Source organism: Streptomyces sirii, from assembly GCF_045690365.1.
GTDB classification, from domain to species: domain Bacteria; phylum Actinomycetota; class Actinomycetes; order Streptomycetales; family Streptomycetaceae; genus Streptomyces; species Streptomyces sirii.
In genome coordinates this window covers 855880-971222 of the sequence record NZ_CP147982.1, presented here as the reverse complement: position 1 = coordinate 971222, position 115343 = coordinate 855880, and the positions used below count along the sequence as shown (strand labels likewise).

The following is a 115343-nucleotide window of genomic DNA, read 5'->3' as shown; positions in this document are numbered from 1 at the left end:
GGGGAAGGTCTCCGGAAGGGCGAGGGAGAAGGCCAGGAACAGCAGGGCGGTGAGGGCCAAGAGGCCGTAGGCGCCGAGGAGGTGCCCGAACCGGCGGCCCAGCGGGAGGCGGGGGGAGGCGGCCATCGTCACGTCGTCCCGGTCAGCGGGGGCATGGCCGAGGAGGCGCGGGCGAGTCCGGTGACCGTGAGGGCGGTGCCGCTCAGCTCCGCCGTCACCGCTCCGCGGACGAATACCAGGGCCCGGTGGCACACGTGGGCGACCTCCTCGAAATCGGTGGAGATGAGCAGGACGGCGAGGCCCTCGGCCAGCGCGTCCTGGAGCAGGCGGTAGATCTCCGCCTTGGCACCGATGTCCACCCCGGAGGTCGGCTCCTCCAGGATCAGCAGCCTTCGGCTCAGCCTCAGCCACCGGCCGACCATGACCTTCTGCTGATTGCCCCCGGACAGCGTGGAGATCGGCGACTCGGTGTCCCGGGGACGCACCGAGAACCGGTCGACCAGGGCGGTGGCCTTGGCCCGCTCGCGCCGGGGGCTGATCCAGCGCAGCGCCGGCAGGCCGTCGGCCCGAGGGTTCGCCAGGAAGTTCTCCCGTACCGTCAGTTCGGCGGCGCAGCCCTCCTCCTGACGGTTGCTGGTGACCAGGCCCACGCCGGAGCCGACCGCGGCCGCCACCGAACGCGGTGCGTACGGCCGCCCGTCGAGCACGGCCCGTCCGTCGAGGATCCGCCGGGCCCCGGCGAGGGCGCGGCCCAGTTCCATGTGCCCGGCACCGGTGAGGCCGACCATGCCGAGGATCTCGCCGGCGCGCAGTTCCAGGCTGACCGGTGCGGTGTGCGCGGTCCGTACCCGGTCGAGGCTCAGTACGGCCGGGCCGGTGACCGGGGCGATGCGGTAGCCGTCCGGCTCGCGGCCCACGATGTCGCGCACCAGCCGGGCGGGTTGGTGACCGGCGAGCGGGCCGTGGCTGATGAGGCGGCCGTCGCGGAGCACGGCGAAGGCGTCGGCGACCTTGTAGACCTCGTCCAGCCGGTGGGTGACGTAGACGAGGGCGTGGCCCTGGTCGCGCAGGGTGTGCAGTACGTCGAAGAGCCGGGCACAGTCCGCGGCCGGGAGGCTGGCGGTCGGCTCGTCGAGGACGATGAGTTCGGCCTGTGTGGCCAGTGCGCGGGCGATGGCCACCAGGGAGCGTTCGGCCCTGGGGAGGCCGGCGACGGGCGCGCGGGGGTCGAGGTGCGCGGCGACGATGCCCAGGGCCTCGGTGCACCGTCTGCGGGTCAGCCGCCACGACAGCAGCCCGGCACGGCGTGCGTAGCCGGTGCCCAGGGCGATGTTCTCGGCGACCGTCATCCACTCGACCAGCCCCAGGTCCTGGTGGATGAACGACATGGTGCGGGCGGCCGCTTCGCTGCCCAGTGGGTGCCCGGCGACCGTCACCTCCCCCTCGTCCGCGTGGTGGACGCCCGCGAGCACCTTGATGAGGGTGGACTTTCCCGCGCCGTTGGGACCGAGCAGGGCCAGAACGCTGCCGGAGTGCACGTCGAGGTCGACCGCGTCCAGTGCGAGTGTGCCGCCGAACCGCTTGCTCAGACCGCGTACGCGGACCACGGGTGTGGCGCCGCGACGCGGGGGAGGGTCACTGTCGAAGGCGGCGGGCGGGTGCATTTCCGCATGCTAAGGCCCCTTTCGGGTTCTTTGCCGGACGGGCCGTCAGATAGCGGGAATGTCGTCGAGGAAGCTCTCGACGATGCCGTGCACCCCGCCGGGCACCTCCAGCGCGAACTCGGCCCAGATGACCTTGCCGTCGGCGGTGTAGCGGGTGCCCCAGGCCTGGGCGAGCTGGGCGACGAGGAACAGTCCGCGGCCGCCCTCGTCGGTGGTGGCCGCGTGGCGCAGATGCGGGGCGGTGCTGCTGGTGTCGGAGACCTCGCAGATCAGCGTGCGGTCGTAGAGCAGACGCACCTGGATGGGGTCGGTCCCGTAGCGGATGGCGTTGGTGACCAGCTCGCTGAGCAGGAGTTCGGTGGGGAAGGCGATTTCCTCCAGCCCCCATTCGGTCAGTTGCCGGGCGACCGCGGCGCGGATGCCGGAGACCAGCGCCGGATCGGAGGTCAGCCCCCAGGTGGCGATCCGGTGGGGGTCCAGAGCGTGGGTGCGGGCGACGAGCAGTGCCACGTCGTCGGCGGGGTGGTCGGGCATCACGGCCCGCAGCACCGCCTCACAGGTCTCCTCGGGCGGGCGGTTGGGGTGCGCCAGGGCACCGCACAGCTGGTCGAGGACGGTGTCCACATCGCGCCGGCGGCCCCCGACCAGCCCGTCCGTGTAGAGGACGAGCTGGCTGCCTTCGGGGAGGTGGAATTCGGCGGTTTCGAAGGGCAGGCCGCCCAGGCCCAGAGGGGGGCCGGCGGGGAGGTCGGCGAGGGTGACGGTGCCGTCGGGTGCGACCACTCCGGGTGGCGGGTGGCCGGCCCGGGCCATCACGCACTGCTGCGAGGTGGGGTCGTAGATGGCGTACAGGCAGGTCGCGCCGATCATGCCGCTGCTGTCGGAGGACGGCTCCTCGCTGCTCTCGTCCCGGTCGAGGCGCCCCACGAGATTGTCGAGGTGGGTGAGGACTTCGTCGGGGGCGAGGTCCAGTTCGGCGAAGTTGCGCGCGGCGGTGCGCAGCCGGCCCATCGTCGCGGCGGCGTGCATCCCGTGGCCGACGACGTCCCCGACGACCAGAGCCACCCGGGTGCTGGAGAGCGGTATGACGTCGAACCAGTCGCCGCCGACGCCCGACTCGGCGGGCAGATAGCGGTGGGCGACCTCCACGGCGCTCTGCTCGGGGAAGCTGCGCGGCAGCAGACTGCGCTGCAGAGCCAGGACCATGGTGTGCTCGCGGGTGTACCGGCGGGCGTTGTCGATGCAGATGGCCGCCCGGGTGGCGAGTTCCTGGGCCAGCGAACGGTCGTCGTCCCCGAAGGGGGCGGGGTCCCGTGAGCGGTAGAAGCTCGCCACGCCCAGCGCGATACCGCGGGCGACGAGGGGGACCGCGATGAGCGAGTGGACGTTGTGGTCGAGGAGCCGCTGGGCGTGCCAGGGATCCTGGGCGATCCAGCCCGCGGCGGTCCTCAGGTCGGGTTCGAGCAGGGGCTGCCCGCCGGCCATACAGCGCAGCTGGGGCGTGGTCGGGCGAAGGCGGACCCGCCGCCCGGCGGGGTAGAAGGGGCAGTCCTCACGGTAGCCGTGGACCACTGCGCGGAAGAGCTCGCTGTGCGGTTCGGTGGGCTCCTCGCCGCGCAGCACCGCCTCGGGAACGTCGATGGTGACGAAGTCGGCCAGGCGCGGGACGGCCATCTCGGCGAGCTCCCGGGCGGTGTGGCCCACGTCCAGGGTGGTGCCGATCCGGGCGCTGGCCTCGGACAGCAGCTCCAGGCGGCGCCTGGCGGCCACGGCGTACTTCCCCACCCCCGGCTCGCCGACCAGCACCAGCCCGCTGGTGGCCCGGCCGACCATAGCCCTGGAGGTGCCGGGCACGGAGGGTGCGGCGGGATTGCGGACCGTCTCCGCCGCGCTCTCGCCCACGGCCGCGGGCGCGCGCCCGGCCGCCCGGCCGGAGGCGGCGAGGACCGGCTGCGCCATCGGGGTGGCGGCGGCCTGCGCCATCGGGGAGGGGGCGACGGCTGCCTCCGCGGGGACGGCGAGGTGCTGCTGGGAGGGGAGGATCGCCTCGATGACGACGCCCTCCACCCCGGAGGGGCTCGTCATCGGGCGGCTCAGCAAGGTGACCCGCCGACCGCCGGGCAGCGCCACCTCCACGGCGGCGCGCTGGGCCGAGGCCACCAGATCGGCGGCCTTCTCCTTGAGGATCATCTGATCCCGCCAGTCCAGGCCGCTCGCGGCCAACTCACCCAGCTCGGGCAGTTCCCCGTCGTCCGTCGTCTCAAGGGCCGGCGAGCGGCGTCTGGCGTTGAGGTATGCCTGCAGCAGAGCGCGCTCCCGTGTCGAACTCTGCTCCAGCAGCTGCCGTTCGATCGCGCCGGCGGCGCTGCGGATCACCGTGTTCAGCGCCACGTCGGCATCGGCTAGCGGAAAGCCGAAGCAGAGGATGCCCTCGATGCGCCCACTGAGCAGATCGCGGACCGGAATCGCCGTACACGCACTGGACTGGGAGCGTTCGGCGAAGTGCTCGGCACCGTAGACGTTGATCAGCTGACGCTCCGCGAGCGCCAGACCGATTCCGTTGGTCCCGCCGAACTGCTCGGCGAAGACGAAGCCCGGGACGCTCTGGATCGCGGCCAGCCGCCTGACCAGAGAGGCCTGGCCGAAACGGCGTTGCAGCACCGCCCCGCGCGCATCGGCCAGCGACACGTTCATGTTCCGGCCCGCGAACCTGGCCTCCAGCCGGTCGAGTACCGGCTCCGCGGCGCGGACCAGCCGGTTGTTCAGGTCGAGATCCTGGAGGTAGGGGAGCTCACATCCTTCCGGTGAGAGCCCGAGCGACACGGAACGCTGCCACGAACTGAGGATCGCGGCGCGCACGCTCCCCTCGGGCGATCCGCCGCGAAGAAACTGCTCACGTGCGTGGGCGGGGCCGATGCCGTCTCCCATGAGCCCCATCCGGATCACTTCCCACATCCGTACGTGCCTTACGACCACCCGTATGCCGGAGTAACTGTACCGTTTGATCCAATTGTAGAACTTTGCACATATATCGGCACTGATCATCGGCGGTGATGCGAAGCACCGGACGCGCGGACGGGAAGCCTCGGCCACCCCGTACAGCGCAAGGGACGGCGCCTCCGCAGCGGTGATCACGCCGGTGGCCTGGCCTTCTCCCCGAAGTCGGCGCGGCCGTCACAGCACCGCGACCGGCGTGACGGGCGAGCCCGTGCCCCCGGGGATGTTCAGGGGCGCCACCAGAAGTAGGAACGCGTAACGGCCCGTCCCGGCGCTCGCCGCGGAGAGCGCTTCGAGGTCGAGGTTGTCCAGGAGCGGCACCCCCATCGCGGCGATGGCGAGCGCATGGACCGGGGAGTGCACGCCGTCGACCGGCGAAGGCCGTACGTCGCCGTCGCCGTCGCCGCCGAGCAGGGCGATACCGCGCTCGGCCAGCAGGGGCATGGCGTCCACATGGAGGCCGGCGCTCGCCGCGGAGGGGTCCCAGGCACCCAGCTCCCGGCGCCGGCGCGGGCTGCCGGACCGGAGCAGCACCGCGTCGCCCTCGCCGATCGTGACGTCGAGTGACTGCTCCGCGGCGACGATGTCCGCGGCGTGCACCGCCCGCCCGGGTTCCAGCCATGGGCCGCCCAGGACGGCGGGCAGATCGAGGAGCACGCCTCTGGTCACGAGGGGGCCCAGCGTCGACACGGCACCGAATCTGGCACCCCCGGCGTCTACGGCCTCGCGCGCCGCCCGGCCGTCGTAGAGGTGCCCGCGGTAGGCGATGTGCGACAGCGCGTCCAGATGACTGACGGCCTTGCCGTGGTAGTCGACGCCGATGAAGTCCTTGTGGGCGGAGGGCTCGGGGGTCTCCACGTCGCCGAGGTCGGACATGTAGTGCAGGGCGGGGAAGGGGTTGTCCGGGCCGGGCGCGGTGTCCCACGGGCGCGCCAGGGGAACGACCGTCCCGGACCGGACCAGCGCGGTGGCCCGCCGTACGTGCTCCGCGGTCACCCGGTTCCAGGCGCCGCGGTCGGCGGGGGTCCAACGGCCCCATGTGCGGACCGAATCGAACAGTGCGTCGAACTCCGCGCGGGAGACGGCGGGCCCGTTGCCGGTGCGGTCCGGCGGGGGTGCCGGTGCGTCACCGGGGTTGCCGGTCATCTGCTCGTCAGTGCTCCCTCGACCTCTTTCCCAGGGAATGGGTTCCTCCAGGGAAGGCCTTCCGGATACGGCCAGTATCGCCCTGCTGGGCGGCGTCCGCCGAAGCGATACGCTGGTTTTGTGGCATTACGGTGACTTTGTATGTATATGCCCTGATCTTGTGGAGGCTGCCATGGGCCAGAACTATGAGTACACGACTCCGTCGCAGGCCGAGGGCGAGCGGCTGGAAGAGGACATGGACCCGTCCGAGGAGCGGCACCCCGCGACCATGCGCACCCAGCCGTCCCAGGCCGAGGGCGAGCGCCGGGCGGAGGACGACGAGGACTGACGACGAGCGCGGCGGCCCGGGAGGCCGCCGCGCTCCCATGACCCGGTCGGACCGCTTCGCGTAGCCGACCGGGTCGCCGCACGTCGGCCCTCGGCTCCCATCGCGAAGGGAGCTGACCGGATCTCACCCCGTCCTGCCCGGCCGGACGCCCGCCCGCGGCACCGGCGTCACCCGCAACCTCAACCTCGACGATCGGCTCGCCAACCGGTGCGGCAGGATGGCTGATCGTGCCGAGGGCGTCCTACGACGTCCCGGCGCATCCACAGTCGTAGAGACGAGCAGGTACAAGGTGACGAGACATTACATCCCGTGCACAGCACAGCGGTTTCTCCGGGCAGTGGGAGCCGGCCGGTGACCCGGGCGCTCACGCTGCACGACTTGATCGTCGCCGGGGCCGCGCTGGCCGCCGGCGTCGTGGCCGGCCTGCTGCTGCGGGCGGTCCTGCGATGGCTGGGCAAGCACGCGCGCCGGACGCGGTGGAGCGGGGACGACGTCATGGTGGACGCCCTGCGGTCCGTGGTGCCTTGGGCGGCGATATGCGCCGGCCTGGCGGCGGGCACCGCGGCGCTGCCGCTGACGGCGACGGTCGGACGCAACGTCAACCGGGCCCTGACCGTGCTGTTCATCCTGGTCGTCACGCTCACCGCGGCGCGGGTGATCACCGGACTGGTGAGGTCCCTGGCCCAGTCCCGGTCCGGCGTGGCGGGATCGGCCACCATATTCGCCAACATCACCCGCATCCTGGTGCTGGCGATGGGCTTCCTCGTCGTGCTGCAGACCCTGGGCATCTCCGTGGCCCCGCTGATCACCGCGCTGGGTGTGGGCGGACTCGCGGTGGCGCTGGCGCTGCAGGACACCCTCGCCAACCTCTTCGCGGGCGTGCACGTCCTCGCCTCCAAGACGGTGCAGCCGGGTGACTACATCCGGCTCAGCAGCGGCGAGGAGGGCTATGTGGTCGACATCAACTGGCGCAACACCGTGGTGCGCCAGCTCTCCAACAACCTGGTGATCATCCCCAACGCCCAGTTGGCCGGCACCAACATGACCAACTTCACCCGCCCGGAACAGCAGTTGTCGATCCTGGTGCAGGTGGGAGTCGGCTACGACAGCGACCTCGAACACGTCGAGCGGGTCACCACCGAGGTCGTGCAGAGCGTGATGACCGACATCACCGGTGCCGTTCCCGACCATGAACCGGCCGTCCGTTTCCACACGTTCGGCGACTCCAGGATCGGCTTCACGGTCATCCTGGGAGTCGGCGAGTTCAGCGACCAGTACCGGATCAAGCACGAGTTCATCAAGCGCCTGCACCAGCGCTACCGGGCCGAGGGCATCAGGATCCCCGCCCCGACCCGGACCGTGGCACTGCAGCAGCCCGACGGCATCGCGATCCCGCACCAGCGTGAGCAGTCGGACCTGGTGCCGTAGGCGAGTGGGCGCCGGGCCCGCACGCATCGGTGCGGGCCCGGCCACAGCGCGGACGGGGGAGAAGCAGACGGCGACCCGGGGCCGCGTCTTTGTTATCTCCCGTCGCCCGGTGCCAGCAGATCGACCATTCCCGCGGCGCTCTCGGCGCCCCGCCCGTCGTCGACCAGGCGCTTCATCAGGTCGAAGTACGGGGTCAGCAGCTGGGGGCTGACCCCCTGCTCGTGCGCCGTGCCCACGAAGGTCCCGATCCCGGCGGCCTGCATGGCCATGGTGGAGACGACGCCGGAGCCGTAGTCCCCGCTCTGCAGTTGCTCGGCGGTCTGCTCGATCGACGCGGACATCGCCGTCAGCCAGCCCGAGAGCAGCGGTGCGAACTCCTTCAACGGGATCTCCCGCTCCCCGCGCACCAGCGCGAAGGCATGCGTGACACCCGCGAACATGCCGTACATCGCGCTGAGCAGCGCCACGTCCTGGAGCGCGGCGTGTCCGGCGTCGCTACCGACGAAACGCGCGGCGAACGGGACCGCCAGCGCCGCCCGATGGGTCTCGAACAGTTCGGCCGACCCGCTGTAGAGCACATAGCCGCCCGCCTCCGGAATCCCGGCCATCGGCGGTACCGCCATGATCCCGCCGCTGAGGAACCGGGCCCCGCGGCCCGCGGCCCACGCACCGCGCTGCCGGGCCTCGGCGGGCGTCCCGGTGGTGACGTCCACCAGGTCCCTGCCGGTCAGATCGACGCCCTCCAGCACCGCACCCACCGAGGCGTCGTCCAGCAGGCAGGTCACGACCAGAGAGTTCGTGGCCACCGCCGCGGCGGCGCTCTCGGCGGGCCTGGCGCCCGCGGCCACCAGAGCCCGGGCCCGGCCGGGCGTGCGGTTCCAGACGGTCACGGAGTATCCGGCGGCGAGCCAGCCACGGGCCAGGGCCGTACCCATGTCACCGAGGCCGAGAAGGGTCAGGGAAGGAGCGCGGGAGACATCGTCAGAGGTGTTGTCAGTCATGACGATTAGGCTGGTCAACAGCTCGGCGGGCAACAAGTACGCACTTTGAGGTGGGTGCTTCCCCCGAGGTATGTGACCAGGTCGAGGAGGGGTGGCTGTCAGCGATGGCGACGGTGGGCAGGCCGGGCGCGCCCGATGCGTATCACTGCGGGATCGACGCGGCCATGGACGTGATCGGCGGGAAGTGGAAGGTCCTGATCCTCTGGGCGCTGGAAGCCGGTCCCCGCCGCTTCGGTGAGCTCCGCCGGATGCTCCCCGGTGTGACGGAGAAGGTCCTCACCTCCCAGCTGCGGGAGTTGGAGGCACACGGCATCATCTCCCGCGAGGTGTACGAGGAGGTCCCCCCGCGTGTCGAGTACGCGCTGACCGGGCGCGGCGCCGCCCTCGGGACCGCATTGGAGCCCCTCGGCCGATGGGGGCGGGAGCATGTCCTGGGGCAGCAGGGCGGTGGGGAGTTCCGGTGAGCAAGATCTATGCGGGCGCGCGGCTGCGGCGGCTGCGCGAGGAGCGCGCACTCAGCCAGGCGGAGCTCGCCCGCCGGCTGGAGATCTCGCCCAGCTACCTCAATCAGATGGAGCACGACTCCCGGCCGCTGACCGTCCCGGTCCTGCTGCGGCTGACCGAGGCGTTCGGCCTCGACGCCGGCTTCTTCTCGGCGCGGGACACCAGCCGGCTCGTCGTCGACCTGCGCGAAACCCTCGCGCACGAGGTGGCCGCGGCCCGGGTTTCCGCGTCCGACCTCGCCCAACTGGCCACTCGCATGCCGTCCGTGGCGGGGGTCCTGCTGGAGCTCGGCCGGCGCAACGCGGCGCTGACCCAGCAGCTGGCCGTGGCGGCCGAGGACCGGGACGGCGCCGAACTGGCCCTGCCGCGCTCGCCGCACGAGGAGATCCGGGAGTTCTTCTACCGGCGGCAGAACTACCTGCACGACGCCGACCTGGCCGCGGAGGGCCTCGCCCGCGCCATCGGCATCCGCCCCGGCGAGGTCCTCCGCGCCCTGTCGGCACGGCTCACCGACCACCACGGGGTGCGCATCACGGCGGACTCCGACCAACTTCACCACTACGATCCCGCCGCCCGCGTGCTGCATCTGTCCAGCCGACTGCGCCCCGGCCAGCAGGCGTTCCGGATGGCCACCCAGCTCGCCCTGCTCGAATGCGGTGCCGAGCTGTCCGCCCTCGCGGCGGAGGACTTCGCGGAGGGATCCGACACCTGGTCGCTCGCCCGGATCGGCGTGGCGAACTACTTCGCCGCCGCGCTGATCCTGCCCTACCCCTCCTTCCACGCCGCCGCGGAGGAGGTCCGCTATGACATCGAGCGCCTCACGGACCTGTTCGGCCTCGGCTATGAGACCGTCTGCCACCGCCTCAGCACGCTCCAGCGCCCCCGGCTGCGCGGTGTGCCGTTCTCCTTCGTACGCGTCGACCGCGCCGGCAACATGTCCAAGCGCCAGTCCGCCACCGGCTTCCACTTCTCACGCGCCGGCGGCACCTGCCCGCTGTGGAACGTCTACGAGGCGTTCGCCGCGCCCGGCCGCATCCATGTCCAGATCGCGGCCATGCCGGACGGGCAGCGCTATCTGTGGACCGCCCGCGCCGTCACCCGCCACCGCGGCGGCTGGGGCGAGCCCGGCAAGACCTTCGCCATCGGCCTCGGCTGCGAGATCCGGCACGCCTCCCGGCTCGTCTACTCCGACGGCCTCGACCTCGACAACAGGGCCGCCGCCACCCCCATCGGCATGGGATGCCGCATCTGCGAGCGCCTCGACTGCCCCCAGCGCGCCGTACCTCCCCTGGGCCAGCCGCTCGCCATCAACGAGCACAGCAGCACGTTCGTGCCGTATCCCGTGGCCGATCCCTCGCCCTGACCCGCCCCGGTCAGATCCAGTACGGCGCGTCGAGGACCGGGCCCGGACGAGAGGTCGTCAGGCCGGTTCCGTCGGTGCGTCCGGTGAGCCAGCCGAGGAGGTCGGCCCGGGTGCCCCGGATCGTCGGTCCGCCGGTGCCCAGTTCGTGGGCCAGGTCGGTGTCCGTCGCCTCGATGCGCATCGGGGGGACATCTTCGCGCCGGCGCTGTGCCGCGATGAGGTCGTCGATGATCCATCGGGCGGCCTGCGGCGGCACCTGGGCGAAGGTGTATCCGGTCGCCAAGTCGACATGGTGCACTTCGAGTTCGCGCAGTCGGGCGAGCACCAAGGCGTCCGGCGTGCGCAGTTCGCCGGTGCGCATGCGGACCTGGTAGCTCCATGCCGCTTCGGGCAGGGTGCGTAGGGCGTCGTCGAAGCGCTCGGCGCTCGTCAGGACATCGGCCAGCAGCTCGTCGACCGGGCGCCGGGCGCCGGCCTCGATCTCGGCGGCCCGGGTGTCCATATCGGCGTACTGCGGGGTCTCCACGCCGGTACGGGCCCAGGCGAGCAGTCGGCAGAGGCTGTCGGCGGCGCGTGCCACATGGGTGATGACATGGCCGCGGGTCCACGGCGGCACCAGTGTCGGGCCGCCGACCTCCGCGTCGGTGAGTGCCTTGACGGTCCGCACGAACCGGTCCGTGGACGCGGCCATCGGGCCTGACGCCTCGGTCTGTTGCATCTCGGCCCCCAGGTGCCTGTCGGATGCGTGTCCCGCCTCGGACGGGCCCACAGCGGAATGCGAAATCCGCATGGCGGCAATGGCGGGGACTCTAGGGCGCTCTCTTCCGGGGCGTCAACCGACTTTCGGGGAGCGTCGATTCCTCAATGTGGCGCATTCGTCCGCGGGTTGGCGGGTGCAGTGATCTGGGTCACTGGGCGTTGCTGAAGCCGACCGGCCGGGCTAGCTTAATCCCGCAAAGCGGATGTGGCATTTCGCATTGTGGAATTCATGGGAGTGGGTGGCGTGCTGGCGGGCGCCGCCTCGGCTCGACAACGGGGGAAGTGTGCAGGACGCGAGAGAGCACCCGATTCCGGCTTCGACCGGGGTGCGGGCCGAAGTCCTGGACTGTGTGCAGTCCAATCTGGCCGTGCTCGCCGATCACTTCCACGGCGCGGGCACCCATCTGCGGCTCGGGTCGAAACTCAGCTCCCGGTGGTGGCCCGGCGCGGACGGACTGCCCACCGTCGACCCGCCGGTCGAGGAGGAACTCGCCGAGGCGCAGCGCGCGTTGGGCCTGGCCGTCGGCGAACGGACCACCGCCAACGGCGCTCAACTGGACGAGCCGGCCCTCGCGCCGGGCGAGATCCGCTACGCCCTCGCCGACGCCCATGAGATGCCCTGGCTGCCGTACTTCGGGCAGCAGCACATGGAGCACAGCTTCCTGCTGATCGCGCCCGGCAGCGTCGACGGCCCCTGGACGGTCGTCGACGCCTATGACAACGACACCCAGTGGGGAGCGGCCAAGCCCGGAAGCTGGAGCGTGACCCGAGCCGAGCTGGCCGCGCTGCGGCGGATCGACCTCTACGAGATCACCGCCCGGCCCGAACCGCCCGCCCGCCCCGAACCGCGCATCGACCACGCCCCCATGGCCGACTACCTCGCCGCGCTCGACCAGGCCGCGAACCGCGAACGGGCACTGCACCGGCTGACCGGGGACACCTGGCTGCTGGCCCGGTCACGACGGCTGCACGCCCTGTTCGCCGCCGACGGCAGCCCCCTCGACGAGCCGACGGCACGGCATCTGGCCGACTGGGACAAGCTGGTCACCCAGGCGTATGTGACCTACCGCCGCGTCGTCCGCGGCCGCCCCGAACCCGTTGGTACCGTCGCCCGCCTCGCCGAACTCCTCGAAGCCGACCGGCGGATCTTCCCGGCCCCGGCCGCCGCCCCGGCACCGGACCCGGGCGGCCTGCGCGACCGCATCGCCCGCGTCGTCGGCGCGGTCCTCGACGCCGACCAGGCGCTGCTGCGCACCGGCGACGTCGACCTGGCCGCGCTGCCCGGCTTCACCTCGTTCCGGATGGTCGACCTCATCGACCGCCTCGAAGCGCAGCTCGACATCGAACTCGACGCCGACGACCTCGTTCCCGAGAACCTGCGGAGCATGGACGGGCTGTGCCGCATCGTCCGCAGTGCCACCGGCGCCCGCTGATCCCCAAGAGAGGACACCGCCGTGGAGAGCGGACCGATCGACCTTCCGTACCAGCAGCGCAGCGTCGACCGATGCGGGCGGGTGGCGCCGTGAGCACCATCGACGGCCCCGCCGCCCCCTACGGCGCCCTCACCGGTGACCGACCGGAGCTGAGCGCACGGATCGCCCGGGTGACCGCCGTAGCCGAACGGCATCTGGCCGCCGCCGACCGGGACGCCGCCTTCCCCGTCCAGGCACTGGACGAGCTGCGCGACACCGGACTGCTCGGCCTGGTCGTCCCCACCCGCTACGGCGGCCTCGGCGGCACCCTGCGCGAGGTCGTCGACGCCGGAGTGGCCCTGGGACGCTGCGATATGTCGGTGGCGCTGATCTTCACCATGCACTGCCAACAGGTGGCCGCGGCCGTCGAGTTCGCCGCGCCGCCGCTGCGCGACGAGCTGCTGCCGAAGCTGGGCGCCGGGCGCAGCTATCTGGCCTCGGTCAGCACCGAGAGCGGTAAGGGCGGCCATCTCTACAGCGCGCAGTCCGCCCTGCACGAGAGCGGCGGCGAGCTGCTGATCGACCGCTTCGCGCCCGTGGTGACCGGCGGCGCCCACGCCGACGGCTTCCTGATCACCATGAAGAACGCCGACGCCACCGCCGAGAACGACGTCGCCCTGGTCTACGCGGGGCGCGACCAGCTCGTCGTGGAACCGGCCGGCGACTGGCAGCCGATGGGCATGCGCGCCACCCACAGCCCGCCGCTGAAGCTGACCGGCACCGTCCCCGGCCACCAGGTCGTCGGCGCCGGCGTCCCCTTCCGCGACATCGCCAACCACATCCTGGGCCCCTACGCCCACCTCGGCTGGTCGGCCGCATGGCTGGGCACCGCCGCCGGAGCGCTCTCCCGGGTCCTGGGCCTGATCCGCAGCCCGGCGGGCCGCAAACGCTTCGACGTCGGCTCCGAGCTGCTGCTCACCCGATTGTCCACCGCGCGCCAGCGGCTCGACGCCGTCCACGCCCAGCTGCGCCACACCCTGGCGATGGTGGAGACCACCGAGGACATCACCGCGCCCGCCTGCCAACTGCTGCTCAACGGCCTGAAGATCTCCGCCTCGGAGCAGTGCCGGGCCGCCGTCGACGACCTGATCGACGCGGTGGGCCTGCAGCACGGCTACCTCAAGGACTCCCCGACACGGCTGGAGCAGAACCTGCGCGATCTGCGCTCGGCCGCCCTCAACTACAAGAACGACCGACTGCACCTGGCCGACGGACGGCTGGCGCTGCTGGACCGCGAGGTGTCCTTCGCCTGACCGGCGCGCCCCGCACTCCGGCACCGCAGCGTCCGACGAGTGCGCCCGCGTCCGACGAGTCCGACCCCACCCCATCCTCACGACCCCTACGGAGAGCCGTCCATGTGGATTCTCGGTGTCAACGCGCCCCCCACCGGGTGGCACGACACGGCCGCCTGCCTCGTCAACGGTGAGGGCGAGGTCATCGCCTTCTCCGAGGAGGAGCGCTGCAACCGGGTGCGTCACTCCTTGTACCGCAAGCCCCTCAACGCCGCCCGCTTCTGCCTTCAACAGGCCGGCATCACGGCCGCCGACATCGATGTGGTCGCCGTGGGCTGGGACACCCGGCAGCTCTACCCCGGACGCTTCACCGACGACGCCGAGTTCCTCGCCTTCGCGGTGGGGCTCGACTTCGGCGAGCGGCCGCCGTCCGTGGTGCGGGTGCCGCACCACGCCGCACACGCCGCCTCCTCCTTCTACGCCTCCCCGTTCACCAAGGCGGGAGTCCTGGTCGTCGACGGACACGGCGAGAACGAGTCGTCGACCGTCTGGACCTTCGAGGACGGCGCCGAACCCCGCCTGGAGCGCACCTGGCCACGTACCTCCTCGCTCGGCTACGCCTATGACGCGGCGTCCACCTGGCTCGGCTTCTCGTTCCTCAACGCCGGCAAGACCATGGGACTGGCCGCCTACGGCCGGGCCCGCGGCACCGCAGTCGAGTCCCTGGTCGACCTCGCCGCCGACGACTTCCGCCTCGCGATCGGCCCGCTGGAGGAGAGCACCGGCCGCGCCACCGCCGACGAGATCAAGGAGCAGTACGACACCACCGTCGCGGCCTGGCGGGAGCGCTACACGAAGATCGCCGGAGCGTCCGGCCCCACCCTGCCCGAGGGGCGCCTCGCCGAGGATCCCAAGGCCGTCCTGGTCGCCTACACCGCCCAGCGCATCGTGGAGGAGACCGTCACCGCGCTGGCCGCCACGACGCGCAAGCTCTCCGGCGTCGACGCGCTCTGCCTGGCCGGCGGCGTGGCGCTCAACTGCAGCACCAACGGCACCCTGCCCGGACCGCTGTACGTACCGCCGGTGCCGCACGACGCCGGGGTGGCCCTCGGCGCCGCTTGGTTCGTCAACCCGCCCAGGCACCGCACCGGACGCCCCCTCAGCCCGTACCTCGGCACCGACATCGACGGACCTGCCGGCCCGCGGTCCGCCGGCGCGGCCGACACGGCCGGCCTGGTGCGCTCGGACCTGGACATCGACCAGGTCACCGCGCTGCTGCTGGAGGGGCAGGTCGGCGCCGTGGCCCAGGGCCGGGCCGAAGTGGGGCCGCGGGCGCTGTGCCGCCGGTCCATCATCGCCGTGCCCGACACCGCCGAGGTCAACACCCGGGTGAACGTCATCAAGGACCGCGAGCAGTGGCGCCCGTTCGCAGGGGTGACCCGTCCCGGTTACGGTGCCCGCCTGTGGGAGCCGCAGGAGCACCTCAGCCGCTACATGCTGGGCGCGGCCAAGGCCACCGAACTGGGGCGGCGGGTCGCTCCCGGAGTGGTGCACGTCGACGGCACCACCAGGCCCCAGGTGCTGCACTCTGACGAGGCTCCCGCGGTGGGCGCCGTCCTCGACGCGCTGGAGCGCGCCGGCGTGCCGCCGGTGCTGCTCAACACCTCCTTCAACGGCAAGGGCGAGCCCATCGTCAACACCCGCGGCGATGCCCTGGCCGCCTTCCGGGGCATGGACCTGGACTTCCTCGTCCTGGGCGACGAGCTGTTCCGCAAGAAGGACGACGCCGGGGGGACGCGATGACGCCCACGAGCCAGACGGCCGGCGGCGGCCGACCCCCCGGCCCGGCGGACGGCCCGCCCCGGCGCGGCGAACGCTTCCGGGCCTTCGGACCGCGGCACATCGACGAGATCGCCGACCGCTACGGACTGGCCCCCGACGTACGCGAAACCGTGCGGCGGATCTCCCTGGTGCTGCCCTTCCGGGTCAACGGCTACGTCCTGGAGCACTTGATCGACTGGGACCGCGGCACGGCGGATCCGCTGTTCCAACTGACCTTCCCGCAGCGCGGCATGCTGACGGCCGAGGACGAACGGCAGCTCGCCAAGCTCTCCGCGGACCCGGCCGACAAACCGCTGCTGCGGGAGGCCGTCACCGCCATCAGGGACCGGCTCAACCCCCACCCGTCGGGCCAGCAGCAGCTCAATGTGCCCGTACAGGAGGGCGTGTCGCTGCCCGGTCTGCAGCACAAGTACCGGGAAACCGTCCTGTACTTCCCCTCGCAGGGGCAGACCTGCCACGCCTACTGCACCTACTGCTTCCGCTGGGCGCAGTTCATCGGCGACGCGGATCTGCGCTTCGCCGCCCCCGACCCCTCGGGCCTGATCCGCTACCTCGCCGCACACCCCGATGTGCACGACGTCCTGGTCACCGGCGGCGACCCGATGGTGATGACGACGGAGCGCCTGCGGACACATCTGGAGCCGCTGCTGGACGTGGAGACGGTCCGGACGATCCGGATCGGCACCAAATCGGTCGCCTACTGGCCGCAGCGCTTCGTCAGCGACCAGGACGCCGACGAGGTGCTGCGGCTGTTCGAGAAGGTGGTGGCCTCCGGGCGGCAGCTCGCGGTGATGGCGCACTTCAGCCATCCGCGGGAGCTGGCGACGGACCCGGCCCAGCGGGCCCTGCGCCGGATCCGCGCCACCGGAGCCGTCGTCTACGGCCAGGCCCCGCTGATCGCGCACGTCAACGACGACGCCGAGGTGTGGAACGGGCTGTGGCGCGCCGAACTGGCCGCGGGAGTCGTGCCGTACTACATGTTCGTGGAGCGCGACACCGGCCCCCAGGAGTACTTCAAGGTGCCGCTGGCCCGGGCCGCCCGGATCTTCCAGGACGCCTACCGCACGCTGCCGGGCCTGGCCCGTACGGTCCGCGGCCCGGTGATGTCCGCGACGCCGGGCAAGGTCGCCGTGGATGGGGTCGAGGAGACGCGGCAGGGCCGGTGGTTCCAGCTGCGGATGCTGCAGGCCCGTGATCCGGCCCTGGTGGGACGCCCGTTCCGGGCGCGCTACTCGCCGGACGCGGCCTGGCTGCACGAGCTGGAGCTCGACCCCCAGGCCCCGGCGGAGATCCGGGCCGCCTGCCACGGCCACCTACGGGCGGACGCCGCATGAGCACAAGCCGCATGAGCACCCGCCGCACCCTGTACGACTGGTTCGCGCGGTCGGCCGCCGCCCGCCCCGGCGCCACCGCCCTGGAGGTGGACGGCGAAGTGCTCGGCTATGCCGAGTTGGCCGCGGCGGCCGAGCGGATCGCGGCCGGTCTGCTGCGGCACCTGAACGGCCAAGTGCCCTCCAGGGTCGGGCTGCTGGCCTCCCGCAGCGTCGTCGCGTACGCCGGTTATCTGGCGGTGCAGCACCTGGGTGCCACGATCGTGCCCCTGGGCACCGCCTTCCCGGCGCACCGCAATGCCGCCGTCGCCGAGGCCGCGGCACTCGACGCCGTGATCACCGACGGCAGCGGCGACCCGACCGGGATCGCGGCGCCGGTGTGGCGACCCGAGCGGCGGAGCGCGGACGCGACGGCCGAGCGGAGCGGGCCACCGGCACAGGACGGCGCCGAACCGCCCCCGGTGGCGGCGGACCCGGACGGTATCGCGTACATCCTGTTTACCTCCGGGTCCACCGGCAGGCCCAAGGGGGTGCCGGTGCGGCACCGCAATGTGACCGCCTATCTGGAGCACGTCGTACCGCGTGCCGAGGCCGGGCCCGGCGCACGGCTCTCGCAGACCTTCGACCTGACCTTCGACCCCTCGGTCTTCGACATGTTCGTCGCCTGGGGGTCGGGGGCGGCGCTGGTGGTGCCGACCCGTGACGAGGTGCTCGCGCCGGTCCGCTTCATCCGTCAGCGCGGTATCACCCACTGGAACTCGGTGCCGTCCGTCATCACCCTCGCCGGCCGGCTGCGCGCACTGAAGCCGGACAGCATGCCGACCCTGCGGCACAGCATGTTCTGCGGCGAACCGCTGACCTATCAGCAGGCGCGGGCCTGGCGCCGCGCCGCGCCCGGCAGCAGCCTGGACAACGGCTACGGGCCGACCGAACTGACGGTCACCTGCGCCACCTACCGGCTGCCGGAGTCCGAGGACGACTGGCCGCGGACGGCCAACGGGACGGTGCCGATCGGCTCCCCCCACCCCGGCGCGGACATCCTGCTCCACGAGGGCGAGTTGTGTGTGCGCGGCCCCCAGCGCTTCCACGGCTACCTCGACGCGAAGGACGACGAGGGCCGTTTTCTGACACCGGACGCCGCGCCCCGCGCCCCCGGGACCGCCCTCACCGAGGCGCACTGGTACCGCACCGGAGACCGTGTCACTCGGGACGCCACCGGTGAGCTGGTGCATCTGGGCCGGCTCGACCAGCAGGTGCAACTGCACGGCTACCGCGTGGAGTTGGGCGAGGTGGAGGCGGTGCTGCGGCAGCAGCCGGGGGTGGCCGACGCGGTGGTGCTGGCCCGGTCGACGGCACACGGCCCCCAACTGGTCGCCGCCTACAGCGGCACCGGCCATGAGGTGCCGGCCGCGGACCGGGTGGGCGCCGCGCTGCGCGAGCGGCTGCCCGGGTACATGGTGCCCGAGACCCTGACGGCGCTTGAGGCGCTGCCGCTCAACCCGAACGGCAAGATCGACCGGGCGGCGGTGGACGCGCTTCTGGCGCAGGAAAGAGCCGTGTGAAACGGAGTCGGGGAGGGAGCGGGGCAGCCCCCGTGCCCTTACCGAGCACGGGGGCGCCGTCGGGTCAGCGCTGCTGTGCCTTGCGGCGGCGCAGGACCAGGTAGCCGCCGGCGGCGACGAGTCCGGCGGCCGTCGTGGCCAGCAGGCCGACGGGGGCGCCGTTACCGGTCTCGGCGAGGTCGCCGGTGCTCTTCGCGGACGGTGACGGCGAGGCCGCGGAGGTCGGGGCGGTGTCCGCGGGGGCGGACGAGGCGGGGGCGGCGGTCGCCTCGTCGGTGGGGGACGGGGTGGCGGGCGTCGAGGGCTTGCCGCCGCCCGGCTGGGTGTCGTCCTCGCAGTCGGTCCAGAAGACCTTGTGCTTGGCCTTGCCGTGCTCGCCGTCGAAGTTCCAGAAGAGCTTGTAGTGGCCGTCGGGCAGGGACAGGTCCTGCGTACGGCCGTGCCCCTCGCCGTCGAGCGTCAGGGCACCGGACTTCACGGTCTCGCCCTTGACGTCGGCGGTCGGGGCCCAGGCCTCGATATGCCAGTCGACTTGCTGTCCGGCGTCGAAGCCGAAGGCGTCGAGGTAGAAGGTGCATACGTGGGGCTCGTTCTTACGAAGCTCCGCCCCGGTCCGGGCATCGTGGATCTTCACGGTGCCGTTGTCGCCGGGGGTGGCGTAAGCGGAAGAGGCGAGCAGCAGGGGCGCGGCCACGGCGGCCGTGAGCGAACCTGCGAAAACAAGCGGGCGCATGGGCATTCCAACGGTGAAAGAGGAAGGTTGCCGTGGGGGGCGGCTCAGCTTCCTGCGACCTCGGGAGTTCGTCAAGGCAACCCAAAACACTTATGTCGCGGACCACGTCGCTTGCCCCATTGGTCCCACATAACGACATGGAAACAGGGCTCCATGACGGCCGTCCGTGCGCGGAGGACGGCAAAGGAAAAGGCAAGGAGGGATATCCGCTCCTTGCCACTCTCAACTTATAGCGCACCGGGGGGCTTGTGGCAAGGCCCCGGTCATGACGCAGAATCACCGACCTGAGCCAGAATCCGCGGATCCGGCTGCAGGGAAATTGTTGTCACTGAGTGAGGGGTTGCGTTGATCGACGTGATCATTGCCGGCGGTGGACCGACCGGCTTGATGCTGGCCTGCGAGTTGCGGCTGGCCGGAGTGCAGGTGGTCGTGCTGGAGAAGTTGGCCGAGCCGACCGAGCAGTCCCGGGGGCAGGGCCTGCACGCACGCAGCGTCGAGATGATGGACCAGCGAGGCCTGCTGGACCGGTTCCTCGCGGTCAATGAGAAGTTCCAGGTCGGCGGTCTCTTCGGCGGCATCATCAAGCCGTGGCCGGCCCGGTTGGACACGGCGCACCCGTACGGTGTCGCCACCCCGCAGCCGGTCACGGAGCGGCTGCTCAACGAGCGTGCCCTCGAACTCGGCACCGAGATCCGGCGTGGCTGCGAAGTGGTCGGGGTGAGTCAGGACGAGGACGGGGTGACCGTCGAGCTGGCGAGTGGGGGCACCCCCGGCAAGGGGGGCGTAGCCGTCGGGGGAGGCACGCGGCTGCGTTCGCGCTACCTCGTCGGGTGCGACGGCGGCCGCAGTGCGGTGCGCAAGCTGCTCGGCGTCGGTTTTCTCGGCGAGCCTGCCAAGGTCGAGACGCTGGTGGGTCAAATGGAGGTGACCGAGGATCCGGCGACGATTGCCGCCGTCGTCGCGGAAGTCAACAAGACCCAACTGCGGTTCGGCGTCACCACCCCCGACGAGGACGGGGTGTGCCGCATTGTCGTGCCCGCCGACGGGGTGTCCGAGGACCGTGCGACCGAGCCGACCCTGGAGGAGTTCAAGCAGCAGCTCCGGGCGTTCGGGGGAACCGACTTCGGCGTGCACTCGCCGCGCTGGCTGTCCCGGTTCGGCGACGCCACCCGGCAGGCCGAGCGCTACCGGGTCGGCCGGGTGCTGCTGGCCGGCGACGCGGCACACATCCACCCGCCGACCGGCGGGCAGGGGCTCAACCTCGGTGTGCAGGACGCGTTCAACCTCGGCTGGAAGCTGGCCGCCGCGGTCAACGGCTGGGCTCCGGAGGGGCTGCTGGACAGCTACCACGCCGAACGGCACCCGGTGGGCGCCGCCGTGCTGGAAAACACCCGCGCGCAGATCACGCTGATGGGGACCGATCCGGGTGCGACCGCGCTGCGCGAGCTGTTCTCGAAGCTGATGGACTTCGAGGAGGTGAACCGGTACGTGACCGAGATGATCACCGCGGTCGGGGTCCGCTACGACTTCGGCGAGGGCCATGAACTGCTCGGCGCGCGGATGCGGGACGTGCAGCTGAAGCGGGGGCGCCTGTACGAGCTGATGCACGGCGGCCGCGGGCTACTGCTCGACCAGACCGGCCGGCTCTCGGTGGAGGGTTGGGCGGATCGGGTCGACCACGTCGTCGACGTCACCGAGGAACTGGACGTGCCCGCGGTGCTGCTGCGGCCGGACGGCCATGTGGCATGGGCCGGTGACGACCGGCGGGAGCTGGTCGGTCAGCTGTCACGGTGGTTCGGCGCGGCCGCCGACTGAGCGTGCGGTGGTGGGCCTCAAGGCCTCCAGGGCTCAATGTCACAAGGGCGGGGGCCTCGATCGAGAGGTCCTGGCCGCCGCCCGCGCCCGCATCGAAATTCCCTCTACCTCAATTACGCACACCGGGCACGCTCAGTGGCCCATCCGTGTGTATGTCGTCACTGACGGTATGGATATCAAAGTAGTCGGAAAAGGGTGATTCCACACCTACTGATAGGAGAGCGCAATGCGAGTGCGTGCCACTCTGGCCGCAGCCGCCCTGGCTGCCGTTACGGTCCTGACCGCAGCGGGGACTGCCGCCGCCGACGCAGGTAGCGATGAAGTCGTCGGCACCATCACCCAGACCGCCGACTCGCACCCCGAGGCACGCGACGCGAACCCCGGCGGGAACGACGCGGGCTCGGAGGGGCGCGACTGGAGCGGCGGACGCGACACGAGCGCCGGGGGCGACATGAGCAACGGCGGCGGCCGCGACATGGCCAACGGCAGCGGCCGCGACCTGAGCGGCGGCAGCGGCCGGGACATGAGCAGCGGCAACGGGCGCGACTGGAGCAACGCCAACGGAGGCGCCACGCCCGGCTTCGGCCCCGGCGGCGGCATGAGCTGAGCATCCGCTCCGCAACGCCACGAAGGCGGCGGCCGGTTGAGGCATCGGTCGCCGCGCACGACTGCGGCAACGTGCCGCCGGTTACCATCGGCGGATGGCTCGCAGCGAAAAGAAGGCACGGCGTCTCGTCGTCGACGGGCAGACCTTCCTGTGGTCCCTGGGCCACCGCCACCGCGAGCTGGGCAACGGCCGGTACGAAGACTGCTGCGAAATCCTCGTCATCCGCCTGTTCGAGGCCAGGGGGCGGCTCCACGTCCTCTTCCGCGAGGGCCCGGGCAAGCGCGTCCCGGACGGGCTGCTGCACGGCGGGGCGGTCGGCACGGCAGGCGGGGGATTCTTGAACCTCCATGAGCCGGGCACCGTCAGGGCCCTGCTCGACGAGGCGCTGGGCAAGGGGTGGCGTCCCGACGATCCGCCGACCGAAGAGCTGGACGGCTGGGCCCTCTTCGACGCCGTGGCCACGCGTCGCGGTGCCGCCCCGTCCGGGTGACCCACGGCTGACGAACCCGCCCCGAGCGGCCCGTTCCGCGGCGGTGGCCGGGGGACGGTGCTCGACGCCCGCCGTCTACGATGCAGGGCATGAGACAGCACTCGCGGCGCACGGCCCGGCCCCCTGCGGCGCGGGCCCGTGTGCTGCTGGTGCTCGCCGTGCTCGCGGGTGTGTTGGCAATGCACGGCCTGGCACCTGCCGTCCCTCCGGCGTCGGCGCACGCCGCGCCGGCGGCCCATCATGCCGCCCCGGCCGCGCTCCCGGCGCACACGGAGGCGGCGGGCTGCGGCGACTGTCCCCACGCACATCACGGCGGCGCCGGCGGGCACGCCCAGCACGCGGACGGGACATGCGCGGCCGGCGGCACGAGCGCGGCCCCCGTACTGCCCGCCCCGGCCCCGGCCGGCACGGCCACCTGTGTCAGCGCGGCCGCGCCGGTAGCGGCGCCCGCGGCGTCCCTGGGCGGACGTGCCCCGCCCTCACTGAGCGAACTGCAACTCCTGCGCATATAGGGCGGCCCAGGCGACCCGGCCCCTCGGCCGGTGCCTCGCCCGTCGAGCCCGTATCACGCATATACGCACAGGAGTTGCTTCACCATGACCGCACGCCGTTCCCTGGTCCGCCGCGCCGCAGCCGTGGCGGCCGCGGCCACCGCCGCCGTCGTACTCGCCGCCTGCGGCGGAACCGGCGACAGCTCGGCCGGCCACGAAGGCCATGACAAGGCCACGCCCTCCGCGTCGGCGTCCGCCAAGAAGGGCGGGCACAACGCCGCCGACGTCTCCTTCGCGACGGGGATGATCCCGCACCACCGCCAGGCGGTGCAGATGGCGGAACTCGTCGCGAGCCGTACCCGGTCCGCCGAGGTCGAGAAGCTCGCCGGCGAGATCAAGAAGGCCCAGGACCCGGAGATCAAGAAGCTGTCCGGATGGCTGACCTCCTGGGGCGAGCAGGTGCCCGAGGAGCACGGAGGCATGGAGCACGCCGGGCACTCCATGGGCTCCATGGCCGGGATGATGGCGCCCGAGGAGATGGACGCACTGGAGAAGGCCTCCGGCAAGGCGTTCGACACCGCGTTCCTCAAGATGATGGTCAAGCACCATGAAGGCGCGGTCGAGATGGCCAAGACCGAGCAGGCCGAAGGCGGTTACCAGCCCGCCAAGGACATGGCCGGCGACATCATCTCCTCCCAGAGTGCCGAGATCGCCCGGATGAACAAGCTGCTCGGCAAGGGCTGACCGGACGGGCCACCGCGCGGGGGCGGTCACCGGCCGCCCCCGCCGCATGCCACCGTGCGAAGAGCCCCATGCTGCTCGATCTGCTCGTCCTCGGACGCCTGGGCTGACCTACCGTCACCAAGCGTGTCTACGCGTGCCGCGAGGCCGCCGCGGTCGCGCAGGACTACCGCTGGGTAGTCTCGCGCTGCATCACACCGGCCGTGGGCGAGGCGCCCCGCCGGTGAGCAGCACGCGACCAGGACGGTGGTATTCCATGGCAGATCATGACCTGAGCGGCTTCGAACGTGGCACCTTCACCCACGACGGCAGCACCCGCCGGATCCTGCGGCGCGGTACGGGGCCCGCGGTGATCGTCATCGCGGAGATCCCGGGCATCACGCCCAAGGTTTTGGAATTCGCGGCACGCGTGGCCGCGATCGGCTGCACCGCGGTGCTCCCGGTGCTCTTCGGTACGCCCGGCCGCTCGGCCCACCCCAAGGACGACGGCCGGTTGAGGTCCGGGCTCTACACGGCCTCGTCCGTGTGGCAGGTGTGTGTGAGCCGGGAGTTCACCGTGCTGGCCACCGGGAGGACCTCCCCCGTGGTGACCTGGCTGCGGGCGCTGGCCGCAGAGGAGCACCGGCGCTGCGGCGGCCCCGGAGTCGGCGCCCTCGGTATGTGCCTGACCGGCGGCTTCGCCCTGGCCATGGCCGCCGATGAGCGCCTGCTCGCCCCCGTGCTGTCCCAGCCGTCCCTTCCACTGGCCGTCACCAAGAGCCGGGCCGGCGGTATCGACATCTCCGCCGAGGACCTCGCCGCCGTACGGGGCCGCTGCGAACGCGACGGTCTGCGGGTCATGGGTCTGCGCTTCCGCGGGGACCGGCTGGTGCCGGGGGACCGATTCGCCTTTCTGCGCCGCGAACTCGGTGACGCCTTCACCGCCGTCGAACTCGACGACGCAACCGCCAACCCCCGGGCCGCGATGCCGCCGCACGCCGTACTCACCGAGCACCTCGTCGACGAACCCGGCCAGCCGACCCGCGCGGCGCTGGACCAGGTGCTCGACCTCTTCCGTACCCGTCTGCTCGAAGAGCCCGGCGACGGTTCCACGGAAACCCGGCCACCGCACCTCACGGATCGCTGACCGCCGGCTCGTTCGCCCACGGCCCGTTCACCGTTGGAATATCCCCTGGCGACGGCGGGTTGGAAGCGGGGAACTCACCGATTCCCGAGGGCGGCGGCCGGCGTCACACCGCAGCGGCGGCCGCGCCCGAGGGCCCGAGACCGGAGCAGACATGACCACCGACGCGCCCCAGGGCACGGACCGCTCGTTCCTCTTCGTCCTCGGCAGCTCCCGCCCCGACGGCAACACCGAGGCCCTCGCCCGAGCCGCCGCCGAGCAACTGCCCGCCGATGTCCCGCAGCGTTGGGTGGACCTGACCCGGCTGCCGCTGCCCGACTTCCAGGACGGCCGGCACGAGACCGGCGGCTGGCCGGCCGGGGAGAACGAGGAGATACTGCGCCAGGCCACGCTGGAGGCCACCGACATCGTCCTCGCCTCGCCCCTGTACTGGTACACCCTCTCCGCGCACACCAAGCGCTACCTCGACTACTGGTCGGGCTGGCTGTCGGTCCCGGGCCTGGACTTCAAGGAGCGGATGGCGGGACGGACGCTGTGGGGGGTGACCGTCATGGCGGACCGCGACGAGGTCGTCGCCGACGGCCTGAAGACCACCCTCAACCACACGGCGGCGTATCTGCGGATGCGATTCGGCGGGGTGCTGTTCGGAAACGGCTCCCGGCCCGGTCAGGTGCGCGACGACGAACGAGCGATGATCCGGGCCAAGACGTTCTTCCAGGGTGCGACCCCGGTCGCCCGGTTCCCCTACGAGGACGGGACCGCGGAGCGATAGCCGACGAGACGGCCGCCCGCAGCCGCGCCGAGGAGACCGACATCGCGGCCGGCCTGAACTGCCGGATCAGGCCTGGCTGTTGAGGAAGCCGATCAGGCTGGCGCCCCACCAGCCGAGCTGGCTCACGGTGGCGACCGCTCCGGCCCGGACGAGCAGCCGGCGAGGCGCCTCGGCATCCCGGTACCGCTCAAGGCGCTGTCCCAGCCAATGGGCGTAGAGGCCGTTGAGGGTGATGGCCAGGACCAGTCCGAGCTTGAGCTGCGTCAGCGGCGAAGCCAGGTCCGGGCGGAGGAACAGGCCGGTGACGACGAGCCCGGTCAGCCCCGTCCAGATGGGGAACTGCAGGGTGTTGGCGGTGTGCAGGACATCGGCGAGGCGCCGCCGTCCGAGCACCCACAGGAGGGCGAACCAGTCGACGGCGAGCACGGACCCGAGCCCGACGACGAGCGCGACGAGATGCACGAAGCGGGCCGCGGTCCGCAGCGGCGGATCGGCGTGGAGGTGGCCGGCCACCCAGCACAGCGCCGCGAGGACGGCCGAGCAGAGGACGCCCAGCAGGATCAGCGCCCAGCCCGGCGTGGGCGGGTGGGGCGCGGTGCCCCCGCGCTCGGCGGGTGCGGGCCGCCCCGGGACCCCGGCGGGCAGGGGGACCGCGGTGGCCAGGGTTCTGTCGGAGGTCGCGGGCACCGGTCAGCTCTCGTTCTTCGGTTCCACGCCGCGGAAGGTGGCGGTGGCCTGCTCGCTCTCCGGCACGGTGTGCTGATGCGCCATGCCGGCCGGTGCGGTCTCCTTCGCCTGAGCCTTGGCGGGAGTCTCGTCGCCCTTGTCGCGGTCGGAGCCGCAGACGGTCGGGGCGAGCGCCGGCGGTGCGGCCAGGCAGCGTGCGCGCACCAGGGATCTAGGCATGGCTGAAAACTTTCGCTCAGAGGTAAGGTTAGGCGAACCTAAAGTGCTGACGTGCGCGAGTCAAGCGTGCCCATGATGTGAGCACTAGGGGCAAATCTGGCGCTTAGGGGCGTTCCCTCCCAGTCGCAGAACAGTCCCCGCGCCCTACGGGTCCGCCGGCCGGCGTCGCCGTCACTCCAGCCCGGCCGCGTGATCGGGCACATAGGTCTGCAGATCCCGGGGCGGTCGCCGGTAGCCGCTGGCCGGGGGACGCGGCGGGAGTTCGAGTGCCGGCGGGGTGATGTCGCGGTACGGCACCGTGGACAGCAGGTGGGCGATCATGTTCAGACGGGACCGGCGTTTGTCGTCGCTCTCGACGACGTACCACGGCGCCTCCGCGATGTCCGTGTGGACGAACATCTCGTCCTTGGCCCGTGAGTACTCCTCCCAGCGGGTCAAGGACTCCAGATCCATGGGGGAGAGTTTCCAGCGCCGCGTCGGGTCCTCCAGGCGGCGCCGGAACCGGTGCTCCTGCACCTCGTCGCTCACCGAGAACCAGTACTTGCGCAGCAGGATGCCGTCCTCCACCAGCATCCGCTCGAAGACCGGGCACTGCCGCAGGAACCGCTGGTGTTCGGCAGGGGTGCAAAAGCCCATCACCCGCTCGACACCGGCCCGGTTGTACCAGCTCCGGTCGAACAGCACGATCTCGCCCGCCGCCGGCAGGTGCTCCGTATAGCGCTGGAAGTACCACTGGGTACGCTCGCGCTCGGTCGGCCTGGGCAGCGCCACGATCCGTGCCACCCGGGGGTTGAGGTACTGGGTGACGCGCTTGATCGTGCTCCCTTTGCCCGCCGCGTCGCGCCCCTCGAAGACCACCACGAGCCGGGCGCCGTCGGCCCGCACCCACTCCTGCATCGCCACCAGTTCCGTCTGCAGCCGGTACAGCTCCTGCTCGTACACCGACCGCGACAGCTTGGTGTGTCCTTCACCGCTGTGCTTCTCTCCCATTTCTCACCTCTGCGATGCGAGACGGTACGAAGGATCGCCGCTCTTCCCGCTCTGCCGGCCGGACGGAGTCAGGGAACAGGAACCGGGGTCGCGGCGACCGGGGCCGAGCCGGACGGTTTCTCCTCGGCCGGCTTCGGCCGGTCCCGCCCTCACAAATCGGCCCCGGGCCGCGCCTACCTGGACGCGACCCGGGGCCACCGGAGTTATCTTCATACTTGCACTGGAGGTCGGACCTCGCGCGCTGTGGTCGTCCAGACGGGGTACGAGGGCTCGGCTCGCCGGGATCCGCGGCCTGCCGATGCCGCCGTCGGCACCCTCGCCCCGTCACCCCACTGGCCCCGCCCCCAAGCCTCCTACCTGCGCTTTCCCGGCCCGCCCGATGACCGGCGCGGATCGTACGGCCGCGCCACGACTGGCAGCGGCAATCCCGCACGAGGATGCTTGACACGTCGTACTGCGGACAGAGTGGGAGCGGGTACGTGAGGGCACCGAGCGCGGATCGCACCACCGCCAGACGCTGGTGCCTGCGCCACCTCCAGCTGCTGCCCGTCATCCTGCTCGTCGGAGGCGCGTTCCTCGACTACCACACCTCGCCGCACTTCAGCGGAGAGGCCTTCTACACCGCCGCGCCGATGACCGCCGCGGCACTGCTGTCGCTGCGCGCGACGGTACTGGCGGCCATCGGTGCCTGTGTCGCCGACTTCGCGCTGCTCAGCCACTTCGGTTTCATCGAAGGTTCCGGTGGCCGGAGCGAGCTGGCGGCGGTCGTGACCGTCTCCGCCTTCGCCATCGTCGTCAACCGCCTCATGTACTACAGCAACGTGCGGCTGCAGTCGGCACGCAGAGTCGCCCTCGCCGTACAGCGCGCCGTGCTTCCGCAGCTGCCGGCGTCGGTCGGGCCGCTGCGGATCGCGGTGCGCTACCAGGCGGCCGTGAAGGACGCTCAGATCGGCGGCGACCTCTACGGCGCACAGGACACCCCGTACGGCGTGCGCTGCCTGGTCGGCGACGTACGGGGCAAGGGCATGGACGCCGTCAAGGTGGTGACCGTGGCCATGGGGGTGTTCCGGGAGGCCGCCGAGGAGGAGGCCACGCTCGCCGGGATCGCCGCCAGGCTGGAGCGGGCACTGGTGCGGGAGAGGGACCGGCGGGCGGGCCCCGAGCGGACCGAGGGGTTCGTCACCGGCGTGCTCGTCGAGATCCCGCACGGCGGGGATGAACTGCGACTGGTCAACCGCGGCCATCCCGCACCCCTGCTGCTGCACGCCGGCCATGTGCACAGCGCGGAACCCTCCGAGCCGACCCTCCCCTGGGGGCTGGCGGAGCTGGGCGCCGACCAGGACCGCGCCGACACGGTGCCCTTCCCCCCGGGGTCCAGCCTCCTCCTGTACACCGACGGCCTGACCGAGGCGCGCAACCGCGCCGGGGACTTCTACGACCCGGATGCCGGCCTGACCGGCGTTGAGTTTCCCGGCCCGGACGCGCTGCTCGACACCCTGCTCACCGAGGTGAGCGACCACACCGGCGGCCGCATCACCGACGATATGGCGCTGCTCGCGGTCACGCGGGACAAGGGCCGCGCCCAGGGCCCTGCGTAGGTCCAGGGAACAGCGTAGGCCCAGGGAACACCGTGCTCAGCCCAAGAAGTCCCGCAGCACCCGGTTGAGTTCGGCCGGCCGCTCCGTCGGCACGGAGTGGTGTGAGGCGTCCGGCACGGTCGCGACGGCCACCTGCGGCAGCAGCCGACGAGCCCCGACGGCCACCCGCCGGACATCATGCGCCCGGCTGCGACCGGCCACCAGCACCAGGGTGGTGACCGTACAGGCCCTCAGCTCCGCTGCCCCGGGGCGGCGCATCACCACGACCTTCGAACGCCGGGCGCTCGCGGTGCTGTCCAAGAACGCCTCCCACCTGGGGTCCTCGGAGGCGCCGCCGGTCTCCCAGTGACGAAAGGCACGCTCCCGCTCGGCGGTGCGCCTCAGCAGCAGCGGCGCCGCGCGCAGCAGGTAGCGCGGGCTCGGCGGGGCGAAACAACCGGTGGGTTCGAGCAGGGCCAGCCGGTCGACCCGGTGGGGCGCGTGGAGCGCGTAGTTCAAGGCGATCCAGGCCCCGTAGGAGTGCCCGCACAGCTGCGCCTCGCTCAGCCCCAGAGCCTCGTAGACCCCGTCCAGCCAGGCCATCAGGTCCCCGGCACCGCGCAACGGCGCCCCGTCGTGGACGCTGCGGCCGACGTCGCCCATCAGGTCGACGGCGTACACCCGATGAGTGCGGGCGAGCTCCTCGACATTGGCGAACCACACCATCGACGTGGTTCCGCCGCCGGGTAGGAGCACGAGCGGGGTGCCGTTCTCGGGGCCGCAGACCTGGACGCGCGTGGTGCCGTAGGCGGACGGCACGTCAACGCTGCGCACCGCCACCGGCCAGCGCCGCAGCGCAGCGTCGTACGCCGCGAAGAACTCCGCCTCATCGCCCACGACTACTCCCACCCCAGGCAGAATGACCCGACCTTACTCGACGACCGAAACCGCACTCGGCTCGACCACCGCACTGGTCGACCGACCGGAGCGGCTGGGACTCGACCGCCGGAAGCGATTGCGGTACTCCGTCGGTGTCGTATGGAGCTTGCGGCGGAACGCGCGGATGAGGGTGGCGGCCGTGTTGAATCCGCAGGCGGATGCGACACGTTCGAGGGTGTCATCCGTGGATTCCAATTGATTCCGGGCCACTTCGACGCGGGCCGATTCGAGGTAGGCGGCCGGGGTCATGCCGAGTTCCGTCTTGAAGATACGGGTGAGCTGCCGTTCGCTTACGTGGGCGTGTGCGGCGAGATCGGCGACGGTGAGCTGTTCGGCGAGGTTCCGCGTGATGTAGTGCCGGAGATCGTCCATGCGCCGCGTCGTCGAGACCGGCTCGATCGGGACGCTGAACTGGCTCTGTCCGCTCGGTCGTTTCAGGTACATCACCAGCTGCCGGGCGACGCGCAGCGCGACGGCCTCGCCGAAGTCCTCGGCGACCAGGGCGAGGGACAGGTCGAGGCAGGCGGTGATGCCCGCGCCGGTCCACACCTCGTGGTCGTGGATGAAGATCGGGTCGGCGTCGACCTCGATCGACGGATGCTCGGCGGCGAGCTGCTGCGCGGTCGACCAGTGGGTGGTGGCGCGTCTGCCGTCCAGCAGTCCCGCGGCCGCGAGGAGATGCGCCCCCACACAGACGGACGCGATGCGCCGTGACCTGCCGGCGAGCGTCTTCACCCAGTGGACCACGGTGGGGTCGGCGACGGCGTGCACCCGGCGTTGGTCGTCGACCTCGACCGAGCCGGGAACCAGGAGGGTGTCGATGCTCCTCCCGGACGCTTCCTGGAACGTGGTGTCGGGGAGGACGCGCACCCCGGCGGCGGTGGTCACGGGATCCATGGTTTCGGCGGCCAGCACGACGCGGTAACCCGTTGCGTCGTCCACCTCCCGCCGCAGCAGGGAGAACACCTCCGGCGGCCCGGTGACGTCCAGCAGGTCGACGCCGTCGAAGAGGAGGACGACGATGCACCGTTCCATGCCGCTCAAGGGTTCCCCATCCGCTCGGCCACAGCGAGGTGGCGGCGCACCGAGTGTCGGTATCTGCAAGTTGCATGACATTGCCGCCATGTGGGGCGGATCGTAGCGTGGAATGCGCCATCGCGTGGTGGCCCGATTCTTTCGACACGTAACCCAAGAAGGTGCGGCAATGTCTACGACGACTCTGCGGGAACTCAATGGCTTCGATCAGACGCCGGCGTCCCTGTCCGACGCGACCCTGCTTCTGATCGACTATCAGAACACCTACACCCGTGGCGTGATGGAGCTGGCGGGCTGGCAGTCCGCCCTCGACTCGGCCGCCGCGCTGCTGGCCCGAGCCAGGCGCGCGGGTGCCGAGGTCATTCACGTCATCAACGACGGCGGCGAGGGCACGCCGTACGACGTCCAGGCGGAAATCGGCCGGATCCACCCCCGTGTGGCGCCCATCGAGGGTGAGTCCGTCGTCGTCAAGACCGTGCCCGACGCGTTCGTCGGCACCGATCTCGGTGACCACCTCGACGCCGCCGGGAAGAAGGACGTCATCATCGCCGGGTTCATGACACACATGTGCGTGACCTTCACGGCGGCGGGCGCGTTCCTGCGCGGCAACCGGCCCACCGTCGTCGCCGACGCCTGCGCGACGCGACCCTTGAAGACGGCGGTTGCCGACCTGTCCGCCGAACAGCTCCACCACAGCGCCCTCGCGACGATCGACGACCTCTACGGCGTCGTCGTCCCGTCCGGCTCGACCTTGAACTGACCATAGGGTCAGGCGACTTCTGGGGAATTCGCCACAGAGGACGCCGCAGTCCGCCCCGCCAGACCGTAGCCAGGTCCATATCGCCGGTGTGCGGGGGCGGACCGGCGGCTGAGCGAGCGGGATTTTTATGCCGGGTGCATTTCATCCGGCATAAAAACATACGAATGGGCCGGGCAAGTTATTCGCTGCTCGGTTACTTCTTCCCGAAGCTGTTGTTGCAACCGATGGACGAACCCAGGGCGGTGGACTGCAGGCCGCCGACGATTCCGACCTCGCCGAGGACATCCACACCCAGATCGTGTGACCTGCACGAACTGCCCTGCATGATCTGAAACGAGGAGCCGCCGCCCGGGCCGCCGTCGGCATGGGCGGTACCGGCGCCAAGGGCGACGACGCTACCGAGGGCGGCGATCCCCACGGCAGCCTTGCGAAGCTTGCACATTTCATCTCCGGTGGATTGAGCGTATGCGATCTACGATTGATCGACTTCGTGAGGTGACGAAAGGCTAATACGAAATAGTCGGCAATCTCCCGACGGCGCGCCGAATCCCGTGAGCGCCGCGAACCGGTGCCGGCCGACCCCTTCAGCGGATGCCCCGCACCTCAGGTGACCGCGGGGTGCTCCGACCGGATGTCCGGTGCGTGCGAGCCCGGTGCTGTCCGCGGGCGCCCGGGCTCGGGGGCTTTCCCTGCCGCCCTGTCACCTGACTGTCGGACGGGCTTGACGCGCGCATCGCCACCGATGTCCGTCGCCGATTCACCTGAAGCGCTCCCGCGGCTTGAAGTCCGCCCCCGCCGTCCATCGTGTGGTGCGGATCTCGTCACGTGGTAGGGGAGACCGAGGTCGGTGAATCCGGACTGGGTAGCATCGGAGTATGTCGAAACACCTGTTATTCGTAGCCCTTTTGGGGCACGGGCACGTCAACCCCACATTGCCGTTGGTCGAGGAACTGGTACGGCGCGGGCACCGCGTGGACTACGCCACCACAGCCGAACACGCCGACGTCGTCACCCGGGCCGGGGCCCGCTGGGTGGAGCTGCCGACACCGGAACACATCCCGGTCCCCAACGAGTTCGGTCCCGAAACGTTCGGCCTCTTCATTCGCCATCTCTTCGCGGCGACGAGCGCGACCTACCCGATCCTGCAGGAGTACTGCGCCACCGAGTCGCCGGACGCGATCTGCTATGACGCGATGAGCTGGTCCCCCCGGATTCTCGCCGAGCAGCTGGGACTGCCCGCGGTGCGCTGCATTCCGAACCTCGCCTCGAACGAATCCTTTTCGTTGATGAGCGAGTTCCTGGGAGGGCTCGGCGAGGACAATCCCGTCGCGACCGCGGTCGCCGACGGCTGCGCGGCATTCTCCGCCGACCACGGAATCGCGCTCGATCCGGCGAGCATGGACGTGGTCGAGAAGCTGAACCTGGTCTTCATACCCCGCGAGTTCCAGCCCGCCGGGGACACCTTCGACGACCGCTTCCAGTTCGTGGGCCCCTCGCTGGGCAGCCGCGAACACGCCGAACCGTGGACGCCGGCGGACCCCGAAGCACCCGTACTGTTCATATCGCTGGGCACGGTTTTCAACGACCGGCCCGAGTTCTACCGCACCTGCATCGAGGCCTTCGCCGACGGGCTGTATCAAGTGGCCATGTCGGTCGGCGATTTGGATACCGCACTGCTGGGGGACATACCGCCGAACTTCGACGTCCGGCCGCGATTCCCGCAGCCGGCCGTGCTGCGGCATGCCGCGGCCTTCGTCTCCCACGCCGGTATGAACTCCACGATGGAATCCCTGTATTACGGCGTCGGGCTGATCACCGTCCCGCAGATGCCCGAGCAGGCCGCCAACGCCGGGCGGGCACAGGAACTGGGGCTCGGCGAGCAACTGGACCCCGCCACGCTGACCGCCGAGACGCTGCGTGCCACCGTCGCCCGAGTCACCTCCGACGGTGCGGTACGCGCCAGTCTCGACCGGATGCAGAAGGTCGTGCGGGAGAGCGGCGGAGCGACCCGCGGCGCGGACCTGGTCGAGGAGTACATCCGCTGAACGCCGTCGTGTGACGTCGTGATCGAGCGTGGCTGGGGGCGAGTCGGCGGCCGTGAGCGGTACGCCGCCGACCGGGCGGACGGCTGTCCGCGCCCCCAGCCCACGTGCCGCCGGCCACGCCTTCCGGCGGAGCGTTCGTGCCGCCTTCCGGTTCGACCGGGCCGTCGCGGCGCCCGACCAACTGGCTTGATCCGTATCGCCGTTGCCGCGAGTCGTCACGACGCAGGCAACCGCGGCACGGTGCGCGGCCTCTCCCTGGGCGACATTCGCCCGGATCGCCACGGAGGAGCCATGAACGCAGTCAGAGCACGCCGCGGCACCCTTGTGGGCGCGCGGCGTTGGCCGGGGCGGCACTGGTTGCCACGGCCACCCCACCCGCCGCCGCGGTCGTCGGAGGGGACCGCGCCGACCTCAAGAAGTACCCCTGGACGGTCGCCCTGACGGCATCGGACCACATGAAGGAAGCGGACTGCGGGGGCACCCTCGTCGCACCGCGCAAGGTGCTGACCGCGTCCCACTGTGTGAATCCGGCGACCGTCGATCTCCTCCGTGTGGTCGCCGGCCGGGAGGACCTGCGAAGGACCGGCGAGGGGAAGGTCCGCAAGGTCGCGAAGGTGTGGATCCACCCCAAGGCCGACACCGAAGGCGACGACGCCAGCTACGCGCACGACATCGCCGTACTGACTCTCGACGCCCCCTGCCCTACCGGACTCTGCCGCTGGCCACTCCGGCGCAGCAGAACCTGTACGAGGAGGGCACACCCAGCAGGGTGCTGGGGTGGGGGACCACGACGGGGCGCGACGACGATGACCGCGTACCGCCGCTGCAGACCGCGCTGATCCCCAACCGGGGCGACGAGCAGTGCGTCACCGCGTATGGCAGTCGCCGCTACGCCAAGCGCTACACGACATGCCTGGGCTACCCGGCCGGTGGCGTCAGCGCCTGCCACGGGGACAGCGGAGGGCCGGTCGTCGTCAAGGGCCGGCTCGTGGCCGTCATCAGCGGCGGCGGCAGCTGCACCGACCGCCTCTACCCGGGCGTCGCGGTCAAGACCGCCGCCTACTACGCGCTCCTCCAGAGCCGGATAGCCGGATAGCCGACAGCCGGACAGCCGGACAGCCAAGGAGAATGAAGTACACCCCGCTGCCCATCGCCACGGCCGCCGACACCGGTGTGTACCGTCCGGGCACCGCCGCCCGGGTCTACGGCTGGGGCCTGCTGGACTACGACAACACCCAGGCGAACCTCCTGCGATCGGCCGACCTGCGCGTCCTGCCCGACAGGACGTGCCAACGCCTCAACCCCGGAGGCGACTACGACCCCAAGATGCACGCCTGCGCCAACGACCCGGTCACCGGCGCCCACCACGCCGAGGGCGACAGCGGCGGTCCACTGGTCGCAGGCGGCAGACTGATCGGCATCGTGAGCTGGCTGGCCAACAGCAACGACACCACGCCCACACCCGGCGTCTACACCCGGGTCTCGGCCTTCTCCCGGGACATCGCCCGCCAGATCCGGGACGTCTGACCGGCGGACGGTCGCGGACAGTGGGCCGCAGGGACGAAATTCCGGCGGCAGCTGGGAGAAAACGGCGATCATCTGACAAAACCGTGCCCTCCGGACGATGATGAACACGTGGACCCAGCCAGCAGCATTGCCGCAGCGCTCGCCGGACGGATCGCCGGAGAGGCCGTTCAGCCTCTACTGGGCCGGGCCCGGCGCGAGTTGATCAAGCGTGGTGTCAAGAAGCCACGGGACGCCGCGAGCGTACTGGCCCATCTCGGAGGTCCGCACCAGGGAGATCTCAGCACGCTGGGCCTGCTTGACGACCTGCCCACCGGCGTGACGAACGCACAGATCAAAAGCATCGTGGAACAGTCGACGTTCACTGCCCTGGCGCGTCAGCTGATCGCCATTCACCTGTGCACGGACGACCCCTGGCCGATCGGGGAGAGCCGGGAGGAGGCCGTACCGGACCGCCACGACGTGGTGTGGCGGGTGCAACGTGAACGCATCGAAGAGGGGCTCGGCATCCTTCTGTCCGAGTCACTCCCCGGTACCGAGGCTCATGCGCTCACCCCGTACCTCCGGGCGCTCTTCGCCGCTCTGGACCGCGGCTGCCGGCACGTTGCCGCCTCCATGAAGCTCACCCTGTCCGAGTCGGACGGCGGCTTCTCCTGGGCCGGGCACACGCTGGAGCTCGCCGCCATCAGCAGCGTGGAACGTCACTTGGCCGCCCTCCGGAACGAGAGGCGTGCCTCGGCGGAGGAACGTGAACGCTGGCAGAAGGAGTACCTTGCCGCTTTCCTGTATCGCAACGAGAAAATAGAGCTGCCCGACCTGGAGTTGCGGACACTCATCCCCTATCGCGAGATATTCGTCGAGCCGAACGCCGCAATGCTGCAGATGGATGTGGAGGGCGGCTCGGACGCCGCAGGAGTCAGGGACCACGTTTCGCGCCAGAACTTCGCAGGGATGCTCGAAGCCCTGGACCGTACGGTCATTCTCGGTGACCCCGGTGCCGGGAAGTCGACCGTCAGCCAGGTGCTGGCCTGCCAATGGTGTGAACGCCACAAGGGAGTGGCCTTCCTGCTGAAGGTACGCCAGATCCGTTTCAGTCGGGGCGGGTTCAACCTGGTCGAGGAGGTCGAGCGCGCGCTGCGCGACATCTACCAGAAGCCGGCCCCTCCCGGCATGGTCGAAGAACTCCTGCTCAACGGCTCGGCCCTGGTCATCTTCGACGGACTGGACGAAGTGCCGACGACGGTCCGGGGCCGTGAGGTAAGCGATGTCATCGAGGCGGCCAGCATCGCATACCCACTGTCCCGCTTCGTGGTGACGTCTCGCCGGTTGGGCTACTCCTCCGTCCGGCTCGACCAGGAACTCTTCTGCGACTACGCGCTGCGGCCCTTCAGCGACGGTCAGGTCAAGGAGTACGCCGGAAAGTGGTTCGTCCGTCGCGCCGGCGGCCGCGATGCGACGGTGGATCAACTGGTCGAGAACTTCATGGAGCACAGCAGAACCATTCACGACCTGCGTCAGAACCCGTTGATGCTCGCGGTCATCTGTCTGCTGCACGCCGGATACAACGAAATCCCGCGCAGTCGCCCCAAGATCTACAAAAAATGCGTGGAACTGCTCCTGCGCACTTGGGATTCGCACCGGGGAATCGGCGACCCGGTATGGGACATCGAGGCCTTCGAAGTGGTGCTCGCCGAAATCGCCTATCACACCCTCCTGACACCCGAGTACCAGTACGGGATGACGAAGGGCCAGGTACGTGACGTCGCGGTCAAGAACCTCTTGGAGGAAGCCGTGCCGGACCGCGTCACCGCAGTGCAGCTCGCTCGACGCATGATCGACCTGTGTCGCGGCCGCGCCTGGATGTTCACCGACGTGGTCGGTGGGATACCCGGCGAGGAGCGGTACTCGTTCACGCACCAGAGCTTCCAGGAGTACTTCGCGGCTCAGTACCTGGTACGGCACGCCGACTCACCTGAGAAGGTCGGGGACGAGATCGCCCGCAACATCGCCTCGGGACGACTGGAGATCTTCTCGCAGATCTGTCTTTCGCTGGCCAGCGGGAAGTTCCCCCACGGCGCCTCTCTTGTCTACCAGCACTGCTTGGCGGCCAACTCCGGTCACGTGGCCGCCGAGGACGAAGCGCTCGTCGAGTTCCTGGCGAAGAGCGCGGACATCGTCATGCTCAACGGAAGCGCACTTCAGCTGATCACCGACCGTGTCGTCCAGTGCTTCACACAGGGCGCCCACGCCCAGTTCGCGAAGCACCTCCTGCGTGCCGACTTCCGGCATGCTGATTCCATGCAGGGCATGGTCGCCGACGCCTTCGCACGCCTCCGGGACGATCGACCGCACGAATTCACGCGGATCATCAATGCCAACCTGTGGGCATGGGAGAACTGCCTGCAGGAGGGCGTGATCGGTCTCGGGGAGGAAGGCCGTTTCGTCGGTCAGCTGTGCCGGCTCTTCGACGGGGGGCTGTATCAGCTGCGTGGCGGCGGAGACCCGTGCACCGCTATGTGGGTCATGCGCCGGCTCGCCGGCCCGGCCACCGACCGCCCCACACTCGATCGGTGCGCTCGTATGCTTGAGCAGCTCGCTGCGCTTGCACCGTACGACATCGTGCCGGAGCAGGCTCCCGCCCCTCCCTACGCCCTCTTCAAAGGCAGCGAGCGGAGTACTCGCATCGTCTCCACAGCGTTGATGAGGTCGCTGCGACACTCGGTCGAGGCGAGGGCCGGTCTGGCATACCTCACCATGGCGTTCTGCGAATTGATGGCGGAGAACCAGCCAGGCGTGATCGCGGAATCCCACCCGCTGCTGAGCGACTTCATGAGGTCGCGGACCACGCGACAGCCCAGGCGCCTGCCGCAGGGCGTCGGGCAGTTGCCGAAGAGAGACCAGGAACGCATCAGGAGCTGGGCTGCCGGCGAGATCGACTTCTTCGAATGGATCGACGACAGCGTCGCTGTCTCGTGATCAGTGGGGCTCCCGCTCAGGGTGTGGGGATACCGCCGGGGCGTGCCGGTCGTCCGAATCGGACGGCGACTCCGGGGGAGTACAGGACGCTCACGGGTTCGCCGAGCACCGTCCGGATACCCGCCGCCCCGGTGAGGCGCTCATCGCACTCGATCAGCTCGGCCCGGTGCAGGGGCCACCGCGGGTGGGTGTTCGGGAGGTACATCTGGCGCCCGAAGAACGTGTTGTGCATGCCCCACCGGGCAGTGAGGAAGTGCTCCAGGGCGCTGGGCTGCTGTATGCGCTCGCCGGGGCGTACGGTGATCCGGCTGTGTGTTCCGCGAGGGCCCGGCCAGCGTCGGGTGCTGGTGTACGTGAGGGTGTCGGCGTTGCGGCGGATGGCCATCCGCGACCACAGGTACGGCATACGGAAGACGGTGCGCGCCACCGCCACGGGTATGAGGCGGGATGCGTCGAGCGAGCGGAAGACGACACCGCGGCGGCCGTGCGAATCGACCGAGTAGAGGCGGACGTTGGTCTCCGGGAACGTACCCAGATACGGCACGCCGGGTAGGCGGAACCAGCCGACGCGGTGCATGCGGAACGGGACCAGGCCGACATACGTGGCCCCGTCGAACGTGTCCGGGACCGTGCCGGCCGGCAGCAGGTGGGCCACGTCTGCCGGGTCCACGGCCCAGTGCAGGAAAGTCAGGTCCAGCCACGACTGGGTGAGCAGCGGGCCGTCGGTGGAACCGGTCGGGTCGGCGGTGATCGGTTCGGGAACGGGCGACGTGAGGGACACGGCGTCAGGATCGCACAGGGCGTGGTGACGACATCCGGGGAGGCCGGGAACTCCGCCTGCCACGCGGTCGGAGCGGCTGCGATCGACGGCCCTCCCCGCTGCGCCGGGCGCTTCAGTCGGCGCACCTTCGCCGACTGAAACGCCCATCACGCCGAGAGCAGGTCGCGGACGGCGTCAGCCCGTTGGGGGAGTGGTGAGGGCGGGTGTCCTCAGTGCTGCTTTCCCGCAGGGGTGCGGCTCACCGTTCCCTTGCCGCCGGCCAGTTTCCACTCGCGGTTCAGCGTGCCCAGCGGGATACGGCGGTCGAAGATCGGCGTGCCGAAGATGTCGAGGTGGGCACGGAGCGCACCCGAGACGTCGATACCGCCGTAGGCCGCCCAGCTGCCGGTGGCCGAGGCATTGCCGTCCGAGTCGGCGGAGGCGGTGCCGGCGACCTCGGCGCGCAGATAGGGGGCGACGTCCGCGGTGACGCCGACGGCGCCGTAGAGGCCGACGCTGGCCTCGGCGCCCAGGGAGGCCTTGACCTTGCCGGCGGCGGCCGCGGTGGCCCGCACCGGAGTGCCATGCATCTTGGCCTTGGCGATCGGCGCCCAGCCCTTGGCGAACTGGTAGCTGCCGCCGACGGTGAAGTCGCCCTTGAGGTCCTGCTTGACGTCGACACTGGCCTTGCCGTCGGCGTCGACCTGGAGGTAGCAGGTCAGGTCGAGGTTGACCACGACCGGCACCGGACCGACCTGGATGACGGGGTCGGCGTGCAGCTTGGCGAAGGGTAGCCGCAGCGGCTTGGCCTCCGTGGAGGCGGCCGCCCGGCCCTTGAGCTCCCACTGGGAGGACCAGTCGCCGGACAGCGTCAGCGAGGCGCCGCCGACGCCGCCGCCCTTGCCGCCCTCGTAGGAGAAGTCGACCTTGGGGGCGAGCTGGACGTAGCCGGTGGCCGACGCCTCGGCGGAGACAGGTCCGCCGGAGGGTGTGGGCAGCGAGGCGCCCACGTCCAGGCGCAGCCGGCCGAGGGGCAGCGAGGCGCCCTTGGGGCCGAAGTGCAGACCGCCGGTCTTGGCCCAGGAGACCTTGACCTTGGGGGCGATGGGCTCGACCTTCATGGCGGCCGGGTCGACGGGCACCGTGCCGTGCGCCGTGGAGCCGCCGAGCAGCGCGTCGAGCGTGGCCGGGGCGGTGTTGACCTCGGTGCCCCGGTCCGTCTTGCCGACGACCTTGGTGACCTTGGCGAGGACGCCCTGGGGCGCGCCGGGTGCGGGTGCGCTGGCGATGACGTCGCCGACGGCCACGTCCGCCTTGGGCGCGGGCGCGCTCTTCGAGGGGGAGGCGGACGGATCGGCGGACGGGGCGGTGGAGTGGGGCGCGGAGGGCGTGGCGGTCGGCGATCCGGACGGGCTGCCGGACTCCGGCGACTTCGTCGGGACGCCCGGCTTGCTCGGCGAAGGCCGCACCGCCGGGGCGGTGATGACGGCTCGTCCGCTGCTGCGGTCGAAGGACGCGACCTTGAGCGCGGACTTCTCGGCGAGCCGACCCGGGTGGCTGCCGCCGGGCCGGGCCACGGCGCTCTGGGCGCCGCCGTCGCCGTCGTCGGTGCCCTTGACGGTCAGCTTCGGGGTCGCCGAACCGGCGGCGGCCGCGGGCTCCTTGCCGCCGTCGGACGCATCGGCGGACGGGTCGGATCCCGGTGACGAGCACCCTGCGACGAGCAGGGACGCGGTGGTGAGGGCCAGTAGAGGAGCAATTCTGCTGGATCTGCGCAAGGTTGGGTCCTGGAAAAGTGAAGTGGGGGTGGACCCGGGGGAGTCCGCGAGAGGCGGTGCCCCAGGGGTCGCCGCTACCGACAGGTAACGATCGGCAAGATCGTGTCATGGACATCAGGAGCAAAGAACCGATTCATCCGTCGTATGCGGATGATCTGGATCACATGTGCTCAGCGCAGATCCTGGGGGCAGCACACGTCACCGCCCTCCTTGGAATGGAGGGCGGTGACGAGGGTGTGGGTGGTGTGGGGCACGGCGGTGGCGCGCCCTCGGGCGGCTATTTCCGAGGGCAGGGCGGGCAGCTAGACGTTCTTCTCCTCAACTACGCACAGCGCCCAGATGATGAAGGCGTACAGCGCGATCAGGACGATCGACCAGAGCGGGTAGTACGGCAGCGAGAGGAAGCTGCTGATCAACAGCAGTGCCGCGATGACGATGCCGGTGATCCTGGCCCACATCGGGGCCTTGAACAGGGCGATACCGGTAAGGGTGGCCACGATCCCGAGGATGAGGTGGATCCAGCCCCAACCCGTCACGTCGAACTTGAAGACGTAGTTCGGCGTGGCGACGAAGATGGCGTCTTTGGCGATCGCCATGATGCCGCGGAAGATGGCGAGGACGCCGGCGATGGTGAGCATCACGGCGGCGAACAGCGTCAGCCCGCCGGCCAGTGCCTCGGATTTCGCGGTGCCGCGATTCGTTGTTGTTGACATGGTCTCGGACCTTCTTTTCGTCATGGCGGCGGTGACGAGTCGCCGAGAGGCGCCTGCCGGATCAGCCGGCCCGGCGAACCGTCGCCGGACCTCTCCGCGGGGTTTCCCGGCTGCCGGCCGTCAGTGCAGGATCTTGTCCTTCGCCCGCTGGAACTCCTCCTGCGAGATATCGCCCTTCTCCTTGAGAGCCGACAGCTTGGCCAGTTCGTCGGCATGGCTCGTGCCGCCGCGGGTCGCTGTTTCGCGTATGTACGCGTCGATCGCGTCCTGCTGCTGCCGGGCGTGCTGTATCTCGCGCTTTCCCATGTCCGTGCCGCGCACCATGACGTAGATCAGGACGCCCAGGAAGGGGAGGATGATGACGAAGATCAGCCAGCCGGCCTTGGCCCATCCGTTCATCGCGTGGTCACGGAAGATGTCGACGATGACGCGGAAGAGGACCATCAACCACAGAACCCACAGGAAGATCCACATGACGGTCCAGAAGGCGCCCAGTACCGGATAGTCGTAGGCCAGGTACACGTTGCCCATGGCTTTTCTCCTGTCACTCGGAGTCGCCCCTCCACACTGCGCCCGCCCCAGGACCGGGGCATCACCCTCCGCGGGTGAACCACGGCGCGGGGTTCCCGGCGGGCCTGCCAGTCCTGCAGCCCTTCCGCTCCGCCTCAGGTGGACGCCTTGGACGCCTTCCCGGTCTTCCCGGTGAGCCGTTGAGTGGGCAGGTTGCGGGTGAACGGGAAGCCGGCGAGCGTGACGGCGGCGGCGGTCAGGACGGCGGCCTTGAGGCTGTTGAGCTGGGCTTGGGCGTAGGCGTCCACGACCGCGTCGGCCTCGTCCGGCGGCAGCGAGGCGCGCTCGGTCGCGGCCCGGATCTCGTCGGTGCTGACGAAGCTGACCCCGGCTTCGATCGCGATACCGGCCTGCTCGCGCACCGCGTCGGAGACCTTCGGGTTGTCGGCGATCTGTGTGGTGAAGGCGCTGACCAGGGCGCCGATCAGGATGGAGCCGATGAGGGCGGTGCCGAGGGAGGACCCCAGGTTCTGGGCGGTGTACTGGAGACCGCCCACCTCGCTGCGCTCGGACTCCCCGACGCTGGACTGCGTGACATTGCCCAGTTGCGAGGCGAGCAGTCCCATGCCCAGTCCCAGCAGGGCCATCGACAGGGCGAAGTTGAGGTCGTCGATACGGGGTTCGATCGTGGCCAGCAGCCACACGATGGCGATGAACAGCACCAGCAGGCCGATGCGTACGACCGCACGCGGACCGGCGAACCGGCCCAGCAGGGGGCCGCTCATCGCGGACACCAGCATGGTGATCGACACCGGCAGCAGCCGCAGACCGGTCTCGAAGGCGCTGAAGCCCTGCACCACCTGCAGATAGAGGGGGATGACGAAGAACAGGCCGAGCAGGATGAGGTTCTGACTGAGCAGCATGCTCAGGCCGGATCGCAGCGGCGGTCGCGCGAACAGCGAGAACCGCACCAGCGGGTCCCGCCCGCGGCTCTCCTGACGTCGCTCCCATAGGCGGAACAGCCACAGGACGACGGCGCCCGCCGCGATGACGAAGAGGGTGAGGGAGAAGCCGAAGACGGTGACGGGGGAGTTGCGGGGTTTCAGCCATCCCCAGGAGCTGCTCTGCAGGACGCCCAGGACCACGATGGCCAGGCCGAGGGCGGAGAGTGCGGCGCCTCCGGTGTCGAGCCGGGGCCGTGGCTCGGGCACTGGGTGGTCCTCGACCCACCCGATGAGGCAGAGCATGGCCACCACCAGGACGACTTCGCCGGCGAAGACCAGCCGCCAGGTCAGATACGTCGTCACCCAGCCGCCGAGCAGCGGGCCCACCGCGATGCCCGCCCCTGCCAGTCCGCCGATGACCCCGTAGGCCACGGCCCGGTCCCGGCCGGTGTAGGCACCGGCCACGAGCGCGGCCAGGGCCGGGAGGACCAGCGTCGCGCCGAGTCCCTCGATCACCGACCAGCCGAGTGTGAGCACCCACAGGGTGGGGGCCACGGAGGTGAGTGCGGATCCCGTGCCGTACACCGCCAGTCCGACGGCGAACATGCGCCGGCGGCCGAACATGTCGCCGAGCTTGCCTCCCGTCATCATGAACGCGGCCATGACCAGGGTGTAGAGGGTGATGACGGCCTGGATCGCGGTCACCTCGGTGTCGAAGTCCTCGACCAGCTGACTGATCGACACGTTCATCACCGAGGTGTCCAGCACCATCAGGAACTGAGCCGTACCGAGGATGACCAGCGGCCGCCAGCGCCCCACCGCGTGCACCTCCACAGGTTCCGACGTGCCGCACGGGGTGATCGGCCGCCACAACGGCCAGCATAGGCGGGGGAAGGTGGGATTTGTCCGGTTGCGGGGTGGCATGTCCTCCGACTGGCCGGGCGGCCGGAGCCGGTGAGCGGCGGTCGGCGCAGTGCGGCCTTCAGTCCGGCGCCGCCTTCAGTGCAGTGCGGCCTTCAGGGCCACGATCGTCAGGCCGAGAAGGAGATTGACCGCCCCGGCGATCAGCACCAGGCGACGCGGGGCACCGGCCCGGACGACCGCGACGCTCGCCCAGCCCACCTGCTCGGCCGCGGCCACGGCGAGCCCCAGCCATGCCGCACCGTACGGGCCGAGCCCCAGCAGCGGACTGACCGCCACGGCGGCGGCCGGCGGGACGGCCGCCTGGACGATCGGCCACTCGTCCAGACAGACCCGACGGATCTCCTGCCGGCTCAGGGACTCGTTCACCAGCCGGTCCCCGACGAGACGGGCGTAGACGTGCGCGGCCCAGAACACCACACCGGTGCACAGGAGCAGCAGCACCAGTTTGAACCGCGGGAAGGAGCCGAGGGTGCCCGCCCCGGCCACCACCGAAGCGGCGAGCAGCGATCCGTAGACGGCGCCGGCGTAGTCGGTCTTCCGGGCCACGACCGGCCCCTGCCGCTTGGCGCCCGCGGGCTCGGGCTCGCGACCTCCCGCCGCTCCGGGATCCCCGGGGTCGGCGCGGCGCGCGGGGCGGTCAGCCATCGTCCCCGGTGAGTCCGGGGCCGGGTCCCGGTGGCGCGGGTGCCGTTCTCGCGGCGGCGAGGATGCCGAGGATCAGCATGACCAGCACCACGATCCCGAGGACCAGGGCCACCACGCCCGGGGTCGGGAAGTTCCACAGGAACAGCGTCAGCACGCCCGCACCGATGATGATTCCGGTCGTCCAGCCGCGGTGCCCGTCGAGCCAGCGGCCGGCGCCACCGGTGCGCAGTCCCGCTCGGGCGAGGCCGCGTCCGGCGGAGCCGGTGCCGCGGACGGCGACGGAGCGTATCCAACGGGCGCCGCGTCCGGGCCCGTAGAGATAGCCGGCGATCAGGACGATCACCGCGATGACCAGCACGGTGCGGGTGCTCTGCTGCAGGAACCGCACCAGCTCGTCGTAGACGGCGGCGGCCGCCTGTGGGGACTGGACCTTGGGCTGCACGGAGTCCAGATACTTTCCCCGGGCGAAGGCGAGCCCGATGAGCAGGACGACCATCATCACGCCGATGCCGACGGACGCGCTCATCATGGCCACCCGGTGCGAGGGCCCCGACCACACGGCCAGTGCCGCCAGCACGATGACCAGCACGGGCAGCCAGACGCCGACGATGTTGAGCAGGCGCATGGCGTCCTGGGCCTTGCTCAGCTGGTCGATCTTCACCAGCACGATCGACTTGTCGATGTCGGGGATCTTGTCGGCGTTCTTGAACCCCTCGTCGACCAGCTTCTTCTGCACCTGGCTGATCACGGTGCCGATGTCGAGGCTGATGGTGTCGCCCTTGGCCTCCACGGCGCTGCCGCCCTTGCCGGTGAGGACGTTGACCATGGCCATGTGGGCCCTGCGGTTGGCGGCGTCCCAGACGTCCGCGAACTGGTCGCTGGTCACCACCTTGTTCACCACCGTGCGCACCGCGCTGGTGGCGCCGGACTTCAGCGCGCCGGCCAGCACATCCGCCTTGTCGACCACGATCGGTGGGGCGCCGGTCTTCTGCAGGGCACGGGTGAGCGCGGCGGTGACCTCCTCGGTGTTGATATAGCTGACGATCTTGTTCGTCACCCGGTTGGTCACCGCGCTCTGGACCGAAGGGTCCTTGGCGAGGGGCGCGACGGTCTGGACGTACCGATCGGTGTCGGACATCTGGGAGTCCACCCAGGCGGCGACGACGCCGAGTGGGGCGAGGATGAAGGACAGCGCCAGCAGCAGGCAGGTGACGACATAGCGCAGGCGGCGGTGCCGCATGTCGGCGGCGCGGCGCAGACGCGTGTACTCCACCCGCTCGGCGGCGCTCAGGGGCTTCTCGGGGCCTTCGGGGGTGGGGGCGGCCGCGGATGACGAGTCCATCACGTGCTCCTTCGCGCAGATCCTCGATCCACCGTCGCCCGCCGCGGGCCGGACCACATCACCCGTAACGGGCGGCCCTGCGGTCAGCCGGACCGGGCCGTGACGCGCCCCGTGCGTACGGCCTCGGCCAGGGCCTGGTGGTCGCGCTCGTTCTGGTCGGCGTAGGCCTCGGCGAAGTCCGCCAGTGCCCGGTCGAAGGCGTCGGACTGGCCCAGATAGGAGGCGATGGCGATCCGGTCGCCGGTGCGCGCATGGGCGCGGGCCAGCGCGGCACCGCACAGGTCCCCCAGGAGCTTCATGCCCTCCGGGACCATGCTCTCCGGCTGGGGGGCGCCCTTCCAGTCGCGCAGCTGGCGGACGTAGAAGTCGCGCCGGCGGCCGTCGATGCCCAAGGCACGCTCCCAGCCGAGGAAGATGTCGCTGGCGGCCTGCATCAGCCGCTGGCCGCACACCACCCGCTCGCCCTGGTTGTCGTACGCGCTCGCTCCGGCGTACGGCGCCAGCACGGACTCGCCGGCCTCCTTGGCCTGCAGCAGCAGGGGGTCCTCGTCGTCCCTGCCGAGCATGAGCAGGATCCAGCAGCGGGTGCCCACGCTGCCGACGCCGACGACCTTGCGCGCGATGTCGGCCAGCTGGAACTGGTCGAGCAGATGCCGGCGGTCGGGTTGCAGGCTGCGGCGGTAGCCGTCGATGAGCGTGCGCAGCCGGCGTTCGAGCTCGGCGCGCTCGGCCCGGGGGAGGAGGTCTCCCAGCGGGACCAGCAGCGGCGGGTCGGAGGCGATCCGCCGGGCTCCGTCGACGATCCGGGTGAGCTTGGCGGACGCCTGGAGGCTGTTGCGGGTACGTGCCTTGGCCAGCGTGCGGTCGACCTTCTCCCGCGCCTCCCGGTCCAACCGGCCGGACAGCAGCTCACGGAGCTGGTCCGCATCGGCCTGGGTGTACCAGACCTCGAGGTTGCGCATCCGCGCGAAGCGGCGCATCGCCTCGCGGTAGGCCCGGACGGTGCCGCGTACGACCGCGCCGCGCTCCTTCGCCGTGAAGTCGTTGTTCCGGCCGGCGACCTCGAATCCCGCGGCGAGGCGCTTGACGTCCCACTCCCACGGGCCCGGCAGCGTCTCGTCGAAGTCGTTGATGTCGAAGAGCAGATGCCGCTCGGGGGAGGCGAACAGCCCGAAGTTCAACGGGTGCGCGTCCCCGCACAGCTGCACCGTGATCCCCGTGTGCGGGGACGCCCCCAGGTCGCTCGCCATGACCGCGGCGGCACCGCGGTAGAAGCGGAACGGGGACTCCAGCATGCGGCCGTAGCGAAGCGGTACGAGTTCCGCCACGCGCTGGGCGGACTGGCGCTCCAACTGCTCGACCGGGTCGGGTCGGTGCGGCGCGGGGTCGAACCCGGCGTGGCCGGAGCGCGGCATACGGGCGCGTGCCGCCTTGCCGAGGGCGGCTCGCTCCTGCGGTGTCGGGGGGATGCTCGGTTCGGTGGCTGTCATGGTTCCGGAAGTTGGCGCATCTCCAGGACCCGCAGGCCCAGATCCTGGAAGCGGGTGAGGAGTCCGTAGAGGTGGGCCTCGTCGGTGACCTGGCCGACGAGGACCGTCTGCTGTGGCGCGAGCGCTCGGTCCAGTTCGGGAAACGCCTCGGCCATCACCGTCGAGATGCAGCCGGTCACGCGGAACTCGTATCGCATGAGCGCGCGCCTCCCCGGCGTCGGTGCGGTCGGTCCCTTCGATGCTCGACGGCCACCGGGTGCGGCCGCATCACCCGGACGAGGTGACATCCGGGGCATGGCCCGGACACGCCGGAAACCCGCCGCGCAGCCGGACCATCGCCCCGGGTCCGGCATGTGTTGCAATGGTTGAGTGAAGTTTGAGCATGACAACATGGTCGGGGTCCATCTGGCCGTGTCGCTGGTGAACCTCGAGTCGAGTGGTTCCTGGGGGGCCGAGGCACTGGAACGGGCACTACAGGAGCATGCGATCCGGCGTTCGCGCGTCACTGGCTCGGCCGGTGAGGAGATCAGGGCGTGGTCGCGGCGTTTGAGGCCCGTCTTCGAGGCTGCCTCGCAGCACGAACGGTGCGAGACGATCAACACTCTGCTCGCGGACGGGGCTGGAAGCGTGTACTTGACCACGCACGACGACCTGCGGCCGCATCTGCACTTCGCACCGGACGGCCAGGACGTCCAAAGCCGTGTGAAAGCCGTGACCGCAGGAGCGCTGGCCATCTTCACCATGGAGGCCGAGGGGGAACGGCTGGGCGCCTGCGCGCTGGACTCCTGCCGGACCGCCTTCGTCGACACCAGCCGCAGCGGTCGCCGCGCCTACTGCTGTGCGCGCTGCGCCAACACCGATGCGGTCCGCCGCCACCGGATGAAGCGGCGCTAGCGTTCCGCCCGGCTGCAGGCGCTATGCCGAGACCAGTGCCAGCACGAGCGGGACGGCGGCGATGCCCAGAAGTGTCTGCGCCGCGGTGATCCCGGCCATCAGCGGTGCGTCGCCGCCGAGTTGTCTCGCCATGATGTACGAGGACGATGCCGTGGGCAGAGCCTGGAAGAGCACGGCGATGATCAGCGCCCGGGAGTCCAGGCCGACCATCTGGGCCGCCAGGAAGGCCGCGGCGGGCATGAGGGCGAACTTGACGGACGACGACGTCAGGATCGGCGCCGCCCACGACCGTGCCGCACCGAAGCGCAGCGCGGCGCCGATGCACAGCAGCCCCAGCGGCATCGAGGCGGCTCCGAGTGACCGGAGCGCCGGCTCGATGCCCGGCGGCAGGCTCAGATCGAGTGCCTGAAGGAGGATGCCTCCCGCGCAGGCGAGGATGAGCGGGTTGGTCACGAGCTGTTTGACGACGTCTGCAAGGCGCAGGCGTGCGCTCCCGAACCGAGCGAAGACCAGCACGCACAAGACATTGACCGTGGGCACGATCGCCGCGTTGCAGACCGCGGCGGTGGCGACGCCCTGGGTGCCGTACAAGCCGGCGGCGATCGTCACGCCGATGTAGTTGTTGAACCTGACGCTGCCCTGGAAGACCGAGGTGAAGCCCTCTTCCTCCAGCCGCATCATGGGCCTGAAGGCGATGACCAGCACGGCGACCGCCACGGTGGAGGCGATCAGAGTGCCTGCCAGGGCCCCTACCGGCAGATCGTCGGTGTCGGCCGTCGCCAGGCTGTGCAGGAACAGAGCCGGCAGCAGCACGTGATAGCTCAGGCGCTCGGACTCGGACCAGAAACCCTCGGCCGTGATCATCGATCGCTTGAGCACGTAGCCCAGTGCGATCAGCAGGATGACCGGAATCAGCGCCTCGACGGTCAGTGCGATCACGTCGGGATCCCGTCCAGCGTGGCGACGATGATGCGGCAGCCCTCTTCCAGGATGGGCGAACCGGCAGGTGTCACCGGGCCGCCGGTCACCGGCCAGCCCTCCCCGAGGCGCACGGAACATCCGTGGAGCCGCCGGCCGTTCTGTCTCGCTGGTGAGGGTGGGAAGAGCCAGTGCCCTGGGCACTGGGTGTCGAAGAGTGCATGCCGACAGGCTGATGTAATACCGCGAGGCAAGACAACCATTACAGGGTTGCCGTGAGAGGGCTCAGCAGGCCGGACTCCCCGATGCCCCGAGAGCAAGGGCTGTGGCCATCACGAGGAGGACGCGCGGCCGCATCACCCGGACGAGGTGACATCCGGCCGCCGCCGGCGGGTCACAGCAGATGGAGCTCACGCGCACGCCGTACGGCGTCGCCGCGGCGGGAGACGGTGAGCTTGCGGTAGATGCTCCGCAGATGCGTCTTGACCGTGTTGACCGACAGATACATCGCCTCGGCGATCTCCTCGGTCGACAGCAGCTCCGCCCCGTGCTGGAGCACCTCGCGCTCACGGTCGGTCAGCGCTTCCACCATGACCGGCGCCGGCGGGCGGTCGCCGCCGTCCGGGCGGGGCCTGCTGTTGACGCGCGCCGGACGGTCGAGCAGCCACGCGTGCCCCGTGGCCAGATCGGGCCGCTGCTCCAGCAGATGCCCCACCCATGGGCCCGCCTCGGTGAAGGGCCGGCGGATCCGCTCGGGGCGGGCGGCGGCCAGCGCGTCGTGCAGCCGGCGGCATGCGGTCTCGGTGTCCTGGGCCAGGGCCGCGGCGTGGGACTGCAGCAGACGGATGCGGATCTGCTCCGCGGTTCCCGCGTCCGGCCGGCGGTCCAGGGGCGCGAGGAGGCCGAGGGCCTGGTCGAGGTCCCCGGCGGCGAGCCGGGCCTGGGCGAGCGCGAGGGTGCGCGCCGTACCGCCGCCGCACTCGGCCAGGGCGGCGATCGCCGACGCGGGGTCGCCTCGGGCCAGTTGGGCCGCCGAGCGGGCGACGGCGAGGCGCCGTGCCGGCCCCGGCGCGAGAGGGCCGGTGTCGCCCTTGAGGGCCGCGAGTGCGGCCTGCCACCGGCCGTGCGCGAGGTCCAGCCGGGAGCGGGCGACGGCGATTTCACAGTCGGTGACCGGGTCGTGCCCGGCGTCCGGGGACGCGGCCGCGAGGTCGACGCGACGGCGGGCGGCCCGGAGTTCGCCGCGTTCGAGGGCGACGGCGGCCAGTGCGAGATGGCTGATCCCGGATCGCCGGGTCGGCGGAGCGGATCGGTCTCCGGCGAGTTCCAGCGCGAGCAGGGCGTGCTTCTCGGCCCGGCTCAACTCCCCGCGCTCGGACTCCATCAGGGCGAGTCGGCCGAGGCTGCCCTCTCGGACGGTCCCGGTCACCTCCGCGGTACAGCCCTCCACCGTGTGGTCGAACGCCCTCATGGCCTCGTCGGGGCGGCCGCCCAGTTGCAGCCCGCACGCCAGCCCGTACTGCCGTAGCGCCTCGATCTCCTGGTGGGCCTCGGTGAGTGGCCGCGGTAGCTGGTCGGCGAGTTCGCGGGACTGTTGAGCCGCCGACTCCGCCGCGCGGCAGACACGGTCGCCGTCCTGCGCCGGGGGTGGTCCGGCCAGCAGCCGGAGCAGGGCGAGCGCGAACCGGGCTTCCGGAGCCGGCCCGGCTCCCGGTCTGCGTAGCTCGTCCTCGGCCCGGTCCAGTCGCGCCCGGCAGTTCGCGGTGTCGTACCGGGCCAGGGCGCAGGCGGCCGCGACCAACGCGGGAGCCACGCCCGGCAGATCGCCGGGCATACCGGCGAAGACCCGCTCCAGCCGGGGTGCCTCCGGGCCGGTGAGCAGGCGTCCGATCTCCAGGCGGCTCACCATGCGGGTGCAGGCCCACTCCCAGTCCGGGGCCGCGGCGGCCTGTTCCATCCCCTCGGCGAGCCGCCCGGTGTCCGCGAGCCAGGTCGCGGCCCGGCGGCGCAACCGGGGTTCGAGGCCGGGCCGGTGATGGCGCAGGTGCATGCGCAGCACCTCGGAGAACAGCGGCTGGTAGCGGCACCACGGCGTGCCGTCGATCGGTTCGACGAAGAGGTGGGCGCGGGTCAGCTCGGCCAGGATCCACTCGGCGTCCTCGCATCCCGTCAGCACGTTCGCCAGATCCGGGTGCACCCGGTCGAGAATGCTGCCGCGCATCAGCAGCTCCTGGGTGGCGGCGGGCTGGGCGGCGAAGACCTCGGTGAGCAGGTAGTCGGCGAGGGCGCTCTGGGAGGCGGCGAACGACCGGGCGAACTCGGCCGGGTCGTCGGCCCGCTGCATCTCCAGCGCGCACAGCCGCAATCCGGCCGCCCAGCCCTCCGTGCGCGCCAGCAGGGCGTCGACGCTCTCCTCGTAGCCGCCCAGGCCGTGACCGCGCAGCAGCCGCGCCGCCTCCTGCCGGGTGAACGCGAGGTCGGGACCGCGGATCTCCCTCATCCGGCCGTCGGCGCGGTAGCGGTGCAGCGGAAGCAGCGGGTCGACCCGGCTGACCAGCACCAGGCGCAGCTGCGGGCCCGCGTGGTTCAGGACGAAGTCCAGGTCGGAGGTGACCGCCCGTACCGGCACGTGTTCCAGACCGTCGATCACGAGCACGACCGGTCGGCGCAGCTGTGCCAGTGCGGACGCGAGCCGCGTGAGCAGGGAGTGGTCGACGCGGTCGGCGGCGCCGGGCTGCCCCACCTCGTCGGGCAGCGCGACCTGGTGATGGTTCAACGCCTCCAGCACATAGGCCCAGAACACCCCGGGCGCCCTGTCGTCCGGCTCGGCCGTCAGCCACGCCACGGGGCCCGGGGCACTCCCGCCGCGCGCCCAGGAGGCGGCCAGCGTCGTCTTTCCGGCGCCCGCCGGACCCGTGATCAGGGTCAGCGGCCCGGCCGTGCCCTCGGTGAGCCGGTCGAGCAGCCGCTGCCGGCGGATGGCGTTGCGCGGCACGGACGGTACGGAGAACTTCGCGGCCAGTAGCGGGTCACCGGTCGGCGCCAGGTGCGCGGGGGTGCCGCCGTCGTCGGACATCGTGGCGAGCGTCGGTAGAGCGGGGGTAGCGGACTCCCCCTCACCGGCTGCCGCTGCTGAGGCTGTGCTGCGGGGCATGGACATCACCGTCTGGGTGCGGGCTCCCTGACACTGACGCCGCCGTCCGCCCGCCGCCGCACTCTGCCGGACGAGGCGGCCATCTCACGTCGATCCGCTTCCCGCCCCGTGAGGACCCGTCTCCCACTGTGCGGCCCCGGAACCATGATCGCCATACGAGGGGCCGAGGCGGCACTGGGCGGTACCTACCGCCCAGGGGGCGCGGCACACGTTCACCCTCACCGTCACCGTTCACCCGCCCAGGGTGATGCCGGGGCGAGCCGCGGGTTGTGGACTGGCAGCCGGCAAGCAGGAGTGGCAATCCGGAGCGGTGGCACGCAAGGCATTGCCCCCGGGGACATGTCCCGGGACGACATTGCCCCGGGACATGTCGACACCACCGGGCCCCGGGACCGCCAGGAGTCTCCATGGGCAGTACGGATACCGGCGCACACGACCGGACGCAGCGCTGGTCCGCACTCCTGGCCTTGGCGGCCGGAGCCGCGGCGGCCCTGGTCCCGCTGTTGTTCGCCGGGCTCCGGAGCTTCGCTCTCCTGGGCGTCGGGCTGGCCGGCCTCGCCGTCGGCGCGGCGGGCGTCTGGTGGATGCTGACCCGGCATGGACTGGTCAGGGTGCTTGCGGGCGCCCTGTCCGTCGTGGCTCCGGCCGTCGTGCTCGTGCTGTACGCGTCGGCCGGTCTGCTGTGGGTGGTACTCGTCTCCCTCGCCCTGTGCGCACTGGCGGTCTCCGCCGGCGGAGCCGCGCTCAGCAGGGACACGCAGCCGGGCGGCCCGCCAGGCGTCCGCGTCACGCCGCCGCGGAGCCCCTTCCTGATCATGAACCCCCGCTCGGGCGACGGAAGGGTGGGCAGATTCCGCCTGAAGGAGCGGGCGGAGGAACTCGGTGCCGAGGTGCACCTGCTGGATACCGCTCACCATGAGGACGTGGTCGCGCTCGCCCGCCGCGCGGTGGACGACGGCGCAGACCTCCTGGGTGTCGCGGGCGGGGACGGCACCCAGGCCATGGTGGCCGGTGTGGCCGCCGAGCACGGCCTCTCGTTCATGGTGATCTCGGCCGGCACCCGCAATCACTTCGCACTCGACCTCGGCCTGGACCGGGACGATCCGGCGAGCTGCCTCGACGCCCTCACCGACGGCGTCGAAATCCGCGTCGACCTCGGCTTCATCGACGGGCGGGCCTTCGTCAACAACGCGTCCTTCGGCACGTACGCGTCCGTCGTCCAGAGCCCCGCCTACCGCGACGACAAGGTGCGGACCATCCTGGAGCTGCTTCCGGACCTGCTGACGCACCAGCGCGGCCCGCGGCTGGCCGTGCGCGTCGGGGGCACGGCCATCGACGGCCCGCAGGCGGTCCTGGTCAGCAACAACCCCTATCGCATGGGCGATCCGGCCGGACTGGGACGGCGCGAGGAGTTGGATGCCGGTGTCCTCGGGGTCCTGGGCGTGAAAGTCGACAACGCGGCGCAGGCGGCCGGAATCCTGCGGGGCAGGCACGGCCCGGGCCTCACCGTGCTGACCGCCCAGGAGGTCCTCGTCGACGCCGACGAGCCCGAGATCCAAGCCGGCGTCGACGGTGAGGCGCTCACCCTGCCGACCCCCGTCCGCTGCACGATCCGGCCTCGAGCCCTGCGCGTACGCGTGCCGCGGCGCCGTCCTGGTGTGCCGCGGGCGAAGCCCCCGATGGACTGGCGACGGCTGCGCAGGCTCGCACTGGCGCGGGAGCGTCCGGTGGCGGATCCTCAGCCGTCGACGCCGGGCCGGCCGGACGGGGGGACCGGCAGCAGCCGGTAGGCGTCCCCTTGGACGGCCACCCGGCCGGCCGTGGGCGGCGCGAAGTGGGTGCCGAGGACGAGGGCGTCGGTGCCGGCGAGCGAGCCGAGCAGGGCGCGGCGGGTGGCCTCGGACCGCTCCGGGTCGATGTCGACACAGCTGCCGATCGTGGGACGGGCGAACTGGACGGGGTGGTGGATGCAGTCGCCGGTGATCAGCGCCGTCTCACCACCGCTGCTCACCTGGACGGCGACGTGGCCGGGGGTGTGTCCGGGGGTGGGCAGCAGACGCACGCCGGGGACGACTTCGGCGCCCTGGGCGGGGACGTCGACGAGGTCGAGCAGTCCGGCCTCCTCGACCGGAACCACGGAGTCGCGGAACATCTGCCGCCGCGCCTCGTCCATGTCGTACCCGCTCCAGAACTCCCGCTCGGCGCGGGCGGTGACGTATCGGGCGTGGGGGAAGGTGGGGACCCAACTGCCGTCGTCCAGGGCCCGGGTGTTCCAGCCGACGTGGTCGGCGTGCAGGTGGGTGAGGACGACCAGGTCGATGCGGTCCGGGGGGAATCCGGCGCCGGTGAGGCGATCGAGGTAGTCGGTCTTCAGATCGTGCCAGGCCGGGTTCGCGCGCGTCTTGCCGTTGCCGATGCCGGTGTCGACGAGGACGCGCAGCCCGCCCGCTTCGAACGCGAAGCTGTGGCTGTCGATGTGCAGTACGCCGTCGCTCCCGGCGAAGTCCGGGCGCAGCCAGTCGTGTCGGGCGACCACGTCGGCGGTGGCGCCGGGCAGCAGCCAGCCTCCGGTCGCGGGCGGCAGGGGGACCTCGTCGATGCGGTGAACGATGACGTCGCCCACTGTCCAGGAGGGGGTGGCGGTCGGCGGGTGGGGGTCGTTCACCGGTGATGCGTGCACGGTCCGTCGATTCCTTTCCTTCGGCTTGTTCGAGCCGGTCCTTCGGCAGCCCGAGCCGGGCTCAGCTAAAAGCAATAGGTTTGCGTTAAGTCGACTCTAGGCCCTACAGTCACTTAACGCAAACACTTAGCTTTTGTGTCACCGTAGCTCGCCACTGCTCCGCCACTCCGTCACTCCAACCGACGAGGGGGACCCCATGCCCGCCGATACGCCCGCCGATGAACTCACCCCGGAACTCACCCCGCCCGAAGCGGCCCGATGGGCGGCCCGCGCCGGACTCCCCTTGGAAGGCGACCGCCACGCCGAGGTGGCTGCCACCGCCCAGCACATCCACACCGTCGTCTCGGTCCTGCGGGAGCTCGACTTCGGTGACACCCCGCCCGCATTCGGCTACCGCGCCGGAGAGGAGCGACACGATGCAGCCGTCTGAACTGTCCCTCACCGCCGCCGCGGACGCGGTGCGCGAGCGGCGGTTGTCGCCCGTCGAGTTGGTGGACTCGGTGCTCGACCGCATCGCGCGGGTGGAGCCGCATCTGGGGGCCTACGTCACGGTGACGGCACAGCGAGCGCGCAGCGCGGCGCGTGCGGCCGCACACGAAGCCGTGGCCGGCCGCTTCCGGGGCCCGCTGCACGGGATCCCCATGGCGCTGAAGGACCTGATCGACGTCGCCGGCATGGCGACGACGGCCAGCTCCCGGGTCCGGGCCGACCACCGCGCGGAGGCGGACAGCACGGTCGCCGCGCGGCTGTCGGCGGGCGGCGCGGTCCTGGTCGGCAAGACCGAAACCCATGAATTCGCCTACGGGTTGACCACGCCGCAGACCCGCAACGCCTGGGACCGCGACCGGGTCGCCGGCGGATCCAGCGGCGGTTCGGCCGTCGCCGTCGCGGCGGGGGCCGCGGTCTTCGCCCTGGGGACGGACACCGGCGGATCGGTCCGGGTGCCCGCCGCACTGAACGGGGTCGTCGGCCTCAAGCCGACGTACGGCCTCGTGCCCCGGCACGGTGTGACGTCGCTGTCGTGGTCGCTGGACCATGTCGGCACCCTCACCCGCAGCGTCGAGGACGCGGCCCTGGTGCTGTCCGCCGTGGCCGGGCACGACCCCCGCGACCAGTCCTCCCTGTCCGCGGCCGGCGAGGACTACCGGCCGGGCGGAGAGGGGGACCTGACGGGCCTGCGCGTCGGGGTGCCGGGCAACTACTACTTCGACCGTGTCCACCCGGAGGTGGAGTCCGCCGTCCGGCGCGCCGTCGACCGGCTCCAGGCCCTCGGCGCACGGCTCGTCGAGGTCGAGATCCCGATGACGCGCTACATCCAGGCGACGCACTGGGGCCTGATGGTCCCCGAGGCCACCGCCTGTCACGAGCGGACCCTGCGCACCGTCCCCGACCTGTACGAGCCGGACGTCCGCGTACTGCTCGAAGCCGGGGAACTGCTGTCCGCCGGGGACTATCTGCGCGCCCAGCGGGCCCGGACGCTGATGCGGCAGGAGTGGGCGCGCATGCTGAACGAGGTCGACGTGATCGCCGCTCCGACGGTCCCGGTGACCGCCGTACCGGCCGGGGAGTCGTCGGTCACCTGGTCCGACGGCACGGAGGAGAGCGTCTCCGAGGCCTATGTACGCCTGTCGTCGCCGGCCAACATCACCGGGGTGCCCGCGTTGTCCGTACCGGTCGGCCACGACCGGGCCGGGCTGCCGATCGGTATGCAGCTGCTCGGCCGGCCCCTCGCCGAGGCCCTGCTCCTACGGGTCGGCCACGCCTACGAGCAGACCGAACCCGCCCGAGGGCTCGCGCCGGTGGGCTGAGGGCGTCGAAGGCGCACTCCTCTAGAAGCAAGGATTTTGCTTTAAGGTGGAAGCATGGCTCGCAGACAGATGGTGCGCCCCGGAGGACGCAGCGCCCGGGTCCAGGAAGCGGTGCACTCCGCCGTACGCGCACTGGAATCCGAGGTCGGCCGGGACGCCCTGACGGTGCCGCTGGTGGCCCAGCGCGCCGGAGTCACCCCGTCGACGATCTACCGCCGCTGGGGCGACCTGCAGGAACTGTTGTCGGACGTGGCCGTCGAGCGCCTGCGCCCCGACACCCAGCCGGGGGAGCACGGTGATCTGGCAGCCGACCTGACGGCCTGGGCCGAGCAGTTCCTCGACGAGATGGCCGCTCCCTCGGGGCGTGCCTACATCCGTGACGCGCTGCTCGGCGACCCGGACGGCAGCAACGCCGGCCAGTGCTCGGCCTACGCCGCCGAGCAGATCGAGACGGTCCTCGCGCGGGCGGCCGACCGCGGGGAGCGCGCGCCCGACACCGAGTCGGTCATCGACCACGTCGTCGCCCCCATGATGTACCGCATCCTCTTCCGCCCCGGCGGACTGGAGGCCGACTACGCACGCGGGCTCGTGGCGAAGCTCCTCGCCCGGGCCCGCAGGCGCTGACGGTACGTCAGTTGCCCCTCGCCTGTGGGCTGGTGCCGACCGAGGTCGGCGTCGTTCCCCTGAACGACCCGCGGCCCACCGAACGAGCTCCCGTATGCCGCCCGCCGGGAGACGTAGGTCACATGCGTCCATGTCACAGGGGGGCGGGCTACCTCGTCTCAGGGTTGTAGCCACTGACGACCACCAAGGAGCACACCATGGACGCACGCCTGAACTTCTTCGCCTCCGCGATCGCCGGCAAGGCCCTCAAGCACGTCATGGCGGCGGGCCAGGCGGTCAAGGACTCGCCGCTGCCGACCGCGACGCAGGAGCTCGTGGCGCTGCGAGTGAGCCAGATCAACGGCTGCGCCTTCTGCATCGACATGCACACCAAGGATGCCGCCGCCGCCGGCGAGACCTCGGTGCGGCTGCACCTGGTCGCGGCGTGGCGGGAGGCCACGGTCTTCACCGAGGCCGAGCGGGCCGCACTGGAGCTGGCGGAGGCGGGGACCCGGATCGCGGACGGGGCCGGCGGGGTCGACGACGCGGTGTGGGCGTCCGCCGCCAAACACTACGACGAGGAGCAGCTCACCGCCCTGGTGATGATGATTTCCTTCATGAACATGGCGAACCGGCTGAACGTCATCTCCCAGCAGCCGGCCGGCAGCTACGAGCCCGGGCAGTTCCACTGAGGAGCACCGGTCAGTGGTCCGGGGTCCGGCCTGCGGGCCCCGGGCCCCGTACTGGGGGCGCCAACTCCGGCCCGCCGACGGGCCGGACGATGACGGGAAGAGGCGCACCGGCACGTACGGCCGGGCGTGGGGGATCCAAGGAAGGACCGGCGTGAGCAAGGTCGAGGAGTTCGAGGAGCTGCGGCCGCTGCTGTTCTCGATCGCCTATCGCATTCTGGGCAGTGTGGGCGAGGCCGAGGACGCGGTGCAGGAGACGTGGCTGCGCTTCGACGGCTCGTCGGCCCGGCCCGCGTCGACCAAGGCGTTCTTGTCGACCACGGTGACGCGGATCTCGATCGATGTGCTGCGCTCCGCGCGAGTACGGAGGGAGGAGTACGTGGGCACGTGGCTCCCCGAGCCGCTGCTCGGCGACCCGTATGAGGATCCGGCGCGGTCGGTGGAGCTGGCCGACTCGGTGTCGATGGCGGCGCTGCTGCTACTGGAGCGGCTCAGCCCGCTGGAGCGGGCGGTCTTCGTGCTGCGCGAGGTGTTCGCCTTCGGGTTCGACGAGGTCGCCGCGGCGGTGGGGCGGTCCGAGGCGGCGTGCCGGCAGCTGCTGGTGCGGGCCCGAGGGCATATGGCGGCCGGGCGGCCGCGGTTCGCGGCAGACCGTCGGGAGCGGCAGGAACTGGCGACGCGGTTCTTCGACGCGTTGAAGAACGGCGATGTGGGCGAGCTGCAGACCCTGCTGGCCGCCGACGTGCAGCTGGTCGGGGACGGCGGCGGCAAGGCCCCGCAACTGGCCAAGGGCGTCATGGGCGCGCAGAACGTAGCGCGGTTGCTGGGCACGGTCTTCCCCTGGCTGTTCCGGATCGACGTGACGTGCCAGCCGCACGAGGTCAACGGCCAGCCCGGTGCCGTCTTCCGCGACCGGGACGGCAAGGTGATCCACACCCTCGCCCTCGACGTGCTCGACGGTCGGATCCAGACCATCCGCACCGTGGTCAATCCCGACAAGCTCGGCCACCTCGGACCGGTCGCCGACGCCTGGGCCCTCGACCGCGAGGTCAAACAGGCCCGCCGGCAGTGGAACCGACCTGAGAAGTAATCCGGGGCCGGCTCGTTCACCGGCGGCTCGAATCCCGCCGCCGACCGGGCGAAAGATCCTCGGCCGGGCGGCGTAACCCCAGCATGCCCCGGCCGTCGCCGCGCCGCGGTGGTGGTTGCGTGACGCTCGACCTTTCCGGGTGCGGTCCGGCCGCCGGGTCATGTAGCCGAGGAGGCTGTCGATCGTGAGTCCTGCTGAGGGCGCCCCCGAGGGCGTGGTCCCGCCGCAGTTGCTCAAGGGCCAGAAGGCGCTGGTCACGGGCGCCAACTCCGGTATCGGCAAGGCGACGGCGGTGGGGCTCGGCCGGGCGGGCGCGGACGTGGTGGTGAACTACGTGGCCGGCCGGGAGGCGGCCGAGCAGGTGGTCGAGGAGATCACCTCGTTCGGAGTGCGGGCGGCGGCGTACGAGGCGGACGTGTCCCAGGAGGACCAAGTCGTCGCGATGATGGACCGGATGGTCCAGGAGTTCGGGACGATCGACATCCTGGTCGCCAATGCCGGACTTCAGCGTGACGCCTCCTTCACCGAGATGTCCCTCGCCCAGTGGCAGAAGGTGCTGGACGTCAACCTCACCGGGCAGTTCCTCTGCGCCCGCGAGGCGACCAAGGAGTTCCTCCGGCGCGGGGTCGTCCCCGAGGTCTCACGCGCCGCCGGCAAGATCATCTGCATGAGCTCGGTGCACCAGCTCATCCCCTGGGCGGGCCACGTCAACTACGCCTCCTCCAAGGGCGGCGTACAGATGATGATGGAGACCCTGGCCCAGGAACTCGCCCCGAAGAAGATCCGTGTGAACGCGATCGCCCCGGGGGCCATCAAGACCCCCATCAACCGCAGCGCCTGGGAGACACCGGAGGCGCGGCAGGACCTCCTGCGCCTGATTCCCTACGACCGGATCGGCGAGCCCGAGGACATCGCGCACGCGGCCGTCGGCCTCGCCTCCGACCTCATGGACTACGTCGTGGGCACCACTCTCTACGTGGACGGGGGAATGACCCTCTTCCCCGGATTCGCCACCGGCGGCTGACCTCCGCTCAGTCGCCCACCGGTGGCTGATCTTCGCCCATCTGCGCCGGCTCCCGGGGGAGAACCCATGCACACCACGCTTCACCTGCTGGCGGACGCGCCGCCCCAGATGCTGCCGGCCAGATCGCTGATGGCCTTCACCCTCGCCTCGCACATCATCCTGGTCCCCCTCGGGGTGGCGCTGCCGCTGATCACCCTCATCATGCACGCCTACGGGCTGCGCCGCGGCTCCCCGACCGCCTTGCTGTTGGCACGGCGCTGGTCGGCGGTCATGGCGGTGCAGTTCGCGATCGGCGTCGTCACCGGCACCGTCCTGTCCTTCGAGTTCGGTCTCCTGTGGCCCGGCATGATGGGCAGATGGGGCGATGTCTTCGGCATCGGCTTCGGCGTGGAGGCCTGGGCCTTCTTCCTCGAAGCGGTCCTGATCGCCATCTACCTGTACGGCTGGCGCAGACTGCCGCCCCGCACCCACTTCCTGCTGGCGCTCCCGCTGCCGGCCGCCGCCCTGCTCGGCGCCTTCGGCATCCTGGCCGCCAACTCCTGGATGAACACCCCGCGGGGCTTCACCCTCGACTCCGCGGGCAACCCCACCGACGTGCACATCTGGAAGGCCGTCTTCACCCCGATGTTCGGGCCCCAGTACTGGCATTTCGTGGTGGCGATGCTGGTGACCGCGGGCTATGTCGTGGCCGGGGTCTACGCCGCCGGCTGGCTGCGCGGCCGCCGGGACCGCTACCACCGGCTCGGCTTCACCGTCCCCTTCACCGTCGCCGCGGTGCTCACCCCCGTCCAGTTCATGCTGGGTGACGCCATCGCCCGCGCGGTCTTCCACAAGCAGCCGGTGAAGTTCGCCGCCATGGAGATCGTCTGGCGGACCGACACCCACGTCCCGGAGTACCTGTTCGGTCGCCTCCATCCGGACGGGAGCATCTCCGGAGGCATCAGGATCCCGCAGCTGGACTCCATTCTCGCCGGGTTCCGTGCGGACACGAAGGTGACCGGACTGACATCGGTGCCGGCGCAGGACCGGCCGACGGCCACTCAGGCCACCATCGCCCACTGGGCCTTCGACATCATGGTCGGGATCGGCTCGGTGCTGGTGCTGCTCGCCCTCTGGTACGGCCTCGTCTGGCTGCGCCGCCGCCGGCTGCCCGAGTCGAAGTGGTTCTTCCGGAGCGCCGCCGGCGCGGGCGCCGCCTCCGTCGTCGCCGTGGAGTGCGGCTGGATCACCACCGAAGTGGGTCGCCAGCCCTGGATCGTCTACCAGAACATGCGGGTCGCCGAAGCGGTCACCGCGACCCGTTCCGCGGCGCTGTGGACCACCTTCGGCCTCGTCGCCGTGGTGTATGTGTTCGTCTTCGGCTCGTTCCTCGTCGTGCTCCTGAAGATGCGCACCCGCTGGCGGCTCGCCGACGAACGGCACAAGGAGGCGGGAGCGGTGGAGCAACCGGAGACGGACACCCCCTACGGACCGCGCTCCCGGGTCGCAGCCGGTGGCGCTCCGGCCGCCCCCGAGCAGGGCCCGCCGACCGGCCAGGGCCCGCCGACCGGGCAGGGCGGGCCATGACCGCCGGTCTCGTCGCCGTCGTCCTGCTGCTCGCGGTCGCCGCGTACGCCTGCGCCGGCGGCACCGACTACGGGGCCGGGTTCTGGGACCTGACCGCGGGCGGCGCGGAACGCGGCAGGCGCCCCCGGTGGCTGATCGACCACGCCATGGCTCCGGTGTGGGAGGTCAACAACGTCTGGCTGATCTTCGTCTTCGTCATCATGTGGACCGGCTTCCCGGTGCTGTTCCAGAGCGTCTTCTCGGCGATGTGGCTGCCGCTGGCGCTGGCCGCCGTCGGCACCGTACTGCGCGGCGCCGGCTTCGCCCTGCGCAAGCCCAGCCGCCGGCTGGCCGGCCGACGCCTCTACGGGGCGGTGTTCGCGATCTCCTCGCTGCTCACGCCGTTCTTCCTCGGCGCCGCCGCCGGGGGGATCGCCTCCGGCAGGGCGGCACCGGGCACCGAGCCGTCGGCGGAGGCCTGGTCCAACCCCACCTCGATGCTCTTCGGCCTCCTCGCCGTCACCACCACCGCCTTCCTGGGAGCGGTGTTCCTGGCCGCGGACGCCCGCCGCTTCGACGCCCCCGACCTCGACGGCTACTTCCGGCGGCGGGCCCTCGTCGCCCTCGCCGCCGTCGCCGTACTCGCCGTGATCACCCTGTTCGTCACCCACGGTGACGCCCCGCACGTATGGCACGGCCTGACCCACGGTGTGGGCCTCGTCTTCGTCGTCATCGCGGCGCTCGCCACGGCCGCGACCGCCTGGCTGCTGCTGCGCGCCTCCGCCGCCTGGTCCCGGGTCGCCGCCGTCGGCGTGGTCGCCTCGGCCGTCCTGGCATGGGGCATGGCCCAGCGCCCGTACCTCATCCCGACCTCGCTGACCGTCGCCGAGGGCGCGGGCGCCCCCACCACACTGCGCTGGCTGATGCTCGTCAGCCTCGTCGCGGTCGTCCTGGTCTTCCCGGCGGTCGCCCTGCTGTACTGGCTCGACACCCATGGCGAGCTGGAGGCCCTCAGCGACGCCGATCTGCGGAGCAGTGGTGCCCGGGACGAGGGCTGACCGCAAGGACCCCGTGGCGCACCGGGCGCCCCGCGGGGTGAGGGCGCCATGACCGCGGACGACATCCTGCTGGGCGTCGGACTGACCGTCGCCCTCGCCGTCGGCTCCCAGATCCTGGCGAGCCGGTTGCGGGTCCCGGCCCTGGTGGTGCTCCTTCCGGCGGGCTTCGCCGCCGGGGCGCTGACGGACGTCGTCCACCCCGACGAACTGGTGGGGCAGGACTTCTCCTCCCTGGTGTCGCTGTCGGTGGCGCTGATCCTCTACGACGCCGGGCTGGGGCTGGCGCCGGAGCCGGCCTGGACCGGCTGCGGCTGGCCCAGCAGACCGCCGGCGGCACCCCCGACGAAACCGTCTCCGGAGCACTCGGCATCATCCGGGCCGCCGTCACCCTCACCGGGTTCATCGGCTCGCTGCTGGTGCTCAGCCCCGTCCTGACCGGGCTGGTGCTGGTGGCCGGGGTGCCGGTGCTGCTCGCCGAGATCGCGCTGTCGCGACGTCGGGCACGGATGGTGTGGGACATCGGCCCCGCCGAGCGCCGGGAGCTGTTCTACAACGATCTGCTCTCCAGCATGGAAGCCGCCAAGGAGGTCCGGCTGTTCGGCATCGGCGGATTTCTGCGCGGACGGATGCTGGCCGAGCGGCGCACGTCCGACGCAGCCAAGCGAGCGGTGGACCGGCGGGAGGTCCGGGCCCAGGCGGGGCTCGGGCTGCTCGCCGCGCTGATCTCCGGCGGCGGGCTCGTATGGGCGGTGGGCGCGGCGCGGTCCGGCGGCCTGTCGGTCGGTGACGTCACCCTGTTCGTGGCCGCGGTGGCCGGCGTACAGGGCGCGCTCGCCACGCTCGCGCTGGAGGTCGCCCGCACACACCAGGCGCTGCTGCTGCTCGACCACTACCTGGCGGTGACCACCGCCGGCCCCGATCTGCCGCTTGCGGCGGTGCCCCGGCCGTTCCCCGCCCTGAGCGGCGGAATTGAACTGCGCGACGTGTGGTTCCGATACTCCGACGCGCATCCGTGGATCCTGCGCGGGGTCAGCCTGCGCATCCCCCACGGCCAGGCGCTGGCGCTCGTCGGGCTCAACGGAGCCGGGAAGTCCACGCTGGTGAAGCTGCTGTGCCGGTTCTACGACCCCACCCGCGGAGCGATCCTGTGGGACGGGGTGGACCTGCGCGAGGTGGACGTCACCGCCTACCGCCGGCGCCTCAGCGTGGTGTTCCAGGACTATATGCACTACGACATGACGGCGGCGGAGAACATCGCCCTCGGGGATCTGGACGCGCTCCACGACGAGCCGCGGCTGAGCGCAGCCGCCGAACGGGCCGGCATCCACCAGAAGCTGGCAGGCCTGCCGCGCGGCTACCGCACCCTCCTGTCGCGGATCTTCTTCACCCAGCCCGAGGAGGACGGGGTGCGGACCGGGGTGATGCTCTCCGGCGGACAGTGGCAACGGCTGGCGCTGGCCCGCGCGTTCCTGCGTGAGGGGCGGGACCTGATGATCCTGGACGAACCCTCGGCCGGGCTCGACGCCGCGGCCGAGCACGAGATCCACGCCGCCCTGTGCGGCCACCGGGGCGACCGCACCGGTCTGCTGATCTCCCACCGGCTCAGCGCGGTACGCGACGCGGACCGGATCGTCGTCCTCAAGGACGGTCTCGTCGCCGAACAGGGCAGCCATGACGCGCTGATGGCGCTGGACGGCGAGTACGCCCGCCTGTTCACCCTGCAGGCGGCCGGTTACCGGACGGACGGCGAGCCGGTGGGCGCCGAGCCCGGTGCGGCGGCGCCATGAGGGCGGCGGCCTGGGCCCTGGCGGGGGGCGTACCGGTGCTGGCGTCCGGCCTCGCCCTGACCGCCTGCGCGCTGCGGCGGCGGCTGGTCGCGGTCACCGTACGCGGCGCGAGCATGGAGCCGGCCTACCGGGACGGCGACCGTGTCCTCGTACGCCGCGGCCGCCTGCCCGCACCGGGCCAGGTGGTCGTGGTGCGAGACCTCCCGGACACCGGCCCGACCACCGCACCGGACCTCGGCCGGTCCGCCACCGCCGTACCCGCCACCCCGGCCCGCGCGGTGCCCGTTCCGGCGCTGCTGATCAAACGCGTGGCCGCGGTGCCCGGAGATCCCGTGCCCCGCGCGCGGGTGGCCGCGCTGGCCGGTGTTCCGGAGCGGTACGTACCCCACGGACAGCTGGTGCTGCTCGGGGACAATCCGGCGGCCAGCTTCGACTCCCGCCACCGGGGCTACTTCGCGGCCGCGCAGGTAGTGGGAACGGTGTGGCGCTCGCTGCCCGGCTGACCGGGGTTCGGCGGCCGGCCCACCGAACCCCACCGCGGCACCGCCGCACGACCGGCGGGCTACTTCGCCTGCTGCACCCCTGCCACGATCTTCTTGGTCAGATCGAGGCCGGCGGCGCCCTTGTCACCGGACTGGACGCTGTAGAAGGTCGTGACGACGACGTTCCCGACCCGGCTCGCCACCAGCGTGGTGCCGCCCTCCCACTCGGGTGCGATGAGCTCGGCCTTGAGGGTCTGGTCGCCCATCTTCGGCACGGTGGTGGTCTTGATCGTCACCGAGGCCTTGGTGTCGCCGGAGGTGTCCTTGAAGTGCGCGCAGTGCTTGAGGACCTGCTCCAGGCGCTTCATGACCGTCTGCGCGTCCGTGCCCCGGTAGCTGTCGAGCTCCTGGTTGAACTCCTCCTGGGAGGCGTTGACGAAGTCGCCCTGCGCGAAGGCGGCGCCCTCGACGCCACTGGTCTGGATCCAGGCGCTGGCCTCCAGCTTCGGGCAGGCGCTCGCCAGGTCGACGGGCTTCTTCGCCGACGGGGCGGCCAAGCTGCCCCCGGAGTCGCGGGTGGCCTCCGGGTCGGCCTTGTAGCCCTTGGGCAGCACCCCGACCGGAAGCAGCAGGGACTTCAGCCGGGTGCCGTTGAGCAGGCGGGTCTCGGGAGCGCCGGCACCGGCCGACGGGGCGGAGGTGTCCTTCGAGGGGCTGCCGGAGCCGCCGGAGCAGGCGGTGAGGGCGAACGGCAATGCAGCGGTCGCGGCGACCGTCACCAAGGCACGACGAAGCTTCATGAAGCCTTCTTCTGGATCAAATAACGAGGTCAGGAAGGGAAGAGGGCCGTCGCGGTATGGGGGTGCGCGGTGCGGCAGGCGCTGATCGTAAGGCTGTGCGGCCGTGCCGCCTAGCGATCCGCCGCCGGCCGGCGGAGGGGCGGCCGGGGAACCGCAGGGGAGAATCTCAGCGAAACCGGGCAGTTGCCCCTGGTTTTCGAGAATTTCCTATGGCAACCATCACGCCGCCAGGGCACCCGTTCCAGGCCCCGGCCGCTGTGTCAGTGGTCGCTGCCATGATGCCCGCAACATCGACGGCAGGGGAGCGGAACATGGTGGAACAGGCCGTAGGACCGATCGTCGAGGCGCTCGCCGCGCAGGCGCCGAACGGCTGGTCGCAGGCGGTGCTGCACAGCCGGGCAGGGCGGCGCGGCAGCTCGGTGACCGGTGGATACACCGTGCGGGGGGAGTATCGGAACACCGGCGTGCCCAACCCCTACAGAGAACTCATGGCGCTGGGCGAGGCACTCCGCATGGACCGTGGCTGGGATCCCGTCAGCCTTGAACTCCGGTGCCGGCCGTCCGGTGAGTACAGGCTCGTCGTCTTCCACGGAGCCGTCACCCGGGTGACCGGTGGGGGCAGCGGCTTCCACGTGATCCTCGACGGCGACTACCGCCTGCCCCAGCCCGGTCGGCATCAGCAGCCCGGCACCGCCGCACCGGCCGGCGACCCCGAGCCGGCCGCGGCCCGCTTCCGTGCCTACCTCCAGCGGCGCGCCGAGATCCTGGGACACCCCGAGGAGCTGCCCCCGCCCGCCACTCCCGCCGCCATCGACGAAGCCGAACGTCGCCTCGGCCGCCGCCTGCCCGCCGACCTACGGGCGCTCTACCTGATCGCCGACGGCGACGGCGTCGGCTACGACCACCGCTATCTGTTCCAGGGCAACGCCTGGCTGTCGCTGGAGAGCATGGTCGCCGAGCACTCCGACTGGAGCGGGGGCGACCGCCCCTGGTACGGCTGGGACCTGGAATGGGACTCCGTCGTCTTCGACACCGCCCCCGCCGACACCGTCCGCCGCTGCGGAGCCCACCCCGGCTGGTTGCGCTTCGCCACCGGCCACGACGGCAACTTCCTGGCCGTCGACACGGACCCGGCCCGCGACGGCCGCCCCGGCCAGATCATCCACACCGGTCGCGACTACGACCAAGGACCCGTCTACGCCGAGGACTCGATCACCTCCCTCCTCGGCATGTACCTGGAACTGCTGGACCAGGGCGCATACGAGAAGGCGGGCGACCACATCGAGCTGCTGTCGCCCACGTCCGATCCCGCCCCCCAGCGGATCATCGGCGAGATCCCCGACGAGGTCCCGCCCACCCTCCAGGCGATCCACATCAACAACACCAGCGACCTCGTCGACCTCACCCCGCTCACCGCCGCCACCCACCTCCGTCTGCTGCACCTCAACCGCTCCACCACCGCCGATCTGACACCGGTGCGCGAACTGCCCGTCGAGTCCCTGCGCCTCACCCTCACCGGCGGCGATCTGACCCCGCTCGAAGGCCACCCCCGGCTCACCGCCCTCGCCCTGAACACCACCGCCCCGGTCGACCTCACCCCGCTGCGCACCACCCACCAGTTGCGCGGTCTCGACCTCTCCGGAGCCGACGTCCCCGACTTGACGGTCCTGGCCGACCTGCCGGACCTCCGCTTCCTCTCCCTCACCGCACGCCAGTGGACCGCCTTGCTGGACGAGGGCAAGGTGCCACCCACCCTCGCCGCCGCCCGCCTGGCCGACGCGGACGCCACCTTCGACGAGGCCCTCGCCCTGGCAGCCCGCCTCGGCCTCGACACCGACGACGCCCTCCGCGCCACCGGCACCCTCCAGACCGCCGACGGTGACGGGAGCCCGTGAGGGTTGCGGTCGTGATGTGAGGCATCCCCTTCCTCAGGGATGCGGGGCGGCATTGTGCCCGTACGGAAGCAGGATCGCCACCAGTATCAGAAAGGACCGCTCGTCTCAGTGGTGATCTGACGCCCTGCCAACTTCCTTACGCATATGCCGGATACGCTCCCGCAGGTCGTCCTACGATCTTCTATTCCCACGGGTTGAGGGTGCTAATGGTCCGGAAGAAGTCGCCGACGAGATTGCCTTCCGTGGCGGTTTACGCGTGGCTGATACCAGTAGTTGCGTCCGCGATCGTGGTGAGCATCGTCGGATCGTCGGCGTTCGCTGCGGCACTGTGGATCGGCGTGCCGGCGGTGGTAGCGGTGGCCGCCACCGCGAGCCTGGCCGCCAGCCGGAGCCGTGAGGCCGTCGCGTTGGCGGAAGGCGGCCAGTCGCAGACGGTCGCGATGGCGCGGCAGCAGGAGGCGACCGTTCGGCTGGCCGACAACCTGGTGCCGGACATGCTGACGCGGCTGCGTCTGAACGAGGCTCCCGAGGAGGTACTCAACTGGCTCACCGCACGGTGGGCGGACTCCTACAACGGTCTGCCCCCCGAGTTCCAGGCGGCCCACTGGTCGGTGCTGCGCACCGTGATCGAGGCCGTGGACGCGGAGGAAGGCCTGCGGGACTCCGCGCAGCGGTCGCTGGTGAACCTGTCCCGCCGCGTGCAGGCCATCGTGCACCAGCAGGCGCAGGAGCTGCGGGAGATGGAAGACCGCCACGGCCGGTCGCCCGGTGTCTTCGGCGACCTGCTGCGGATCGACCACAACACCGCGCTGATCGGCAGGCTCGCCGACTCCATCGCGGTACTCGGCGGCGCCCGCCCCGGCCGCCAGTGGAACCGGCCGGTGCCGCTGTACAGCGTGCTGCGTGGTGCGATGTCCCGGATCGTCGGCTACGAGCGGGTCGATCTGAGCCCCGCCACGGACGTCGCCGTCATCGGTCCGGCCGTCGAGCCGCTCATCCACGCCCTGGCCGAGCTGCTGGACAACGCCACGCGCTACTCGCCGCCGCACACGCGTGTCCATCTCACGGCGGCGGAGGTGCAGTCCGGGATCGCGGTGGAGATCGAAGACGGCGGCGTGGGCATGAGCGAGTCCGCCCGTCGGCGCGCCGAGCAGATGCTCGCACAGGCACAGCAGGGCATCGACCTCGGCGACCTGGGGGAGACCCCGCGGCTCGGTCTGGCCGTGGTCGGCAGGCTGGCCCAGGCCTACGGTCTTCAGGTCGCCCTCCGCGCGTCCGCCTACGGCGGCGTACGGGCCGTGGTCATCGTCCCGCAGCAACTGATCACCACCGTGGCCGAGGCCTCGGGTGTGGCGCACGGGATCGGTACCTTCTCCGGTCCCCGGGTGGCGGGCGGACCGCCGCAGTCGCCTCCCCGCCAGTCGATGAGGCCGCAGGTGGCGAGCCACCAGACCGAGACGCCGCCGGCGGTCGAGCGTACGGCGAACGGTCTGCCGCAGCGGCGCCGCAGGATGCGCATGGCGGAGGCGGCGGAACCCACTGCAAGCACACGCCAAGCGGAGCCAGGACCACAACGAGCGCCGGGAGAGTGGCTGGTCGCGTTCAAGGACGGCCTGACGGGCGACGGCAACAGCGGTAGCGACGACGCCGCCGCGCCGAGAGGAGAACAGTGAATCAGCGGCAGGCCAACCTGGACTGGATGCTCAAGGATCTGGCGGAGAGCGTGCCGCAGACCCGCAACGTCGTGGTGCTGTCCGCGGACGGGCTGCGCATGGGCCAGCACGGTGGGGACACCGACGCCGCCGACCGGCTGGCCGCGGCCTGTTCGGGGCTGCAGAGCCTGGCGGGTGCGGTGAGCGCCGAGCTGCCCCAGGCGGGCAGGATGAAGCTGGTGGTCATCGAGATGGAAGGAGGCTTCTTCTACTTGATGGCGGCCGGCGCGGGCGCCTACCTCGCGGTACTGGCCGACGAGGGCGTGGACGCCGGCTTGATGGGCCAGCGCATGCGCGACCTCATCATCCGGCTGGGAGAACACATCACGAGCCCGCCCCGCAGTGACGGGCAGGCCAGGTGAACGACTCGGACCAGGACGGGATGGATGACGTCCCGGAGCGTCTCTATGTCATCACCGGTGGCCGCGCATCCGCCTCCAACCGCCTCGACCTCGTCACCCTGATCGTGGCCAGGACCGGTCCCACGCCCGGGACCCAGCCGGAACACGCGGCGATCCTGAAGCTGTGCCAGGCGCCGCTCTCGGTGGCCGAGATATCCGCCTACACCGGTCTGCCGGTGAGCGCCGTGACCGTATTGATCAGCGATCTCCTGGACGATCAGAGGGTGCTCACGCGCGCACCGGTGCCGCCTGCAGAGCTTCCCGACATCTCACTTATCGAGAAAGTGATCGATGGACTTCAAAAACTCTGAGCCCATGGCGCCGCTCAGTGAGGAACGGCTGCCGCACACGGCGTCGGCCGCGGTCAAGATCGTGGTGGTGGGCGGCTTCGGGGTCGGCAAGACGACCCTGGTCGGTTCGGTGAGCGAGATCCGGCCGCTCACCACCGAGGAGACGATGACGCAGGCCGGCGTCGGCATCGACGACCCCGCGGGTGTGGAGCGCAAGACGGCGACCACCGTCGCGATGGACTTCGGCCGGATCAGCATCAGCGACGAGCTGGTCCTGTACCTGTTCGGCACCCCCGGCCAGGAGCGGTTCTGGTTCCTGTGGAACGGCCTGTTCGAAGGCGCCCTGGGCGCGGTGGTGCTGGCGGACACCCGCCGCCTGGAGGTCAGCTTCGATGTGATGGGCCGCCTGGAGGAGAGCGGCGTCCCCTTCGTCGTCGCGGTCAACTCCTTTCCGGGCGCCCCGGTGCATTCGCTGGACGAACTCCGCGCCGCCCTCGACCTTCCCTCGGGCGTTCCCCTCCTGGCCTGCGATGCCCGGCGCCGTGACTCCAGCCGCGACGTCCTGATGACCCTCATGCACTACCTCCACTCCCTTGTCGTATCGGAGACCTCATGAGCACGACTCCCCTCCCACCGCCCGGGTGTCCGGCCCACGGCCTCGGCCCGGACGGTCTGCAGCGCCTGTACGGCGTGGAAGCCGAGCGGGACCCCATGCACCTGTACGAGAAGCTGCGCGCGGAGCACGGCGCGGTGGCACCCGTACTGGTCCACGGAGACCTGCCGGCCTGGCTGGTCCTCGGCCACAACGAGAACCTCGAAGTGGCCCGCAACTCCAGCCGGTTCGCCCGTGACCCGCGGGTGTGGCGCGCCGTGCAGGAGGGGGAGGTGGTTCCCGAGGAGCATGCGCTGGGTCCGTTGGTGACCTGGTGGCCGGTGATCAACTTCAATGACGGCCCGGTCTTCGAGCGGTTGCGCAGCGCGGTGCTGGAGTCCCTCCAGCGTTTCGACCGGCGCGGGATCCGCCGCTATGTGATGCGCTTCGCCCACCAGCTGATCGACGAGTTCGTGGCCACCGGCCGAGCCGATCTCGTGGCGGAGTTCTCCACCCAGTTGCCGATGCTGGTGATGACACAGCTGATCGGGGCACCGGACGAGCACGGCCCGAAACTCGTACGGGCGGTCCCCGACATGCTGGAGGGCTCGGACACCGCTCTCGCCAGCGACGAGTACGTCACGACCATGCTCTACCAACTCGTCGAGAACAAGAAGGCCGCCCGCGGCCACGACCTCACGTCCTGGCTGCTGGACCACCCCGCGGAGCTGACGGACGTCGAGGTCCTGGCGCATGTCCGGGTGGTCCTCGTCGCGGCCTACGCGACCACGGCGAACCTGATCGCGAACACCCTGCGGATGGTGCTCACCGACCCGCGCTTCCGCGCGAACCTCTCGGGTGGCCGGATGACTCTCCCGGACGCGCTGGAGCAGGTGCTGTGGGACCAGCCTCCCATCAACACCGTCCTGGGGCGCTGGGCGACGGCGGACACCGTGCTGGGCGGACAGGAGATCAAGCGCGGTGACATGCTGCTGCTCTCCCTGGCCGCGGGCAACGTCGATCCGGAGATCCGCCCGGACCTCTCGCAGTCGGTCCACGGCAACCGCTCGCACCTGGCGTTCAGTGCCGGCGCGCACGAGTGCCCGGGTCAGGACATCGGCCGCGCCATCGCCGACACCGGCATCGAGGTGCTGCTGGCGCGCCTGCCCGACATCGAGTTGACCGTGGACGACTCCGAACTCAGCCGCCGCGGCACGCTGATGTCCCAGCAACTCGTGGAACTTCCGGTGGCGTTCACCCCCAAGCGTGCCGGCGCGGCACCCGCCGCACCTCCCGCGCCCGGCCCGATGCCGTTCCCCACGCCCGCGACCGCGGTCCATGTGGCGCCACCGCCCCGGACCCGGCAGCTGTGGCCGTGGCTGGGACGCCTGTTCCGCCGCCGCTGAGCCCGTCGAAGGCCGGCGCCGAGCCCATCGGAAGGGGCCCGCAGCTCATCGCTGCGGGCCCCTTCCGCTATTCCGTACCCGGCCTCCTGGACCGGCTCACCGGGTCCAACTGCCGCCACCACCACGCCAGCGCGGGCAGCGGAGGCGGCTCGGCGCTCGGGACACTCGGGGTGTCGCTCCACACGACCCGCGTCGGTCAGGGCCTGGACCGGGGCAGCGTAGAGGGTGTCGGGCGACAGCCGCGTCCCGTTCGCCGCGTCGGACCAAGTGAGGCTGAACCGGGTGCCGTTGGCGAGCGCTCCGAGGCCGGCGTAGTCGTTGAGGCTCGGCATCCGGCCGCGTTCGGCGTTGGCGGTACGCCAGCCGGCCCCGATCAGCCAGTCCCGTGCTCCCTCCGTGAACCTGCGCAACTGGAAGGGCGTGAGGAGGTCGTGGGTCCGTGTGACGAGGTCGTCGAAGCCGTCGTGAGCGGTCCGGGAGGAAGGAGTGAGCAGCCGGGGGTTTCCAGGGCGGGTGAGTCGGGCGCGGTGATCGGCGATGTCGGCCGTGCTGGTGGTCGCGGGACCGGCGTCCTGCCAGTCGTCGATCGCGTTGGCCCAGTAGTTCCACAAGGTGAAGGTCAGCACATGCTCGAAGTCGCCGAACGGGATGACCCGGCAGGAGAAGTCGGTGCTGTGGGTGGCCAGGCCCCAGGCGCGCTCGGTGGCATCGGGATAGAGACCGAAGTCGTCGATCCACGCCAGGGCCCGCCGCTCGATCTCCTTCGCCTCGGCGTGCTGCCACGCGTTGAACGGGCAGAAGAACGGCGGGAGTTGCCATCCGATGCGGGAGGGGTGCCCATGCTCGGGAACCATCGTTTCAGCCTCCGAGCCGGAAGAGCAGCAGCCGGGTCTCGACGGCGTGGTCGCGCCATATGCGGAAGAGCTTGCCGTGGGCGATGGCGCTCTCCTGAAGCCGCGTCAGGGACCACGAGGCCTGTGGACCGCCCTGTTCTATGCGGGTCAACTCGGCGGTGTTCCACGCCATCGACTGCAGCCAGAACTCGCTGACGCCGTCCGTGACGTCCTCGTCCTGCTCCAGTTCGAAGCCCGCTTCCTTCGCGGCGATGATGTACTCGGTGAGGGTGCCCAGCCGGGTCTTGTAGTAGCCGTTGATCCAGTCGACCCATTCAGGGCGGCAGATGAAGTGCTCCTGGATGCCGAACCAGCCCCCGGGGCGCAGTGCGCGGGCCACGACCTGGAAGAGCCCCTCGCGGTCCATATAGCCGGAGCTCTCGTTCGCGTAGGCGGCGTCGTATCTGCGCTCCTCGGTCAGCTCGTGGATGTCCCCCAGCCGCGGGGTGACGCGCCGACCGACGCCGGTCTGCCTCGCGAAGGCCTCGATGACCGGGACGTGTTCGGCCGCGATGGTGAGGCCGGTCACCTGTGCGCCGTGCTCCTGAGCCCAGTACAGCGAGCCGCCGCCCAGTCCGCAGCCGATGTCGAGCAGGTGTGCCGGGGGTGGGCCGGCGGCCGTCCACGAGCGGGCCGCGTGCGCCACGATCGCCTCCTGCGACGCGACGATCCGCCGCTTGAGGACGCGCTGTGGGACGGTGGTGTTGAGGGTGACGGTGGGGTCGAAGAGACCGACGTGGAAGTGTACCCGCGGTCCCGGGCCGTACTTGTGGAGTATGTCGGCCGTCTTCCGCCGGTAGTACAGCGGCACCGCGCTCTCATCGAACGCCTGGTCGTCTGACGTCGGCCGAATGGCTAGGTCACCGTTTCTCTTCATGGGCTCTCCGGGGCGTACTCGGGTGTGCGTGGGAGACCGGACCACACTGCCCACAACGGGCCAGATCAATTCGGTTTTGAATCATCTCGCCACCAGGTGATGCATATCCGTGATCATGATTGCAGGTTTACCATCGCCTGCTGGATCGGTCGTACGGAGACCTCCGCGTGAGCAGTGGCTCCGACGCCAACATCGAGCTACCCGCGCCGAGTTGACCGCCTTCCGCTACATGGCTCACCGCTTTCACGACAGGCGTGCGGGCCGGATCGCCCGGCTCGCACCAACGGATCGAGTGTTGTTGAACCGGCGGACTGCTGTGCAAGCCCACCACTTTACGGCCAAAAGCGCGCCGGCGGAGGGTGCCTGTGCGCCCGAACACCACCATGCGCCCCCGGCCGAGCCCGCCAAGCTGACGGCCCCTCGCCTGCACCGGACGCCCGGTGGCGCCTTCGCCGGACCCCAGGAGGCCGCCGACCCCCGGATGAGGCGCTTCCGGGAGGGCACCATGCTGACGTGGTGACCGCTATGCGTACGCCACCCAGAACTCGATCAAGAGGGCGAAATACATGCCGGGGGCGCTCGACACCGGTTCGAATCCCGTCCACGTCCCCATGTGGCGAGGCAGGATGGGCGAGTTGGCGTGGGTCACCGTCGGCGGCAGCCACTGCCCGCGGAGCAGTAGGTAGAAATAGGGGAAGAACAGGGTGATGAGCGCGGGGAGGGCGGCCGTCGCCCCCAGCAACGCGACCAGTGTCAGGCCCGAGACCCTGTCCTTCGGTATGTAGGACCACTGTCCTCTCCAGGTCGAGGAGAGCGTCACGGGAATCCACAGCACCGAGATCGCCACGCCGGCCCAGGCGAACGACAGCACCGACGCCACCACGCAGTGTGTACGGAACCGGGACGCCGAGATCCGGCGCGTCGCCGCGAGGTTCCCCATGCGCACCAGGTGCACGACCAGCAGGAGGGTCACCGCGGCCAGGAGCGTGCTCTGGACCTGCCACGGCCGCAACACCACGGCCACCAGCGCGAAGCCGGGGAAGAAGGCCGTGATGTTCCGGCACGACGTGACGAAGTAGCGCACCCAGGCAGGCGCGAGGTACCGCTCGGTGATGACCGGTGTCGGGGGAAGGAACTCGCCCGCGGTATCGGCTTCAGGGGACCGCAGCGCGGCCAGCAGCTGGAACAGGCTGCCGGGACGCCGTTCACGGAAGTCCAGCCACTGATGCCGTCGGAGTTCCGCCGCGTCGGACGGCAGGCGGACGGTGTCCAGGAGGACGCAGATCGCGCGGGGCCCCAACCGCCGTATCGCTCGTGCCGTTTCTGGCCAGGGAGCCTGTGAGCTGACCAGTACCAGGACCCACCGTGCCGGAGACGCGCCCGCCGCCATGCCCGCCTGCCGGCACGCCACCCTGAGGTGGTGGGCGACGGCCTCCTCCGCCGGCGCCGGACACCGCACCTCGACCGTCACCGGTGCTTCCCCGACAGGCGCCGGCAGCGCGGCCAACCGCTCACAGAGGATCTTCCACTGGGTCATAAAGACCACATCCGCACCGCGCGGCAAGGCGGAGGTGTCCAGCGAGGGGTATGCGTCCCAGGCCGCGCGGAACTCCGTCCACTCCACGGCGAACTGCTGGCGCGCGCGCCGCATCCTGATGATCCGCGTGCGGTGATGGTCGCCGTTCGCCCCGGTAGGCAGCCACAGATGCAGTGTGCGTGACCGCCCGACCACGACCGCGCCCGCGGCTGCGCACACCACCGCGCCCGCCAGTGGTGCTCCGAGCATCTCCGCGACGGCGGTCATCTCGGGCGGGGTCGGGAAGAACAGCTCCGTGACGGCGGCGTTCCGCAGCTCCCCGGACTTCATCACGAGCCCGACGCCGACAAGGACGGTCAGTCCCACGCCCACGGTCACGACGAAGCCGATCGCCAGCGCCGTGCGGCTGCTTCGGCGCCGCACCAGTCGCATGCCCGGGACCAGGACACAGGGCGCCAACGGCGCCGCCAGAGCGGTCAGACCCAGCAGGCCGAACATCATCCCCTGCCAGCGCTTGGTGCGCATCACCTCCAGCGCGCTGCCCCGGTCCACCCAGGGAACGTCGTGGTCGAAGGGGTTCCACGCCAGGTGTACGACCGAGAGGTCCAAGCCCACCAGGAGCACGATCGCCCACACCAGGGCGATGGAGGTGAGCACCGACAGCACCACCGTCGCGGCCACCGGGGTGGGCATCCGGCCGGGCAGGCCGAAGCGGTTCGGCCGGGGAGCGGCGACGCCCGTGTCGGTGCGCGCCTGGGCCATCGCCTCCGCGAGCTCGGCGGCGCGCTCCCAGAACCGGGTGCGCAGGTCGTGTACGGGGAAGCCGGCGAGTTCCGGGGGAAGTTCGACGGCTTCGACGACACCGATGTGAAGCGGGATGCCGCGCTCCAGGGCCCGGGTCCATTCGCGCCGTACGTAGGCCGAGGCGAGAGCCGCCGGCGATGCCAGCAGGAGCAGGGCGTCAGCGTGGTCGAGGCTTTCGTCCAGGGCCTTGGCCCAGTCCATCCCCGGCCGCAGCCGCTGCACATCGAACCACGGGTCCAGCGCGGCCTGCGATCTCAGCGTCGCGGTCACCGCCTCGGCGAAGTGGAATTCACGCCGCGAGTAGCTGACGAACACCGTCACCGTTCGACGCGCGCTCTCCGACCGCACAGGGGGATCGGCAGTCCCCTTGGTCTCCTCGGTCCCCTCATGCCCGCCCCCAGCCATCCCCTCATGATGCCCGCGACGCTTCGGCTGTCAACGAACCCGCAGCAGGGGGACTGGAAGAGGCCGGTGTCATCACCGGGTACCGGGCCGCCGTCGATCCCGCGGCTCTCGGCCGCGGGTTGGAGGTCCTCATCGACGTCGAGGTCAGCGCCACCGATCGCAAGACCTTCGAGGAGTTCGAGCAGACCGTGGCGTCCTACGAGGAGGTCGTCGAGCTCCGCCGGATGTTCGGCCGGCACGACTACTTCATCCGTGTCGCCGTCGCCGACCACGCCGCCTACGAAGCGTTCCTCACCGGCAGGCTCAGCGGCCTGCCCTGTGTCCTGCGCCTCGAATCCCACCTGACCATGAAGGAGATCAAGACCCTCTCCTGACCCCGGCCCCTGCGGGTCAGAAGGCCGTGTGGCTGAACCAGTGGTCGAGCGTGGCGACTTCGCCCGAGATGTCGAAGGCCGCCTCCTGGTACGACCGCCGCTTGTAGAGCAGCAGCAGTAGGTCGGCGGCCTGCCCCCGTACCACCGTCTGCGCCTCGGACGGCGTGGCGTCGGCCGCGGCCCGCGGCAGCAGGCGGAAACCGTCCGGCTCCAGTCGCACCCGCCACTCCTCGCCGGTGCCGCCGTCGGGCTCCGTGCACTGGAAGACAAGGGTCTCGCCGTTGCCGCGCAGCTTCGCCACGGCCGGCGCGAAGAAGCCCGCGGAGGGCAGGTTGACGAGGAACTCGTCCACCCCGTCCGCCGCCAGCGCGGGTTCGATGTCCGACTCCCGACCGACGGCTCGCTCCGCGTCCACCCGGTGCACCAGGGTTTCGAACAGCATCCGGCGGGCCCAGAACCGTGCGTGCTGGTCCGCACCCCAGGCCCACATCGGCGCCTGGGGATCCGTCTTGCGCAGCACGTCGGCCACCGCGGGGACACCCGCGGCCAGCCAGTCGGCATAGTCCGCCGGGTGCTCCGGCAGCCCCAGCTCCACGTCGCGGCTGCGCGGCGGCTCCTGCACCAGCTGGGTCAGCAGAGCGGAGAACCAGCGGTGCACCGCTCCCACATGCCGGGTGAGGTCGGCCAGCGTCCAGTCGGGGCAGGAGGGCACGGGGGTCGCGGGGTCGGCGCCCTTGGCCACGTCGGCGAAGCGCAGGGCCTCCCGCTCGATCGCCTGCCGATAGGTGTCGTACGGCAGAGGGTGCCCCGCCCGGCTCGTCGTCTCCATCAGCTGCCGCCCTTTCCGTCCGCCGCGCGGATCTCGTCGTTGGTCAGTGTGGATGCTGGAGTGCACTCGAAGGCAAATCCCGCCACCGGGGAAGCGGGCGGCACGGTCGTGGTGTCCGTCGACATGCCACCATCGGCCGGGCCGCTTCGTGCCCGACATGATCTTCAATATGTGACGTGATCTTCACTGTAGGTGAGGGAGGGTTCCGAATAGTGGGCGTTCACGTCATACGTGCAACGCGCCCCCTCAGACTCGTCCGGCTCACCGAACGTCTCAAGCAATGAACAGGCACGACCATGAGTCGGACAATCACCCGGTCCACCCCGGATTCCCCGCAGGCCGTGCAGAGCGGCGAACCCGTGTTGTCGCACGGCCTCAAGCAGCGCCATCTGTCGATGATCGCCCTCGGCGGGGTGATCGGTGCGGGGCTCTTCGTGGGCTCCGGCGCCGGTATCGCAGCTGCCGGCCCGGCCGTCGTCCTGCTCTTCGTGGGTGCCGGCGCGCTGGTCATGCTGATCATGCGCATGCTCGGCGAGATGTCCGCGGCCCGCCCCTCCACCGGGTCGTTCTCGGTGCACGCCGAGGAGGAACTCGGCACCTGGGCCGGGACCACCTCGGGCTGGATGTACTGGCTGATGCTCTGCGCCGGTGTCGCCGCCGAGGCCACCGCGGCGGGCGCGATCATGCACACCTGGGTGTCGTTCATCCCCGCCTACGGCTGGGTGGCGATCTTCATGGCGTTCTTCTGCGCCAGCAATCTGACCGCGGTCAAGAACTTCGGCGAGTTCGAGTTCTGGTTCGCCGCCATCAAGGTCGCCACCATCGTCGCCTTCCTGGTGCTGGGTGTGCTCGGCATCCTCGGGGTGTTCGGCAGCGCACCCGGCGCCGACCACCTCACCGGCCACGGCGGCTTCTTCCCGACCGGCGCCGCCGGACTCGCCGCCGGGCTGCTGACCGCCATCTCCGCGTTCGCCGGTCTGGAGACCGTCACCATCGCGGCGGCGGAGTCCGATCACCCGAGCCGGAACGTGGCCCGCGCCGTCCGCACCGCCGTCTGGCGCATCGCCGTCTTCTACATCGGCTCCATGGCCGTGGTCGTCACCCTGGTGCCGTGGAACGACCCGAAGGTCGCGACGGAGGGCCCGTACGTCACCGTGCTCGACCGGCTCGGCATCCCGGCGGCCGGCACCATCATGCAGATCGTGGTGCTGGTGGCCCTGCTCTCCGCGATGAACGCCAACATCTACGGCTCGTCCCGGATGGCGTACTCCCTCGTCAACCGTGGCCAGGGCCCGCGTCTGCTGGGCAAGGTCACCAGGGGCGTGCCGATGGCGGCCGTGCTGGCGTCCTGCGTGTTCGGCTTCGTGGCGGTGATCGCCGGGATCATCTGGCCGACCACCGTGTTCGCCTGGCTGCTGAACATCGCCGGCTGCTCGGTGCTGGTCGTCTGGTCCATCGTCTGCCTCACCCAGGTGAAGATGCGCCGCCGGCTGGAGAGCGAGGCGCCCGAGCTGCTCTCGGTGCGGATGTGGGGCTTCCCCTACCTGACCTGGGTGGCGTTCGCCGCGATCCTCGGCGTCTTCGGCGTCATGGCCGCCGGCTCGGACGGCCGTCATCAGCTCGCCGGCACGGCCGTCGTGGTGGCGGCGCTGGCCGGCGCGGGACATCTCAAGCAGCGCCGCGACCGGCGGGCCGCCGCCACCGCCTGAGAACTCCTCGCCCGGCGGTCGCAGCACCGCCGCGCATCGGTGCCCCGTGGCACGCGCCCCTGTGGGCCTGTGCCGCGGGGCACCGTCGTTGTGTCCGGAGGACGGTCGTTCACTGGATATATCCAAGAAGTGTGCTATTAAATCCCTGGCATTGCATGGCGCGTGGGGGAGTGCATGGCTTCTTTCGAAGGTCGCCTTCTGGGGCGGGCGGCCGAGCTGGCGGAGCTGTCCCGGTTGGCGGAGTCCACCCTCGCGGGCGTGGGACAGGCCGGCTTCGTGGTGGGGGAGGCCGGTCTCGGGAAGACCGCGGTGCTCGAGCAGGCCGCGGCGGACGCCCGGCGCAGGGGCATCCAGGTGCTCTCCGCGAGCGCCCAGAACCTGGCGCAGCCATGCCCGTTCGCCGTCATCTCCCACTGCTTGAGGCTGGAGGAGTCCCCCTCGGACGAACGGCGAGCACAGGTCGCCGAGGTCCTGCGCGGCGATGCTCGCTACGGTGTGCCGGGCGCCAGGCACGAGGCCGCGGGGGCGGATGCCGCGACGATCGAGGCGATGGTCGGGCTGGTCGAGGACCTGTGCGCGCAGGGGCCGTTGGCCCTGTTCCTCGACGATCTGCAGTGGGCCGACCCGGCGAGCCTGGCCGTGCTGCACAAGCTGGTGCGCTCGGTGCATCAGTTGCCGCTCCTGGTGGTCGGCGCCCATCGGCCCGTGCCCGGAGCGGGGGACGTCGCCCATCTGTCGCGGAGCCCGATCGCCGGCAACCGCACCCTGTTGGAACTCGCACCCCTGGACACCCGGGCCGTGGCTGCCCTGCTGGCGGACCTGTGCGGCCGGGAGGCCGGCTCGCGACTGCGGCGGATGGCCGAGGGAGCCGGCGGAAACCCGCTGTACCTCACGGAGTTGATCGCCGCGCTGCAGCGCGAGCACGCCATAGAGACCGGCGGGGCCACGGCGGAGATCGCCGCGGGCTGTGCGCTGCCGCCGCTGACCGCGCTGGTGACGCACCGGCTCCGCTACCTGCGCGAGGACGTGCTGCAGATGCTGCGCATCGTCTCCGTACTGGGGACCGGCTGCACCACCGCCGAACTCGCCGCGGTCATGGACATCCCACTGAGCGATCTGCTGACCGCCATGGCGCAGGCCGAGGCGTCCGGAATCCTGCGGGACACCGGCCAGTGCCTGCGCTTCCGCCATGAGCTCATCCGGGACGCGCTGTACGACGCCGTACCGGGATCGGTCCGGGCCATGCTGCACATGAGAGCGGCGCAGCGGCTCGCCGAGGCCGGCGCGGCTCCGGAACGCGTGGCCGAGCACCTGCTCGACGGGGTGCCGAGCCCGGAATTCCTGATCACCTGGCTGGAAGGATCCGCCACCCGGCTCACCACGCGGGCGCCCGCCATGGCGCTGCGGCTCCTCACCACGGCGCTGGAACTCGGCGACCCCGCGGCCGCCGGATACGGCAACCTCCGTCTGCACCACGCCGTCGCGCAGCTCTCCTGCGGCCATCTCGCGGAGGCGGAGGAGAGCGCCCGCTCCGCCCTGGCCAAGGCGCCCGACGCCGGGCTGGAATCCGTGCTGCGCTGGATCGTCATCCAGGCCGCGTTCGCCCGCGGCCGACCCGATCTGGCGCTGGCGGAGGCGCGGGCCGGATGCCGGAGCCCCGGTGTCGGGGCGATCGAGCGGGTCCAGTTCCAGGCGTTCGGCGCGGTGTGCCTCTTCGCGCTGGGCGACCTCACCGAAGCCGGCGCGGTCGCCTCCCGGGCCCGGTCCGCCGCCGACGAGGTCGGTGACAGCTCCGCTCTGGCCAGCACCCTGCACGTACTGGCCGCCAAGCGCTTCCTCGAAACACCCGACGCCGAAGCGGTCGAACTGGCGCGGCAGGCCTCCCGGCTCACCCCCGACACGATGCACCCCGCGCAGTGGCTGGGCCTGCAACTCTCCCTGGTCAACTGCTATATCGACCTCGACCTCGGGCCCGAGGCCCAGCGGACCCTCGCCGCCGTACGAAGACCGGCGGAGCACATCGGCGGGGTGTTCCTGCCCTGGTACCACCTGTCCTGCGCGCTCCTGGCGTTCCACACGGGGCGCTGGGACGACGCGCTGGCGGAGATCGAAGCGGGTCTCGACTGCGGAGACCAGGCCGCGATGAGCCGGGCGCTACGGGCGATGGCGGCGGTGATCGCCGCACACAGGGGCCGGCGCCCCCTCGCCGAAGCACACCTGACGGCCGTGCTGCCCGAGCTCGACAACGCGACGGTCGCCGCCTTCTACGAGTACCTGCCGATGTGCGCCGGCGCCCTGCTGGACGAGGCGCGGGGTGACGACCGGCGCGCGTACTCCCGGCTCGCCGAGGCGTTCGACGAGGGCGTCGGCCATCTGCCCGGCCAGCTGATCCTTGGCTTCCTCACCCCCGATCTGGTCCGACTCGCCCTGGCCCAGGGGGATCACGACAGCGCGCGTCGCTACGCCGCCGCCGCGCAGCGACGGGCCGAGGACAGCGGCGGCCTCTACCACCTCGGTGACGCCTACCGCTGTGAAGGTCTGCTCAGCGGGGACCCCGATCTGCTCCTGGAAGCGGTCCGCTGCTACCGCAACGCACCGCGGCCGCTCAACGCGGCACACGCCTGCACCGATGCGGCCGAAGCACTGGCCCGCCGCGGGCGCCTGGACGACGCCCGCGTCCTGCTCGACCAGGCACTGGAGACCTTCACGCGGCTCGGTGCGGCCTGGGACGCGGCACAGGCGACGTCCCGGCTGCGGGCGGTGGCCGTCCGCCGTGGTTCACACCGGGCCCGAACCGGCGTACGCGACGGCTGGCAGGCACTGACGCATACGGAACGCCTGGTCGCGGAGCATGTGGCCGAAGGGTGTTCCAACCCCGAGATCGCGGCTCGGCTGTCCATCGCCCGAAGCACCGTCAGCACCCATGTCTCCAGCATCCTCAGAAAGCTGGCGATGACCTCGCGGGTCGAGATCGCCGCGGAGGTGACCCGTCGGCACCGGGCGTAGGAGCCGCGGGCCGACGCGTTGTTCCCCGGCCTCCGTTCGCGGAGGCCGGGGAACCGTCCGACGACGGCGCGCCGTCAGATCACGAGATGGCGTGCGGTGCGCCGGTCACCGGTTGTCGACGCACTCCTTGGCGAGGCTGTCGCTCGTGCACAGCACCAGGTTGCTGCTGAGGTCGTCGGTGCCGTCGACGGCGGGGATCGTGGCGGTGCCGTCGCCTGACCACTTGTCACCGAGGTCGTTGGTGAACGTCCACTTGCCCGTCACCGTCTTCATCAGCTGGCCTCGCATCGCCCAGCTGTAGTTGTTCGGCTTGACGGATATCTTGTTGGCGTCGCTCACGGTGTTGGTCTGGGTCCAGGAGTGCTCGTAGCGTGCGCTGATCGCGCTGCTGACCTTGACCGAGACGACTTCGATGTTGACCCCGACCTCGCTGGTGACGGTGATGGAGCTGCCCACCGTGTTGGTCTCGGACGAGGTCTGCGTCCAGGTGATGGTCCGGTCCGCCGGGTCGGTGCTGTTGTTCCACACGTTGGAGCTGACCCGCTTGAGGTTCCCCACGGACGCCACGCTGTCGCCGGTGATCGTGTAGTCACAGGACTTGATGATGCTGGAGCTGTTGCTGCACTGCTTGAGGGCGTACGCGGTGGCCAGATCCGACAGGGTGGGGCCCGTGTATCCGGGGCTGGGCGTCGGCCCGATGATCCACTCCTGGTTGCTGTTGCCGTGGCAGTTGGAGAGGCCGACCGTCGCGCCGTCGTTGCCGCTTCCCCCGAACACGTCCATGCACTTGTCGGTGTTGACGTTCCGGATCAGGTAGTAGCCGCCGCCACCGTCCGAGGGCTGCAGATACCAGTTCTGCTTGGTGTTGGTCGAGTCGCAGTACACCGGCTCGACGAGGTGATTGTTGTCGGTGTTGAAGTCGAGGCACTTCTGCGTCTTGTCGTTGCGGATCAGGAAGCTCCCGTCACCGTTGGGCACGATGCTCCAGTTCGCCATCGGCCTCTTGTTGACGACGATTTCGGTCCCGTAGTCGGGCGAGTCCTTCGCCAGATCCAGGGACGGCGCGAGGCCGTCCGCCTGGGGCAACCGCGGTGACAGGGACAGGCCCGCCAGTGCGGAGGTGTCCGCATGGGCCGTTCCGGTCGTCAGCGGAGACACCGATGTGGCGAGCGTGGCGAAGGCGACGGCGGCGAATGCGGCCATCGTCCGCCGCACTGGCCCGTGAGGGGTCGACTCGGTGATCATGATTGGTCTGTTCTCCTTCGGCAGTTCTTGCCTGCGGGGCGGGCTACGGGGAAGGAGGCACTCCGCCCTTGTCTGTGGCCCGCCACGGCGGTGACAACGTATGGGCGTCCGCGCGGCGATACATCCGTCAACTGACGGAGGCTTACGGGACGCGCGATGGCGGCAGGAGACGGACGGGCAGCGTGACCGACGGCGGATGTCAGCTGAGTGCGTCAGCTGCTTTCGCCGCAGTGGTATTGCGTAGGCTTGAGGCCCGTCGATAACCTGGGAAGTTTTCCACTTCCGGGAGCTGGGCTCTCACAGCCGCGGGCGCGGAATTCCGTCGCGCTTCGTGAGGGTGAGCGTCAGCCTCCGCCTGAGCGTAGACAGGTATGTGACCGCGAAGGGGACCAGGTGTGGCGACGGAACGTGTGCGGACCGGCCGTTTGAGCTTGCTGCTCGACGCTCGCGGGTAGCCCTGGGCGTGCAGCCGTCCGCCGCGTCACTTGGGGCGCAACCGTCACAGGTGCATCCACGGTGGACCTGAGTCCGGTGTGCTGCCATGCTCGGGTTGGCGAGAAGCGGCCCTCCATCGGGAGGTGTCCCTCGCGGCATCGCCCCGGGTGGCGTGTGCAGTTCCTCTGATTCCGCTTCGGTGCGGGAGGTGGGGGAGCCGGTCTCGGTCGGCGGTGTGCGGCGGCGACTCCCGTGCGTACGAGAGTGATGGCCGCCGGGGTGGGTACGGCCGTGATCGGCGGATGGTTTGCGGAGTTGTGGACTCCTGCCATTCTCATGGGTAATGAACGGAGCGTCAGTACGGCAGAAGCGTGCGGTTTCCGGTCAATTCCCTCGAAGCTCCCTCTGGCTGGAAATCCGGGCCGTGACAATTCAGCAGTGCAAACTGCAGGGCCGAACGGAGGGACAAGGGTGATCCGGGTCTTGGTGGTCCATGAGACACGGCTGGTGCGATCGGGGCTTGCCGCGTTGCTCCGCGATGAGGAGGGCATCGACGCCATCGCGGCGTGCTGGGCGAGCGCCCCGGGGAAGGCACGCTCCTTCCAGCCCCAGGTGTGTGTGGTGGACGGCGACTCCGCGCGGTCGGGGCAGCCGACGAGCCATCCCGGAGGGCCGGGCTGCGCACTGCTCGTGCTCGCCAGCTCCTGCCGACCCGGTACCCTCCGGCGCGCCGTCGCCGCGAAGGCGCGTGGGTTCGTGGACAAGGACGCCCCGCCGGCCCGGTTCCGGCACGCCATAAACCAGGTCGCGGCGGGACAGCGCTATGTCGACCACACGCTGACCCTGGACTTTCTCCAGGCCGCCGATATGCCCCTGACCGCAAGGGAGTTGACCGTTCTCTCGCTCGCCGCGGGTGGGGCGTCCGTTCCGGAGATCGCCCGCGAACTGCATCTGAGCAGCGGAACGGTGCGCAATTACATGGCCGCGATCAACCGCAAGACCGGTGCCCGAAACCGGGTCGACGCCATTCGTATATCGCAGGGGGCCGGCTGGCTCTGAGGGCCGGACGGCGACCGCCCTCGGTGTCGCGCTCCACGAGCCGGGCCTCCTGCAGTTCCGTGAGGCGCTGTTGCAGCACGCTGCGAACAGCTCTTGGACCTGCTCATGCTGTGCGGCTGGTACCACGCGATCAGTTTCACCGCCCGGGCGACCAGGCTGCCCCTTGAGCCCGGCGCACCACGCTTCCTCGAATTCTCCGTGACGTAACAAGCGCCACGTACCGTCTTGCGGATGAGTGCAGTGGTGAACGGAGACGGGACGGGCGCAGGCGTGCAGATCCGGCCTGGTACCGGGGACGACCTGGAAGAGCTGACCCGGATCTACAACCACTACGTCGTCGAGACGCCGATCACCTTCGACATCGAGCCGTTCACCGTGGAGCAGCGCCGGCCGTGGCTGCTGGCCCATCCCCGTTCCGGCCCACATCGGCTCCTGGTGGCCGAGGAGGGCGGAAAGCTCCTCGGCTATGCGACCAGCAGTGCGTTCCGGCCGAAGCAGGCGTACGCGACCTCCGTGGAAACCAGCGTCTATCTGGCGCCCGAGCAGGTGGGACGCGGCGTCGGCGGCCTGCTGTACGCCTCGCTCTTCGACGCATTGGAGCAGGAGGACGTCCATACCGCGCTCGCCGGAATCGCCCTGCCCAACGCGGCATCACAACGGCTCCATGAACGCTTCGGTTTCCGGCCTGTCGGCGTCCATGAGCAGGTCGGGCGGAAATTCGGGAGGTTCTGGGATGTGGGTTGGTTCCAGAAGCTGTTGTGCCGAGAGCCGATGGGCTCGGGTACTGAGTCGCGTGGCGTTCGCGGCTGATTGTCACCCCCTTTTGCCGACACCCCCTTGATCGTCACCCCCTTGGTCGTCGCCGGCTCCGTTCGGCGGACTCCGGTTGCCAATTGCCGGTCAGTTCGCGGTAGAGCGTCGAGCGGTCCAGCAGTTCGGTATGGCTGCCGAGGGTGGCCCGGGTGCCGTCCAGTACCAGTACGCGGTCGGCGCGTTGGGCCGAGGTGATCCGGTGGGCGATGACGATCAGGGTGCCGGGTCGGTCGGCGAAGGCCCGCTCGGCGCGCTGCTCGGCCAGCGGGTCGAGATGGCAGGTGGCCTCGTCGAGGAGGACCAGCCGGGCCGGCGCGAGGTGGGCCCGGCCGAGCGCGATCAGCTGGCGTTCGCCCTGAGAGAGCGCGGTCGGGTCGATCCGTGCGTCCAGACCGCCCAGCCGGGACACCAACGGGTTCAGTCCCACGGCCTCCGCTGCCGCCGCCACGGCGACGTCGGACGCACCGTCAGGACAGAGGTAGCGCAGGTTGTCACGCACGGTGCCGGAGAAGACGTACGCCTGCTGTGGGATGAGGACCCGGCGGCGGGACGGACCGGGATCGGGGAGGGACAGGGGAAGGGGGCCAGGCGCGTTCGGTGGGCGGCCGTCCACCCGTACCGTGCCCCCCGTAGGGGGCAGCAGACCGGTGATGAGGCCGGCCAGTGTGGACTTGCCGATGCCGCTCGGGCCGACGACGGCGAGGTGCTCGCCCGGTTCGACGAGGAGATCGAGGTCGTGCAGGACCGGTTGTGCGCCGGGGCCGTAGGCGAAGGTCACCGATCGTAGTTCGACCCGGGGGGCGGTCGGATCGGTGCGCCCTCCGGAGCGTGGCACGGCGCCTGCGGGCTCGGAGGCGGCGTCGCCGTAGCCGGAGTCGGGGCGCTCGTCACCGGAGTCGGTGTGGTCGGCCGCGGTTGGCCCGCTCCGGGGCGTCTGGCCCGGGGGCCCGGTGAGGCGGTCCAGTACGACCAGGAGCCGGGTCCCGGCGGAGCCGAGCGCGTTCATCAGGGTGTGCAGGGCGGGCAGCAGTGCCTGGGTGAGATACGTCAGGGCGCCGAGGACGGTCCCCGCGGTGAGGTGCTGCCGCAGCAGCCAGGGTGTGCTGAGGAGCAGCAGCAGGACCGGCAGCTGACCGGCGACGCCGAGGGCGAGACAGCGGGCCGCGGCCCAACCCGCCAGGCGCCGGGCCGCCCGTGCCTCGGCGTCGATCAGGCCGTCGGCGCGCCCCATGACGGTGGCGCGCGCGCCGCAGGCGGCCACGTCGCGCAGCCCCGCCGCCACGGCACCGAAGTGGGCCGAGAGCGTTTCGTCGGCCTGGAGGAAGGCGCCCTGCTGCCGTGCCATCGGGCGCAGCGTGGCCACGAACAGCAGCAGTCCGGCCACGAGGGGCGGCAGCACGATCAGCAGTAGCTGCGGGGCCAGGGAGAACAGTCCGAGCAGCGCCCCCGCCGAGGTGAAGACGAAGGAACGGGCCACCAGGACCAGTCCGGCGAAGCTGTCCCGCGCGAGCTCGGTCTGGTTGGTCAACCGCGAGACCACCGCGGTGTCCGCGGCGCGGGCCGGATCGGCGACCGCCTGGTCCAGGGCGCGTGTCACCACCGTACGGACCAGGGCGTCGCGCAGCGGTTCGACCAGGTCCGCGAGCCCCCGGAAGACACCCCGGCCGGCGGTCCCACCGAGGACGACGGCCACCGCGGCAACGGCCAGCCAGGCCATGGCCGTGCCGGTGCGGCCGACCAGAAAGCCGTCGTCCAGGGCCTTGGCCACGGCGTAGCCGCTGACGAAGGTGTGCCCGGACTCCAGCAGGGACCAGCCGCCCATCAGCAGCAACACCCGGGTGCGGCCCCGTAGGAAGCGGAGCGCGCGCGGCAGCAGCCGGATCGTCGCGGTGCTCATGAGGGGGTACCTGCGTCCGGAGCGGTGGGGGAGAAGACCGCACGGTATTCGGGGTCCCGCCAGAGCACATCGTGTGGCGCGACCGCCCGTATCCGGCCTCGCTCCAGCCAGGCGACCAGATCGGCGCGGGCGGCGGAGGACAGCCGGTGGGTGATCAGCAGCCGGGTGCCCGGCCGTACGTCCTGAAGGAGCGCCCGGCTGACATGGTGCTCGGTGACGGTGTCCAGGCTGGAGGTGGCGTCGTCGAGGATCAACAGGCGACCGGCGTGGGCGAAGGCCCGTGCCACGCCGAGGCGTTGGAACTCGCCACCGGAGAGCGGAGCGTCGGCCGGCGGCGTGGCGTAGCCGCGCGGCAGCAGCCGTACGAACGGGTCGGCGCCGGCCGCGCGGGCCGCGGCCTCGATGCCGTGGGCCGGAACCGGCCGGGGCCCGAACGCGATGGCCGCGCCGATGGTGTCGCCGAAGAGCGCCGGCCGTTCGAAGGCGTAGCCGACTTCTTGGCGCAGCTGCACCGGATCGGCCTGGTCGAGCGGAACCCCGTCCAGCAGCACCGCGCCGTCGTCGGGATCCGTGAGCCGCCCCGCGACGGCGGCCAGCAGGGACTTGCCCGCCCCCGACCGCCCGACCACGGCCATGGTGGTGCCCCCGGGTACGACCAGATCCACACCGTGCAGCACGGGCACGCCGTCGCGGGCGACGGTGACCCCGCGCAGTTCGAGCCGCCCATGGCCGTCAGAGGGCAGCGGCCGGGAACCGTGCCCCGCCGGGGGCAGCGCCAGCAGTTCGCCGATGCGTCGGGCCGCGGCGCGGCTGCGCACCAGGGCGTTGAGCTGACCGGTCAGCCCTCCCAGACCCGCGGTGAGCGCCGCGTACCGGGCGGCCGCCAGCAGTCCGCCGACGGTCAGGGCGCCGTGGGCGAGCCGGAGCCCGCCCACCGCGAGGACGGCCGTGGTCAGCAACGGCACCAGGATGCTGCTGCCGACCATCGCCCGCCCGTATACCTGCCACATGAGCCGGCCCTGCGCGCCGAGTTCGGGCAACGGGGCCAGGATGCGGGCACCTTCCCGGTGCGCGGTGCCCGCGGCGGCGATCGTCCGGGCCCCGCCCAGCGCCTCCACGAGCCGGGAGGCGATCTCCGCCTGTACGTGTTGATAGCGCCGGACGCTGTCGGAGGAGCCCCGGGCGAAGGACCGCAGCAGCAGGGTCAGCAGGGGAAGCCCGGCCAGGAAGACGGCCGCCAGCCAGATGTCGGTGATCGCCAGCGCGACCAGGGCCCCGACCGGGGTGAGCAGCGCGGCCAGGGCGCCGGCCGCCGTGGTGGGTGCGGACCCGGCCTCGGCGGCGTTGCCCGTGAGGCGGTTCACCAGATCGCCGGTCGTGAAGCGGTCGGTGGCGCGCAGCGGGCCGAGCGACAGCAGATGGCCGATTCCGTGGCGGCGCAGCCAGGCGGTGCTGCGGGCGGTGGTGACGCCGCCGGTGAGCGTCACCAAGGCGTCCAGCAGCACCTCCGCCACCAGTAGGACGGCACTCAGCGCGAGGGCGGTGCCCGCTCCGGGCGCGGAGTCGAGTGCGAGGTCGAGGGTGTGGCCGAGAACGGCGGGCAGTGCGACGGCCGCGGCGGCCGAAGCCGCACCGAGGAGGGCGACGGTGAGAGTGCGCAGCAGGCTGTGTCGGAGCGCACCGGTCAGAACGCGCCGCCCGGCGTCCGGTTGCCGCGTCGGCGAGGGTGGCCCGGGCGTGGGGGACATCCGAGGCACCGTGTGACCACCGGCCCTGCGACCAACCATGCGACCGACCATGCGAGGGACCGGGCCTCCTTCGGACGTATCCACGCGGGTGGGATCTATGGGGGTGGCCATGTGCGGTGGGATCTTTCGGGGGCCTCCCGCTGAGGGGCTCCATGCGGGTGGGCGGGTTCCGGGCAACTGACGCCCGGAACCCGCCCACCTCGTCGCTACGGGACCCGGGGCCCCGCGGCGACCGGCAGTCAGTTACAGGTGGTGACGCTCAGGCTGCTGTCGCCGCAGAGCAGGAGGCTCGCGCGGCTGCCGGTGTGCAGCTCCTCCGTGGCCTCGGGCTTGGGGGTCTCCATCGTCTGCAGGTCGAGAAGCGACATGATGATTCCTTTCGTTATGGGGACGGGGATGACTTTCTTGATCGACCCCGGTCGGGGCCGGCTTCAGGGCCGCCGGAGCGGCGGGAGGAAGGGCAGGTGCACGGGTTCGTCGTGCAGCGCGCTGCCCAGGGCGAGCAGACATCCGGCCGTGCCGGTGCTCAGGTCCATCGAGAGCCGCATCATCTGCTCACCGGCGAAGGCCAGATGGCCTTGGTAGGGGACGGCGCCCCAGGAGAGGGAGTCGATCTGGCGGCGCAGGTCCGCGGCGCCGGTGCCCGGTCCCGGGGCGGTGGTCCGGCTCAGGTACAGCACCATGCCGGCGGCACCGCGGAACAGTCCCGGCTGGGCGTAGAACTTGGCCTGCGCGGCCCGCACTATCTCGTCCCGCGTCGCCGCGAAGCCGTCATCGGGCCGATGGGAGAGGTAGTCGTCGAGCACCATACCGATGCCCACGCTGCCGGCGCCGAGGTAGGGCATGGTCCGCCAGCCCTCGTCGACCTGGAGGGTGCCCGACGCGCTTCGTACGCAGCGCGCCAGGTCACGTCGCAGGGCGTCCCCGGCCAGATCCAACAGCGCGCCGTCGCCGGTGCGTTCGTACAGCCGCAGGAACAGCAGGGCTGCCCCGCTGTCGCCGTGCAGCAGTCCGGCGCGGGAGGGTAAGGGCCCCTCCCCGGCGGTCGTCCGGCCGAGCCGATCGGCTACCAACTCGGCGCAACGCAGGGCCTGTTCGCGTAATCCCGAGGCGTCGGCGGTCTCGGCGAGGCTGTCCAACGCCAGCCCCACACCGGCAAGTCCACCGTGCAGGTCGGGGCCGATGTCCTGCCAGCTCTGCGCCGTGACGAGGTCCATCAGGTCCAGGGCCCGTGCGCGGTGCCCGAGCCGGTCGAGGACCCAGGCGACGCCGGAGAGACCGTCGTAGAAGCCGACGGGACTGCCCGAGGCGGGTGCCTTCGTCCGCTGCAGCAACCACTCCTCCGCCTGCGGACATCGCTCGGCGCCCGTCGCATCGAGGGCGTAGAGCACCCCGGCCGCGCCGTAGGCGAAGCAGGTCCCGCCGCCGGTGAGGGCGAACTGGGCGATATCGCCGGGAAAGATGCGGTCCTCCCGCGCCGGGGTGGCGGAGGCCAGCACGGCGCGTACGGCGGAGTCCCGGCTGCGGGGCCAGTCCGCGAGCGAAGCCGGCAAGTAGCCGTGCCCTTTCCCGCCGTCGGTGGATCCCGAGTGGGCCTGTGGCGGCCCGGCCGCCCCCGTGACGCCTCGATCGCCACGCAGAATCTCGTCGACCGCCGCGTCGAGGAACTCGGCCGGCACCGGAAACTGCTCGGCGGCGATCCGCGCCAGATGCCGGCTCTTGGCCCGGTCCACCGCGAACAGGCTGGTCAGCGGAAGGAACAGAGCCAGCCGCAGACAGGCCAGGGCATAGCGGTCGACGTCGGGGCCACGGCGGTCGGCGGGGGCCACGAACCCGGGGTTGGCGATCACCTGCCGACTGCCCGGGTCGTCGATGGAGGCGGCCTCGAAGTCCAGTAGCACCACCGAGGATTCGTCCTCGGAGAGCATGATGTTGAACAGATGGAGGTCGTTGAAGACCACCCCCCGGGCGTGGATCGCCTCGACGGCCTCCTCCACGAGCCGGTGCACGCGCAGTGCCCATTCGGTGTACTCGGCCAGCCGCTGCGGACTGGGATCGGACTCGATCAGCGGGTGCCGATGCGCGAAGAAGCTGTTGAGCGGGCGCCCCTCGATGTACTCCAGCACCAGGAAGGAGTGCTCGCCGAGCGTGAACCAGTCCAGCACCTCGGGGGCGCACCCCAGCCCGGACAGCCGCCGCAGGGCGTCCCGTTCCCGCGCGAGCCGGGTCACCGCGTCCGCCTCGTCCGCAGCCAGTCCGGCGTACGGACGTCCCTCCTTCAGCACCACCCGCTGCTGGGTCCGCAGGTCCCGCCCGACGTACACCCCACCGCCGTTGGAGAAGTGCAGCGCCCGCTCGATGGCGTACGGGAGGTCGGCGATGGCGGTGGCCGAGCGCGCCGCCAGATGCGGCTCGAGGAACTCCGGTGGCGAAACCCACTCCGGCACCCGGAATGCGGGCTCGCGGCGGTCGGGGACGAGCTGCCCCCGGTCGTCCTCCACGGCAGGACACAGCTCGCCCTTGTCGTCGTAGCAGTGCCGCTCGGTGAAGCCGCCGTAGCGCACGTACACCGGTCCCGCGCCCCAGCGCAGATCGCTGAGGATGTACGGACCGGGCTCACCGGCCAGCAGCGCGTCCAACTCCTCGGCGATCACCCGGCACTGCTCCTCATCGGCCGGATAGACCGTGATGAACTTGCCGCTCGCGCCCCGGTCGGTGTACTTGGCGTTGCGGATGTGCAGCAGATACCGGCTCGGCATGCACTTGAAGGCCACCGAGCGCGGTACGCAGTACTCCCAGACCTTCGTGAGCACCCGCTCGGCATTGTCGAGGCAGGCCGACACATGAATCTTCCAGCCCTGCGGGGGCAGTTCACGGTCGAGCGGCCGGAACGCCAGCCAGTCGCCCGAGCGGTGGCGCTGCCAACCGGCCGGTAACTCCCGGTTCAGTACCGGGTACTGGCCGCTGCGGCCCTGGGCGTCTCCGGACAGCCGGTGCGGAGCGTCGTAGAACTGGCGGTCGGCGTCGCAGAAGACCGCGTATCCCTTGTTCATCCCACTCCCTCGCCCGGTGACACCACGACGCTGTCACAGCCGCGGAGGCGTGAACCAGTCATGAGTGTCATGAAGAGATCGTGAGAAATGCATGTTTCGCGTGAAGGGCAGCGGCCGAGTCCGTGCCCACCTCCCCGACGCACTACCGCAGAAGCACCTCACGCCCGTCTTCGTAAGCGACCTCGTCTGACCGAGCGCCCTCCGGATGGGTGGGTTCTGCGGGAGCTGGAACCGGTAGGGGGCAGCGGGCGTTGTTCTCTACGCACCCTGCAGGAGAGAGGGAGCTGACCCAGACATGAAACGCCGAGAGGCAGACACCAGCAAACGTCTCTTACCCAACTTCCGGCCCTTCTTCCGGCCCTTGCGCCTCCTCCGTCTCCGTCTCTTGCGCATCCTCGTCGCCGCCGGAGCGCTCATCGCCGTGGCGGGTTGCGCCCACGCAGCTCCCGGGGGGTCCGATTCCGTACGGCCCAAGGCCTCCTCCGGCTCCTCCCCGACGGCGGGCGGGGCGGCGGCAGGTGGAGCGGCGGCAGGTGGAGCGGCGGGAGGCGCGTCAGGCGGAGATCAGTCCGGAGCCGGCTCGCAAGGGGGCGAGCCCACCAACGGTGCTACCGACCAGGGCGACCCCGTTGATGGCGACCCGAGTTACGGCGGTGACCCGGTACCGCCGGTCAAGCCGCCGCCCAAGGGGCATGGCAGGCCGCCGGTGGGCGGCGGCGTGGATCCGACCGGGGGCGCCGACGGCGGCAGCGGAGACGTGGGCGGCGGCATCGGAGGGACCGGCGAGACCTGCCCGCCCACCAGCGGCTCGCCTACTCCTTCCGAGGGAACGGGCTCGGCTACCCCGTCTGAGGGAACGGGTGTGGCCTCACCGTCCGAGGCGACAGACTCGGCTACCCCGTCCGAGGCGACGGGTTCGGCTTCCCCGGACGGCACCCCCTCGCCGAGCGAGACCTGCCCCTCCCCGTCCGGCACATGAGCGGTGACCCGGCGCCCCCGCCCGCCGCGCCACCTCCAGCGCGTTCCACCCCAGCCGGTGAGGAACGTACGGCGACCTCCCTCCTCGGCAGCGTCATCGCCCAGGCCTCCTTCCTCGTCGCCGTCATGTACTTCCTGGGCGCGATCTACATGACGGCCTACTACAGCTACTTTCGCGTGGACTCCTTCAGCCTCGGCTTCGGGTTCGCGGAGATGGCGATCCAGAGCCTCAATGTCGTCACCGCTCCGCTGGCGATCGTCAGCGTCCTCGCCGTCCTGGCCCTCCGTCACCTGGCCACCACCCCCGCCTTCGACCTCACCGCACAATCGGACACCGACCAGACGCACCTGGAATGCCTCATACGCACACTGCAGCGCGCCCTAAGAGCCGTTGCCCGGGCTCACCTCTACATCGTCGGAGCCGGTCTGGTCCTCCTGCTCCTCTGGTTCTGGCTCGGCGAGTTCAGATGGACGGCGCCCATCCTGCTGGGAGTCGGCGTGCTCCTGGGCCAGAGCCCATGGGTCCACAACCAGGCCGCGAGCGGGGGCACCGCAGTGCCGTCCGACGCCGATGTGGGCACCGCCGTACGGCCCGACAGCGACAGCGGCACCACGGCGCCGTCCAGCACCGACGGGAGCACCACGATGCCGCAGCCCGACGCCGTGCTGCCCGGAATGTGGGGTCGCGCGGTGCCGGTCTTCACGGCCGGTCTGCTGGTGATGTGGGGGCTCAGCCTGGGCACCGCCGGGCTCGGCGAGCGGGAGGCCCGGCAGGCCGCCGCCAACCTCGTGCGCCGTCCCGCCGTCGTCCTCCTGAGCGCCGACCGGATCAGCCTGGCCGGGCCCGGCGTGGAGGTGTCGGACCTGGGCGCCAAGGTCCACTACCGGTACCGCTACACCGGCCTGCGCCGCCTCATCGAACGCAACGGCCGTTACTACCTCCTCCCGCTCGGCTGGAACCACCAGACCGGCCCCACCTACGTCATCCACGAAAGCGACGACCTTCGCGTCGAACTCTTCCCCGGCATCCAGGACGAGTGCGGTGCCTGGTGCACGGAGGGATAGGGGCGGTGTGATCCAAACGAAAAGCGCCTAGGTGTACTGACCCGCGGGGTTGTTCACGCGGGTGATGGGCGGCTGTTGTGGTGCTCGGATAGTGCGGGCATCCAGAGTGCGGCGCGGATCACTCACAGATCAGCTCCGATCCAGGCCATTGCCGCCCCATCTCTGCTTGGCTGGTGGCTCTGACGATCACAGGAGGTCGATACACATGGCGCTCACGCATTGGGGGTTCATCTACACGGCGGACGGCAGCGGGGCAGGTGGCGATGTCAGGGTCGTGGACACGGGTACGTGCCGCAGTGTCTTCGTCGGGGTGGCGAAGCCTGAGGAAGGCATCGAGGCCGCGCGCCGCCTGGTGGGCGAAGGTGTGCAACTGATCGAACTGTGCGGGGGGTTCGGGCCCGTATGGGCCGGGCGTGTCATCGAGGCGATCGACGGCGCGGTCCCCGTGGGGGTGGTTGGCTATGGGCCCGAAGCGGTCGATCAGGTGCACGCGATTTTCTCCTGACCTGTGCCGGCTCCTTCACTCCGATCGCGACCGTCTCCTCCAGGTGCAGATGCGAAAGATAGGCGGCTGATCACTTCGCTCAGCGCCAGATACAGCGCGTGCCGGGCGTCCGGCAGGGCCTCGACAGGGGCGTCGAAGCTGAACCACACTCTCTTCGCGGCCATGCCCAAAGCGGTAGGAGCCTGGAGCCTGTCCGGCGGATCATGTGGCTACTAGGCTGCGGCGATGGAACGCGTAACCGATGTACCCGAGAGCTCTGCCCGGTCTGCAGATCGGGACCAGGTGAACGACTACGACCGTTTCGCCGAGGCGTACTCGGCGGAAACCGAGAACAACCTCGTGAACGCGTACTACGCGCGGCCCGCGATGTTAGCCCTCGCCGGTGACGTGGCCGGCCGCCGGATCCTGGACGCCGGTTGCGGCTCGGGCCCCCTGTCCGCTGCGCTGCGGGAACGCGGTGCGGTCGTCACCGGCATCGACGCCAGTGCCGGGATGCTGGCGCTGGCCCGGCGGCGGCTCGGTGCCGACGCGGCCCTGCACATGGTCGACCTGAGCGATCCCCTGCCGTTTGACGACGGTGCGTTCGACGATGTGGTCGCGTCGCTGGTGCTGCACTACCTGGAGGACTGGGGGCCGACGCTGGCCGAGTTGCGGCGCGTGCTCAAGCCCGGCGGCCGGCTGATCGCGTCGGTGGACCACCCTTTCGTGGCCTACACGATCCAGGATCCTCGGCCCGACTACTTTGCGACGACGAGCTATTCCTTCGACTGGACGTTCGGCGGGCAGTCCGTCCCGATGAGGTTCTGGCGCAAGCCACTGCACGCGATGACCGATGCCTTCACCACCGCCGGCTTCCGCCTCACCACCATCAGCGAGCCGCAGCCCGACCCGGCCGCCCGTGAGCTGTTCCCCGACGACTTCCGGAGCCTGTCGACCAAAACCTGCTTCCTGTTCTTCGTCGTCGAGGTACCGCCGGCGGCTGCGGGCTCGGACGGCTGAGCCCGTCCTGTGATCCAACTGCCTGGGTGGGTGTGCCAAAGGCAGCATCGGGAATGATCTCCGGCCGGCAGGATGGAGCCATGGCGGAGTCCCAAACGATCAACTACATACGGGTCGGCGAGATCCTGACCGAACTCGGCATGATCACCCAGGAGAAGGCGCGAGGCGTCGTGGACCACTTCGGCGACCTCGCGCACGACGAACTGACGTCGTCTGACGACATCCTCGACACCCTCGAATCCTTCGGCGTGGCCGTCAGCATCCACGCCGACGACGTCGACTTCGCCGACGAGCACTATCCGTGGCTCCTGGAAGAGGCGGCAGCCCTCACCGGAGGAAAGGTCACCGTCGACAACTTCCGCTTCGACAAGGAAGACGAGGACGACGAGGAGTGCGGCCGCGGAACGCTGTACTTCGACCGCAACGGCGAGCAGCTCTCCTTCCTCATCGAGCAGGAGTCCAACGACTACCTCGACATGGGCGCGGCACAGGCCGCCATCGAAGCGCTCAGCCCCGACGACGACCCCCGGACCTTCCGTTGCATCGACAACGGCCCCGAACATCCTCTCGGGAGCACGGACGATGTCATGGTCCTGGCTACCGAAGAGCAGCGGGAAGGGCTTCGCCGGCACTTCGGCATCACGTTCCACGAACCGTGGTGAGGGCGACGAGCCCGTAGGCGTCGTTGAGGGACCTTGGATGACGGCGGCGCGAAAGGGGCTTGTTCCGGGCCGCCGGCCTGTAGTCCGCTGACCTCATGAGGAGCATGAGGAAGCGGAGTCTGGCCACGCTGATCGCTGCCCTGGTCGCGGGATCCCTTTGTGCCGGCGCACCGAGCCCGCGTGCGGAAGCCGCGCAGGCCGCGGGAACCGGCGCCGGCACGCCATCGCCGGCCGGCGCCGCCCCACAACTGGGCGTCGATCTGGACACCGTGACGATCCCGCAGCTACAGGCGCGTATGACGGACGGTTCGCTGACCTCGTCGGCACTGACCGGGGCCTATCTGCGGCGGATCAAGGCCATCGACCCCGAGATCAACGCGGTGCTGCGCACCGACCCGACGGCTCTGCGCCAGGCGGCCGCCAGTGACGCCAGGCATCGGGGCGGCGGCGTCCGTGGCCCGCTCGACGGCATTCCCGTCCTGCTCAAGGACAACGTGAACACCCGCGACCTGCCCACGACCGCCGGGTCGCTGGCATTGGCCGGTAGCCCACCGGACGCCGACGCCGCCCTGGTGGCCCGGCTGCGGGACGCCGGAGCGGTGATCCTCGGCAAGACCAACCTGTCCGAGTGGGCGAACTTCCGTGCGGCGAAGCCGACTTCAGGGTGGTCGGCGGTGGGCGGGCAGACCCGCAACCCCTATGTACTGGACCGGAATCCGTGCGGGTCCTCCTCCGGTTCGGCCGCCGCGCTCGCCGCGTCGTTGGCGCAGGTGGCGATCGGCACCGAGACGGACGGCTCCATCGTGTGCCCGGCCGGGATGAACGGGGTGGTCGGCCACAAGCCCAGCCTCGGTCTCGTCAGCCGGGCCGGTGTGGTCCCGATCTCCGCCGAGCAGGACTCCGCGGGGCCCATGGCGCGCAACGTGATCGACACCGCGCTCACCCTCGCGGTGCTCAGCGGTAGGGACCCCGCGCGCCAGGGTGCTTCAGCAAACCTCCCCGACCGGATGACGCGCTCCACCGGGCTGCGCGGCAAACGGATCGGACTGTGGCGACTGCCCTCGCTCGGGGCGAAGGTGGATGCGCTGATGACCCGTACCGCGCAGCGGCTGCGCAGCGCGGGAGCCGAGGTCGTCGAGGTGACACCCCCGTACCAGAAGCGTCTGGCCGCACTCGAATTCCCGGCGCTGCTGAGCGAGTTCCATCGGGAGATCGACGCCTATCTCGGTACGCGCGACGGGCCGCGGAATCTCGCCGGGCTGATCGAGTTCAACCGCACGCACCCGGCGGAGCGCAGCTGCTTCGCCGGCCAGGAACTGTTCGAGCAGGCACTCGCCGCGCCTCCCACCACCGACCCGAAGTATCGTGCGTTGCGTGCCGAGTTGACGGATCTCGCGCGGCGATCCATCGACGAGACCATGGCCACCCATCAGTTGGACGCCATCGCCTCGCCGGCGAACCCGCCCGCCTGGACGACCGACTGCGCGCGGGGCGACAACGACATCATCCCGTCCTCGACCCCCGCGGCCGTGGCCGGTTACCCGTCCTTGTCGGTGCCCGCCGGGTTCGTCGACGAGCTGCCCGTGGGGCTGCTCCTGATGGCGGGTGACCGCGAGGACGCCAAGCTTCTGTCGCTCGGGGGTGCGGTGGAGCACCGACTCGACGCCTGGCGGGCGCCGCGCTATCTGCCTTCGGTGGGGGCCGGCGCGCCTACGGTGGGAGCCGATGCCTCCCGATGAACGGAACGGTCGTCCGGTGACGGCTTCCCGGTCGGGAACGAACCGGGCGCCATGACGCAGGGCGGCCGTGCCGGGCGGCAGGTGGCGGGTCAGGGTCTGCGGAACGACGACGACGGTGTGGTGGTCCAGGACCAGGTGCCGAAAGCCCGGCACCGGCTCCTCCTCGACGGGGAAGCGTTCGCCGGCGCCGTGGAGCGCGGCGAGGAGCGCGTCATGGAAGGCCGGTGCGATATCGCGTCTGATGGCCCGCAGTGTGTCGCCGCGCAGCTCGCGCAGCGACAGCTCGGTCCGGCCGGTGAGTCGGTGGCCGGCGGAGACGGCCACGACGAGGTCCTCCCGTACGAGCGTCAGGCGGGCCAGGTCGGACCGGTGCGGGAGGCTGCGGGAGAGCGCCAGCACCGCGTCGATGCGACCGTCCCCATCGAGGAGACCTGGGGCGCGATGGCCGAGCTGGTCGCCGCCGGCAAGGCGCGCCACCTCGGCATCTCCGAGCACCTGCCGACGATGCGCCAGCTGGGCATCGGACTCGTCGCCCACAGCCCCATCGGGCGCGGTCTGCTGACCGGCGCCCTCAGCCCGCAGACGTACGGCGAGCGGGACTTCCGCCGCACCGGGCCCCGCTTCCAGGGCGAGAACCTGGCCCTGAACCTCGCCCTCGTCGAGCGCGTACGGACGCTGGCCGAGGCCAAGGGCGTCACGCCCGCGCAGCTCGCCCTGGCCTGGCTGCTGGCTCAGGGGCCCGACGTCACCGCAGTTCCCGGCACCAAGCGGGTGCGCTACCTGGAGGAGAACGCCGCCGCGGCCGATGTCGCGCTGACCGCGGGCGAGTTGGCGGCCCTCGACGAGGCCGTGCCGCGCGGAGCGGTGGCGGGGGAACGATACGACGCGGCCCGGCTGGCGCAGGTCGACGTGTGACCGAGCCGGCCGGGCGGGTCGGCCGGGGCCTCGTCACCTCGGGCGGAAGTCGGGAAACCCGGATCAGCTCAGGAGGCGAACCGGTGCCGCTTCCGTGCTGCCGGCGGTGAGGAGCTCGGCCAACTGCCGTGCGGTGTCGGTGGGGTGGGCGGCGTGGAGGAGTTCCGTACGGTGAACCAGGCGGGGTTCTGCGACCGGGACCGCGGTGACGTCGGGGAGCGTCGCGGCCAGGGGGAGGGGAAGGGCGGTGAGTCCGTGGCCGGCCGCGGCGAGGGCGGCGAGGCCGAGGAGGTCGGTGCCGCGGTGGCGGATACGGGGGCGGAAGCCGTCGGTACGGCAGACGGCACGCAGCCGGTCCAGGGGGAGCGCGGAGTCCGGGGCGTCGATCCACTGGGCCTGGCTCAGGTCTGTCAGCCGGACCGAGCGGCGCCGCGCCAGCGGATGGCCGTCGGGGAAGAGCACGGCCAGCGGCTGCTCGGCCGTCGCGAGGGTGCTGGCGGGGCCCAGGTCCGGCAGCGGAAGCGGGTCGCTGGGGGCGGCGACGCCGTCGACGAGGCCGAGGTCGGCGCGGGCGGTGAGGACGTTCTGAACCACCGTCTCCCGGCCCAGGATCTGCACGTGGAGGTCCAAGGGGTCGGCGGCGGCCCGCAGTTGGGCGAGCGTCCGTGCGACGGCGGGGTTCAGGGCGGCCGGCGAACAGGCCAGGGTCAGCCGGGTGGGGCGGGCGTGGTGCAGGCGGGCGAGGTCGGCGCGGGCGGCGTCCAGGCGCAGCAGCAGGGCAGGAGCGTGCTCCATCAGCCGGGCGCCGGCCGCGGTGGGGGAGACCGGCCGGCGTTCGACGAGCCGGGTGCCCAGGTCGGCTTCGAGCGCGGCGATGTGCTGGGAGACGGCGGACTGGGTGTAGCCCAGGGTCGAGGCGGCGTGGGAGAAGGAGCGGTGTTCGAGGACCGCGACGAAGGTGCGCAGCAGATGCGGATCCATGAGCATCAGTATCGCTTATGCGGAGTGTATGAATCATCGTTGGACGCGATACGAGGTGTTCGGCAGGATCGGCGGCATGAACCACACCGCACGCATCGCCCTGGTCGGGGACCGCTCCGACGCCGTTCGCTCCCACGCCCGCATCCCCGGCCTGCTGGAGGCCATCCGCGTCCGGGACGGGCTGGATCTGGACGCCTACTGGATCGCCACACAGGACGCCGGTCAGGGCATGGACGGCTTCGACGCGGTCTGGGTCCTGCCGGGCAGCCCCTACCGAAGCGAGGCCGGCGCCCTGGCCGCGATCCGCGCGGCACGCGAGAGCGGCATCCCCTTCCTCGGCACGTGCGGCGGCTTCCAGCACGCGCTGTTGGAGTTCGCGCGCAATGTCTGCGGCCTGGACCGCGCCGCCCACTCCGAGAACGACCCGGGGGCCGCCGCCGAGCAGGCCGTGCTGGTTCCGCTGGCCTGCTCGCTCGTCGGCCACGAGGGCACCGTCCGGGTCACCCCCGGCTCCCGGGCCGCCGCTCTGCTCGGAACCGACCGTGCATCGGCGCGCTACCACTGCAACTACGGGCTCAACTCCGACTATCTGGACGTCCTGCGCGCACACGGTCTGACGTTCACCGGCACCGACGAATCCGGCGAGGTCCGCATCGCCGAACTGCCCACCCACCGCTTCTTCCTGGCCACCCTCTTCCAGCCCGAACTGGACGGCGACGGGACCCGGGCCCACCCGCTGATCACCGGCCTGGCCCGGGCCGCGGTCGACCATGCGACGGGAGGTGCGGCCACGGCGAGCGCCAACGGGTGACGCATGAGGCGTCATCACCACCCGGACAGCACAACCGAATCTCCGCGTCGTACCCGTCACTCCGCGTTAGCCTCGATCCCGTGGACCACGGGGCGGTGACGGGTGCGCCCGCCACGGAGCGTGGAGATTCCTGACCGCCATCAGGTAGATCCCTGTGTGTCACTGCCGCTTTCCGGCGCGCAACGGTCATCCTTTTTGCAGCGATGTGCGGTGCTACGAACCACCCACCGACAGCATGACGACCTGGCGAGGCGAGCTGTGCGAGTTCTGATTCCAAGCCCCGGCACCTGGGGTGACGTAGCTCCGTACCTCGGGCTGGGCAGGCGGTTGAAGGCCGCCGGACACGAGGTGACCCTGGCGTGCCATGCGCGCTTCGAAGACGCGGTCCGCGCGCACCGGCTGGGCTGTCGGACTCTGCCGCTGGACCCGATGGACTTCATGACGTCCGAGATCGGCCCAACGCCCCCGCGCAGCCTCATCCGAGAGATTCGGCGAAGCCTCCTCCCGCAGATCGCACGGGGGATCCTCGACGCCTCCCGAGGCGGCGTCGACGTCCTCCTGACCGGCCTGGTGACCCATCCGATCTGCGCGTTCGTCGCCGAAGGCGTGGGGGCGCGATGCCTGGGCACCTACCTCCAGCCGATGCGTTCGGCCGTACGGTTCGGTCTGAACGGCGTCGTGCCCGGTCGCTTCCGGGACCGGATCGTCGAGGCCGCCGTGGCCAAGAGCGCGGGCCTCAACATCGCCCCGTCCCTCAACGTGCTGCAACAAGACCTCGGACTCCCCAAACAGGCGACCAGACGCGCCCTACGGGCCCTGCGCACCGAGACGGTGTGCCACGGCTACAGCCCCATGATGGTGCCGCCGCTCGCCTCCTCCTCAGCGCGACAGCGGACCTGCGGATACTGGTGGCCGCCGCGCCCCGACGGCTGGCGCCCGGACCAGCGGCTGGTCGACTTCCTGGACTCCGGCGGCAAACCGGTGTTCATCGGATTCGGCAGTATGGCCATGGGAGACGCGGAGCAGTTGAGCGGGCTGCTCGTCCAGGCCCTGAAGAAGGCGCGGCTGCGCGCCGTGGTCCAGTCGGGCTGGCTGGGGATCCACATGGCCGGCGACGATGTCCTCACCGTCTCCGAAGTCCCGCACGACTGGCTCTTCCCCCGTATGGCCGCGGTGGTCCACCACGCGGGCGCGGGCACCACGGGCGCGGGCCTGAAGGCCGGGGTGCCGGCCGTTCCCGTGCCGGTCCACTTCGACCAGTTCTACTGGGCCTCCCGACTGGCCGCCATGGAAGTCGCCCCCGCCCCGATTCCCCGCCGCCGGCTGACGGCGGACCGCCTGGCCGACGCGTTGCGCGCCGTCGTGGACGGACCGGTCTTCACACAACGGGCCCGGGCGATCGCCTCCCACCTCGCCGCGGAGGACGGAGCCGCCCCCGTACTCGCCGAACTGGAACAGATGGACTCCTGCACCGCTTCCGCGTGAACCACTCGCTTTGAGGGAGCCGGTCTTCGGAGTCGGCCTTGCGCGCGGCTGGTCGGGCTTGAGTTCCCGCCCTCCGACCGCAGTGCCGCACCCAACGGGTGCTGCGCCGCGGCCTGGAGGGCGGGTCGGTCTATCAGCCTTTCTCGTTGCTGTGGACGGCCGCGGCCCATGTGGCAAGCAGGTGCTCGTACTCGTCCTGCTCCTCGGGCCATAGCGGCCGACCGATGCGGGCGGCCATGAAGTCGCGTATCGCGCGATTGGCCTCGGCTGTGGCGTCAGGGACGCAGTGGGGCGCCATGACGTAGATGATATGCGGTGGGTTGGTATGGGGCCATTACCGCTTTTGGCTGACTCTGGCAACCTCTGCCCTTGACGTGACCGCCACGCGAGACGCGCGGAGAATTTCTTCGTCAGCGGAGCACTTTTCGTTATCCGGCGCCGTCACCGGGGTCTCCCTTGTGCGGTCCGCCTACGCGGCGGACCGCACGGACCCATATCCCCTACGGGCCAGGGCTATGCAGGCCCCACGGCTGCACAGGAATCGAAACCATGAACAACGACGACGAACTCCAGTGGGTAGTACTGCGCGACGGGACGTCGACCGGGACCGAGACCGGCACCGGAAGCCCAGCCGGCGAGCCCGCCTCACACCGCCGTTCCACCCCGCCCGGGCCCGCCGGCCGGCACGCGCGCACTGCGCCGCGGGGCGGAACCCACCGCGCCGTCAGCGGCGGTCCCAGTACCCAGCGGAAGGCCGTCCTGCTGGCGGTGGCGGCCGCGGTCGCCGCGGGCGGCTGCTCCCTGGCGCTGATACGTCCCGGCTCCGGCCCCGACCAAGAGCTCGCGGCGGACCGGTCCCCGGCGGCACAGCCCACGGAAGCCGCCTCCGTCCTGTCGGCACCGAACAGCGCCTCACCCACGCCCCCACGCCACAAGGCGTCGGCCTCCCCCTCCGACGCCGAGCGGCACGGCAAGCGGCACGCCCCCCAACGGCCGCGGAAGACCCACCCAGAGAGCAGCTCGAAGACGACGACCTCCGACACGCCGTCCCGCACCTCCCGCACGGAGGCCGGGGCGAGAGCCAAGGCCCCCACCGCACCGCGGGCCGCGACCGGCACCGCCGCGCGGTTCGCCCAGAAGGTCGTCGACCTGGTCAACGACCAGCGGGCCCAACACGGCTGCGGCCCGCTGACCGTCGACCCACGGGTGCAGAAGGCGGCGCAGGCGCACTCGGACGACATGGCCGCCCGTAACTACTACGAGCACAACACCCCCGAAGGCGTCGACCCCGGAACCCGGATGACCAATGCCGGATTCCGGTGGAGCAGCTGGGCCGAGAACATCTTCAAGAGCCCCAAGGATCCGGCCACGGCACTGAAGGGCTGGATGGAAAGCCCCGGACACCGGGCCAACATCCTCAACTGCTCCTACAAGTACACGGGCGTCGGCGTGAACCTCCGCTCCAACGGCCCTTGGTGGACCCAGGACTTCGCCACCGGGTCCTGACCACGGAAGGTACGCCGCAACGGCGGCTCGGTACGCCCGAGCCGCCGGCGGAACCCCTGGCTCTGTGGCACGCCCACTAGCTCTCCGGGACGTCCTTGATGAACACGATCCCGTCGTATCCGGCCAGGTGGGTCGGGTCGAGTGGGAAGTAGCCGAAGTAGGGCGACACGTGGGGGGTGGGCAGTGTGTCGCCCACGGCCGCGGTCAGCCTGGGGGCGTCGACGACATAGCGGTCCTCCGGGAGGGCGTACAGCAGACCTTCGAGGGTGTCCGGCGGCGGGGTGTCCACCCCGTGGTGCCGAAGCGTGCCGAGGGCCGTGGCCAGGAAGGCATACTCCTCGCCCAGGTGGGCGCTGACGAGCGCGCCGGCGCTCCACCACTCCAGCGGCCGGCCACCCATCCGCATCGAGCTCTGGTCCCGCTGGAGATGGGCGTTGTGGGCGTGGACCAGTGTCGGACCCCGTTCGGCGAGGGCGAGGAGGTTGTCGGCCATCATCCGGTCCCGAAGGCTCACCAGCCATGTCATGCGGGCCGGTGAGGTGTCGGCCATCCAGAAGTGGTAGCGCAGCAGGCCGGTGGCGGTACGCCCGTACAGGCGCGCCCGGTCCCAGTCGCCCCGCGAGGTCGCCGTGAGCAGCCGCGGTGTCTGCGCGTCGAGCAGCGCCACCAGATCGTCGGCGAGCAGCCGCAGCTCCTTGGCTTCGGCCGACTGCCCCACGGACAGGGCCGGGTCCATCATCGCGTCGGGACGGGTCCACCGGTCGTCGGCGCCGAGCAGTCGGTCGAGTATTTCCGCGGTGCAGGGGAGCAGGTCCGCGTCCACTTGAGCCGCGAGGTAGCCGTGGAGTGCGATGAGGGACTGCCGGGGGCTCGCGGCGCCGGTGATCTCCAGCGGGCCGTCGAAACCGGCGAAGCGGAGCTGCTCGGCCGCGGGCCGGCCGTCGTTGTAGTCGCGCATCCAGCGCACCAGCTCGCGGTTGGCCGCGGAGGTCCCCCAGCCGTGGCTGAATCCGCGCGCCATGACCTCGTCGAGGGTGCCGGTTCCCGAGGTGACGTAGTCGTCCACCACCAGGCCCATCATGCAGTCGCTCTCGATCGTGATCGTCCGATAGCCCTCCTGCTCGACGAGCTGGCGGAAGAGCTCGTTGCGCAGGTCGAGCAGAGTGTCCTCGCCGTGGGTGGGCTCGCCGAGGGCGAGCAGTCGCGGCCGGGCCGGGAGCAGCCCCATGACGGCCGCGGCCTCGACGGCATGGACGGTGTCCTTGATGTCAGTAGCCATACCTTCAACGGTATCGTTGAACCCTCGGTTGAAACTTTTCGACGATATCGGCGGCCCCATGGGACGAAACCTTAAAAACGGCGAACGCCTCAGGCCGGTTGACCTGGCGCGCGGGCACGGTCTTTCCACGCAGGCGATCAGGAACTACGAGGAGGCCGGCATCCTTCCGGCCGCCGGTCGCACCCCCACCGGCTACCGCACCTACACCTCCGTGCACGCGGGGGCCCTGCGCGCGTTCCTCGCCCTGGCGCCCGGCCACGGCCACCAGACGGCGACGTCGATCATGCGGGCGGTGAACGAGGACGCCGCCGAGGAGGGGTTCCGCCTCATCGACGAGAGCCACGCCCAGCTCCTCGACGACCGCCGCACCCTCCAGGCCGTGGAGAACGCCCTACGCGACCTGGATCCCACAACGGCGTCCGGGCCCGGTGCGAGGTCGGAGCCGGCCGCGGTGTCCGGGTCCGGCGGCACGTTCATCGGGCCGCTGGCGGAGCAGCTGGGCATCCGGCCCGCGACGCTGCGCAAATGGGAGCGCGCCGGTCTGGTGCGCCCGCGCCGCGACCCGGTGACCGGGTACCGCGTCTACGACGAGGCCGACGTGCGCGACGCCCGCCTTGCCCACCAGCTCAGGCGAGGCGGCTACCTGCTGGAGCAGATCGCCCCGCTGCTCGCCCAAGTACGGGCGGCCGGCGGGCTGGAGCCGTTGGAAGGCGCCCTGCGCGACTGGCACGCCCGGCTGTCCGCCCGCAGCCGAGCGATGCTGACCGGGGCCGCCGAGCTGGAGGCGTACCTGCGGCTTCGCGGATGAGCCTCGGCCGTCGGTGACCAAGGGGTCCGCGTTACGGCCAGGTGCCCGCTCAGCGAGCCATGAAGCGGCTCAACTCACGGGCCGCGCCGCGAAGTTGCTCCAGACGGGCATGAGCGCTGGTGAGGGCGTCCACACCTGCACCCGGCACCTGGACGTCCCTGTTCTGGGCGTAGGCCGCGGCGTCGTCAGCCGGCCGGCCGAGTTCGATGCCGGCTCGCTCGGCCAGCACCAGCATGGTGGCAAGGAACGCCTCGGAGAGCGCGATCATGACCGCGTGGCCCGTTCGGAGGTGTCGCTCCACCAGAGCGTCGACGAACGTCTTCAGGGCCGCGGGGTCGATCTGGCACTCGTCGTTGTGCATGGGACCGATGCCGGACGCCAGGGCGAGTTCGGCTTCGAAGACGGAGACCTGCCGCAGGAACAACCGGGCCGCACCGTTGGAGGGGTTCCACAGGGTTTCCCCGCCCAGGTCGAAGTACTGGCTCACCGCTTGGTCTCCTCGCCGCTCATGGCGAAAGGGTAGCCAGGGCGGCAACAGCCGTCTTCAAGTTGAAGAGAGCGCGGGCACCCGGCGTGCCCCCGCCCCTAACATGAACTGTTGCGGCATTCAAAGGGGGATCGATGCTTCAGTTACGTGCCTTCCTCGGTCCCGGGGGCGGAACACGCGCGACCAATCGGCGGCGGATTCTGATAGCAGTCATGATCAAGGCGGATAGCCAGACCGGAATTGCCCGTCGGACCCAGCTGTCCCAGGGGACGGTGTCGAGCGCCGTCAAAGAGTTGGAGCGGGACGGTGTGGTCCAGGTAGACCGTGCCGCGCATTCGGCGGGCGCAGGACGGGGAACGCTGGTGCAGCTCTGCCCCGCGGACGGCGTCGCGGTCGGTGTGCACATCGGGTACAGCGAGGCGACGGTGGTGGCTCGCCGGGTGGACCTGGAACACGGCGACGTGTTCGTGCAGCACACCCGCGGCGGAGCCGATCACGGCCTGCAAGCGGTGCTGCCCCGGATCAAGGAAATGATCGGCTCCGTGGTGGACGAGACCGGCCTGGGTCTCAAGGATGTGCTCTCGCTCGGAGTTGCCGTTCCGGGAATGCTGGATCCCCGTCTGAACCGCTTCGCCACACCCGTGCTCCCGCCATGGAACGCGGAGGACGACCCTGCCGGAGGGCTCGGGGAATGGCTGCGTACGGCGGGCGGAGCCATGGTGCCCGCGGTGCAGGACAACGACGCCAACCTCGCCGCGCTGGCCGAGCAGACCTACGACACGGAAGAGCACGCCGAGACGCTGGTCTACGTCAAGGCGTCCACGGGAGTCGGCGCGGGTGTGGTGATCGGCAACCGCGTGATCAGAGGCGAACGCGGTATGGCCGGGGAGATCGGGCACCTCACCCTCCGGCCCGATGGTGCGATGTGCCACTGCGGCGGCCGTGGCTGCCTGGACACCATCGTCGGCGGCGACGCACTGGTCGGCCAGGTCCGCCAGGCGCTCAAGGCCCGTCGCGCCACCGACCTGCCGCGCGATCTGCCCTCCTTGATAGCCCGGGCCAAGGCCCAGGACGCGGTGTGTCTGCGCGTGCTCCAAGACGCCGGGCACACCCTCGGTTTCGCCCTCGCCCAGGTGTGCAACCTCCTCAATCCGAACTTGATCGTGCTGGGCGGGCACCTGGCCTCCGCGGGGGACATCGTGCTGGAGCCCTGTCGGCAGTCCCTGCGCCGCTACGCGCTACGTGGCGCGGTGTCGGACGGGTTCAGGCTGAAGCTGAGCGCCCTCGACACGCTCGCCGAGGCGCAGGGGGCGCTGGTACTGGGCCTGAGCAAGCACGAGGTGAGTGGCGAGGAGTGAGGGGCGGAGAGCGGGATCGGGCAGTGAGAGCCGGGCGGTGAGAACGGGGGAGTGAGAGGTGAAGCGGGCCGGGGCGTGGGGGTACTTTCGGTCGGACTGGAGAGGCGGCACAGGCCGCTGCCGCGGCGATGGCAATTCTTGGCATGACGACCGGATCGGCGTAATCGCACGCCGAACTCCATAAATTGAAGCCCCATAGACGCCTGAGCCGTATGCGAGGTTCAGATTGCTCTCCGGCTCTCCGAGGACCGCTGTTCTGTATCGCGCAGACCGTTCTCACGGCATGTCTCTCGGCTTCAAATTCCCCCTTGCCATCGGGTAAGGTCAGAAACGGTCCGGCGTACAACGCAACACATCAACAGTCGGACAGGACTTCTTATGCGCCCAGCGCACCCGCCCCGGATCACCAAGGTCATCAGGTGGAAGTCATGACCTCATCCTCACCCCCCTCCTCATTCCGCGAAGGCGAACGCGCCGCGGGAAACGCGGAAGGCGAGGAGCCGGACGACGCATACGAACCGCCGGTGGTCATCGACCTCGGGCCGGTACGCGAGGTGACCCTCGGCAGTTCGAGCAGCGGGACGGCCGACGCCAACTCCCAGTACTACTGGTAGGCACGCGCTGTGTCGTCGCGTCCGCACCGCCCAGGTGGCACACCAGCAGCTCCTAGTGGCCGAGCGCCCTTACCGGAGGTGGTGGGCGCGTTCCCGGCGACCGATGGCCAGGCGGTTGCCCGCTTCCGCGGACGCTGGCGGGACGGCGAGGTGCGCGGCGTCGACCTTCCCAGGGGCTCGGTCACCGTCATCGGCCAGTGCTTCGCCGATGACGGCCGCCTACGGAGCGAAGCCGCCCGTGCGCTGCGTAACGGCGACCCCTCCGCGCTGACCCGGCTGCCGGGGGCGTACGCCTGCCTCGTCCTGCGCGACGGCGAGTTGCTGCTGCTGGAGGACGTGGCGGGCCAGTACCCCTTCTACTACAGGTACAGCGGTGGGCAACTATGGTTCGGGGACCGGCCCGCCGCCGTGGCCGAGGCCGCCGGCATCGAGTGCCGCGCGGATACGGGGGTGCTGGCAGCACTGATCCTCTGCCCCGGGGTGCCTGCCCTGATCGGGGACAGTTCACCGGTCGAGGGCATTCGACGGCTGGGCGGAGGCCATGCCCTGCACATCAACGACCGTGGCACCCTGCGGCGTTGGGCGTATGAACCGCTGTCGGCCGCCGACCCGGGATCGACGGCCCGAACGATCGGGGGCATCGAGGCGGCCGAGGCCGTACGGAAGTCGCTCGACGACGCGGTACACGTGCGCGCCGACCGCGCCGACCGGCTGACCACCGACTTCAGCGGCGGACTGGACTCGACCTCGCTCGCCTTCCTGACGCTGGCCCATCGCCCCGGCGAGCTGGAGGCATTCGTCTACCATCGCCCCGGATCCCCCTGCGACGACCTCCCGTACGCCGAACGCTACGCACGCCTGAATCCCCGACTGCGTCTGGAGACGGTCACCGGTGGCATCGGGGAACTGAGCTTCCAGGGCCTGGACCAGAGTGGTTTCACCGAGGTGGCCCAGCCCGGCGCGGCCACCCGTGCCCGCACACGGCTGCGCCTGCGCCACATCGCATCCCGGGGCGGCGGCCTGCACCTCGGGGGAGAGGGCGGCGATGCCCTCTTCGCGGCACCCGCCGCTTACCTGGCCGACCTCGTCCGGCCAGGGAGCCTGCGCAGACTGCGCGGTGACAGCTGGGCACTCGCCCGGATGCGGAACGTGTCCCCGACGTCCGTCCTCGCCGCGGCGGTCCGATTGTCCCGGACGCCCATGGACACTGCGCTGAGGCAGCTCGCCGATCGCCTTGAACGGCCGGGGGAACGTGAGGTGAGCTGGTTGGACACCATCGCCTGGTGGCCCAAGCCAGGCCGGGAAGCCCTGTGGCTCACCAGCTCCGCCCGGCGGAACCTGGTGGAGCTGGCAGCCCGGCGGGCGGACGCGGTGCAGGGGCGGCCGTCCCTGTCCGCGGCCGAGCAGTGGACGCTTTGCGAACTGCACGCCTCGGCGGCGATGCAGCGCTATCTGTCCGACTGCGCAAGGGAGTTCGACGTCTGGCCGCAGGCTCCGTTCCTGGACCACGGAGTGATCCGTGCCTGCCTCGCCCTTCCCGCGAGCCTTCGGGCCGGTCCACCCGCCCCCAAACCCCTACTGACCACGTCACTGGCAGGCGCCGTGCCCCCCGAAGTGCTGGCCCGCAGGACCAAGGGCGACTACAGCTCGGAGGACTACGCGGGAGCCCGTACGGCCTCACCCGCATTGCGCGCCCTGATCACCTCGTCGCGCCTGGCCGAACTGGGGGTCATCGAGCCGGCGTCCGTGAGCGCGTCGCTCGACAGGGCCGCGATGGGGGTGGGTGCCCCCTTCGCCGCACTCACCCGGTTGCTGGGCGTCGAAGCGGGACTGCGGGCCATGTGCGACGGCCATGAGCGAGGAGATCTCCCATGAGGGCACTGAGCGTTCCCAGCCATGTCCACTGCGGGGAGGCGCCGCAGGGCGGAGCGGCCCTCCTCAACGCCAGGACAGGGCAGTGGCACGTGATGAACCGCACCGCCCGGGAACTGTGGGAGGAGTGCCGCAGGACGGGCGACTTCGACGCGGCGGTAGCCTCGGTCAGCCGCCGGGTCCCGGACGCTCACGCGCACCGGCTGCGCAGGGACGCGGACGTACTGGCCGCGGTCCTGCTCGACCGGGGCCTCCTCGTGCGTCGGCGGCCCGGGGCAGCGGCGCGCCGGCTGATCGCATCCGAACCGGCCCCGGTCGAGTGCGAGCCACCGTACGGGCGGGTGCCGAGGTGCGAGCGGGGCCCATCGGTCGAGCGGGTACCGCCGGCCGGGCCCGTGGACGATCCCGTTCCGGCCCGGTCGCGCCTGCGCCGACGGGACCGGGCCGCCGGTCTGATCGGGCTCGCTCTTGCGGTGTGCCTGCTGCGGCTGCCCTTCCGCGTCACACTGCGCACCGTGACCGTCGTCAAGCGGTTCCTGGGACGCCGCGACGCAACGGAAGCGCAGGCAGAACGGGCCGTACGGGCCGTCCGGCACGCAGCGCGCCACTACCCGGGTCGGGTGGCATGCCTGGAACTCTCACTCGGCGCGCTCATGGCTCTGGCCCCGGCGGCTCGCGGTCTGGACTGGTGCCTGGGCAGCACCGGTGACGCACTGCGCTTCCACGCCTGGGTCGAGGTCGGTCGCACTCCTGTACCGCAGCCAGGAGATTCGGACGGCGAGGAATCGTTGCGCGGGATCATCTTCAGAGGCATCCTCAGAGTCTGATGCTCCGTCACGTCCCGCACGTTATGCCCGGAGGGACCGGGGCCGGAAGCGGCCGGGGCCCCACCGGGTCCACAAGCTCCTGGTGCGCTAACCGAGCCGAACAGGGCTCAGATAGCCCTGAACATCCAGGATGACCAGAACGATGACGATGATGATCGCCCGGACGGAGGCCCACCGCACAGGTGCGGTGCCATGGATGGAAAGTCCTACGGTGCAGGTCAAGAAAAACCACCTCCTCCCGACAGGTGACTAATCCGGGTAATCGTGGCGAGGCCGGTGCGAATGAGGTCGGCACCGCTGCCCTGCTATCAGTCTTGCCCTGTTTTCCCATGGAGACAACCGGCTCCTGCCTGCAGTGATGCCTCGCGCACCCATATCAGGGAAGCCGATTTCAGATATCCAACGAGGGCTTTCTTTGAATTGAAACCAGCGGGTGTGGATAAGGTGGCGGGGCGTGCAATTTGCCCGGTCGCCGGTGGGGCGTTCAGGAGCCGTCGGCCAGGCGTCTTGGGAGGTTCGGGGGGACGCGAAGCGGGCGCTGCCGGCGTCGCGTTGAGCGATGCCGCCCCTCGTCCGGGTGTCAAATCCGCCGATTCGATGCGCCGGCTCCGTCCCGGAGCAGGCTTGGAGTCGCAAATTTGAGCCGGGCGTAGGGCAGGCCGGCGAGGGCAAGAAATGCAAAAAAATCGTCATGCGAGCGGCCGCGGGTGCGCGTGGTCGTGGCGGTTGACGGGCCACGGTCCTCGGGCGTATGGGAAGGGCGTACACCAAGCCGCACCACTCAAGAATGCGACCTAGATCACGTCCGTTTTGCCGGATTACCGGGTCTTCCTGCCCCGCCATGATGCCTGGAAGGAAACAGCTCACAGACGGGATGCGTAAGTGAACGACAGTCAGAGCGTCGGATCGTGGCGGGAACTCGGCAGCCATATCGGTACCGCCGCGGTGCTGGCCGGAGGCGTACTCGTCGGCGCCGTCAACATCTACCTGGCCGCGAGCCTGCTGCCGACGGCGGTCGCCGACATCGGTGGTGAACGCCTCTACGCCTGGAACATGACCGTCTTTCTGACCGCCCAGGTCGTCGCGACGATGCTTGTGAGCCGAGCCCTTTCTCGGCACGGCAACGTCGGCTCCTACCTGATCGGCTTCGGCGTCTTCGCCGCCGGGTCGGTGGTGTGCGCGGTCAGTCCGGCGATGCCCGTGCTGCTGGTCGGCCGCGGCGCCCAGGGGCTCGGGGCGGGCTTGCTGACCGGTCTGGGGTTCGCCCTCATCTACTCGGCATTACCGCGTCATCTGTGGGTCCGGGGCAGCGCGTTGATCTCCGCCATGTTCGGCGTGGGCAACTTCGTCGGGCCGGCTCTGGGCGGTCTCTTCGCCCAGTTCGGCTCCTGGCGGGCGGCGTTCGTGGTGCTGGCCGTCGCCGTGGGAGTGATGGCGGCGTGCGTCCCCCGAGTGCTGCCACGAAGCGGCCGGGGCCGGGGCAAGACGGAGGCGGTTCCCGTACCGCTGGGCTCGTTGATGCTGGTTGTCGGGGCCACAGGTGCCGTGAGCATCGCCGGAATCCTGTCGAACGAGGCCCTGATAGCGGTGTGCATCGCACTCGCGCCGGCACTGGTCATGGCCTTCGCGGTGACGGAGAAACGGAGCAAGGACCGAGTCCTGCCGCGCCAGACCTACCAGACCGGCTCCGCATTGCGGTGGGTCTACCTGACCATCGCGTTCCTCGCGGCCGGCATCGGTGTGGAGGCGTTCCTGCCCTTGTTCGGCCAACGGCTGGGAGGGTTGCCGCCGGTTGCGGCGGGGTTCTTCGGGGCCACGTTGTCGCTCGGCTGGTCGGCAAGCCAAGTCGTCAGCTCCTCGGCACGTGAGCAGCGGACGGTTCGACGGCTGCGGGTGGCCGGCCCCGGTCTCCTCACGGCCGGCCTCGCGGTACTCGCTCTGCTGCAGCACCGTGACGCATCGCTCCTTCTGGTCATCGCATGGCTGCCCGTCCTCTTCCTCGCCGGCACAGGAATCGGTCTGGCCATGCCCCACCTGTCCGTTGCCGCGATGGCGAGCACACCGGACAAGACGGAGGGAGAGAAGGCCGCCGCGGCGATCGCGACCGTGCTCACGATGGCGACAGCGTTCGGTGCGGCGGTAGCCGGCCTCCTGGTCAACCTGAGTGGTCCGTCGCTGCTCACCTCCGCGCGCTACCTCCTGCTCGGCTTCGCCGCCATCTCCGCCCTCGGGATACTCACCGCGCTACGCGCCAACCACCTTGCGCAACCGATCGAGGGGCGGTCTGAGGACGAGGACGAGAGCGAGGCCAAGCGGACCGCAGGACACGGCCGATGACGATGTGATCGACGGCCGCAACACCGGTCCGTCGCGCCCGGCACCGTCGAGCAGCACCCGCTCGTGTTCCAGGAACTCCCGGCCCCAGTCGTCGATGAGTCGCTGGATCCGCGCGATGCTCTCCCGCCGGCCGCAGCCGCTCTCCCGCTCGATGGTCAGGACCAGGTTGTGCAGGTCTCCCCGGGACTCCTCCTTCTCCACGGAGTGCACGTCGTTGAGCGTGTCGACGACATCGGCGGTGATGTCGAGCATGTGGCGCAGGACCGGGTCGTCGTATGCGTGGCGGGGCAGTTCGAAGCCGTGGGCCTTCTGGCTGAGGTCGATCATCGCGTAGACGAAGCCGGATTTGCGCCGCAGGGCGAAGTGCTCCTCCACGGTCGGGATCCGGCGGTGTGCCCGGTTGTCGGCCTCCTCGGCGTACGCGTCGAAGTACCAGTCCCAGTGCCGGGCCGTCCGGTCGATCCACTCCGCGGATGCACCCTGGGACAGCCGTCGCCACACTTCTGCGAAGGCCACCACCAGTGGTCCGGATCCGTCGAGCACGCCACCGGACGAGGCCATGACGTCGTGGAAGGCGTCGCACACGGCACGTATGCGCCGCGTCTGTTGGGCGAGAGGGCAGAGCGAACTCGACGTCCTGCGGCATGGCCACGTCCCTTCTGCAAGGAAACAGGCAGGTCCGTGTGTCACCTCAGTACGCGCAGCGACCGCGGGTCCAGGACACCCTGCGATGCCGACCGGTGGCAAGCTTCCTCTCGGCCCGGAAGCGTGAACGCGTTGAACGCGGCGGCATCGCCCCCTCGGTCGGAGATTCGGTCCCGACTTCGGGTCCCGACTTCGGTTCCGGTTTCGGCTCGGTCCCGGTTTCGGTTTCCGTGCGGAGTGTTCACATGGTCGGGTGGTCGGGTGCGGGCGAGGCGGCGACGGCGTCGTCGAGGATCTGCTCCCGTGCCGAAATGACCAGTTTGTTGAGTGCGGTGGCCAGGGAGAGGATCTCGCCCGGCCGGTCCGAGACGGCGATCAGGTCGGTCGACTCGTCGAGGAAGGTTCCCGCTTTGTGGAGGAGGCCTTGAGCCTCGGGGGTGGTGGGAAGTGCGTCGGCCTTGATCAGGTTGAGCATCGTCTCCAATGCGTCGGCCAGCTCGCGGACCGCTGCACGCATCTCGGCTTCATCGGAGTTCATGCAGCATACGATCGCGGATCGAGTGCGCCTCTGTCATGCCGTCAACTTGCGGTGTGGCAACGAAACTTAGTGCTGTTCTTCGGCGGCTGCGCGGATGCTCGGCTGGTCCGGCGGGGGACGAATCCGGGGCGGGTGATGGTTCACCTGTTGGGGCGGTTTGC

The 115343-nt window shown here is 70.8% G+C and carries 100 protein-coding genes and 4 pseudogenes (1 of these 104 running past the window's edge); 61 read left to right on the top strand and 43 right to left on the bottom strand.

Annotation, left to right across the window (positions count from 1 at the left end):
• From WAB15_RS04595 to WAB15_RS04580, 4 genes are all read right to left on the bottom strand, one after another.
• Positions 1–126, bottom strand: partial view of an ABC transporter permease gene (locus tag WAB15_RS04595; protein WP_399144665.1) — the start only. The gene continues 915 nt to the left of window position 1, outside the view; the window shows 126 of its 1041 coding nt (coding positions 1–126); the start codon lies at positions 124–126; its stop codon lies off the left edge, out of view.
• 2 nt (positions 127–128) lie between these two features.
• Positions 129–1664, bottom strand: coding sequence for a sugar ABC transporter ATP-binding protein (locus tag WAB15_RS04590; RefSeq protein ID WP_407285420.1), 1536 nt, complete (start codon positions 1662–1664; stop codon positions 129–131).
• A 45-nt stretch (positions 1665–1709) separates the two neighbouring features.
• Positions 1710–4601 (bottom strand): SpoIIE family protein phosphatase, encoded by a 2892-nt coding sequence (locus WAB15_RS04585; RefSeq protein ID WP_407285419.1) that lies wholly within the window; start codon positions 4599–4601, stop codon positions 1710–1712.
• Positions 4602–4838: 237 nt separating this feature from the next.
• Entirely contained in the window at positions 4839–5807 is a 969-nt protein-coding gene (locus WAB15_RS04580) for a cyclase family protein (protein WP_407285418.1), read from the bottom strand.
• Positions 5808–5979: 172 nt separating this feature from the next.
• Between WAB15_RS04580 and WAB15_RS04575 the strand changes: the two genes are divergently transcribed.
• A complete protein-coding gene (locus tag WAB15_RS04575) occupies positions 5980–6135 on the top strand; it encodes a hypothetical protein (protein WP_399144670.1) in 156 nt (51 codons plus the stop codon).
• 351 nt (positions 6136–6486) lie between these two features.
• Positions 6487–7563, top strand: coding sequence for a mechanosensitive ion channel family protein (locus WAB15_RS04570; RefSeq protein WP_399144671.1), 1077 nt, complete (start codon positions 6487–6489; stop codon positions 7561–7563).
• A gap of 92 nt (positions 7564–7655) precedes the next feature.
• On the opposite strand, the gene WAB15_RS04565 is transcribed toward WAB15_RS04570, so the two are convergent.
• Positions 7656–8564, bottom strand: coding sequence for an NAD(P)-dependent oxidoreductase (locus tag WAB15_RS04565; RefSeq protein WP_407285417.1), 909 nt, complete (start codon positions 8562–8564; stop codon positions 7656–7658).
• Between the two features lie 50 nt (positions 8565–8614).
• On the opposite strand from WAB15_RS04565, the gene WAB15_RS04560 reads away from it, so the two are divergent.
• Entirely contained in the window at positions 8615–9028 is a 414-nt protein-coding gene (locus WAB15_RS04560; protein WP_399144673.1) for a winged helix-turn-helix transcriptional regulator, read from the top strand.
• Positions 9025–10431, top strand: a complete 1407-nt coding sequence (locus WAB15_RS04555; RefSeq protein WP_399144674.1) for a short-chain fatty acyl-CoA regulator family protein — start codon at positions 9025–9027, stop codon at positions 10429–10431. Before WAB15_RS04560 ends, WAB15_RS04555 begins: the two co-directional genes overlap by 4 nt.
• Positions 10432–10441: 10 nt before the next feature.
• Here the strand turns inward: WAB15_RS04555 and WAB15_RS04550 are convergent, their stop codons facing one another.
• Positions 10442–11122: a maleylpyruvate isomerase family mycothiol-dependent enzyme gene (locus WAB15_RS04550; protein ID WP_407285416.1), complete on the bottom strand. Its 681-nt coding sequence runs from the start codon at positions 11120–11122 to the stop codon at positions 10442–10444.
• 352 nt (positions 11123–11474) lie between these two features.
• On the opposite strand from WAB15_RS04550, the gene WAB15_RS04545 reads away from it, so the two are divergent.
• The 5 genes from WAB15_RS04545 to WAB15_RS04525 all read left to right on the top strand — a co-directional run bounded on the left by WAB15_RS04545 (position 11475) and on the right by WAB15_RS04525 (position 18629).
• Entirely contained in the window at positions 11475–12623 is a 1149-nt protein-coding gene (locus tag WAB15_RS04545) for an acyl carrier protein (protein ID WP_407285415.1), read from the top strand.
• Between the two features lie 89 nt (positions 12624–12712).
• Positions 12713–13915, top strand: a complete 1203-nt coding sequence (locus WAB15_RS04540) for an acyl-CoA dehydrogenase family protein (protein WP_407285414.1) — start codon at positions 12713–12715, stop codon at positions 13913–13915.
• Between the two features lie 102 nt (positions 13916–14017).
• Complete coding sequence (locus WAB15_RS04535) at positions 14018–15697, top strand: carbamoyltransferase C-terminal domain-containing protein (RefSeq protein ID WP_407285413.1); 1680 nt, start codon at positions 14018–14020, stop codon at positions 15695–15697.
• Positions 15694–17070 carry a KamA family radical SAM protein gene (locus WAB15_RS04530; RefSeq protein WP_407285412.1) on the top strand — a complete coding sequence of 459 codons (1377 nt, stop codon included), beginning with the start codon at positions 15694–15696 and terminating at the stop codon, positions 17068–17070. Before WAB15_RS04535 ends, WAB15_RS04530 begins: the two co-directional genes overlap by 4 nt.
• Positions 17067–18629 carry an AMP-binding protein gene (locus WAB15_RS04525; protein WP_407285411.1) on the top strand — a complete coding sequence of 521 codons (1563 nt, stop codon included), beginning with the start codon at positions 17067–17069 and terminating at the stop codon, positions 18627–18629. Before WAB15_RS04530 ends, WAB15_RS04525 begins: the two co-directional genes overlap by 4 nt.
• A 64-nt stretch (positions 18630–18693) precedes the next feature.
• On the opposite strand, the gene WAB15_RS04520 is transcribed toward WAB15_RS04525, so the two are convergent.
• On the bottom strand, positions 18694–19362 hold the full coding sequence (locus WAB15_RS04520; protein ID WP_399144681.1) for a hypothetical protein: 669 nt from the start codon (positions 19360–19362) through the stop codon (positions 18694–18696).
• A gap of 345 nt (positions 19363–19707) precedes the next feature.
• Between WAB15_RS04520 and rox the strand changes: the two genes are divergently transcribed.
• The 7 genes from rox to WAB15_RS04485 all read left to right on the top strand — a co-directional run bounded on the left by rox (position 19708) and on the right by WAB15_RS04485 (position 25401).
• Positions 19708–21177, top strand: coding sequence for a rifampin monooxygenase (rox, locus tag WAB15_RS04515; RefSeq protein WP_407285410.1), 1470 nt, complete (start codon positions 19708–19710; stop codon positions 21175–21177).
• 226 nt (positions 21178–21403) lie between these two features.
• Positions 21404–21784 carry a hypothetical protein gene (locus tag WAB15_RS04510; RefSeq protein ID WP_407285409.1) on the top strand — a complete coding sequence of 127 codons (381 nt, stop codon included), beginning with the start codon at positions 21404–21406 and terminating at the stop codon, positions 21782–21784.
• 94 nt (positions 21785–21878) lie between these two features.
• Positions 21879–22274, top strand: a complete 396-nt coding sequence (locus WAB15_RS04505; protein WP_399144684.1) for a hypothetical protein — start codon at positions 21879–21881, stop codon at positions 22272–22274.
• Between the two features lie 89 nt (positions 22275–22363).
• Positions 22364–22786: a DUF6153 family protein gene (locus tag WAB15_RS04500; protein ID WP_407285408.1), complete on the top strand. Its 423-nt coding sequence runs from the start codon at positions 22364–22366 to the stop codon at positions 22784–22786.
• 84 nt (positions 22787–22870) lie between these two features.
• Positions 22871–23509, top strand: a complete 639-nt coding sequence (locus tag WAB15_RS04495; protein ID WP_399144686.1) for a DUF305 domain-containing protein — start codon at positions 22871–22873, stop codon at positions 23507–23509.
• Positions 23510–23762: 253 nt separating this feature from the next.
• A complete protein-coding gene (locus WAB15_RS04490; RefSeq protein WP_399144687.1) occupies positions 23763–24632 on the top strand; it encodes a dienelactone hydrolase family protein in 870 nt (289 codons plus the stop codon).
• Positions 24633–24783: 151 nt separating this feature from the next.
• A complete protein-coding gene (locus tag WAB15_RS04485; RefSeq protein WP_399144688.1) occupies positions 24784–25401 on the top strand; it encodes a flavodoxin family protein in 618 nt (205 codons plus the stop codon).
• 66 nt (positions 25402–25467) lie between these two features.
• On the opposite strand, the gene WAB15_RS04480 is transcribed toward WAB15_RS04485, so the two are convergent.
• From WAB15_RS04480 to ppk2, 3 genes are all read right to left on the bottom strand, one after another.
• A complete protein-coding gene (locus WAB15_RS04480) occupies positions 25468–26088 on the bottom strand; it encodes a hypothetical protein (protein WP_407285407.1) in 621 nt (206 codons plus the stop codon).
• A gap of 3 nt (positions 26089–26091) precedes the next feature.
• Complete coding sequence (locus WAB15_RS04475; RefSeq protein WP_407285406.1) at positions 26092–26307, bottom strand: hypothetical protein; 216 nt, start codon at positions 26305–26307, stop codon at positions 26092–26094.
• Between the two features lie 171 nt (positions 26308–26478).
• Positions 26479–27297, bottom strand: a complete 819-nt coding sequence (gene ppk2, locus WAB15_RS04470) for a polyphosphate kinase 2 (RefSeq protein ID WP_399144691.1) — start codon at positions 27295–27297, stop codon at positions 26479–26481.
• Between the two features lie 479 nt (positions 27298–27776).
• Between ppk2 and WAB15_RS04465 the strand changes: the two genes are divergently transcribed.
• A complete protein-coding gene (locus tag WAB15_RS04465) occupies positions 27777–28895 on the top strand; it encodes a PP2C family protein-serine/threonine phosphatase (protein ID WP_407285405.1) in 1119 nt (372 codons plus the stop codon).
• 36 nt (positions 28896–28931) lie between these two features.
• On the opposite strand, the gene WAB15_RS04460 is transcribed toward WAB15_RS04465, so the two are convergent.
• Positions 28932–29771, bottom strand: a complete 840-nt coding sequence (locus WAB15_RS04460; protein WP_399144693.1) for an alpha/beta fold hydrolase — start codon at positions 29769–29771, stop codon at positions 28932–28934.
• Positions 29772–29804: 33 nt separating this feature from the next.
• The gene (locus tag WAB15_RS04455; RefSeq protein WP_407285404.1) at positions 29805–30857 is read right to left on the bottom strand and encodes a GlxA family transcriptional regulator; all 1053 of its coding nucleotides are present in this window, start codon (positions 30855–30857) and stop codon (positions 29805–29807) included.
• Positions 30858–31017: 160 nt separating this feature from the next.
• Here WAB15_RS04455 and WAB15_RS04450 point away from each other — a divergent pair, with 160 nt between their 5' ends.
• Positions 31018–31608, top strand: a complete 591-nt coding sequence (locus WAB15_RS04450) for an isochorismatase family protein (protein ID WP_407285403.1) — start codon at positions 31018–31020, stop codon at positions 31606–31608.
• Positions 31609–31801: 193 nt separating this feature from the next.
• Here WAB15_RS04450 and WAB15_RS04445 read toward each other — a convergent pair whose 3' ends face one another.
• Positions 31802–32050, bottom strand: a complete 249-nt coding sequence (locus WAB15_RS04445; RefSeq protein WP_399144696.1) for a hypothetical protein — start codon at positions 32048–32050, stop codon at positions 31802–31804.
• Between the two features lie 433 nt (positions 32051–32483).
• Between WAB15_RS04445 and WAB15_RS04440 the strand changes: the two genes are divergently transcribed.
• The 4 genes and pseudogenes from WAB15_RS04440 (at position 32484) to WAB15_RS04425 (ending at position 38153) form a co-directional block, all read left to right on the top strand.
• Positions 32484–33653 carry a macrolide family glycosyltransferase gene (locus tag WAB15_RS04440; RefSeq protein ID WP_407285402.1) on the top strand — a complete coding sequence of 390 codons (1170 nt, stop codon included), beginning with the start codon at positions 32484–32486 and terminating at the stop codon, positions 33651–33653.
• Positions 33654–33757: 104 nt separating this feature from the next.
• A pseudogene (locus WAB15_RS04435) lies at positions 33758–34749 on the top strand (S1 family peptidase).
• A 32-nt stretch (positions 34750–34781) separates the two neighbouring features.
• Positions 34782–35180, top strand: coding sequence for a trypsin-like serine protease (locus WAB15_RS04430; RefSeq protein WP_407285401.1), 399 nt, complete (start codon positions 34782–34784; stop codon positions 35178–35180).
• Between the two features lie 108 nt (positions 35181–35288).
• On the top strand, positions 35289–38153 hold the full coding sequence (locus WAB15_RS04425) for an NACHT domain-containing protein (protein WP_407285400.1): 2865 nt from the start codon (positions 35289–35291) through the stop codon (positions 38151–38153).
• A 16-nt stretch (positions 38154–38169) separates the two neighbouring features.
• Here the strand turns inward: WAB15_RS04425 and WAB15_RS04420 are convergent, their stop codons facing one another.
• From WAB15_RS04420 to WAB15_RS04380, 9 genes are all read right to left on the bottom strand, one after another.
• On the bottom strand, positions 38170–38934 hold the full coding sequence (locus tag WAB15_RS04420) for a YqjF family protein (RefSeq protein ID WP_399144701.1): 765 nt from the start codon (positions 38932–38934) through the stop codon (positions 38170–38172).
• A 209-nt stretch (positions 38935–39143) separates the two neighbouring features.
• Positions 39144–40691 (bottom strand): hypothetical protein, encoded by a 1548-nt coding sequence (locus WAB15_RS04415; protein WP_407285399.1) that lies wholly within the window; start codon positions 40689–40691, stop codon positions 39144–39146.
• Between the two features lie 302 nt (positions 40692–40993).
• Positions 40994–41404 (bottom strand): hypothetical protein, encoded by a 411-nt coding sequence (locus WAB15_RS04410; protein ID WP_399144703.1) that lies wholly within the window; start codon positions 41402–41404, stop codon positions 40994–40996.
• A 120-nt stretch (positions 41405–41524) separates the two neighbouring features.
• The gene (locus WAB15_RS04405) at positions 41525–41935 is read right to left on the bottom strand and encodes an SHOCT domain-containing protein (protein ID WP_399144704.1); all 411 of its coding nucleotides are present in this window, start codon (positions 41933–41935) and stop codon (positions 41525–41527) included.
• A 134-nt stretch (positions 41936–42069) separates the two neighbouring features.
• Positions 42070–43677: an MFS transporter gene (locus tag WAB15_RS04400; RefSeq protein ID WP_407289159.1), complete on the bottom strand. Its 1608-nt coding sequence runs from the start codon at positions 43675–43677 to the stop codon at positions 42070–42072.
• 180 nt (positions 43678–43857) lie between these two features.
• Positions 43858–44427 carry a hypothetical protein gene (locus tag WAB15_RS04395; RefSeq protein ID WP_407285398.1) on the bottom strand — a complete coding sequence of 190 codons (570 nt, stop codon included), beginning with the start codon at positions 44425–44427 and terminating at the stop codon, positions 43858–43860.
• Positions 44420–45769, bottom strand: a complete 1350-nt coding sequence (locus WAB15_RS04390; protein WP_407285397.1) for a hypothetical protein — start codon at positions 45767–45769, stop codon at positions 44420–44422. The genes WAB15_RS04395 and WAB15_RS04390 overlap by 8 nt, the downstream gene beginning before the upstream one ends.
• 83 nt (positions 45770–45852) lie before the next feature.
• Positions 45853–47259, bottom strand: a complete 1407-nt coding sequence (locus WAB15_RS04385; RefSeq protein WP_407285396.1) for a DUF2252 domain-containing protein — start codon at positions 47257–47259, stop codon at positions 45853–45855.
• On the bottom strand, positions 47256–47456 hold the full coding sequence (locus WAB15_RS04380; protein WP_393491068.1) for a hypothetical protein: 201 nt from the start codon (positions 47454–47456) through the stop codon (positions 47256–47258). The genes WAB15_RS04385 and WAB15_RS04380 overlap by 4 nt, the downstream gene beginning before the upstream one ends.
• Positions 47457–47892: 436 nt before the next feature.
• Between WAB15_RS04380 and WAB15_RS04375 the strand changes: the two genes are divergently transcribed.
• Positions 47893–48153, top strand: coding sequence for a CGNR zinc finger domain-containing protein (locus tag WAB15_RS04375; protein WP_407285395.1), 261 nt, complete (start codon positions 47893–47895; stop codon positions 48151–48153).
• A gap of 21 nt (positions 48154–48174) precedes the next feature.
• Here WAB15_RS04375 and WAB15_RS04370 read toward each other — a convergent pair whose 3' ends face one another.
• Both WAB15_RS04370 and WAB15_RS04365 read right to left on the bottom strand, forming a co-directional pair.
• Positions 48175–49092, bottom strand: a complete 918-nt coding sequence (locus tag WAB15_RS04370) for an AEC family transporter (protein ID WP_407285394.1) — start codon at positions 49090–49092, stop codon at positions 48175–48177.
• 373 nt (positions 49093–49465) lie between these two features.
• Complete coding sequence (locus WAB15_RS04365; RefSeq protein ID WP_407285393.1) at positions 49466–52225, bottom strand: LuxR C-terminal-related transcriptional regulator; 2760 nt, start codon at positions 52223–52225, stop codon at positions 49466–49468.
• Positions 52226–52632: 407 nt separating this feature from the next.
• On the opposite strand from WAB15_RS04365, the gene WAB15_RS04360 reads away from it, so the two are divergent.
• Positions 52633–54015: a diacylglycerol/lipid kinase family protein gene (locus WAB15_RS04360; RefSeq protein WP_407285392.1), complete on the top strand. Its 1383-nt coding sequence runs from the start codon at positions 52633–52635 to the stop codon at positions 54013–54015.
• Here the strand turns inward: WAB15_RS04360 and WAB15_RS04355 are convergent.
• Positions 53964–54905, bottom strand: a complete 942-nt coding sequence (locus tag WAB15_RS04355; RefSeq protein WP_407285391.1) for an MBL fold metallo-hydrolase — start codon at positions 54903–54905, stop codon at positions 53964–53966. The two genes, WAB15_RS04360 and WAB15_RS04355, sit on opposite strands and share 52 nt — an antisense overlap.
• Before the next feature lie 196 nt (positions 54906–55101).
• Between WAB15_RS04355 and WAB15_RS04350 the strand changes: the two genes are divergently transcribed.
• From WAB15_RS04350 to WAB15_RS04300, 11 genes and pseudogenes are all read left to right on the top strand, one after another.
• A complete protein-coding gene (locus tag WAB15_RS04350; protein WP_399144714.1) occupies positions 55102–55335 on the top strand; it encodes a hypothetical protein in 234 nt (77 codons plus the stop codon).
• Positions 55322–56713, top strand: a complete 1392-nt coding sequence (locus WAB15_RS04345; RefSeq protein ID WP_407285390.1) for an amidase — start codon at positions 55322–55324, stop codon at positions 56711–56713. Before WAB15_RS04350 ends, WAB15_RS04345 begins: the two co-directional genes overlap by 14 nt.
• A 54-nt stretch (positions 56714–56767) precedes the next feature.
• Entirely contained in the window at positions 56768–57337 is a 570-nt protein-coding gene (locus WAB15_RS04340; protein ID WP_399144716.1) for a TetR/AcrR family transcriptional regulator, read from the top strand.
• A gap of 197 nt (positions 57338–57534) precedes the next feature.
• Complete coding sequence (locus tag WAB15_RS04335; protein WP_407285389.1) at positions 57535–58008, top strand: carboxymuconolactone decarboxylase family protein; 474 nt, start codon at positions 57535–57537, stop codon at positions 58006–58008.
• Positions 58009–58159: 151 nt separating this feature from the next.
• Positions 58160–59095, top strand: coding sequence for an RNA polymerase sigma-70 factor (locus tag WAB15_RS04330; protein ID WP_407285388.1), 936 nt, complete (start codon positions 58160–58162; stop codon positions 59093–59095).
• A 184-nt stretch (positions 59096–59279) separates the two neighbouring features.
• Entirely contained in the window at positions 59280–60119 is an 840-nt protein-coding gene (locus WAB15_RS04325) for an SDR family oxidoreductase (protein ID WP_399144719.1), read from the top strand.
• Between the two features lie 66 nt (positions 60120–60185).
• Positions 60186–61685 carry a cytochrome ubiquinol oxidase subunit I gene (locus WAB15_RS04320; RefSeq protein ID WP_407285387.1) on the top strand — a complete coding sequence of 500 codons (1500 nt, stop codon included), beginning with the start codon at positions 60186–60188 and terminating at the stop codon, positions 61683–61685.
• Positions 61682–62722 (top strand): cytochrome d ubiquinol oxidase subunit II, encoded by a 1041-nt coding sequence (locus WAB15_RS04315; RefSeq protein WP_407285386.1) that lies wholly within the window; start codon positions 61682–61684, stop codon positions 62720–62722. The genes WAB15_RS04320 and WAB15_RS04315 overlap by 4 nt, the downstream gene beginning before the upstream one ends.
• 48 nt (positions 62723–62770) lie before the next feature.
• A pseudogene (locus WAB15_RS04310) lies at positions 62771–63004 on the top strand (sodium:proton exchanger); the annotation flags it as partial.
• A gap of 134 nt (positions 63005–63138) precedes the next feature.
• Positions 63139–64509 carry an ABC transporter ATP-binding protein gene (locus WAB15_RS04305; protein ID WP_407285385.1) on the top strand — a complete coding sequence of 457 codons (1371 nt, stop codon included), beginning with the start codon at positions 63139–63141 and terminating at the stop codon, positions 64507–64509.
• Positions 64506–65012, top strand: coding sequence for a S26 family signal peptidase (locus WAB15_RS04300; RefSeq protein ID WP_407285384.1), 507 nt, complete (start codon positions 64506–64508; stop codon positions 65010–65012). The genes WAB15_RS04305 and WAB15_RS04300 overlap by 4 nt, the downstream gene beginning before the upstream one ends.
• A 59-nt stretch (positions 65013–65071) precedes the next feature.
• Here WAB15_RS04300 and WAB15_RS04295 read toward each other — a convergent pair whose 3' ends face one another.
• Positions 65072–65791: a hypothetical protein gene (locus WAB15_RS04295; protein ID WP_407285383.1), complete on the bottom strand. Its 720-nt coding sequence runs from the start codon at positions 65789–65791 to the stop codon at positions 65072–65074.
• 311 nt (positions 65792–66102) lie between these two features.
• Between WAB15_RS04295 and WAB15_RS04290 the strand changes: the two genes are divergently transcribed.
• The 6 genes from WAB15_RS04290 to WAB15_RS04265 all read left to right on the top strand — a co-directional run bounded on the left by WAB15_RS04290 (position 66103) and on the right by WAB15_RS04265 (position 72087).
• Positions 66103–67686, top strand: a complete 1584-nt coding sequence (locus WAB15_RS04290) for an SMI1/KNR4 family protein (RefSeq protein WP_407285382.1) — start codon at positions 66103–66105, stop codon at positions 67684–67686.
• A 206-nt stretch (positions 67687–67892) separates the two neighbouring features.
• Positions 67893–69359, top strand: a complete 1467-nt coding sequence (locus WAB15_RS04285) for a sensor histidine kinase (RefSeq protein ID WP_399144731.1) — start codon at positions 67893–67895, stop codon at positions 69357–69359.
• A 26-nt stretch (positions 69360–69385) separates the two neighbouring features.
• The gene (locus WAB15_RS04280; protein ID WP_407289158.1) at positions 69386–69760 is read left to right on the top strand and encodes a roadblock/LC7 domain-containing protein; all 375 of its coding nucleotides are present in this window, start codon (positions 69386–69388) and stop codon (positions 69758–69760) included.
• A gap of 20 nt (positions 69761–69780) precedes the next feature.
• Positions 69781–70110 (top strand): DUF742 domain-containing protein, encoded by a 330-nt coding sequence (locus WAB15_RS04275; RefSeq protein WP_399145057.1) that lies wholly within the window; start codon positions 69781–69783, stop codon positions 70108–70110.
• Positions 70091–70705 (top strand): GTP-binding protein, encoded by a 615-nt coding sequence (locus tag WAB15_RS04270; protein WP_399144733.1) that lies wholly within the window; start codon positions 70091–70093, stop codon positions 70703–70705. Before WAB15_RS04275 ends, WAB15_RS04270 begins: the two co-directional genes overlap by 20 nt.
• A complete protein-coding gene (locus WAB15_RS04265; protein WP_407285381.1) occupies positions 70702–72087 on the top strand; it encodes a cytochrome P450 in 1386 nt (461 codons plus the stop codon). The genes WAB15_RS04270 and WAB15_RS04265 overlap by 4 nt, the downstream gene beginning before the upstream one ends.
• Positions 72088–72287: 200 nt before the next feature.
• Here WAB15_RS04265 and WAB15_RS04260 read toward each other — a convergent pair.
• The 3 genes and pseudogenes from WAB15_RS04260 to WAB15_RS04250 form a co-directional block, all read right to left on the bottom strand.
• Positions 72288–72941: pseudogene (locus WAB15_RS04260) on the bottom strand (terpene synthase family protein); the annotation flags it as partial.
• 4 nt (positions 72942–72945) lie between these two features.
• Positions 72946–73857: an SAM-dependent methyltransferase gene (locus WAB15_RS04255; RefSeq protein WP_399144736.1), complete on the bottom strand. Its 912-nt coding sequence runs from the start codon at positions 73855–73857 to the stop codon at positions 72946–72948.
• A 523-nt stretch (positions 73858–74380) separates the two neighbouring features.
• Positions 74381–76603 (bottom strand): toll/interleukin-1 receptor domain-containing protein, encoded by a 2223-nt coding sequence (locus WAB15_RS04250; RefSeq protein ID WP_407285380.1) that lies wholly within the window; start codon positions 76601–76603, stop codon positions 74381–74383.
• A 119-nt stretch (positions 76604–76722) separates the two neighbouring features.
• On the opposite strand from WAB15_RS04250, the gene WAB15_RS04245 reads away from it, so the two are divergent.
• Entirely contained in the window at positions 76723–76977 is a 255-nt protein-coding gene (locus WAB15_RS04245) for an Lrp/AsnC ligand binding domain-containing protein (RefSeq protein WP_407285379.1), read from the top strand.
• 16 nt (positions 76978–76993) lie between these two features.
• Here the strand turns inward: WAB15_RS04245 and WAB15_RS04240 are convergent, their stop codons facing one another.
• Together WAB15_RS04240 and WAB15_RS04235 are read right to left on the bottom strand one after the other, a co-directional pair.
• Positions 76994–77806: a maleylpyruvate isomerase family mycothiol-dependent enzyme gene (locus tag WAB15_RS04240; RefSeq protein WP_407285378.1), complete on the bottom strand. Its 813-nt coding sequence runs from the start codon at positions 77804–77806 to the stop codon at positions 76994–76996.
• Positions 77806–77931, bottom strand: coding sequence for a hypothetical protein (locus WAB15_RS04235; protein ID WP_399144739.1), 126 nt, complete (start codon positions 77929–77931; stop codon positions 77806–77808). The genes WAB15_RS04240 and WAB15_RS04235 overlap by 1 nt, the downstream gene beginning before the upstream one ends.
• Positions 77932–78102: 171 nt before the next feature.
• Between WAB15_RS04235 and WAB15_RS04230 the strand changes: the two genes are divergently transcribed.
• Complete coding sequence (locus WAB15_RS04230; RefSeq protein ID WP_407285377.1) at positions 78103–79515, top strand: amino acid permease; 1413 nt, start codon at positions 78103–78105, stop codon at positions 79513–79515.
• Positions 79516–79689: 174 nt separating this feature from the next.
• Positions 79690–82521, top strand: coding sequence for an AAA family ATPase (locus WAB15_RS04225; RefSeq protein ID WP_407285376.1), 2832 nt, complete (start codon positions 79690–79692; stop codon positions 82519–82521).
• A 105-nt stretch (positions 82522–82626) separates the two neighbouring features.
• On the opposite strand, the gene WAB15_RS04220 is transcribed toward WAB15_RS04225, so the two are convergent.
• On the bottom strand, positions 82627–83766 hold the full coding sequence (locus WAB15_RS04220) for a ricin-type beta-trefoil lectin domain protein (RefSeq protein ID WP_407285375.1): 1140 nt from the start codon (positions 83764–83766) through the stop codon (positions 82627–82629).
• 906 nt (positions 83767–84672) lie between these two features.
• Here WAB15_RS04220 and WAB15_RS04215 point away from each other — a divergent pair.
• Both WAB15_RS04215 and WAB15_RS04210 read left to right on the top strand, forming a co-directional pair.
• Positions 84673–85260: a response regulator transcription factor gene (locus WAB15_RS04215; RefSeq protein ID WP_399144744.1), complete on the top strand. Its 588-nt coding sequence runs from the start codon at positions 84673–84675 to the stop codon at positions 85258–85260.
• A gap of 231 nt (positions 85261–85491) precedes the next feature.
• On the top strand, positions 85492–86070 hold the full coding sequence (locus WAB15_RS04210; RefSeq protein ID WP_407285374.1) for a GNAT family N-acetyltransferase: 579 nt from the start codon (positions 85492–85494) through the stop codon (positions 86068–86070).
• Positions 86071–86104: 34 nt separating this feature from the next.
• Here the strand turns inward: WAB15_RS04210 and WAB15_RS04205 are convergent, their stop codons facing one another.
• The 4 genes from WAB15_RS04205 to lanKC all read right to left on the bottom strand — a co-directional run bounded on the left by WAB15_RS04205 (position 86105) and on the right by lanKC (position 92771).
• Positions 86105–87970: an ATP-binding cassette domain-containing protein gene (locus WAB15_RS04205; protein ID WP_407285373.1), complete on the bottom strand. Its 1866-nt coding sequence runs from the start codon at positions 87968–87970 to the stop codon at positions 86105–86107.
• The gene (locus WAB15_RS04200) at positions 87967–89718 is read right to left on the bottom strand and encodes an ABC transporter ATP-binding protein (RefSeq protein ID WP_407285372.1); all 1752 of its coding nucleotides are present in this window, start codon (positions 89716–89718) and stop codon (positions 87967–87969) included. The genes WAB15_RS04205 and WAB15_RS04200 overlap by 4 nt, the downstream gene beginning before the upstream one ends.
• 239 nt (positions 89719–89957) lie before the next feature.
• Positions 89958–90086, bottom strand: coding sequence for a SapB/AmfS family lanthipeptide (locus WAB15_RS04195; RefSeq protein ID WP_136738041.1), 129 nt, complete (start codon positions 90084–90086; stop codon positions 89958–89960).
• A 63-nt stretch (positions 90087–90149) separates the two neighbouring features.
• Complete coding sequence (gene lanKC, locus WAB15_RS04190; RefSeq protein ID WP_407285371.1) at positions 90150–92771, bottom strand: class III lanthionine synthetase LanKC; 2622 nt, start codon at positions 92769–92771, stop codon at positions 90150–90152.
• 975 nt (positions 92772–93746) lie between these two features.
• On the opposite strand from lanKC, the gene WAB15_RS04185 reads away from it, so the two are divergent.
• The 5 genes from WAB15_RS04185 to WAB15_RS04165 all read left to right on the top strand — a co-directional run bounded on the left by WAB15_RS04185 (position 93747) and on the right by WAB15_RS04165 (position 98719).
• Positions 93747–94814, top strand: coding sequence for a hypothetical protein (locus tag WAB15_RS04185; RefSeq protein ID WP_407285370.1), 1068 nt, complete (start codon positions 93747–93749; stop codon positions 94812–94814).
• A 205-nt stretch (positions 94815–95019) separates the two neighbouring features.
• The gene (locus WAB15_RS04180; protein ID WP_407285369.1) at positions 95020–95319 is read left to right on the top strand and encodes a DUF6506 family protein; all 300 of its coding nucleotides are present in this window, start codon (positions 95020–95022) and stop codon (positions 95317–95319) included.
• Between the two features lie 225 nt (positions 95320–95544).
• Entirely contained in the window at positions 95545–96318 is a 774-nt protein-coding gene (locus tag WAB15_RS04175; RefSeq protein WP_407285368.1) for a class I SAM-dependent methyltransferase, read from the top strand.
• An 80-nt stretch (positions 96319–96398) separates the two neighbouring features.
• Entirely contained in the window at positions 96399–96980 is a 582-nt protein-coding gene (locus WAB15_RS04170) for a hypothetical protein (protein ID WP_399144752.1), read from the top strand.
• A 104-nt stretch (positions 96981–97084) separates the two neighbouring features.
• Positions 97085–98719, top strand: a complete 1635-nt coding sequence (locus WAB15_RS04165) for an amidase (protein WP_407285367.1) — start codon at positions 97085–97087, stop codon at positions 98717–98719.
• 132 nt (positions 98720–98851) lie between these two features.
• Here WAB15_RS04165 and WAB15_RS04160 read toward each other — a convergent pair.
• Positions 98852–99118 (bottom strand): annotated as a pseudogene (locus WAB15_RS04160) (LysR substrate-binding domain-containing protein); the annotation flags it as partial.
• Between WAB15_RS04160 and WAB15_RS04155 the strand changes: the two are divergent.
• Complete coding sequence (locus WAB15_RS04155) at positions 99023–99634, top strand: aldo/keto reductase (RefSeq protein ID WP_407289157.1); 612 nt, start codon at positions 99023–99025, stop codon at positions 99632–99634. The pseudogene WAB15_RS04160 and the gene WAB15_RS04155 overlap by 96 nt on opposite strands.
• Positions 99635–99697: 63 nt before the next feature.
• Here the strand turns inward: WAB15_RS04155 and WAB15_RS04150 are convergent, their stop codons facing one another.
• Complete coding sequence (locus tag WAB15_RS04150; protein ID WP_407285366.1) at positions 99698–100615, bottom strand: LysR family transcriptional regulator; 918 nt, start codon at positions 100613–100615, stop codon at positions 99698–99700.
• Between the two features lie 76 nt (positions 100616–100691).
• Here WAB15_RS04150 and WAB15_RS04145 point away from each other — a divergent pair, with 76 nt between their 5' ends.
• Positions 100692–101426 carry a glutamine amidotransferase-related protein gene (locus WAB15_RS04145; protein ID WP_407285365.1) on the top strand — a complete coding sequence of 245 codons (735 nt, stop codon included), beginning with the start codon at positions 100692–100694 and terminating at the stop codon, positions 101424–101426.
• 102 nt (positions 101427–101528) lie between these two features.
• Entirely contained in the window at positions 101529–102911 is a 1383-nt protein-coding gene (locus WAB15_RS04140) for a glycosyltransferase (protein ID WP_407285364.1), read from the top strand.
• Between the two features lie 133 nt (positions 102912–103044).
• On the opposite strand, the gene WAB15_RS04135 is transcribed toward WAB15_RS04140, so the two are convergent.
• A complete protein-coding gene (locus WAB15_RS04135; protein WP_384426141.1) occupies positions 103045–103209 on the bottom strand; it encodes a hypothetical protein in 165 nt (54 codons plus the stop codon).
• 251 nt (positions 103210–103460) lie between these two features.
• On the opposite strand from WAB15_RS04135, the gene WAB15_RS04130 reads away from it, so the two are divergent.
• Positions 103461–104417, top strand: coding sequence for a CAP domain-containing protein (locus WAB15_RS04130; protein ID WP_407285363.1), 957 nt, complete (start codon positions 103461–103463; stop codon positions 104415–104417).
• A 76-nt stretch (positions 104418–104493) separates the two neighbouring features.
• Here the strand turns inward: WAB15_RS04130 and WAB15_RS04125 are convergent, their stop codons facing one another.
• Positions 104494–105696: an erythromycin esterase family protein gene (locus tag WAB15_RS04125; protein WP_407285362.1), complete on the bottom strand. Its 1203-nt coding sequence runs from the start codon at positions 105694–105696 to the stop codon at positions 104494–104496.
• Between the two features lie 58 nt (positions 105697–105754).
• Here WAB15_RS04125 and WAB15_RS04120 point away from each other — a divergent pair, with 58 nt between their 5' ends.
• A complete protein-coding gene (locus WAB15_RS04120) occupies positions 105755–106504 on the top strand; it encodes a TioE family transcriptional regulator (protein WP_407285361.1) in 750 nt (249 codons plus the stop codon).
• A gap of 49 nt (positions 106505–106553) precedes the next feature.
• Here the strand turns inward: WAB15_RS04120 and WAB15_RS04115 are convergent, their stop codons facing one another.
• Complete coding sequence (locus WAB15_RS04115; protein WP_407285360.1) at positions 106554–106991, bottom strand: DUF6086 family protein; 438 nt, start codon at positions 106989–106991, stop codon at positions 106554–106556.
• Between the two features lie 134 nt (positions 106992–107125).
• On the opposite strand from WAB15_RS04115, the gene WAB15_RS04110 reads away from it, so the two are divergent.
• The 5 genes from WAB15_RS04110 to WAB15_RS04090 all read left to right on the top strand — a co-directional run bounded on the left by WAB15_RS04110 (position 107126) and on the right by WAB15_RS04090 (position 113999).
• Entirely contained in the window at positions 107126–108349 is a 1224-nt protein-coding gene (locus tag WAB15_RS04110; RefSeq protein WP_407285359.1) for an ROK family transcriptional regulator, read from the top strand.
• 428 nt (positions 108350–108777) lie between these two features.
• Entirely contained in the window at positions 108778–108963 is a 186-nt protein-coding gene (locus tag WAB15_RS04105) for a lasso RiPP family leader peptide-containing protein (protein WP_407285358.1), read from the top strand.
• Between the two features lie 81 nt (positions 108964–109044).
• On the top strand, positions 109045–110838 hold the full coding sequence (locus WAB15_RS04100) for an asparagine synthase-related protein (RefSeq protein WP_407285357.1): 1794 nt from the start codon (positions 109045–109047) through the stop codon (positions 110836–110838).
• On the top strand, positions 110835–111662 hold the full coding sequence (locus tag WAB15_RS04095; protein WP_407285356.1) for a lasso peptide biosynthesis B2 protein: 828 nt from the start codon (positions 110835–110837) through the stop codon (positions 111660–111662). The genes WAB15_RS04100 and WAB15_RS04095 overlap by 4 nt, the downstream gene beginning before the upstream one ends.
• Positions 111663–112544: 882 nt before the next feature.
• Entirely contained in the window at positions 112545–113999 is a 1455-nt protein-coding gene (locus tag WAB15_RS04090; protein ID WP_407285355.1) for an MFS transporter, read from the top strand.
• Here the strand turns inward: WAB15_RS04090 and WAB15_RS04085 are convergent.
• Positions 113907–114584, bottom strand: coding sequence for a terpene synthase family protein (locus WAB15_RS04085; protein ID WP_407285354.1), 678 nt, complete (start codon positions 114582–114584; stop codon positions 113907–113909). The genes WAB15_RS04090 and WAB15_RS04085 overlap by 93 nt on opposite strands.
• Positions 114585–114885: 301 nt before the next feature.
• Positions 114886–115182 (bottom strand): hypothetical protein, encoded by a 297-nt coding sequence (locus WAB15_RS04080; protein WP_407285353.1) that lies wholly within the window; start codon positions 115180–115182, stop codon positions 114886–114888.
• Between the last annotated feature and the right edge of the window lie 161 nt (positions 115183–115343).

What these genes read in the sequence shown, in the direction of transcription:
- WAB15_RS04590 (WP_407285420.1), bottom strand. Translation starts at nt 1,664, where the DNA reads ATGCACCCGCCCGCCGCCTTCGACAGTGACCCTCCCCCGCGTCGCGGC.
- WAB15_RS04585 (WP_407285419.1), bottom strand. Translation starts at nt 4,601, where the DNA reads ATGGGGCTCATGGGAGACGGCATCGGCCCCGCCCACGCACGTGAGCAG.
- WAB15_RS04580 (WP_407285418.1), bottom strand. Translation starts at nt 5,807, where the DNA reads ATGACCGGCAACCCCGGTGACGCACCGGCACCCCCGCCGGACCGCACC.
- WAB15_RS04575 (WP_399144670.1), top strand. Translation starts at nt 5,980, where the DNA reads ATGGGCCAGAACTATGAGTACACGACTCCGTCGCAGGCCGAGGGCGAG.
- WAB15_RS04565 (WP_407285417.1), bottom strand. Translation starts at nt 8,564, where the DNA reads ATGACTGACAACACCTCTGACGATGTCTCCCGCGCTCCTTCCCTGACC.
- WAB15_RS04550 (WP_407285416.1), bottom strand. Translation starts at nt 11,122, where the DNA reads ATGGCCGCGTCCACGGACCGGTTCGTGCGGACCGTCAAGGCACTCACC.
- WAB15_RS04535 (WP_407285413.1), top strand. Translation starts at nt 14,018, where the DNA reads ATGTGGATTCTCGGTGTCAACGCGCCCCCCACCGGGTGGCACGACACG.
- WAB15_RS04530 (WP_407285412.1), top strand. Translation starts at nt 15,694, where the DNA reads ATGACGCCCACGAGCCAGACGGCCGGCGGCGGCCGACCCCCCGGCCCG.
- WAB15_RS04525 (WP_407285411.1), top strand. Translation starts at nt 17,067, where the DNA reads ATGAGCACAAGCCGCATGAGCACCCGCCGCACCCTGTACGACTGGTTC.
- WAB15_RS04520 (WP_399144681.1), bottom strand. Translation starts at nt 19,362, where the DNA reads ATGCGCCCGCTTGTTTTCGCAGGTTCGCTCACGGCCGCCGTGGCCGCG.
- WAB15_RS04510 (WP_407285409.1), top strand. Translation starts at nt 21,404, where the DNA reads ATGCGAGTGCGTGCCACTCTGGCCGCAGCCGCCCTGGCTGCCGTTACG.
- WAB15_RS04505 (WP_399144684.1), top strand. Translation starts at nt 21,879, where the DNA reads ATGGCTCGCAGCGAAAAGAAGGCACGGCGTCTCGTCGTCGACGGGCAG.
- WAB15_RS04500 (WP_407285408.1), top strand. Translation starts at nt 22,364, where the DNA reads ATGAGACAGCACTCGCGGCGCACGGCCCGGCCCCCTGCGGCGCGGGCC.
- WAB15_RS04495 (WP_399144686.1), top strand. Translation starts at nt 22,871, where the DNA reads ATGACCGCACGCCGTTCCCTGGTCCGCCGCGCCGCAGCCGTGGCGGCC.
- WAB15_RS04490 (WP_399144687.1), top strand. Translation starts at nt 23,763, where the DNA reads ATGGCAGATCATGACCTGAGCGGCTTCGAACGTGGCACCTTCACCCAC.
- WAB15_RS04485 (WP_399144688.1), top strand. Translation starts at nt 24,784, where the DNA reads ATGACCACCGACGCGCCCCAGGGCACGGACCGCTCGTTCCTCTTCGTC.
- WAB15_RS04475 (WP_407285406.1), bottom strand. Translation starts at nt 26,307, where the DNA reads ATGCCTAGATCCCTGGTGCGCGCACGCTGCCTGGCCGCACCGCCGGCG.
- ppk2 (WP_399144691.1), bottom strand. Translation starts at nt 27,297, where the DNA reads ATGGGAGAGAAGCACAGCGGTGAAGGACACACCAAGCTGTCGCGGTCG.
- WAB15_RS04450 (WP_407285403.1), top strand. Translation starts at nt 31,018, where the DNA reads ATGTCTACGACGACTCTGCGGGAACTCAATGGCTTCGATCAGACGCCG.
- WAB15_RS04445 (WP_399144696.1), bottom strand. Translation starts at nt 32,050, where the DNA reads ATGTGCAAGCTTCGCAAGGCTGCCGTGGGGATCGCCGCCCTCGGTAGC.
- WAB15_RS04440 (WP_407285402.1), top strand. Translation starts at nt 32,484, where the DNA reads ATGTCGAAACACCTGTTATTCGTAGCCCTTTTGGGGCACGGGCACGTC.
- WAB15_RS04430 (WP_407285401.1), top strand. Translation starts at nt 34,782, where the DNA reads ATGAAGTACACCCCGCTGCCCATCGCCACGGCCGCCGACACCGGTGTG.
- WAB15_RS04410 (WP_399144703.1), bottom strand. Translation starts at nt 41,404, where the DNA reads ATGTCAACAACAACGAATCGCGGCACCGCGAAATCCGAGGCACTGGCC.
- WAB15_RS04405 (WP_399144704.1), bottom strand. Translation starts at nt 41,935, where the DNA reads ATGGGCAACGTGTACCTGGCCTACGACTATCCGGTACTGGGCGCCTTC.
- WAB15_RS04395 (WP_407285398.1), bottom strand. Translation starts at nt 44,427, where the DNA reads ATGGCTGACCGCCCCGCGCGCCGCGCCGACCCCGGGGATCCCGGAGCG.
- WAB15_RS04390 (WP_407285397.1), bottom strand. Translation starts at nt 45,769, where the DNA reads ATGGACTCGTCATCCGCGGCCGCCCCCACCCCCGAAGGCCCCGAGAAG.
- WAB15_RS04385 (WP_407285396.1), bottom strand. Translation starts at nt 47,259, where the DNA reads ATGACAGCCACCGAACCGAGCATCCCCCCGACACCGCAGGAGCGAGCC.
- WAB15_RS04380 (WP_393491068.1), bottom strand. Translation starts at nt 47,456, where the DNA reads ATGCGATACGAGTTCCGCGTGACCGGCTGCATCTCGACGGTGATGGCC.
- WAB15_RS04365 (WP_407285393.1), bottom strand. Translation starts at nt 52,225, where the DNA reads ATGCCCCGCAGCACAGCCTCAGCAGCGGCAGCCGGTGAGGGGGAGTCC.
- WAB15_RS04360 (WP_407285392.1), top strand. Translation starts at nt 52,633, where the DNA reads ATGGGCAGTACGGATACCGGCGCACACGACCGGACGCAGCGCTGGTCC.
- WAB15_RS04350 (WP_399144714.1), top strand. Translation starts at nt 55,102, where the DNA reads ATGCCCGCCGATACGCCCGCCGATGAACTCACCCCGGAACTCACCCCG.
- WAB15_RS04345 (WP_407285390.1), top strand. Translation starts at nt 55,322, where the DNA reads ATGCAGCCGTCTGAACTGTCCCTCACCGCCGCCGCGGACGCGGTGCGC.
- WAB15_RS04340 (WP_399144716.1), top strand. Translation starts at nt 56,768, where the DNA reads ATGGCTCGCAGACAGATGGTGCGCCCCGGAGGACGCAGCGCCCGGGTC.
- WAB15_RS04335 (WP_407285389.1), top strand. Translation starts at nt 57,535, where the DNA reads ATGGACGCACGCCTGAACTTCTTCGCCTCCGCGATCGCCGGCAAGGCC.
- WAB15_RS04320 (WP_407285387.1), top strand. Translation starts at nt 60,186, where the DNA reads ATGCACACCACGCTTCACCTGCTGGCGGACGCGCCGCCCCAGATGCTG.
- WAB15_RS04315 (WP_407285386.1), top strand. Translation starts at nt 61,682, where the DNA reads ATGACCGCCGGTCTCGTCGCCGTCGTCCTGCTGCTCGCGGTCGCCGCG.
- WAB15_RS04300 (WP_407285384.1), top strand. Translation starts at nt 64,506, where the DNA reads ATGAGGGCGGCGGCCTGGGCCCTGGCGGGGGGCGTACCGGTGCTGGCG.
- WAB15_RS04295 (WP_407285383.1), bottom strand. Translation starts at nt 65,791, where the DNA reads ATGAAGCTTCGTCGTGCCTTGGTGACGGTCGCCGCGACCGCTGCATTG.
- WAB15_RS04290 (WP_407285382.1), top strand. Translation starts at nt 66,103, where the DNA reads ATGGTGGAACAGGCCGTAGGACCGATCGTCGAGGCGCTCGCCGCGCAG.
- WAB15_RS04285 (WP_399144731.1), top strand. Translation starts at nt 67,893, where the DNA reads ATGGTCCGGAAGAAGTCGCCGACGAGATTGCCTTCCGTGGCGGTTTAC.
- WAB15_RS04280 (WP_407289158.1), top strand. Translation starts at nt 69,386, where the DNA reads ATGCTCAAGGATCTGGCGGAGAGCGTGCCGCAGACCCGCAACGTCGTG.
- WAB15_RS04275 (WP_399145057.1), top strand. Translation starts at nt 69,781, where the DNA reads ATGGATGACGTCCCGGAGCGTCTCTATGTCATCACCGGTGGCCGCGCA.
- WAB15_RS04270 (WP_399144733.1), top strand. Translation starts at nt 70,091, where the DNA reads ATGGACTTCAAAAACTCTGAGCCCATGGCGCCGCTCAGTGAGGAACGG.
- WAB15_RS04265 (WP_407285381.1), top strand. Translation starts at nt 70,702, where the DNA reads ATGAGCACGACTCCCCTCCCACCGCCCGGGTGTCCGGCCCACGGCCTC.
- WAB15_RS04255 (WP_399144736.1), bottom strand. Translation starts at nt 73,857, where the DNA reads ATGAAGAGAAACGGTGACCTAGCCATTCGGCCGACGTCAGACGACCAG.
- WAB15_RS04250 (WP_407285380.1), bottom strand. Translation starts at nt 76,603, where the DNA reads ATGGCTGGGGGCGGGCATGAGGGGACCGAGGAGACCAAGGGGACTGCC.
- WAB15_RS04240 (WP_407285378.1), bottom strand. Translation starts at nt 77,806, where the DNA reads ATGGAGACGACGAGCCGGGCGGGGCACCCTCTGCCGTACGACACCTAT.
- WAB15_RS04235 (WP_399144739.1), bottom strand. Translation starts at nt 77,931, where the DNA reads ATGTCGACGGACACCACGACCGTGCCGCCCGCTTCCCCGGTGGCGGGA.
- WAB15_RS04230 (WP_407285377.1), top strand. Translation starts at nt 78,103, where the DNA reads ATGAGTCGGACAATCACCCGGTCCACCCCGGATTCCCCGCAGGCCGTG.
- WAB15_RS04225 (WP_407285376.1), top strand. Translation starts at nt 79,690, where the DNA reads ATGGCTTCTTTCGAAGGTCGCCTTCTGGGGCGGGCGGCCGAGCTGGCG.
- WAB15_RS04220 (WP_407285375.1), bottom strand. Translation starts at nt 83,766, where the DNA reads ATGATCACCGAGTCGACCCCTCACGGGCCAGTGCGGCGGACGATGGCC.
- WAB15_RS04210 (WP_407285374.1), top strand. Translation starts at nt 85,492, where the DNA reads ATGAGTGCAGTGGTGAACGGAGACGGGACGGGCGCAGGCGTGCAGATC.
- WAB15_RS04205 (WP_407285373.1), bottom strand. Translation starts at nt 87,970, where the DNA reads ATGAGCACCGCGACGATCCGGCTGCTGCCGCGCGCGCTCCGCTTCCTA.
- WAB15_RS04200 (WP_407285372.1), bottom strand. Translation starts at nt 89,718, where the DNA reads ATGTCCCCCACGCCCGGGCCACCCTCGCCGACGCGGCAACCGGACGCC.
- WAB15_RS04195 (WP_136738041.1), bottom strand. Translation starts at nt 90,086, where the DNA reads ATGTCGCTTCTCGACCTGCAGACGATGGAGACCCCCAAGCCCGAGGCC.
- lanKC (WP_407285371.1), bottom strand. Translation starts at nt 92,771, where the DNA reads ATGAACAAGGGATACGCGGTCTTCTGCGACGCCGACCGCCAGTTCTAC.
- WAB15_RS04185 (WP_407285370.1), top strand. Translation starts at nt 93,747, where the DNA reads ATGAGCGGTGACCCGGCGCCCCCGCCCGCCGCGCCACCTCCAGCGCGT.
- WAB15_RS04180 (WP_407285369.1), top strand. Translation starts at nt 95,020, where the DNA reads ATGGCGCTCACGCATTGGGGGTTCATCTACACGGCGGACGGCAGCGGG.
- WAB15_RS04175 (WP_407285368.1), top strand. Translation starts at nt 95,545, where the DNA reads ATGGAACGCGTAACCGATGTACCCGAGAGCTCTGCCCGGTCTGCAGAT.
- WAB15_RS04170 (WP_399144752.1), top strand. Translation starts at nt 96,399, where the DNA reads ATGGCGGAGTCCCAAACGATCAACTACATACGGGTCGGCGAGATCCTG.
- WAB15_RS04165 (WP_407285367.1), top strand. Translation starts at nt 97,085, where the DNA reads ATGAGGAAGCGGAGTCTGGCCACGCTGATCGCTGCCCTGGTCGCGGGA.
- WAB15_RS04150 (WP_407285366.1), bottom strand. Translation starts at nt 100,615, where the DNA reads ATGGATCCGCATCTGCTGCGCACCTTCGTCGCGGTCCTCGAACACCGC.
- WAB15_RS04145 (WP_407285365.1), top strand. Translation starts at nt 100,692, where the DNA reads ATGAACCACACCGCACGCATCGCCCTGGTCGGGGACCGCTCCGACGCC.
- WAB15_RS04135 (WP_384426141.1), bottom strand. Translation starts at nt 103,209, where the DNA reads ATGGCGCCCCACTGCGTCCCTGACGCCACAGCCGAGGCCAATCGCGCG.
- WAB15_RS04130 (WP_407285363.1), top strand. Translation starts at nt 103,461, where the DNA reads ATGAACAACGACGACGAACTCCAGTGGGTAGTACTGCGCGACGGGACG.
- WAB15_RS04125 (WP_407285362.1), bottom strand. Translation starts at nt 105,696, where the DNA reads ATGGCTACTGACATCAAGGACACCGTCCATGCCGTCGAGGCCGCGGCC.
- WAB15_RS04120 (WP_407285361.1), top strand. Translation starts at nt 105,755, where the DNA reads ATGGGACGAAACCTTAAAAACGGCGAACGCCTCAGGCCGGTTGACCTG.
- WAB15_RS04110 (WP_407285359.1), top strand. Translation starts at nt 107,126, where the DNA reads ATGCTTCAGTTACGTGCCTTCCTCGGTCCCGGGGGCGGAACACGCGCG.
- WAB15_RS04105 (WP_407285358.1), top strand. Translation starts at nt 108,778, where the DNA reads ATGACCTCATCCTCACCCCCCTCCTCATTCCGCGAAGGCGAACGCGCC.
- WAB15_RS04095 (WP_407285356.1), top strand. Translation starts at nt 110,835, where the DNA reads ATGAGGGCACTGAGCGTTCCCAGCCATGTCCACTGCGGGGAGGCGCCG.
- WAB15_RS04080 (WP_407285353.1), bottom strand. Translation starts at nt 115,182, where the DNA reads ATGAACTCCGATGAAGCCGAGATGCGTGCAGCGGTCCGCGAGCTGGCC.